The sequence below is a fragment of the Ruegeria sp. AN11 genome, assembly GCF_056536005.1.
On sequence record NZ_JBQFJD010000001.1, the window covers coordinates 676,814 to 792,156 of the forward strand.

A 115,343-nucleotide genomic window follows, 5' to 3' on the forward strand; every position below is an offset into this window, starting at 1 on the left:
GCTTCGCTCTGGAACCGGATCGGGGGGTTTGTTTACGAACACGGCGAGCAGTTCTATCACTTCGAAGGCCTGCGCGCGTTCAAACAGAAATTCGACCCCGAGTGGAGCCCGAACTATCTGGCAAGCCCCGGCGGTCTGGCGGCGCCACGCATCCTCTACGAGGTGAATATCCTGATCTCTGGCGGGTTGCGGGGGCTGACAAAATAGAACCTAGTTCAGGCTGACACCGGTCGGGGTCTTTTCCAGCAGATCACCCCAGTCGGTGCGGTATGCCATTTCGGCCAGAACGGTACCGGGCAAGAACTCCTGATTCTGCCGGATCTGCCATCCACCGCCCAAACCTTTGTAAATGGCGACTAGATTGCTGGACACTTGTTGACGTGCGCTGATCAGGTTGGCTTGCGACCGCAACAGGGCGGTTTGCGTGTTTAAAATCCGCGAATAGCTGGCGATGCCATCACGGTATTGGCTGATTGCAATCTCGGCGGCCCGGCGCGAGGCCGTAACGCTGTTCTGATAGAATTCGACCTGCTTGCGGGCCTGCGCATAGGCGACCATGGCGCTTTCAACTTCGGAATAGGCAGTCAGGACCGTGTTCTGATAGTTGGCGATCAGGGCCTGATAGGCGGCGTCCTGCGCCCGCACGTTGTTCTTGATCCGACCATAGTTGAGTACGTTCCAGACAACACCCGCGCTGGCCAGCCCGGTGGTGCTGTTGGCGTTGAACAGGTCGCGTCCGCCCGATGCCTGCAGACCGATTGAACCCGAAAGGATGAACTGCGGATAAAGGTCGGCCATCGCAATCCCGACCTGCGCGGATTGCGTTGCCGCTGCCAGTTCAGCGGCCCGCACATCCGGGCGACGGCGCAACAATTCGGCAGGAACACCGACCGCGACATTGGACCTTGCCGAGGGGATTCGGCCAGAATTTCCAAGCAGGCTGGTCAAGCGTGATGGCGGTTGCCCCAGCAAGACGGCCAACGCATTCTTGGCTTGCTGCAAGTCGCTTTGCAGTTCAGGAACCAGCGCTTTTGTATTGTTCAGCAAGGCGGTGGATTCCTGCACATCCAACTCGGTCGTGACGCCGTTGTTGAACCGCAGCTGCGTCAGATCCGCAGATTCCTGCTGAAGTCGGATATTCTCCTGTGCAACGACCAGGGATTCCTGCAGGGCGCGGATATTGACGTAAAGGGCGGCAACATCACCCGTCAGCGTCACAAGGGCATCGTCATAGTTGGCGACCTGCAACGCCAGATTGGACCGTGCAGCCTGAACGCCGCGCCGCTGCGCGCCCCAGACATCCAGTTCCCATTGCGCGTCGAACCCTACCTGCGAAGTCGAGAACTCCGTGTCCAGCGGGATGATGCGGTTGATATCGGACACTGGATTGAGGTTGTCGCTGATCTGCCGCCTTTCAAGCGAGGCACCGACTGCCTGCGATTGCGGATAAAGCTCACCAAACGCGATGCCCAACTGCGCGCGCGCCTGCAGCACACGCGCCCCGGCCACCTGCAAGGTCAGGTTTTGCGCGTAGGCCTCGGCGATCAGTCTGTTCAGGGTGGGGTCGTTGAAAGTTTCCCACCATTTTACCACGGGCGCGCTGCGCGAGGTCAGTCCGCTTTGCCCCGTGTTGGGATTGTTCACTTCGATCCATTGTTTGACGACCGGAGAGTTCGGGCGCACAAAGTCCGGGCCAACCGGAGTGCAGGCTGCAAAGGTCACGACACAAAGCGCGCTGCCCATCAATCTGCGGAAGGTTCTGGCCCGTATCATGATGCGCGTCCTCAAATATCCAGCGGTCGGATGAAGTTGGCGAAGGAATAAAGGCGGATGTTGATGCGCCTGAGAAACTCGAAGCTCTTGCCCTGACCGGTATAAATCGCCACTGCCGCGTGACCGCCCGCAGGGAAGGTGTGCCCCTCAGGGATATCGACCGAAATCTGTACGGCGATCCGTCCGGGCAATTTGGGCAGTTCAAAGCCCGGCAGGCGGCCTGAAGGCAGGTATTGACCTTGCCGGGTGGCCCACCAGATCTCCTCGACCTTGCCGGTCAGGATTTCGCCGGGATACAGGTCCAGCGCCACCTCAACCGGCTGACCGGGTTCGACGAATTTCAGGTTCTGCTGACGGTAGGTGGCCAGGACATAGGGATTGTCCTTGGTTACAAAACTGGCGATGGCGCCCAGGCGGATATCCCCGACAACCAGGCCGGGCCGGGCCTGCTGAGAAACGATCATGCCGTCTTCGGGCGCGTAGATCGTCGTGTTATCAAGGAAGTACTTTGCTTCGTCCAACTGCGACTGGGCCTGCAGGATACCGGTATTAACGCCATCGATCTGCGAAGCTTGCGCAAGTTTTGCTTTTTCAAGATTGGCTTCGGCTTCGTGCACCTGTGCCTGATCCTCAGTGACCTGCTCGTTCCATCGGTCAAGCTCATCCTGACGGGCGCCGCCCGCAGGAACAAGATTCTCGTATCGGGCCTGTTGCGTCTTCGCGTAGGCCAATTGCGCATTTGCACGCTCAATTGCCTCGGACGCGGCTATGACATCCTGTTCAAGAATTTTCGCATTTTGTTCAGCGGCAACAAGCTGGGCTGTCGCGTTGTCCACCGCAAGCGAGAACACCGTATCGTCAAAACGATAAAGCGGGTCGCCCTTTTTGATCTCGGTGTTGGGTTCAACCAGAACCTCGGTCAACACCGTTGGTTGCGTCAAACGGGGAACGATCTGGATAGTTGACCTGACAACATGACTGTCGATCGAGAATGGCTGAAAAAACCGCAAGGCGACCAGAAAGATCAGCAGCAAATGGGCGCCAACCCAGAACGAGACGACGCCCCAGACGATATTGAATTTCAGCCATTGCGCCTTGAAGAAAATGAACCAGACGAAAATGATGTAAAACAGCGTGATGCCAAGGGCGACGAACATGTGTTTTGACTTCCTTTGGCCTTAGCTTTTCTGCGCGTCGTCTGTATCAAGCGCGTCGCGATATTCCGGTTTCACGACGCCGCCCAACCGTTTGATTTCATTCCGGATGGCATCTTTTTCCTCATCCGGGCCACGGCGAAAATCAACGGTTACACCGTCGTGGAAAGCCCAGATAAAGGCGTGAACCCAGGGCACGATGGCCAAAAAACCCATCCAGCCCATGATTTTGACGGCCTCGGCATGAGGGTGATTGCGCTTGATCGCGATGCGACCGGGCAACCCCATGATGAACAGGAACAAGCCCATGACCGCCGCAAGCAGCAATATCAGCGCGACAAATGTCAGGTAGTCATAAAATTCCAGCGGCTGACCCAGTAACCCCATGCTCGTGCCTCCATTTTGGGAAGGTACCCCATCCTCAGGCGTAGGTGCCCGGTACGTCAATCGAATTGTCTCTGCCCGGCGGGATCAGGCCCAAATCAAGTGACCCCAAAGGCAAGAACAACCGTAAATTGTCCCGATACTGGCAGGCGATTGGATATGTGGCAAGGAATGGGGCAATGAAACCGGCAGAAATGTAATCCGCACCGCAGGTTAAAGGCAGAGCTTCACCTGAGTCTCCCATTCCTCACATTTAGCTTTCAGATCATGTGGCAAAGCGTGGTCCGTGAAGAACATCCCGATATCGGCCAGCGATGCGATTCGCGCCGGGGCGGTGCGTTGAAACTTGGACTGATCCGCCACAAGAAACGTCTGCCGTGCCTGTGCGATAATCGTCTGGCTGACCTGAACCTCCTGAAAGTCGAAATCCAGAAGATCGCCATCGGCATCCAGTGCCGAACATCCGATGATCGCGTAATCGACCTTGAATTGCCGGATGGTCGAGGCCGTCAAATCTCCGATCAGGCCGCCGTCAGAGCGGCGCAGGACCCCACCCGCCACTACGACCCGGCACTCGGGGTTTTCAACCAGTATGTTGGCAACATTCATGTTGTTGGTCACGACCATCAGATTCTTGTGGTCCAGCAGACGCCGGGCGACGGCTTCGGTCGAGGTACCTATGTTCATGAATACCGATGCCCCGTCCGGAATGCTGGCTGCGCATATTTCGCCAATACGGGACTTGGCCTCTTCATTCAGGCCCCGGCGGTCTTCGTAGCCGATATTTGAAACGCCCGAGTGCAAAACGGCGCCGCCGTGGACCCGGTCGAGTTTCCCCATGTCAGCCAGTTCCGCCAGATCCCTGCGAATAGTCTGCACCGTCACGCTGAACTGTTCCGCCAGCCCTTCGACAGTCACTCGCCCTTGTTGGCGAGCGATTTCCAGTATGTCGGACTGACGGAAGGAAAGAGACATGCAAACTCCTGTCTTCTAAGGTGTATTCGTTTTTGTTCTCTTTTTTCGATTTTTTCAAGAGGAATGGATTTTTAAGTCAATTCGCGACGTAATTTTCGTAAAAGCGAAAGAAAACGAAAATTATAATTGACGAAGCGAAGGCGATTACGGTTAATGCGCATAGTTTTTCCAGACAGAGAATCGACCAGCTATGGAAGCGCAGGAAAACCCGATCACCGACCTTTTCATCATCGGCGGGGGGATCAACGGATGTGGAATCGCGCGGGACGCCGCCGGGCGGGGTCTTTCGGTTAGCCTGGCTGAAATGAACGATCTGGCCTCGGCCACGTCGTCGGCATCGACAAAGCTTTTTCACGGAGGGTTGCGGTATCTCGAATACTTCGAGTTTCGCCTAGTCCGAGAGGCCTTGATCGAACGTGAAACCCTGCTGCGAGCCATGCCGCATATCAGTTGGCCAATGCGCTTTGTGCTGCCCTATCACAAGGACATGCGATTTGACGCGGAAACGCCGACTTCGCGGCTGCTCAGCACAGTGATGCCATGGATGCGGGGCAGGCGTCCGGCCTGGCTGATCCGGTTGGGTCTATTTCTCTATGACCATCTCGGCGGGCGCAAAATCCTGCCGGGCACATCGTCGCTGAACCTGCGATCGGTGCCGGAAGGCAGGCCTTTGCAGGGTAAATTCGAAACCGCCTATGAGTATTCCGACTGCTGGATCGAGGATTCGCGCCTAGTCGTCCTGAACGCCCGCGATGCGCAGGCACGCGGGGCCGAGATCATGGTTCGCACCGAAGTCATGTCTGCAGATCGCGTTGACGGGCTGTGGCGTGTGACGGTTCGAGACCGGGACAGCGGAACCCAACGTGTCATTTGTGCAAAGATGCTGATCAATGCCGGCGGCCCCTGGGTCGGCGACATTATTCAGACCAGGATCCGCATGAATTCGCGCGATGGCGTGCGGTTGGTTCGCGGCAGTCATATCGTGACGCGCAGGCTGTACGATCACGACAAATGCTATTTCTTTCAGGGCGAAGACGGCCGGATCATTTTTGCAATTCCTTATGAGCAGGATTTCACCTTGATCGGAACCACCGATCAGGATCATCCTGATCCGTCCCAGCTGCCGGTCTGCACCGAGGACGAGCAGGACTATCTGTGTGCGTTCGCCTCGAAGTACTTTGATCAACCCGTATCGCGCGAGGATGTCGTATGGACCTATTCCGGCGTACGCCCGCTTTATGATGACGGGGCCAGCAGTGCTACGGCCGCGACGCGGGATTATACGCTCAAGGTCGATGCACAGGGCGGTGCGCCTGTTCTGAATGTCTTCGGCGGAAAAATCACGACCTATCGTCGGCTGGCCGAGAGCGCGATGGAAAAGGTTGCGGAACATTTCCCGGCTCTGTACGGGCCGTGGACCGCTGGTGTCGCGTTGCCGGGGGGTGATTTTCCGGTCGACGGAGTAGAGGATCTGGTTCAAGGCTTACGATCGGATTACGGTTTTCTGGACGAAAAATGGGCGCGCCGTCTGATCCGGGCCTATGGAACCGAAGCGCGCCTGATGCTGGGCGAGGCCCAAAACGCAGAAGATCTGGGGGAGGGGTTTGGAGCTTCGTTCACGGCTCGTGAACTGGCGTGGCTGATGGACCGGGAATTCGCGCGTAATGCCGAGGATGCAATTTGGCGGCGGAACAAATTGGGTCTGCGCCTGAGCTGTGAACAGATCGCGCGCATTCAGCAGTGGATGGATGAGCGGAAAAGATCAGGCGTAGCCGTATCCGCCTGATGGACAGAAAAAAGCCCCGCGGAAAACGCAGGGCTTCTTTGTTCTGTTTTATGCAGTCTCTTTCGGTGGAGCCGGATCATTCCGGGTGCCCTTGACCCATTCCCGCAGGCTTTGCATCAGAGCGTACAGGACAGGCACAAGAATGACGCCGACCAGCGTTGCCGCCAGCATTCCGCCAAATACAGCCACTCCGATGGCCTTCTGGCTGGCCGCGCCCGCGCCATTGGCTGCAAGCAATGGCACAACGCCCAGCAGGAACGAAAGTGCGGTCATCATCACGGCGCGGAAACGCTGGAATGCGGCCTCGGCCGCCGCGTCTCGGATCGACAGGCCATTGGCGCGTTGTTCCATCGCGAATTCGACAATCAGAATGCCGTTCTTCGAGGCAAGCCCCACAAGCATGATCATCCCGATCTGCGTGTAAAGATTGATGTCACTTCCCACGATGGCCACTGCAGCGACGGCGCCGAACAGGGCGACGATAACAGACAGCAGGATCGAGACAGGCAAAGTCCAGCTTTCATATTGTCCAACAAGGAACAGGTAGCCGAACAGAATCGCCAGTCCCAGGATCACTATAACCAGACTGCCCGATGCCAATTGCTGCTGCGCGGTCCCTGTCCATTCGAATGCGTAGCCGGGGGGCAGGGCATTTGCCGATTCCTCGGTCATCACAGTGATCGCGTCGCCGCTGGACAGCCCCGGTGCGGGTACTGCTGTCACGGTCGCGGATCGGAACAGGTTGTGACGTTTCAGCAGGACCGGCCCCAGCACGTTCTCGACGTCGATCAAAGTGCCGAGTGGCACCATCTCACCCTTGGTGGACCGCACATACAGGTTGGAGATGTCTTCGACATTGTCGCGATAGGTGCCGTCCGCCTGTATCATCACACGATAGACCCGGCCAAACAGGTTGAAGTCGTTGACATAGTACGACCCCAACTGCGCCTGCATGGTCTGAAAGATCTCGGCCACTGACACTTGCAGTGTCTTGGCCTTCTCGCGGTCCAGATCGACAAACAGCTGCGGGACATTCGCGCGGAAAGTGGTATAGGCCTGACCGATTTCGGGGCGCTGATTGGCTGCGTACACGAACGATCCTACCGCCGAGGCCAGATCCTGGGGCGTACCGCCACCGGTTTGCTGAACCTCCATCTCGACACCGGCGGACATGCCAAGCCCCTGAATGGGCGGTGGGTTGAACGCCACGATCGATGCAGCGGACTCGCCGTTTGCGATTGCCAGAACTTTGGCAAGGATGGCATTTGCGCTCAGGTCGTCCTCTTGCCGATCATCCCAATTGTCGAGGTTTACGAAGATCGCAGCGCCGTTGGTGATCGTTCCGTTCAGCAAAGAAAACCCGTTGACCAGAACCGTGCTTGCGACACCGGGGATTTCCTGAATCTGCGCATCCACACGGCGCGTGACGGCTTCGGTCCGTTCCAATGTGGCGGCGTCCGGCAATTGAACGTCGACAAACAGATAGCCGTTGTCTTCGAGCGGGATAAAGCCGCTGGACGTGTTCGACATGATCGTGCCGGTACCCATGGCAAGGGCAACGATGACACCCAGCGCGATGACCGGCAGGATCAGAAGTTTGCGCACAATGGCGACATACCCGCCGCGTACCGTGCCAATGAACTTCTCAAACACGGCAAGCAGGCCTTTGGGCGGGCCAGAGCGTTCCTTCAGCACAAGGCCGCACAAAGCGGGCGAAAGCGTCAGCGCGTTGATCGACGAAATCACCACCGCGGTCGAGATTGTGACGGCAAACTGTGAATACAATCGTCCCGAGATACCGGGCATGAAGGTCACGGGCACAAAGACGGCCAGCAGAACCAGAGTGGTCGCAATGACCGGCCCGGTGATCTGACCCATCGCCTTGCGGGTTGCCTCGGCCGGGGGCAGGCCCTCGTCCGCGATGATCCGTTCGACATTTTCAACGACAACGATGGCGTCGTCCACAACGATCCCGATGGCCAACACCAATGCAAACAGAGAGATCGTGTTCAGCGACATCCCGAAAAGCAGTAGAAAGGCGAACGTCCCGATCAGTGACACAGGAATCGCCACAGCCGGAATAATCGTTGCGCGCCAACTGCCAAGGAAGACGAACACAACCGAGATCACCAGAATGAAGGTCAGGATCAGGGTCGAGACCACATCGTTCAGCGATTGCTGGACAAAATCGGTGGTGTTGAACGGCACCTGGTATTCGACATCTGTCGGGAAGGCGCGAGACAATCGTTCGAGTTCCGCCTGCACACGCTCGGACACGGCCAGCGCGTTTGCTCCGGGTGCCTGATAAATGCCAAGCACGGTGGCCGGTACAGATTGGAAATACCCCGAAGCCGAGTAGAACTGGGCGCCAAGTTCAACCCGCGCGATATCCCGGACCCGAACGATCGAGCCCGCATCACCGGTCCGAATGACAATTTCACCGAATTCGGCAGCCGATGTCAGGCGTCCCTTAGTCTTGATCGTGTACTGGAATGTTTGTCCTTCCGGCACGGGCGGCGACCCGATTGAACCTGCCGAAACTTCGATATTCTGTTCGCGGATGGCGTTGATCACATCGCCGGGCGTAATGGACAGCGCGGCCATCTTGTCGGGATCCATCCAGATCCGCATGGCGTATTCCAGATTGGTCAGAACATCCGCCTTACCTACACCCTGCACACGCGCCAGCGCGTCCTTCAGGTTAATTGAGGCATAGTTCGACAGGAAGACGCTGTCATAAGTGCCATTGGGCGATGTCAGCGTTACAAGCAGCAACATGTTTGTCGATGCTTTCTGTGTAACCACGCCGGATGCAGTCACTTCGGTCGGCAATGACGACATGGCCTGCGCCACGCGGTTTTGCACGTTGACCGAAGCGATGTCAGGGTCGGTGCCCACTTCAAACGTAATGTTCAGCGAATACGATCCGTTATCGGATGAGGTTGACGTCATGTAGATCATGTCGTCCACACCGTTAACCTGCGCCTCGATCGGGGCGGCCACGGTGTTTTCCACGGTTTCAGCGTTCGCGCCTGTATAGGTCGTCGTGACGCTGACGACAGGTGGCGTGATGTCAGGGAACTGGGCGACCGGCAGGACAAGGTAGCCGATGCCGCCCATGATCGTCAGAACAAGCGAGATGACAAGCGCCAGCTTGGGCCGGCTGATGAACAGGGCTGAGAACATCCGTTATTCTCCCGGTTGCTCGGATGCGACAACCGCATCCACCGCGACACCCGGGCGAACCCTTTGCAGCCCTTCGACGATGACGCTTTCTCCCTCGCGCAGCCCGTCAAGCACGATGATGGCGGTGCCGAATGTATCGCCGGTGGTGATATAGCGTTGTTCGACCATCTGTTTGTCGTTGACGACCAGAACGAATTCGCCGCGCTGATCGCGTTGCAGTGCAGCCTGCGGGACCAGAACCCGCAAGGTCGGCTCCAGTGCCTCGATATGGACATTCAGGAATGCACCGTCGAGGATCAGGCGGCTTTCGTTGTCGAACTGGGCGCGAACGGTGATGGCACCGGTCAGCGGGTCAATGCGGTTGTCGACAAATACGATCTCGCCGGTTTCGTCCAGCTCTGTGCCATTGGGCAGCGTCACCCTGACCACCGGGCTTTTGTTGCTTTCGGCCAGGGATGAGGCGTTTTCATCGACGGCCTGCAGAACCGTGGTGAACTGTTTTTCGTTCAGCGAGAAATTGACATAGATCGGCGCTTCGCTGACCAGATTGACAAGTGGCGGATTGGTCGGGCCGACGACGTCGCCGACACTGGTGGATACCCGTCCGATCCGGCCCGTGAAAGGCGCGTGAATTTCAGTGTAGCTCAGGTCCAGTTCTGCCTGTTGAATGGCGGCATTGGCCGCTTTCACCTCGGCCTCGGCGACCAGTTCGTTGGCGCGGGCAATATCGCGTTCCGATTCCGGCGTCGCGTCGCGCTTGTACAATTCTTCCTTACGGGCCAGATCGACCTTGGCCAGTTCCAGATTGGCCTCGGCGCGATCCAGATCGGCTTTGCGAGCCTCCAGAGTGGCCTGATACAGGTCGGGTTCAATAGTGAACAGCAGGTCGCCCTGGGTCACGGAGGCTCCGTCCTCGACATTCTGGCTATCTAGGAACCCGCTGACCCGGGCGACAATATCGACCTTGTCGATGGCTTCGGCGCGCCCGATAAACACGGCCTCGTCAGTGATTTCCTCGGAATAGGCGGCCGCGATGGAAACCTTGGGCGGCGGCGCGTCGCTTTGTTCCTGTGCCAGTGCAGGTTGTACCATGCCCAAACAGGCCAGAACGGCAAAATACTTGCCAAGTGTCCTGACTGCTCCGCTGCTACGGAAAATCGGGTGCTTTGCTGCAAGGGACATGGAAAGAGCCTCGTTCAATCTATGGATTAGGCGCCGCGATGGCATGTGTGCCTTTTTTGAGTCGGCGGAATTACGTGGCAGGATGGCCGCTTTAAGACAATATCTCAAGTGTCGTGAATGTGTTCCCTTCCACTATGCATGCAGAGATTTCTCCGCCGATTGGTACATTTAGGTCGGTGCCCAAACAAAAACGGGGGCTCAAGCGGCCCCGTTTCGGTATTTCACATAGATGTTCGGTCAGGTGCGCGTTCCGGCAAACCGCGTTTGCCAGTCTTCGCGTTGTTCGTCGGTGATCTTGGCGAACAAAACCTCGGGCACTGTGAACGCGTGACCGGCGGGCAGGGCGTTGAGTGCGTCGGCGACATTGTCGGGCCAGCCGGTGTCCAGCGTGTTCATCGCGCTCAACATCCGGGCCGAGGTGTGGGGGATGAACGGCGCGCTTAGAACTGCATAAAGCCGGATCAGGTTCAGACCCAGCCGGACCTGCGCGGCAGCCTGTTCAGGGTCTTCCTTGAAGGTCGACCAAGGGGCGGCGGCTTGCAGATATTCATTGCCCGCAACCCAGATGGCCCGCAATTCTTGCGCGGATTTGCGGACATCCATCGCCTCCATGTGACCTTCATAAGCGCGAACACGTTTGGTGAGCTCCTCAATCAGCGCCTGTTCCCGGTCGCCGAAGGCACCGCCTTCCGGCACGGCCTCGCCGAATTTCGAGCGGCAGAACTTGGTAATACGGCTGACGAAGTTGCCCAGCACATCGGCCAGGTCCTTGTTCACGGATTGCTGGAAGTTTTCCCAGGTGAACTCACTGTCGCTGCTTTCGGGCGCATGGCTCAGCAACCACCAGCGCCAGTAATCGGCAGGCAGGATCTCCAGCGCCTGATCCATGAACACACCACGACCTTGGCTGGTTGAGAACTGTCCACCATCGTAGTTCAGGTAGTTGAAGGATTTCAGATGGTCCACCATCTTCCAAGGCTCGCCCGATCCCAGAATGGTTGCCGGGAAAGACAGGGTGTGGAAGGGCACGTTGTCCTTGCCCATGAACTGAACGTAACGGACATCATCGGCACCCTTGTCGGTACGCCACCAGCGTTCCCAATCGGCGTCGGTCCTGCCGTTCGCATCCGCCCATTCCTTGGCGCAGGCGATGTATTCAATCGGCGCGTCGAACCAGACGTAGAAGACCTTGCCTTCCATCCCCGGCCAGTCCTGTTCGCCTTTCTTGACCGGAACGCCCCATTCCAGATCGCGGGTGATACCCCGGTCTTGCAGGCCGTCGCCGTCATGCAGCCACTTTTTGGCAATCGATGTGGTCAGGATCGGCCAGTCTGTCTTGCTGTCGATCCATGCATCCAACTGGTCTTTCATCGCTGATTGACGCAGATACAGGTGTTTGGTTTCGCGCACTTCCAGATCGGTCGAGCCGGATATCGCCGAGCGCGGCTCGATCAGGTCGGTCGGGTCCAACTGCTTGGTGCAGTTCTCGCACTGGTCACCGCGCGCGCGCTCGTAGCCACAGTTGGGGCAGGTGCCCTCGATGTAGCGGTCGGGCAGGAACCGTTTGTCGGCGTTGGAATAGACCTGTTCCTCGCTGACTTCGCGGATCAGCCCGGCGTCATCCAGTTTGCCTGCAAAATGCTGCGTCAATTTCTTGTTCTGCTCGCTGGAGGAGCGTCCGAAGTGATCGAAGCTCAGGCCAAACCGCTTGGCGATATCGGCCTGAATGCCGTACATCTCGGCGCAATATTCCGCGACCGGTTTTCCTGCCTTGGCGGCAGCCAGTTCGGCCGGTGTCCCGTGTTCATCGGTGGCGCAAAGGAACATGACCTCATTCCCCCGGCCACGCTGGTAGCGTGCGTAAAGATCAGCAGGCAATTGCGAGCCGATCAAATTGCCGAGGTGTTTGATCCCGTTGATGTAAGGGATCGCCGAGGTGATGAGAATCCGAGCCATTTTCCGTTTCCGCGTATCTGTCTGCGCGCCCGTCTACAGTATGAATCTCGCCAGCAAAAGACCGGTTACACCGATAGACGCCCGAAAAGACGCGTAAGTGCAGAAGCAATGTGGCCTTCGCGCGGTGGTCTCGGACCATGTATGATGGTCGCGCAAATTGTTAACGGAGGTTTGAAATGAAGCTATTCGGGGTTCATCGCCTGATACAGGTGTCCGCCATTCTGTGTCTGACAGCATTCGCCACGCCGAGCGTTCAGGCTGACCAAAGCAAAGCCATGGATGCAATTGAAAGCTTTGACAAGGCGATGCTGTCGGTTTTTCGCCGTGGCCAGGATGCACTAACGTCTCAGACCCGACCGGTCATGGTGATCGCGCGGGATGTTACGATCCTGTCCGAGAATGGTCAGGTGTCCTTTCCCAGGGGCGCGCCAAACTATCTAATATTCAAGTCCACATCCCACGTTCTTTTAGGGATCATCGGTGCCGTCACCCCCTGGCCCGAGGAAGATGACGCTGATGCAAGGTGGAAAAAGGACTTTGCAGCCATTGCGCAAGAAATCGACACGTTGTTGCCGTCGTTGGAGGGCCTTGACCTGCCTGAAAACGAGATTGCCCGACAACGACAGATGCTTGAGGCCGCGCGCACCTTCACCAGCGGGGCGGTGAAGCGCGGTACCCTCACGCCGCAGGACGTAGCAAACGCTATCAACGAGATGCGTCCGGTTTGGGCGGCCAACATGCGCCAAGCGGCTCGGGCCGAGCTGTCCACGTTGCACAAGGCCGTGTCAGATGCGCGTGCCGCTATCAGTAAAGAAGACTGGGACAAAATGTATGTCGTTCATCACGGCGGGTCCAATGTTACGGGGACCAATGTCGTGGAACTGTATCTGGAGCGCGTGATGCCGCAGAAAGTTGCGGCGGGCCAGGTCATGTTTGCGGAAAACGCGCATGGCAACGAGGCGATGGCTGATTTCGTCGGCTATGAGAGAATGCAACGTCACGTGGGGGCCTGGGCTTTCGGAGATCCGGGGCGAATGGAAGTTGATCTGCTGGGATATGAGGCAGGTTCAATTCTGGATGAAATGATCCCGTCTTCTCCGCCTTCGGACTAGCGTCCGGGGCTTAGTTTCTTACACGACTGCTTGAACAACCAACTATGCCGCGGCACGTCGTGAAAAGGCGCAGGCCGAACACTGTCGAACCCGGCCCGGGGCTTTCCCGGCCCTTGTTTTATCGACCTTCACGCGACCGTTTCAGCAGACGGCCGACCGTGAACGAGGTGCGGGGGGCATAGACATAGTTGGTCCGTTCTTCCGGCGTTGGCCGCGATCTCATCCGAGCCAGGCCAAACCCGATCAGGAACACATGGCCCAGCGCGACAAAGGCAAACAACGCTCCGGGACCGAATTCCTGGATCAGTGTAGACGAGACATAGGGCGAGGCGATTGCGCCAAGGGCGTACCAGAACATCAGGGCCGCAGAAAGTTCGACCCGCTGTTCGGTTGTGGCAAAATCGTTGGCGTGTGCGGATGACACCGAAAAGATCGGGAATGTCGTGAAGCCGAACAGTCCTGCAGCCAGCATGACACCTACCGTGCCTGTGTCACTAGCCGCCATCGTTACCCCACAACTGAGCACCGCCGCGAAGGACAACCAGATCAGTACCCAGCGTCTGTCGTATTTGTCCGCAAGCCATCCCATCGGGTATTGCGCCAACGCCCCGCCAAGCACGAACGAGGCCAGGAAGAACGCGATCTGATCCACGCCCAGACCCACTTCTTGCCCGTATACCGGGCCGACCATCCTGAACGATGCAGAACTCAGCGCGGCCACAATAACGCCCGCCACCGCCAATGGAGAGCTGCTCCAGGCCAGTTTTGGTCGTAGTCGCGGCGCGTCGGGTGTTTTGGGCTGGCTGGCCCGGGTCAACGTCAGCGGCAGCAACGCGGCGCAGCACAGGATGGCCAGCAAATTGTACGAGACATAAGAGGCAGGCGGCAGGACCGCGATGATCAGCTGAGCGCTTAGGGACGCCCCCATATCCACGATACGATAAGTGCCCATGGCGCGCCCGCGTGTCTCGTTCGTGACCTTGGCGTTCAACCATGCCTCGATCACCGTATAGCTTCCCGCAACGCATGTGCCCGAGGCTACGCGCAACGCGGCCCAGATATATGGATTTTCAGTCAGTGTGTGTCCGATCAGCCCCATGGCCCCCAGCGCGGTGCACACGGCAAAAGCGCGGGAATGGCCGACGTTGCCCATCAGACGCGGAGCCCACCAGCATCCTACGAAAAAGCCCAGGAAATGGGCCGAACCCAGCATACCGATCTGCTCGGTGGTAAAGTTGAGCGTCAGACCGGAAATTGCGTCCAGTGGACCCACGCCGCCTGTCGACAGTTGTAGTAAAATGACAGAAAGAAACAGGGCCGCAAAGGAAATGAGTGTACGCATGATGTTCTCAACTTGACTGTCCAGGCCGGGATTTCACGCACGTTATCGACCTTGCGGAGTCGTTTTTGTCAAATCCCTTCAGTCTTTACCTTTGATTTCGGCACGAATGTCCAGCCCCACTGTGTCCTGCACCAGATCGGCATAGCCCGACGCGCCAAAATCGTGCCGGTTCAGGGCGCCGCGCAGGCGGATCGACAATTCGTTCAGGTCTTGGGTCGCAGTGCCGCGCTGACGGTACAGCGCGGCCTGCAGTGTGATCGGACGTGTGATGCCGCGCAGGGTCAGATCGCCGGTAATTTGCGCGCCGTCTGAGATTCGGCCACTTTGGCCAAGTTGAATGCGGGTCGATCTGAAACGGATGGTCGGATAGGTGCTGGCGTCCAGCACACTCGCGCTCAGCATCGGTCCTTTTGCAATGGGCATTCGGGTTCGCGCCTTGGCAACATCCATGAGGACATCGACCTTGCTGTTGGCAAGGTCTGACAGGTCAAGGGCAATGCTGGCCGACCGGATCGGCATGGTGCCGGATTGCAGGATTCCGGCCAGGTCGAATGTAAAGCTGACTGTGGTTCCGTCTGGAACAAGTTCGTAAGGGCGCAGGGCCGCCTGTGCCGGGTGCGGCAGGGCTGCTGCGGCCAGACCGGCCAAGACGTCGCGTCGGGTCAGGCGCGTCATGCGGTGCCGTATTTGCATTGGAAATTGACTTGTCTGGTTAACATCGGGGCCCTGAGGTGGATTGGTTAGCTCTGACCCTCAGCTAGAGCCCGGCTTTGTGTTTGGCCAATCACATCCTTCGTGAATGGCCCGATCAGGCCGGAACATCCTGCGCTTCGGTCCGGTGCAGGTGCAGGCCCGCGCGCGGTTTGGTCTGGGTGGCTTGCCAGCTGACCGGGGGCAGGGCGCGGGCGCGGCGGCGGGTCAGAGTCCAGGACCGGGCCTCGCCCTTGTGGTTCGCCGCCATGTGCCAGCGCGTCTCGACACCTTGCGCGCCGCCATCGCCGGGTGTCAGCAGCAGCCCGAGCGGTGCCCGCCCCATCGCGCCGCCCTGTTCTGCGGCCAGATGCATCCGTCGTACCGGTGTCAGCCCGGGCGCACCGGGCAGGTCGCCAATGATCAGCGGGATGGCCCCGCTGCGCAACGCCTCTTCCATGCACCACAGCAGGTCTTCGGCGCGGTTGGGGCGGACGAACAGGAAACGCGCGGGGTCGGCAAAAGGCATCATCCCGTCAGGGTTCAGCTGGCCGGGCTCCCACGCGGGGGAAATCCACAGCACCGGCCCCTGTGCCTGACCCGCCAGCCACATGGCAAAGCTGCGTCGGGCAGGGCCGCAGGCCTCGTGCACGCGGGCCAGTTGCAGGGTGATCTGAGGGTGCAGTTTTATCCCCGGCGCCTCGCGCGCGGGTTTGCGGCCAAGAAGGTGTGCAGACATGCCGTCAGGTTAGCATGTTCCCATTTTGTTCTCAAGATTGGATGTGATCCCGGAAGCTATTTAACGAGACAGGATCAGACGGCCATCGGCAAACTGGATGTTCGAGAAACGATGCAGATAATCCATGCCCAGAAGGGACTGATGCAGCTCGCCTTCGTTGATCCAGGCCGAGATGTTGCGGTCTACGATCGGGCCAAGCTCGAGGCTGTCCAGACGTACGGGTGCTGTCCGGACTTCTCCGTTCGCGGTGGCGGCGCGGCCAAAATAGTTCAACTGATCCGGATCAATGCCGACGCGCCTTGCGTCTGCGGAACTCAGGACAATCTGACTGGCTCCGGTATCGACGAGAAATGTAATCGGCTCTCCGTTCACCAGAACTGGCAGGTAATAGTGCCCGTCATAAGACCGGGGAACCGCAACCGTGTCGCCGGTTACGGACATCTGCGCCGAAGGGCCCACGGTTGAACGGATGTCTTCCCACAGACCCACCACAGCTATCACGCCAATAAAGATGAACACCCAGGCCATCATCTGTTGCAGGGTCTTGTTCAGCGATTGCCGGTTCTGAGAGATGAACCAGACCACCACCGCTGCGCCGAGCAGGCTCAGATACGCCAAACGTGCAATGCTGTCGCCATCCATACCGTTATCCCAACAATATTACCTGAGTGATATATGGGGATTCAGGACGCAAATCCAAAGGCCTTAAGGCCATCCAGGATGAACTGAACCGACAATGCCGCCAGCAACATGCCCAGCAGGCGGGTCAGTACGTTCAGCCCGGTTTTGCCCAGAATACGGGCCACAGCGCCGGATGTCAGATACATCACGAACACCATCGCCAGCACGACCAGCATCACACCGATGACGACGGCCAGCCCCTGTATGCCGGGCTGCTGACCCGCCAGCAAAATCATCGTTGCAATCGCGCCCGGACCTGCAATCAACGGAATGCCCAGCGGAAAGACCGACGGATCGGGGTGTTCTTCTTCCTCGGCGCTGGTTTCACGCCGTTTTGTTCGGCGCTCAAACAGCATGTCGAGCGCTGTCAGAAACAGCAGTACGCCACCGGCGACCCGGAATGCCTCCATCGAGATACCGACAAACCCCAGAAGCGCTTCGCCAAAGGCGGCAAACATGGCCAGAATGACGCCCGCCGTCAGACACGCGCGGATTGCGATCGAGCGGCGCGTGTTCCAATCCATGCCCTGGGTCAACGCCACAAAGATCGGTGTTTGCGCAGGCGGGTCGAGCACCACGAATAGCGTCGTGAACGCGGTAATCAGGAATGCGCTGTCTATCACTGTTTGCTGCTCCGTTGCAGGTCTTGTAGGACACGCAAGGCGTCTTGCGACTGCGCTGCGGGGACATAGATGTGGTCGTGGTGATATCCCGCGACCATGTTTGCAGGTATTCCCTGCCGCGCCAAAGCACCAGATACGGCAGCGGTAAGGCCTACGCCCTCCAGCGAGGAATGAACCTGCAATGTGATGCAGTGCATGGGGACCGTGTCTTGTGGCGCGCTGTCAATCGGGACGATCAGGGTCAACCCCTCAGCCTCGACACAGCTTGCACGTGTTCCGTCAGGCCAGGGTTTGTTGTCAGGCCAGACCACAAAGGCAAACGCACCGGGCTGCAAAACGGGGCGCATGCCGGAAATCATGGCATTGGTGTCCTTGACGGGTTGGGTCATGCGGATTCCGCCTGTTCCAGTCGTTCGGCGGCCGCAACCCACAAGGTCTCGGCCTTTTGCATGGCTTCGACAACCTCGGCAAATTTGCGGTTCCAGGATTCCAGATCGTTGATCCGGTCGTCTTCATACAGCGCTGGGTCTGCCAGTTTGGCCGACAGCTTCTCGTGCATGTCGCTCAACTTCTCGATCCGGTCCTCACATTTGCGCAGATCAGCGCGCAGGGCCAGCATCGCCTCGCGCGACGGGCGTTTGGGTTTGGCCGCTTGCGGTTTTCCCTTAAGCGGTTTTTCTCGGGCCAGCAGCATGGCGCGATAGGCTTCAAGGTCGCCGTCAAAGGGCTTGACCGTGCCGTCCGATACCAGCCAAAGCCGATCTGCGACCAGCGACAGCAAATGCATGTCGTGGCTGACCAGAACAACCGCGCCGGAATATGCAGTCAGCGCCTCGACCAGCGCCTCGCGGCTTTCGATGTCCAAGTGGTTTGTCGGTTCGTCGAGGATCAGCATATGCGGCGCGTCGATCGTTGCGATCAGCAGCGACAGGCGGGCCTTCTGTCCGCCCGAGAGGCGGCCGACCACTGTCTCGGCCTGATCGGCGTGCAAACCGAATCCGGCCAGACGAGACCGCCACTTGCCCGGCGCCTCGTTTGGGCGCAGGCGGCGCAAGTGATCCAGCGGCGTTTCATCAACATAAAGCTCATCCACCTGATGCTGGGCGAAATAGCCGATCCGCAACTTGTTGCTGCGGGTCATTTTGCCGGCCATCAGGGGCAGGCGGTCGGACAGCAGCTTGGACAGGGTCGATTTCCCCTGACCGTTCTTGCCCAACAGCGCAATGCGGTCGTCCTGGTCGATGCGCAGGTTCAGACGTCGCAGAACCTCGGTCTCACCATAGCCCGTCACGCCGCCTTCGATCTGGATGATCGGAGGAGATAGCTCCTCGGGGTCAGGAAAGGAGAATGCGCGTAGCGCGGCTTCTTGCGGGGTCGAAACCAGTTGGATGCGTTCGATCATTTTCAGGCGCGATTGGGCCTGAACGGCTTTAGAGGCCTTGTACCGGAACCGGTCCACAAAGCTTTGCAGATGGGCGATGCGCGCCTTGGCCTTGGCGTTCTCGGATTCAGCCTGCGCCAGCCGCTCGGCGCGACGCTCGGCGAATTTGTCATAGGGCACCGCGTAATAGGTCAGCTTGCGGTCTTCCAGATGAAGGATCGATCCCACCGCGCGGTTCAGCAGACCCCGGTCGTGACTGATGATGATGACCGTATGCGGATATTTTGCCAGATAGCTTTCCAGCCACACCGCACCTTCGAGGTCCAGATAGTTGGTCGGTTCGTCCAGAAGCAGCAGATCGGGTTGCGAAAACAGCACCGCCGCCAGTGCAACGCGCATCCGCCACCCGCCTGAGAAATCCGAACAGGGCCGCAACTGGTCTTCATCGTCAAAACCCAGTCCTTTCAGGATCGAAGCCGCGCGCGCCTCGGCCGACCAGGCGTTGATGTCGACCAGACGGGTCTGGATATCGGCAATCCGCGCCGGGTCGGTGGCTGCGTCGGCCTCGGCCAACAGCGCGCTGCGTTCGGTGTCGGCGGCCAGAACCGTATTGATCAGCGAAACATCGGAGGAGGGGACTTCCTGTGCCACCCCGCCAATCCGCGCGCGACTGGGCAGTTTGATGTTGCCCGATTCCAGCGCCAGCTCCCCACGGATGAGGCGGAAGAGGGTGGTCTTGCCTGTGCCATTGCGCCCGACAAGACCCACCTTGTGGCCGTCAGGTATTGTTGCGCTGGCCCCGTCGAACAGGGGACGGCCTTCTACCGCGTAGGTTATGTCTTCGATCCGTAACATGAGCCGCTCATAACAGAGGGTGAAATTGGCCGCCAGCAGCTTGACATGTTCAGCACGCGATCAATGTGATAGCGCTGACATGATTTCACCCGGAACGGATTGTTGAATGAGACCCGCGCGAACGCCTCCATCCCTGATCACGCTGGTCCTGATCACTGCGTTGTCGGTTCTGTCGCTGAACATGTTTCTGCCATCTCTGCCTCATATCGGCGAGGACTTGCAGGCAGATTACGGTCTCGTGAACCTGTCTGTTGCAGGGTACCTGGCGCTGTCTGCGGTTTTGCAACTGATCATGGGGCCTTTGTCCGACAGGTTCGGTCGCAGGCCGGTATTGCTGTGCTGCATGGGACTTTTCGTCATCGCCTCGATCGGCTGCGCCATGGCCCAATCGATCTGGGTGTTTCTGGGTTTCCGAATGTTGCAGGGCGCTGTTATCGCGGGGCAGGTTCTGGCGCGCGCCGCCATCCGCGACATGCATCCTCCCAATGAGGCCGCCAGCAAACTGGGTTATGTCTCGATGGCCATGGCACTGGCGCCAATGCTTGGCCCGATGCTGGGCGGAGTGCTTGAGATGTTGTTCGGCTGGCGGGCCGGATTTGTTCTGTATTTCCTGATGGGAACAGGCCTTCTGGCGCTGGTCTGGGTCGATCTGGGCGAGACCAACACCAACACAACCGCAACATTCCTGGCCCAGATGAAGCTCTATCCGCTGCTGTTCAACTCGCGACGGTTCTGGGGGTATTCATTCTGTGCCGCCTTTTCCATCGGCGGGTTCTACGCCTTCATCACCGGTGCACCACTTGTTGCGGCGACGTGGTTCGATCTGAACCCGGCCTTGCTGGGGCTAGGGATCGGGATCATCACGATGGGGTTCATGGCCGGCAGCTTTCTGACCGGACGGCTTGCAGCCCGCACAAGACTGAGCACCCTGATTCTTGCAGGGCGAGTGATCGCTTCGGTTGGCCCCCTAATCGGCCTGATGACGTTTCTTGGGGGCGTGGGGACTGTCTGGTCCTTCTTTGGTTCCGCCGTGTTTGTCGGGTTTGGGAACGGGCTGACCGTGGCCAACGCGACCGCCGGTCTGATGTCCGTGCGGCCCCAGCTTGCAGGCAGCGCAGCAGGTCTTTCGGGCGCTATGACGGTGGCCTTGGGTGCGATCCTGACTTCGGCCACCGGGGTACTGGTCACCCCCGGAAACGCACCCTTCATCGTGCTGGGGATGATGGGCGTCAGCAGTTTCGCGGGCCTTCTTGCCGTGCTCTATGTGCGCTGGATCGACCAGCGTGACCCGTTGCCCGACACGATCTGATCCGCAAAGCATCATAGTGCTTTTCATAAGGGACAGACCATGCTAGGCGGCGCGCGATAGATTTCGGCGCGGGTCCGCGTCATATAGTAAGGAGAGGCCGACATGGCACTGGAACGCACATTCTCGATCATCAAACCCGATGCAACCCGCCGCAACCTGACTGGCAAGATCAACGCCAAGTTCGAAGAAGCCGGCCTGCGCATCGTTGCGCAAAAGCGCATCCACATGACCAAGGAACAAGCCGGCAAGTTCTACGAAGTACATGCCGAGCGTCCGTTCTATGACGAACTGTGCGAATTCATGTCGTCGGCTCCGGTCGTTGTTCAGGTTCTGGAAGGCGAAGGCGCCATTGCAAAGAACCGTGAAGTCATGGGCGCAACCAACCCTGCAGACGCAGCAGCTGGCACCATCCGCGCCGAGTTCGCTGAATCGGTTGGCGAAAACTCGGTCCACGGTTCGGACGCACCTGAGACAGCAGCGGTTGAAATCGCTTACTTCTTCTCGGGCATCGAGCTGGTCGGCTAAGCCACCACTTTGGTGAACCGATTAGGCCGCCTCCGGTTTCGGGGGCGGTTTTTTTTGTTCAAACTGGCTTGAGGTCATTCGACGTGATGCGCACTCCGATGGCGTCGAGGTCCGAAACCAACTTCGATTGCGGGGCGGTCTTTGTATTGGCCTTGATCGCATCGAACCTTTGACGCAGCGCTTTCTTTTCCTCGCCTTTGCAATCGTTCCAGGGGCGGCCCTGCAATCCCATGACAAGTACATAGTAGCCAATGAAATGCGGTCGTGACCCTGCGTGAAGCAGCCGGGCATACGCCGCGTCGGCCCCCAGTTCGCGCAACTCCTGCGCCGAATGAATTCCAGCGCGTGCGCATGCCTGTTCAAAGGCAGGGCCGAGGTTGCGGATGGATGAAACAGGATCTGACATGCCCAAGTCTTATCTGGACGCCGCGATGCTGTCATCCGGTTGATGGAGTGTCGCCGGCCTGAAGGATAACATTGACGCAATGCTTGCCTGATCACCCAAGCTACGGTTTCATGGTGCCATATTGCCGTGAAGTCTCCGATGTTGGAAAATCAAGGAAACCGGTAACAATCGGTAGCCGAATACAATGTCGCGAAAGCCGGGTGATCGAAGAAGTGAGTGAGACAGAAATCATGGAAACTTTTTTGATCGATGAGCCCCGCGTGCCTCTCAAGGACCGACCCTGATGGTGCAACTGGCCGGAGTGTACGTTGTTGAAGGGAAATTTGACCCGCTTGCGTTCAACAAGGGCCTGAAAGGGCTGGCCTTACGGGTTGAAGGTGGGAATCCGCCGCAGTCCTTCAACTGGCTGGATTGCCACGATCAATCGCTCAGGTCGGCAGGGTCGATCTTGCTGGAGGTCGGCGAAACACTGCGGCTTTTGCAGGGCAATGCAGGATTTCCGGTTCAGAAGGGCACAGGCACGGGAAAGTTCGTTCAGGATCTATCGGACGGTCCGGTACGTGATGCATTGAACGGATTTCCAAAGCTGCGTGCATTGATGAACCTTGGTGCAGGAGATTTGGAAATCCAGGAATTTGCCGCAGTTGACAATTTGGAAAAGACGCGTGTGCGCGGCGAACTGATTTCGCTGAAATCCGAAAACAGGCAGGCGACATTGGTGCGAGTTCGTTCCCTGCGCGGATATGAACCCGCGTATGAAACGATCTGCGCAGCATTGCAGGAAATGGCCGGGGACGAAGGCGGTCTTGATGTCGTTTACCCCATCCTGTTCCCTGAAACGCCCCCGTATCAATCCAAACCTATCGTACTATTGGGAAAAGAAGAGCCTTCAATCGAGGTTGCCGTGGATCTGATGCGCACCTTTCTGGCTGTTGCGCGGCGGAACGAAGCGGGTGTTATTGCCGACATTGATACCGAGTTTCTTCACGACTACCGCGTTTCGTTGCGGCGTGTCCGCTCGGTTCTCAGCCTGTTCAAAGGGGTCTTTTCACCTGCGCATACGAATGCCCTCAAGCGGCAATTTTCCGACCTTATGGCCCCGACCGGTCGGCTGCGGGACTTGGATGTGTACCTTTTGGAAAAGGATATGTATTTCAGCTTGATACCGCCCAATCTTCATGACGGTGCCGAGGCCATGTTTCGGCAATTCCAGACGGAACGTGCGCAGAAACTTTCAAGCCTGTCCCGTCGGTTCCGCAGTGCAGCCTATCAAAAGCAGATGGATGACCTTGCGGCGCTGCTTGCAGCTCCCCAGTCTTTGCAACCCGGGCCCAACGCCGAACGCGGCGCTTATGAATATGCTTGCGCCCTGATCTGGAAACGCTACCGCAAGGTTTGCAAAAGGGCGCGGCGTATATCCCCCATGACCCCGGATAAAGCGGTCCACGATCTCAGGATCGACTGCAAGAAACTCAGGTATCTTATGGAGTACTTTGCACCACTTTTTGATGCAAAGGCATTCAAGTCGATCATCAAGCCATTGAAAAAGTTGCAAGATAATCTGGGGCGTTTCAATGACTGTTCAGTCCAGCAGGACGCGCTGCTAGGGTTTGTGACTAAACAGTCGAACACACAAGGCCGGGTGGATGCCCAAATGGCCTTGGCCGCTGGTGGGCTGATTTCGGTGCTTGATCAGCGGCAAAAATCCGAACGGGATCGTGTGATCGCCAATTTCAACCTTTTTGACAGCCCGGACATCCGGCATCTTTTCCGCAGCTTGTTTCATCATAAGGGGGACTGAGGATTGAAAACCATTGCCTGCTACAGCAACAAAGGTGGTGTGGGAAAAACCGCGACCTCGGTCAATCTTGCGTATTCCTATGCGCGTTCGGGTCAAAACGTGCTGCTGTGTGATCTGGATTCCCAAGGGGCGTCAGGATTCTACCTGCGGGTAAAGCCGTCAAAGAAGCTGACTGAAGCACGATTCTTCGAGGATGTGGAAAGGTTTACCAAATCGATCCGCGCCAGCGACTTTGACCGGCTGGACGTCCTGCCTGCTAACCTGACCTATCGCGATTTCGATGTTTTCCTGTCGCGAATGAAAAACAGAAGATCCCGGTTGAAGAAAGCCCTGGTTGCGGCGGGCAGTGACTATGATGTGGTCATTCTGGACTGTCCGCCAAACTTTTCGACATTGTCCGAGAACGTATTCAAGGCTGCCGATCAGATTGTGGTTCCAGTCATTCCGACGACCTTGTCGGAACGGACATTCGATCAGCTGATCGGTTTTTTTGAACAGAAAAAACTGCCCAAAAAGAAGCTCAAGGCCTTCTTTTCCATGGTGCAACGGCGCAAGACCCTTCATCTGGAAACGATGGATGGAATGCGAAAGCTGTATCGCAAGAGGTTCATGAAAACGGTCATACCCTTCGCAGCCGATATTGAACGCATGGGTATGCACCGCGCGCCTGTCAGCGTTTATGCGGGCTCGAGCGTGGCAAGCCGGGCCTACAAGGCGCTGTTTGACGAGTTGGAAGCCCTGACATGAGCACGGAAATCGAACGTAAGTTTCTGGTGGCTGAACGGCCTGATCTGACAGAAACGCGCAAGGCCTTGGTGCGGCAGGGCTATCTGACTGCGCCAGACGATTCCACCGAACTGCGGTTGCGTCAGAAGAACGACGTTCATTACCTGACACTGAAGGGAAAGGGTGCAATGGTGCGTGTGGAAAGAGAGGCTGAAATCACACCCGAACAATTCAACACCTTCTGGCCCGAGACCGAGGGCCGCAGGGTCGAAAAAGAGCGCTATACCGGGGAGTTGCCGGATGGTCGGGTGTTTGAGCTGGACGTGTTTCTGGGCGATCTTGCGCCCTTGTCTCTGGTCGAGGTCGAGTTCACATCGGCGGCCGAAGCAGAAGGGTTCAGGCCGCCAAGCTGGTTCGGTACAGATGTGACCGGGGACAAGCGTTATAAAAACAAGATGATGGCGATTGACGGGATTCCCGACTAACCCTTTCGCGCCAGCGTCAGTGTTGCTTCAAGCCCCGGATTGCAATTGCGTGCCGAGAATTTGCCCCCATGCATATGCGAAATCGCCGCGACCAGCGCCAGACCCAGTCCGGAATTGCGTTCGGTGCGCGCGGGATCGAGCGTGACGAATGGCAGTTGCAGGCGCGGCAGATCCTCGGGCGGAACACCGGGGCCCTGGTCTCTGACGCTAAGAAGAACGTAATCCTTTATTCCGGACAGGTTTATCGTAATATCAGACTCTTCGGGCGCGTATCTCATCGCGTTTTCGAGTAAGTTTGACAAAGCCTGGGACAGAAGCGGTCGATGCCCCTGAATAGGCTTTGCTTCGCCGGATACTAAAAGTCGGATACCCTGGTCCGCCGCGACAGGCTCGTACAGGTCCACCACGTCGCCCACCAACTGTTGCAGGTCAACTGTTTCGAACTGTTCCCGGCCCAGACCGGCCTCGGCGCGTGAAATCTCGGTCAACTGACCCAAAACCCGCAAAACGTGGTCGATTTCACCGGTCGCGCGGGCGATGTCGACTTCTCGGTCCAGACCACTCTTGCCGGGATCGGTCAAGGCTTCGATCCTTTGCCGAAGCCGCGAAAGGGGCGAGCGCAAATCATGGGCAATCGAGTTTGATGTCGTGCGCAGGTTGCTGATCAGTTCTTCGATCCGGTCCAGCATGTTGTTCAGGGTGCCTGCGACCTGATCGAATTCATCCCCCGTGCCGCGAATAGGAATGCGGCGGCTCAGGTCGCCGGACACGATGTTGTCCGCGGTGTCCGCAACATCCTTGAGACGGGAAAACACCAGCCGGGTTAACAACCATCCGGTCAGCAGGCTCAGAACCAGTGCAATGGCCAGGGCGAGCGCCACTGATTGAAACAGCACACGGTCGAACTGCTGTCTGGCGGACGCGTCCCGTCCAACCAGAAGCCTTTCACCGCCGGGCAGCCGGACCGATGCCGCCGAAATCGGAACAAACTGATTGGATTCGGTTTGCCGCACCTGAAGATCGACCCATCCGCTGCCTGCAGTCACATCGTCGGGCCATTGTGCGAGATTACCGGCAAGAGGTGTTCCAAACCTGTCCGTCAACAAATACAAAGCGTCACGTTCGGCCGCGTTCGCAAGACGGCGATCAATGGCTGATATCAATCCGATCATTCCGCGTCTGTCGTATTCGTCCGCCAGCCCGGTCAGCTCGGCGGTTACGACAGACCGCGTTTCGCCTTCGATCGTTCTGTTTGCCGTCAAATAGACCAGTCCTAGAACGGTCGCAGTCAGCAATGTGCTGAGGATCATGCTGGCCAAAACAAGCCGCGTACGCGAATTTCGCAGGGACAGTCGCAGGTTAGCCATCAGAAATCATGTAACCGGCCCCCCGGACAGTTTCAATCAGGGGCTGGGCGTCGCCTTCATCCAACTGACGGCGGAGTTTTGAGATATGGACATCGACGACATTGGTATTGGGATCAAAGTGGTAGTCCCACACGCCTTCCAGCAGCATGGTGCGGGACACCACGCGGTTCTTGCGGCGCAGGAAGAATTCCAGGATCTGGAACTCGCGCGGGGTCAGGGAAATTTCACGACCGTCGCGCGTGACCTTGCGGGTCAACAGGTCCATTTCAAGGTCCCGGCAGTTTAGCGTCGGGTTTTCTTCGGCTTCCTGAGGGCGGCGCAACAATGCCTCAATCCTTGCATGCAGTTCCTGAAACGAGAATGGCTTGACCAGATAATCGTCGGCACCGGCGCGCAAGCCCTTGACGCGCTCGTCAACGGCGCTCATGGCGGTCAGCATCAGTACGGGCGTCTTCAACCCGGCGGCGCGCATGGATTTGATCAGAGACAGCCCGTCAAGACCCGGCAGCATCCGGTCAAGGACGACAGCGTCAAATCCTCCGTCAGTTGCGTGATACAGCCCCTCACGGCCATCGGCCGCAGTTTCGACAACATATCCTTCTTCGCCAAACCCCTTGGCGATAAAGTCCCGCGTCTCTTCGTCATCTTCGACGATCAGAAGGCGTCTGCTCATGATCGAGGTTCCTTTCTGCCGGGATTTAAACACAAATTTCAGATAAAGCACATGCCGGGTGCGACCAGGCACACCCGGCAGTGCCGGCAGGCTGCGGACAATTCAGACCCGCCGGCGAGGCGCGCGCCAAATTTCCCCATCACGTGGCACGCGCATGTTTCAGATCAGGCGATTTCGACCGCGACGAAGATCTGGTTGCCACCGCGATTGATCAGAACCAGCGCAGGATCAGTCTTTTCGCTGTCCAGCGCCGCCTTCAGGGCCTCCGGAGTGATCGTGTCCTGACCGCCCAGTTTGACGATTACGTCACCGCGCCGAAGCCCTGCTTTTTCAGCCGGGCTGTCCGGCGACATGTCGGTCACAACGACACCTTCGACGGATTGGTCAACGCCCATTTCGGCCCGCGCGGTATCTGTCAGCGGGGCAACTGTCACACCAAGGGATGTACCGGACAGGGTCTCGTCAACCGCCTTGTCGGGTTCCGCCGATGCGGACTGATGCTGTCCGATGGTCAGTTTGACCTGTTCCTCCTTGCCGTCGCGCAACACGGTCAGCGTGCTGTCCGTGCCGACCTTGGTCGTGCCGACCAGAAGCGGAAGCTCGCTGCTGGAATCAACGCTCTGGTCATTGAAGCTGAGGATCACGTCGCCCTGCTGCAGGGCGCCTTCCGCGGGGCTGCCGGGTACGACATCCGACACAAGTGCGCCTGCTGACGAATCGATCCCCAATGCGGCCGCGAGTTCGGGGCTTACGTTCTGGATCGAGACACCCAACCAGCCGCGGCTTACCTGACCATCATCCAAAAGGTCTGCAGTAATGTGTTCGACGATATTCGAGGTTACGGCAAAGCCCAGACCGACCGAGCCGCCGCTGGGTGAGTAGATGGCCGAGTTCACGCCGATCACTTCGCCTTCCATGTTGAACAGCGGGCCGCCCGAGTTGCCCTTGTTGATGGCCGCATCCGTCTGGATGAATTCAGCATATGGCCCTTGCGAGATGTTGCGGCCCTTGGCCGAAACGATACCGGTGGTCACGGTCGAATGCAGACCGAACGGATTGCCGATAGCGACCACGTCTTCACCCACGCGGATTACTTCACTATCACCCATCTTGACGGCCTGCAGGTCCTCGCCCGCGTCGATTTTCAGAACGGCGATATCGGTCAGGGGGTCTGTCCCCACGATCTCGGCTTCGAAGGTTCGGTCATCGCTCAGACGGACCGTAACCGTGGCGGCATTGTCTACGACATGGTGGTTGGTGACGATGTAGCCGTCCTCATCCAGCACAAATCCCGAACCCAGCCCCTGGGTCGGGCCGCGTTGGGGGGCGTCGAAACCTTCAGGCATGCCGAAGCGCTTGAAGAACTCACCGAACGGGTGGCCTTCGAAATCAAACTCTTTTCCCTGAACCGGGGTAGGGGCGGCCTGTTGTTTGGCGATAATGGTCACGACCGATGGCGAAACGGATTCGACCAGGTCTGCCAGGGCTTCATCGGCCAACGACGGCAGGGCGGTCGAGGCCAGCATGGTTGCGCCCAGGGCGCTGGCGCCGATCCAGCCAGACGTTCGTGGCAAAAGAAGCGAGGATTTTCGGATGCTCATTTAGTTCTCCTGTTAACATCACGCGGTTACACCCGCGCGTTGAGACAGAAGATGCCGCTTCAGGTTTGGGCTTTCATGATCGCGAAATTAAGAAATCTTAATTCAGCCACATTCGGGCCTTCCTTTGTTACCAATCAGGTCAACCGATACCGGTCGTGAAAAGGGATCGCAGCTCACGAATCGGTGTATTGTTGCCAAAATCGCTGTCAATGGATGAAAACTGTTGAATTGAATCTGTTTGGTAAACAAAGGGGTCGCGCAAAGTTGTGCGGATCAGTAAATCGCTTTCAGGTTGTGAAGAGATATTATCTACTGACTAGACCTGAGTGTAACGCATTTTCTTTTTGCCGTTATTGATCACTCCAAGCAATCATAAAACATCGGTTTGTAACTTGGCCATAAGAGCGTAATCGCGTTAAAGTTGATCTTCAATAAGCGAGATGTTGCGCAAAAACTACCTGAATTCCTCGAAATTAACCGTTTCTTCCAATTTTAGATTGTTTGAAAGGGTCGGATAAGCGACGATGAAATTGTCCAAGCGAGGGGGAGCCAGAAGCACTAGGGGGTGCTGAAGGCTTACTCAGTACCAGAAGCGCTGAGCGGCATGTTAACGAGGGGGTCTTGTTTAGGTTCGGCAGCGTAATACCCGATAGCCTTGTAAGGTGGTTGGGTCGCGCTTTTGGAATTGGTGAAAAGTGGTAGTCTTGCTTTTGGGCAACCGGCCCGGTCGACAACGACCGGGCCGCGTCTATTTCGGGGGCCGTGTTCTGTGCCACTCGTCCCAGTCTTCTGGTGTATCCAGATCCAGCAGCGCGTTGCGTCCGGGCAGGCGGTGCAGATGAACCCTGCTGGAATTTGCACGCACAACGGATTGCGCGCCCTCGTCGCCCTTGAGCTGGCTCAGTAACGAAAAAAGCTTGTGGTCGAAAATGACAGGGTGCCCCGGCTTTCCGTTTTCTGTTGCACCGCGCCAGATCAGTTTGTCCGGATGAGCTGTGACACAGGCTGCGACCGCCTCCAGATCATTGCCTGTTAATTCCGGAAGGTCCGCCAGCAGAACCATGACGGCTTTGGCTTCGGTTGGGATAGCGGCCATGGCACCGCGCAGGCTGGCGTTCATGCCTTCATCGGCATCCGGGATTTCCACCGCATGAACATCGAGTCCCTTTACGGCCCCGTAACGCGCATGCGGGGCGGGAGGCACCGCAACAAAGACCGGCCCGACTGCCAACGCAGCCCGGGCCGAGCGGCGCAATAAAGGGATGCCGTCGACATCCTGCATCAGCTTGTCCGTACCGCCCATGCGGCTGGATTGCCCTGCGGCCAGAAGAATGACGGGTATCTGATTCATTCCGCCATCATGCTGGGGCTGCAGCCCCGAGTCATCCCCGCATCCGCGCACCATCCGCATCGAACAGCGGTTTTGAGATCACGTGCGCCTTGCGCATCTGGCCAAGTATTTCGATTTCAACTTCAAGTCCGTCGTGGGCGCGGTCAGCGGGCAGAAACCCCAGGGCGATAGATTTACCGGCGTAATGTGAATATCCGCCGGACGTGCAGAACCCGACAACTTCGTTGTCCAGCCAAATCGGTTCGTATGCGTTTACATCCGTGTCCTCCGCGTCGACTTCAAAGGCTACAAGCTGGCGTGTGGCACCGGCTTCCTTTTCGTGCTCGGCTGCCGCGCGGCCAATGAAATCAGCGTTTTTTGTAAACGAGATGAACCGATCCAGTCCGGTTTCCGCAGCAGTGTAATCCGGTGAAAACTCACGCATCCACGAGCCGAAAAACTTATCCAGACGCAGGCTCATCATTGCGCGCATGCCAAACGGCACCATTCCAAACGGTTGACCGGCCTGCCACAAGGTCTGCCACAACTGTCGTTGGGCCATTGGTTCGCAGAACACCTCGTACCCCAGATCGCCGGTATAGCTGACCCTCTGAACAATGCAGTCGGTCATGCCCACCGTCATGCGGCGTACATCCATGAACTTCCGGCCTGATACGTCGTCCCGCGTACAGGCTGCCAGAACATCGCGGGCCAGGGGGCCCGCGACCTGAAATCCGTTCAGGCGATCGCTGATGTTTTCAATCTCGACATGTCCGGTTTGGTTCTGCCGGAACCAACGCATGTGAAACGCCTGGCTGCCGTAAGAGGCGGTCAGTTGAAATTCTGTTTCACCCAGACAGGAAATGGTGAAATCACCGATCAGTTTTCCTTTGGGAGAAAGCATCGGAGACAGGGACAGCCGCCCGACTTGCGGAATTCGTCCCGCCATGATCCGGTCCAGCCAGGCCCGGGCATCAGGTCCCGTGACGCGGTATTTTCCGAAGTTGTGAACCTCGTTGATACCTACGGCTTCACGAACCGCGCGCACCTCGCGGCCGGTGGCCTCGAATGCGTCAGAACGACGGAAAGACGGGGTTTCGTAGTCCGGTTCATCACCCTGGGCAAAGTAGTTGGGAACTTCCAGCCCGAATTGCTGGCCCCAGACCGCGCCCATGTTGCTGAAAATGTCATACATCGGTGTGGTTCGGTTTGGACGCGCAGCGGGCAGTTCCTCGTTCGGGTAGGCGACGCTGAACCTTTTCTGATAGTTTTCAATCACCTTCGGGCGGGTGTAGCCGGGGCTTATCCAATCGCCAAAGCGGGCAACGTCCATGGCAAAGACGTCCCGTTCGGGTTCGCCTTCGATCATCCACTGCGCCAGCGTCAGGCCAACGCCACCGCCCTGGCTGAACCCGGCCATCACGCCACAAGCTGACCAGTAGTTGCGCATGCCCGGCACCGGCCCGACCAGAGGGTTCCCGTCAGGTGCAAAGGTGAACGGGCCGTGGATCACGGATTTCACGCCCGCTTCGGCCAGAACGGGGAAGCGTTTATCGGCAAATTCGATACTGTCAGTGATTTTGTCATAATCATCGGGCAGCAATTCGTGGCCGAACTCCCACGGGGTTCCGTCCACGGCCCAAGGCTTGCAGGGCTGTTCATAGAAACCGATGCAAAGACCGCGTCCTTCTTGCCGCAGATAGCTTTCGCCAGCGGGGTCCATCACATGCGGGTGTTCGCCGCCTGCGTCAATGATTGCTTCGATCTGCGGGATCGAGTCGGTAACGAGATACTGGTGCTCCATCGGATGCAGCGGGAAATAGATACCCGCCATCGCCCCGACCTCGCGGGCCCACAAGCCGCCAGCGTTGACAATATGTTCGGCGTGGATCGTACCCTTGTCGGTGACGACATCCCATGTGCCGTCAGATCGTTGCCGGGTTTGCCGGACCATGCAATGGGTTTCGATCGTGGCCCCGCCCATCCGGGCCGCCTTGGCATAGGCATGGGTCGTACCGGACGGGTCCAGATGCCCGTCGAGCGGATCATACAGCGCGCCGATGATGCCTTCGGTGTTGGTGATCGGCGCAATCTTGCGGATTTCTTCGGGCCCGACGATTTCAGTGTCCAGTCCCATGAACCGATGTTTGGCCCGTTCAGCCAGAAGCATGTCAAACCGGTCCTGATTATCGGCAAGCGTGACTCCACCCACGTGATGCAGCCCACAGGACATGCCTGTGATCTCTTCCAGCTCTTTGTACAGGCGGATGGTGTAGCCCTGAAGGGCAGCCATATTGGTGTCGCCGTTCAGTGTGTGAAACCCCCCGGCCGCGTGCCAGGTGGATCCGCTGGTCAACTCTGACCGTTCCAGCAGCATAACATCTGACCACCCAAGTTTGGTCAGGTGGTACAGGACCGAGCATCCGACGACACCGCCGCCGATCACGGCAACCCGGGTTGTGAGATTCATGATTTGCTCCACAAGGTTTTATGCCAGTCTGTATCGGCGGGCAGGGGATGCAACGCCAAATACGACATTGGGTGTCGCTTGGGCACGCAAACAATCGATTGCGTTGGGAGGCCGGACTCCTGCGGCTGGCTGCTATAGCATCCTGCTTCAGAGTGGGCGGATCTTCAGCCCGGTGATCCGATTGCCTTCCCGCGCGGTGACTTCAAAGCGGAACCCGTGGAAGGAAAAGACCTGTCCGACAGTCGGGATCATCTGCGCCTCGTGAATGACCAGGCCGGCGACGGTGTTGGCCTCTTCGTCGGGCAGGGTCCATTCCATCGCGCGGTTGACGTCTCGGATCGTCATCGCGCCTTCGACCAGAAACTGCCCGTCATCGGTCCGCGTAATCGCTATTTCTTCGTCCAGATCGAACTCATCGGCGATTTCGCCCACGATCTCTTCAAGAATGTCCTCAAGCGTGATCAGGCCGCGGAGCGAGCCGTATTCATCGACAACCAGTGCAAAATGACTGTGCATGCGCAGGAATTCCCGCATCTGATCGTCCAAAGTAGTGGTTTCGGGAACGAAATACGGATCGGTGGCTACCTTGGAGATGTCGAAGGACTTCAGCCGGTCTGTGTCGCCGTCGTGTCCGCCCACCTGGGCATACATGGCGCGAAACAGGTCCTTGGCGTGCACGACGCCGACAATGTTCTCGGGCTCGTCGCGGAAGACGGGCAAGCGGGTGTGCGGGCTTTCCAGACATTGTTTCAGAATTTTTTCGGGCGCGTCGTCCGCATCGATCATTTCGATATTGGATCGATGCAGCATGATCTCTTCCACCGCGCGATCGCCCAGATCAAGCGCGCCCAGAATACGGTCCCGGTCTTCTTTTTCGACCACGCCTTCGGAATGTCCCAGATGCAGGGCGCCCGCGATTTCTTCGCGCACGGCAAGGATGTTGCTGTTGGGGTCAATCTGAACGCCAAACAGGCGCAACACGCCGCGCACCAGCAGACGCACCGCCGCGACGACAGGGGAAAACACCGTCACCACGATTCCGATGATAGGAGCCACCGCGGCGGCTGCTTTTTCCGCGTTCGTGATGGCATAGGTCTTTGGCAGAACCTCGGCAAAGATCAAAACCAACAAGGTCATCACCAGCGTTGCCAGCGCCACACCGCTTTCGCCGAACAGTCGCGTAAAAAGTGCCGTTGCCAGCGAGGCGGCAAGAATATTGACCAGATTGTTGCCCAGCAGAACCGAACCGATCAGGCGTTCATTGTCGTCGGTAATGTCCAACGCTTTTTGCGCACCGCGTGATCCCTTGTCGGCTTGTACCCGCAGCTTGCCGCGGGATGACGCGGTCAATGCCGTTTCGGATCCCGAAAAGAAGCCTGACAGAACAAGCAAAAATAGGATTGCGCCGGTGGTGAACCAAAAAGCGCCGTCGATCAGTGAAGAAGTGGGTTCCATTGTTCTTTATTGTTGATGCGGTTGCGATTGTTATGGGGGTGCCACCCCTCCGGATCAAGGGTTTAGCCCTTGTTGTCCGGGTCTTTCGCCAGCGGGTGATGCTCCAACACCAGTTCTGACAGGCGTTCGTCCAGAACATGAGTGTAGATTTCCGTGGTCGCCACATCCGCATGACCCAGCAAGGTCTGGATCGACCGAAGATCTGCGCCATTGGCCAAGAGGTGGGTGGCAAAAGCATGGCGCAGAGTGTGCGGTGTGACCTTTTCGGGCGAAACACCGCCCTGAACCGCCAGTTCCTTGACCAGCAAAAAGAACCTGTGCCGTGTCAAATGGCCGGACTTGCCCCGGGACGGGAACAGAAACCGGGATCTTTGCCCACCTTTCGCGACCGTTTGGTCTTCGGCCTCGTCCCGCAGGGGCAGCCATGCCGCCAACGCATCGCGGGCAGGCGGGGACAGGGGCACCATCCGCTCTTTCCCGCCTTTGCCCAGAACCAGAAGCATGCGCGGATCGCCACGCGCCGATGAAACCGGCAGCGAGACCAGCTCGGTCACACGCATTCCCGTGGCGTAAAGAAGCTCCATCAGGCAGGTATTGCGAACCCGATCCGCGACACTGCGCCCGGTTTGGCGTGCGGCGTCCAGCAGCCTGTCGACCTCGGGTACATCCAGCGTTTTGGGCAATCGTTTGGGCCGTCCGGGACCCTTGATCTGAATGGCCGGGTTGGTGTCGCGCCAGCCTTCCTCGAAGGCGAACCGGTACAATTGCTTGATGGCCGATAATCGCCGCGCGCGGGTCGAGCGAGACAGCCCCTGTGCGTCGCAATCGATCAGATAGGCTTCGATCCGGTCCCTGTCGGCGTCAGCGAAACTCGAAGACCGCCGCTCCAGCCAGGCCGCAATATCTTTCAGATCACGCCCATAGGCCAGCAGGGTGTTGGTTGCCGCCCCAAGCTCGGCCGCCTGAGCCTGTAAAAAGGTGGAAATCCATAGGTCCTGAGTGGCCGGGGATGCCATTCTCAAACCCCTTGAAGGATCAGCAACTGAAGCGCCGCACGACGGGCTGTATCTTCAAGTCCGACGCGGCGCAAAGTGGCGATGGCCGCGGTCAGGTCCACAAGATTTCCGCGTGCACCATGGGCAAAAAGGGTCATGGCCTCCAGAATGGCCTCGCCCAGCTGATCATTGACCAGCAAGGTTTCGATGTCGGATGGGATCGGTGCGGCCCAGACAAACCCCTCGGCAACGGCATCTGCAAGTGGAGATGGTGATTTGGCACGACCGGGATCACCTTGGGCCAGTGCTGCCAGAAACTGTGTTCCTTGTTCCGTTTCCGGTATGTCAATTGCAGCGGTTTCGTACAATTCAGACAAAAGCAGAATGCGCCAGCGCAAGGCTTCGGATGCTTCATCTGGCAGCGTAACCCGCGACAGCCGTTCGGCAAACAGTTCGGCAAAAGGAACTTCCAGCCCGATGTCGTGCATCTGGTTCCAGACCGTCAGCAGGGCTTCGGCAATGGAGTAGGGGTTCCCGGTTTCAAGCGCGCTTTCAAACCGTTGAACAGCCGCAACCCGATCCCAGACCGCGCCCGACGCCGCAGGTTTGCGTTCGGTATAAAGGCCAAGCAACTGATTGGGGGTCAAAGCGCCGATTCTCGTCAAACGTTCGGCTGCCTCGATCTGGGCTTTCCAGCCTGCAACATCGCGCAGGTCCGCGTTTGCAAATGCTCGGGGCAAAGGGGCCGAGGGCAAGCGTTCGCCAATGGCTTCAAACAGCCGGAAACTCAGCGGATCGGGGTTTTCAGGCTGCGGCAGATAGGCGGCCCCTTCAAACAGTTCAGGGCTAAGGAAGCGATCAAGAACCGCCAGATCTTCGTCGGGCAGAATTTGCAACGCATGCGCGGCTTCCAGTGTCAGCGCGGCCGAGACCCAGTCTCCGCGGCGCGCCTTGCAGAAGATTTGAGCAGCGTAGTCGGTCGACAGATAAGGCTGTGCAATCAAAGCGGTGCAGCTGCGGTCCTCGTCGCCAGTCAGAAGTGTGGCGTCAAACCAACGCTGAAATCGCGCTTGGCTATCGGTTGGTCCGGCAAGCTGAACCAGAGACTGGGCAGGATCAGCGGCCCCCAATTGCATCAGCCGGTCCAGGCGGGCCAATAACAGCGTTTCTTCCGCTTCTGGTCCCGAGGGCGCCCGCGCTTCAGATAGCAGCAGGGTGAACAGCAACCTTTGCATGGCTGCATTGTATTTGACCGGAACATCCGCAATCAGCTCGGCCAAACGATCTGGATCGCTGTTCTGCCACAGATCGACGGGCAGCCCGGTGACCGATGATGACACGAGGCCCAGCGGTTGCGACAAAGCCTCGAGCGGTGTGACCTGGACGTCGGGCTGAATGCCGGTCTGGGTAACCGGGGGTTCCAGCAGAACTGTACCTGGCAGGTTTTCGGGCGGATCGGTCAACCAGTCAATGGCCGAGAGAGGTTCCTGTTGCGCTTGCGCCGTACCAGCCAGAACCAGCAAAACCGCCGCTGCTTTAATTCGCATCCAAATCAACCGGTTCGCGTATTTCACTTTGCGGGGCAGAGAAGTCCGCGCCGAAGTAGGGGCCAACATAGGTATAGGCGACCAGCCCGATGAAACTCAGGCAAATGATATATATAACGAACTTGATCAAGCGGCCCATGGCTCAACGCTGCCTCAATTTTTGATTTTGACCAAGTTATAACTGGCAATTTTCACAAGATCACGTCATTCACGGTGAAATGAGCGAAATTAAGCATAACACCCGCACGGTTGACCCGTCAGCAGGCTTTGCACTGCACAAAACGGTTGTTTTGGTGGGAATGATGGGTGCAGGAAAGACGGCCGTGGGTCGCGCCCTTGCTGCGCGGCTTGGCGTGCCCTTTCTGGACAGCGATGCCGAAATCGAATCGGCGGCGAATATGACGATCCCGGAAATCTTTGAACGCGATGGTGAAGCCTTTTTCCGGACCAAGGAAAGCCAGGTCATCGGGCGTCTTCTGGATGAGAAAAAAGGCATCCTCTCCACCGGCGGTGGCGCATTTTTGTCGGGGGATAACCGACGGATGATCAGCGAACGTGGGGTGTCGGTCTGGCTGCGCGCCGATCTGAATGTGTTGTGGAACCGCGTCCGGCACAAAGACACGCGCCCCTTGCTGCGCACGGCTGATCCGCACGCGACCTTACGCGCCTTGTATGAAGATCGCGTGCCGGTCTATGCGCAGGCTGATCTGACCGTTGTTTCGGACGGCGAAATTTCGATCGACAATATGGTGAACCGGGTAATCGAGTCTTTGATGACGCGCCCGGACGTTCTGGAACAAAAATAAATGCATCAAACCGTAAATGTGGAACTTGGAGATCGGTCTTACGACGTTGAGATTGGACCCGATCTGTTGGCGAAGTCCGGAGAGTTTATCGCGCCCTCGCTGCATCGGCCAAAAGTGGCGGTTTTGACGGACGAGAATGTCGCCGCATTACACCTGGATGGTTTGCGCGATGGGTTGCAACCTGCAGGCATCAGCATGAGCGCGCTGGCACTGCCCGCCGGCGAGGCGACTAAAAGCTGGCCTCATTTTGAACGTGCGGTCGAATGGCTGCTGGCGGAAAAGATCGAACGGCGCGATGTCGTTGTCGCACTCGGCGGTGGCGTCATTGGCGATCTGGCCGGATTTGCCGCTGCGGTGTTGCGGCGCGGTGTGCGGTTCGTGCAGATCCCGACCTCGCTGCTGGCGCAGGTCGACAGCTCGGTCGGTGGAAAGACGGGCATCAACGCACCCCAAGGCAAAAACCTGATTGGCGCGTTTCACCAGCCCTCACTGGTGCTTGCGGATACCTCGGTCTTGGGCACCATGACACAGCGGGACTTTCTTTCGGGCTACGGGGAAGTGGTAAAATACGGCCTGTTGGGCGATGCCGCGTTCTTTGAGTGGCTTGAAACGAACGGGCCTTCGGTATCGGCGGGCGATATGCAGGCCCGTGTGCACGCCGTTACCCGGTCCGTCCAGATGAAAGCCGACATCGTTGCGCGCGACGAGACTGAGCAGGGTGATCGAGCCTTGCTGAATCTTGGTCATACATTCTGTCACGCGCTCGAGGCGGCAACGCGATATTCGGACAGGCTTTTACATGGGGAAGGTGTCGCCATTGGATGCGCCCTGGCTTTTGAACTGTCCTCGCGGCTGGGGATATGCTCGCAGGAAGATCCCAGCAGGGTGCGGGCACATCTTCGGGCGATGGGGATGAAAACGGATCTGGCTGACATTCCCGGTGAATTGCCGGGGGCCGAGGCTCTGGTGGATCTGATGGCGCAGGACAAGAAGGTCATTGATGGACAATTGCGGTTTATTCTGGCGCGCGGGATAGGTCAGGCTTTTGTGACCTCTGATGTTCCGCGCGATGCGGTCCTGTCCGTGCTTGAGGATGCTCTTTCAATCAGCTGATTGAAAGGCGCATTCAGCGGCCGCGCAGAACCATCAGCTCACCAATATTTTCGCGTGTGATATACCCAATCATGCGCCCACCGGCAGTTCGAACGGCAATTGCGGGTGCGCCTTTGTGCAGACCATCCAGAACGGTTTCCAGGCCACTGGTCAATTGAACCGACGGAATATCCGTCTCCATAATCGAAGTGGCAGGGTCTGATCTGGGACGATCTCCCTCAAGAGCGGCAAATAGGCGGTTGCGGGTCACGAATCCCAATAGGGTTCCGTCGGCTTCAATCACCGGAAACTCGTGCTGCGTGGTATGAATGACGGCCTGCGCCGCAGTGTCGAGCGTATCGTCGGGCGAAAGCGGATGAAATTCGGTGATCATGGCGTCGCGCGCCAATACCCGCCGGGCCACAGATCGCATTGCGACATCCTGACTTTCCGCGTTGGCCGCGATGAAAACAAAGACAGCTATCAGCACCAGAATGGGGTTGCCTGTATTCAGGCCCAGAAAGCCCAACCCAATCGCCACAACTTGCCCGCCCATTGCTGCGACGCGGGTGGCTTTGACCCGGTCCATCTTGAGGCATAGCAGGGCCCGGAAAACGCGTCCGCCATCCATCGGAAATGCCGGGATCATGTTGAATGCAGCAAGCAGGAGATTGATATAGGCCAACCGGTTCAGAAGTCCGATATGGACCGAGTCGATCTGGGTCATCGTTTCAATGGGCATGCTGGCCCCAAAAGTGACCAGCACAAACCAGATCACGATATTGACCGCCGGCCCGGCCAGCGCCACCCAGACCTCTTGCATAGGCTTTTCCGGCATGCGTTCAAGCCGAGCAAGGCCACCGATGGGCAAAAGGGTTATGTCGGGGGTTTTGATGCCGAACCGCCGCGCCATAAGCGCGTGCCCGAACTCGTGCGCCACCACACAGGCAAACAGCAGCAGGACAAAGATGATGTTTTGCAGGGCTGCGTTCCATCCACCCTGCGTATAGGCCGCGAACCCGATCCAGGCGAGCAACAGGAAAAAGGTGACATGGACCCTCAGTTCGGACCCGAGCAGCCGGCCGAGAGAGAAGGACCATGTCATGATATGTCTCCGCTATGCTTAGAACGGAATCTCGTCGTCGTCGATTCCGCCTGATGCAGGGGACGGTGCGCTGGACTGGCCGCCGTAGGAGTCGCCATAGCCTCCGCCGGCCTGACCACCGCCATAGCCACCGGACTGGCTTCCGCCATATCCACCACCGCCGCCTTCACCGCGGGCATCCAGCATGACTAGGGTTGAGCCAAATCCTTGCAAAACAACTTCGGTCGAATAGCGCTCCTGGCCAGACTGGTCCTGCCATTTACGCGTCTGCAACTGACCTTCAAGATAGACCTTTGAGCCTTTGCGTAAATACTGCTCGGCCACGCGAACCAGACCTTCGTTGAAGATTGCAACCGAGTGCCATTCGGTCCGTTCGCGCCGCTCACCTGTATTGCGGTCCTTCCATGTCTCGGACGTGGCGATGCGAAGGTTGCAGACCTTGCCGCCATTCTGGAATGTTCGCACTTCAGGATCGCGGCCAAGATTGCCGACCAGAATGACCTTGTTGACTGAACCCGCCATGTATTTCCCCGTACTGTTCTGACTTGATCGCGCCCGAATCTGGCGCCTGTGTTCCTGAGCGACCCTATACGGACTGCGATCCGGTTGAAACCGAGTTGATGGTTACAACACCCGGCGGGAAAACTCTCAGGATTTGTTTACCAAGCTTTCATTATTGGCTGGAATACCTATACTCCGGCAGAGTTTTGAGTGAGCAGGATAAGCATAAATGCGGTCTATGATTGGTGGCTTCTTTGTTCTGGGCCTCTTGCTGGCGTCGGTTCCAGCCAGTGCGCAGACGTTGTCCAGCAAAAGCCGCAAGGACATATTCCTAAAGCAAGCCAAAGTCCTGGATAGCAGATCCGCGACCCAGTACCGCGGGTCCGAGCGGCTCAAACCGAAATCCGCCCAGGGGAAATTCAACAAACGTTATACCGGCAAATACCGGGGGCAATATCTGGCGCTGGCCCGCGACGCTGCGCGCAAGCACAGCATCCCCGAAGATCTTTTCCTGCGGCTGGTGCAGCAGGAAAGTGGCTGGAACCCGACAGCGAAGTCCCACAAGGGGGCGCTTGGGCTGGCGCAACTCATGCCACAGACCGCCAATCTGCTGGGGGTCGATCCGCTTGATCCAAAGCAAAATCTGGAAGGTGCCGCGCGGTACCTGTCGTGGCAATATCGCAAGTTCAAATCCTGGCCACTGGCTTTGGCGGCGTATAACGCCGGCCCCCTGGCCGTGGAAAAGCACGGGGGAATACCGCCATATGCGGAGACCCAGAACTACGTGAAGGTGATTTGGGGCGGCTGAAATGGCCTCGCTGCACTGCGGAGGGGCGGCTTCTTGATCGCCGGGTGACGGTCGGCCTAACCTGAGAGGGAAAGCTCCACCACCAACGAGGCATCCGATGCCACACAATCGCCCGGACATCCCGCAAGGTACAATGGCCAATTGGCAGCGGTTGGTGGATCTTGTGGCGCAGCTTGCCGATGTTCCGGCCAGCCTGATCATGAAGACGGATGCGCCCGATCACAGGGTTCTGGTCACGTCCGAACACCCGCAAAACCCCTATCCCGTCGGCATGAATTTTCAACTGCACCCGAAGCTGTATTGTCAGGGCGTCTTCGAACGCGACGGTGAACTGGTTGTCGAGGACGCGACATGTGACCCGGTCTGGAACGAAAATGAAGACCTTGAACACGGCATGTCCTTTTATATCGGGTTGCCGCTGAAGTGGCCGGACGGCGAGATATTCGGAACGATCTGCGTGCTGGACCGCCACCGCAACCGCCGCGCGCTGCTTTTCCGCGAGGGATTGATCCAGTTCGCCCGCATGGTCGAAGCTGATTTGGCTTTGTTGCAGGAGGTTTATCTGCGCCGCGCGCTTGAGGCGAAACTGAATGAGACGCTGGCGCAACTGGAAGACAGGGTTCAATCCCGCACGAAAGAACTGCGAGAGACCAACACAGCCTTGCGTGTATTGTTGTCCAGCCTCGACGACGACCGGAAGAAACGGGACCAGAAGATTGTCGAGCAGGTTCGGGCCATGGTTCTTCCGTATCTGCACAAACTGCGCGATCATCTGAACGCAGAAGACGCATCTCACGCGTATCTGGATCTTGCCGAGGATAATCTGAAACAGATCACCTCGGATATCTCTGACAAGTTGTCGGACGCGTTTTCGATCATGACACCGACAGAAATTGAAATCGCCCAGCTTGTTATGACGGGAAAGACCACCAAGGACATAGCCAAGGTTCTGTGCCGCGAAACTTCGACTATTGATTTTCACCGAAACAACATTCGCAAGAAACTTGGCCTAGAAGGCCGCGATCAGAACCTGCGCAGCCATCTGCTCACGATTTCGTGAAGGCTCAGTATGGGGAACGCCCCCATATTACCCCCCGATATTTCTCGTCTGAGAATGGATACCTTTGCTTGTTAGCCTGCCTGTGAAGGTGCGGATCGTACCGCACCTAACCAACACGGAGGTCAACACATGGATCGCAAGGATCTGAAGCCAACAATCATGAATGGATCACGGGACACACTGGCACCCGGCCTGTCGCGCCGATCATTCTTTCTGGCTGCTGGTGCGGCAGGTGTGGGGGCAGGGGTGTCTCTGGTTGCCGGATCGCCGGTACAGGCGCAATCGCAAGCCTGGCTTCAGCCCGGGAACAACAACCACGTCATCGACCTGCAGGGCTCGACCGGTCAGGCTTCGACCGGCGCTGTGGGGATTGATTATTACGGTCACTGCGCAATCAAGATCACATCGCCAAACGGGGCGACGGTTCTGTTCGACCCGTGGCGTGACGATCCGTCCGGTGCATGGGGTCTTTGGTTCCGCAATGAGTTTCCGCAGATATCCGTGGACATAACCATGTCGACCCACGCGCATTTCGATCATGATGCGATCGAACGGCCGAGTTCGACCATGGTGCTGGACAGGATGGTGGGAAACTTTGAATTTGCCGATCTCAAGATTACCGGGTTTGCGGACAAGCATGCCTGCGTTGCGCCGGGCTGGTATGACTGGACCAATGCGCTGGCGGAATTCGGAGCCGAGGCCTGCCCGCCGAACAATGTCGGCCACATGGACATGGTCGTCTACCTCGTCGAAACCGGCGGGATCCGCACCCTGATCTGGGGCGACAACCGCCACAATCCGCCGCAGGAATTCTGGGATGCCATCGGGCAGGTGGATGTTCTCACCCTGCCGGTGGACGGATCCCAGCACATCCTCAGTTATGATCAGGGCAATGATATCGTGGCCGGGCTGAAACCCAAGGTAATCATCCCGACCCATTACCTGAACGAAGTGACGTCATACACGCTGACAACGTTGCAGTCCGCAGATGAATGGGTGAAGGCGCAAAAGAGCCATACGATGCTCGACAGTGCCGGTCTGAAACTGGAGGCCGGCGAGGTCGCAGGCATGGATCAGGAATTCATGCATTTCGGAAACAACGTCCTGACCGGGTGAGCACAAATCTGACCGGGGCTACCACTCACAACATATCCCGGGCGCCGTCCCAAAAATATGCGGCGCAAAAAAACAAAGGCCGGTCTGACGACCGGCCTTTGTCAATCGATTCACGTTGTCTATTCTGCGGCAATCTTGATGACCGGCTCCATTCGGGCAAGGATATCCTCGGCCAGATGACATTTGACCTGATGACCGTCTGCCAGTGTCTGGACGGGCGGGACGCGTTGCTCGCACAGCCCATCCGGAACCTGTGACTTCCACCGACAGCGGGTCTGGAACGGGCATCCCGGCGGCGGATTCATGGCCGACGGAATATCGCCTTCCAGAACGATGTGCTCCTTTTGGATCGACGTATCCGCGATGGGCACCGCGCTCAGCAGGGCTTCGGTATATGGATGATATGGTGGCGCAAAGACCTGATCTGTGGTCCCAAGTTCGACCACATGGCCCAGATACATCACCATCACACGGTCGCTGAGATAGCGCACGATCGACAGATCGTGACTGATGAACAGCAGCGTCGTTTTCTGTTTGCGCTGAATTTCCATCAACAGATCGGTCACGGCAGCCTGCACCGACACATCAAGCGCGGATACGGGCTCGTCCGCCACAACGATGCGTGCGTCACCGGCAAAGGCCCGGGCAATACCGACCCGTTGCTTCTGGCCACCCGACAACTGACGCGGCATGCGGTCGGCGAAGGCGCGGGGCAGTTTCACCAGATCCAGCAGTTCCAGCATCCGCTTCTTGCGCTCTGCCTCGGAATTGCCGACGCCAAAGATCTCCAAAGCGCGAATGATCTGACGCCCCACCGTCATCGAGGGGTTCAGCGTATCAAACGGGTTCTGGAACACCATCTGAACTTCGCCAACGGTCTTGGCGTCACGTTCCTCGATCGGGACCTGTTCGATATTGCGGTTATCCAGAAGAATCTGACCGTCGGTGGCCGTTTCAAGCCCCATCAGGACCTTGGCAAAGGTGGACTTGCCGCAACCGGATTCACCCACAATGGCCAGCGTTTCGGATTCATGCGCCTCGAAACTCAGCGTTTCGTTGGCTTTCACCACCTTCTTCTCGCCGCCACCGAACAAGGCGTTCGCCGCAACCTCGTAGTACTTCTTGAGGTTGTCCATCTTGAGAACGGTTCGGCCGATCTCGGCCTTCTCCTTCTGTTCGCCCACAGTGATCGGGGCGTTCCAGTCGATCTCCTGGAATTTCAGACAGCGCGTGTGGTGCCGGTCATTGCCGGGCACCGCCTGCATCAGGATGTCCTGCGCATCACAGCGCCCTTCCTCGAAATAATCGCAGCGCGGACCAAAGTTGCATCCCGGAGGCCGCTCATGGGGCAAGGGGAAATTCCCGGGAATGGCGACCAGCGGGCGCGAATTCTTGTCCGCCCCCGGCAGAGGTATCGAACGGAACAACGCCTGTGTATAGGGGTGCTGCATCTCGTCGAACACGTCCTTGATCGAACCGCGCTCGACAGCCTCACCCGAATACATCACGCACAGCCGGTCGCAGGTTTCCAGAACCAGACCGAGGTTGTGCGAGATAAACAGCATCGAGGTGCCGTATTTCTTGCCCAGGTCCTTGACCAGTTCGACGACCGCCGCCTCGACCGTCACGTCCAGTGCGGTCGTCGGCTCGTCAAGGATCAGCAATGCCGGTTTCGACATTAGCGCCATGGCGATCACGATCCGCTGCTGCTGACCGCCCGACAACTGGTGCGGGAATGAGTTCAACATCCGCTCGGGGTCGGGCAGACGCACATCGGTGACCACCTCCAGCGCACGGGCATAGGCCTCTTCAGCGCCCACACCCTCGTGGATCATCGGCACTTCCATCAGCTGCTTGCCGATCTTCATTGCCGGGTTCAGCGAGGCCATCGGCTCCTGATAGATCATCGCGATCTCGTTGCCGCGAATGTCGCGCAACTCCTCAGTGGTCATCTCGGACAGATCGCGGCCCTTGAACTTGATCGTACCACCCACGACACGCCCGTTCTTCCCCAGGTCCTGCATGACACCCAGCGCAACGGTCGATTTCCCGCAACCGGATTCACCGACCAGTCCCACGGCTTCGCCTGGCTGCACACTGACCGAGAAATCCATTACGGCGGGAATTTCCCGCAGGCGGGTAAAGAATGAAATCGACAGCTTGTCGATCTCCAGGATCGGGCCGTCATATTCCGCCAGTTTGTTCATTGTTTCCTACTCCCTGATGAAGTTGTTCAAGCGACCAACTTCATCTTTTCGAAAATACTCCGGGGGTCCGGGGGCAGGGCCCCCGGCCTCGATCACATCAGTCCTTCAGACTTTCTTCGCGCAAACCATCTGCCAGCAGGTTCAAACCAAGAACCAGTGACAAGAGCGCAAGTGCGGGCGGAAGGGCCGGGTGCAGATAGATCGACAACAGCTTGCGCCCCTCGTTGATCGTCGAACCCCAGTCCGGGCTTTCAGGCGGCAAACCCAATCCGAAGAAACCCAACGTTCCCAGAAGGATGGTGGTATAGCCGATACGAAGACAGAAATCGACGATCAGCGGGCCGCGCGCGTTTGGCAGGATTTCCCATAGCATGATGTACCAGGGACCTTCACCCCGGGTTTGCGCCGCCGCAACATAGTCGCGTGTCTTGATGTCCAGCGCGAGGCCACGGACGATACGGAACACGGTTGGTGAGTTCACAAAGACCACCGAAACGAACACGACCAGAATACCGCCCGGAATATCGAACAGATCCAGATAAGTCGGCAGGCCCCAGATGCGATAGTCATCGGTGTTGATCACGTAACCGCCTGTCGAAATCAGCGACAGGTACATCCAGATCGCAACGCCCAATACTCCGATCAGAAGTGGCGTTCGGAATTTTGGCCGCGTGTAATAGCGCGAGTTCAGCAGCACCCCAAGGAACAGGATCGGGAACAGGAACAGGACGGCCGCCATGTAGTTCGGCACACCTGTCGCGACGATCTCCGGAGTGACCAGCAGATAGAACAGCAGGATCACGGGGAAGGCCAGGATCAGGTTGGCGAGGAACGACAGAAACGTGTCCAGCCGTCCGCCATAGTAACCGGCCGGCAGACCCAACGTGATCCCGACCATAAATGCAAACATGGTGGCCAGTGGTGCGATCTGCACAACGATCCAGGCGCCCTTGACCATCCGGCTGAACACATCGCGCGCAAGATTGTCTCCACCCAGCAGATACCAAGCGAATTCGCCTTCCTCCAGGTTTGGCAGCGGAGTGCCGGGGACCTTGTTCTTCATACCCGAGACTTGCGCCAGCGGGTCGTGCGTCACGATCAGGTCCATCGCTCCGAAGATCCCGGTAAAGACCCAGAACATGACAAGGCCAAAACCGATCATGCCGATTGGGCTGTCGTACAGTTTGCCGTACAGACCCAGCCGCCGCTTGAAGGCGATCGACATGGCGTAAAGTATGATCAGTGACACCCAGACAGGCAGGAATTGTTGCGAGATGGCCCCGATGATACCGGCACCGGTTCCGAACAGGATGCCCAGCACGATATAGGCAAGCACCAGGCCGACTGAGGCCAGAAAACTAAGGCGCAATGACGACTGTATCAGCCCACGCACCCCGCCGGCCGAGCTGAGCGTGCCATCCGGATTGACGCTCACCTGGGCTTCGGGCAGGACGATACTGGCCAGAATCCAGACCAGGATCGACAATACCAGTACCGCAATCGCGATCATCAGCAGGGGATTCAGAAAGGCGATAGAGCCGGTCCAGCTTAGAGGTTCCATGTTCTATCTCCCTTACGAAATGCGGATGCGCGGGTTGAGGTACACATAGCCGATATCCGAGATCAGCTGCGTGATCAGCACCACGAAGACCGACACGACCGAGATTGCCAGCAACAGCTGAATGTCGTTGTTGCCCGCGGCTTGCACCAGCGCCCAACCGAAACCCTTGTAGTTGAACAAGGTTTCGACGATCACGACACCATTCAGCAGCCATGGGAACTGCAGCATGATGACGGTGAACGGCGCGATCAGTGCGTTGCGCAATGCGTGTTTCATCACGATATTGCCGAACGATACCCCTTTCAGACGGGCGGTCCGGATGTATTGAGCGGTCATCACCTCGGTCATCGAGGCGCGGGTCATCCGGGCGATATATCCCATCCCGTAAAGGGCAATGGTCAGAACCGGCAGAAAGAAGTTCTCGAATGTCGGGGTGTCCATCGCCTGTGTTGCCGTGCCCTTGAACCATTTCAGGCCGACCGTGGACGAGGTGAAGATCGCGATGAAGATAACACCGGACACATATTCAGGTGTCGCTGTCGTGATGATCGAAAATGTCGACAGGGAACGGTCCAGCGCCGATCCTTCCCGCATCCCCGCCAGTACACCGACCAACAGTGCCGAAGGAACCATCAGGACCAGAACCCAGAACATCAGATACCCGGTATTCCCCAGACGCTTGGCGACAATGCTGCCGACGTCGTCCTTGAATACGGTCGAATAGCCCCATTCACCCTGCAGAACGCCGCAATAGCTGGGCGTCGTTTCCGGGGTCGTTCCAGGGCGTACACAGGTGCCGACAAACTGTCCGTCCGCCAGCGTGTTGGTGAACCCGGGGGCAACACCCAGCCATTGGCCGTATTTGATCAGCATCGGCTCTCTGTAGCCGCGGTTTTCAAGCCAGGCTTCCACCTGCTCGTCCGACATCCGCTGGTTGCCCTGTGTCTTGGCCAGTTTTTCAAGATTCGGGTAAAGATTGGTCAGAAAGAAGACCACGAATGTCAGACACAAAGCTGTAAGCAGCATCACGCCTGACCGACGGAGGATGAAAAGTCCCATGATGGCCCCGTTGTTCAGGTGTTCCGCAGATCATTGGACCATTATCTGGCCTCGGACATCCGACCCCGTGTCGGCTAGTCTGCGGCTGGAAAGGGGCGCCCCGATCAGGCGCCCCCGGTTTGCAGTCGGCAGTGTTTAGGCTGCCCAACCCCACTTGTAGTGGTGGTGTTCGAACGACACGTGCATGTCGGTGCCCACCAACCCGTCCTTCATGTGACGGTAGAGTGCGCGCCAGTATGGCTGGATCGTCACACCTTCTTCCTGGATCAGCGCGGCGCCACGTGCAGCGACCTCGCGGCGTTTGTCCGCATCCGCGATGGCAAGCGCTTCGTCGAGGATCGCGTCGAAGTCAGGATTGGACCAGCCGAATTCGTTCCAGGCTTCGCCCGATTTGTAGGCCAGCGCCCAGATCTGAACACCCAGTGGACGGTGGTTCCAGTTGGTCGAGCTGTAGGGATACTTCACCCAGTCGTTCCAGAACGTGTTGCCCGGCAGAACGGTCCGTTTGACGTTGATGCCCGCATCGCGAAGCTGCGCCGCCACGGCGTCTGTCGTGTTGCGGCGCCAATCGTCGTCGATCGAGATTAGCTCGTGCTCGAAATCGGCCATACCGGCCTCTTCCATCAGCTTGCGCGCACCTTCCGGGTCGACCTTCTGCGGCGGCAGTTCAGGGTATTCCGGGTGGATCGGACCGACGTGATGGTTTTCGGCAGTTGTGCCACGGCCGCCATAGCCCAGTTCCAAACAGACCGAGTTATCCACGGCCATCTGAAGCGCCTGGCGTACACGCTTGTCCGCATAGGGTTGCTTGCCGTCAACTTCGGCCAGCTGGTTCGGACGGATTACAATCGAAGCCATGGTGATAACTTCGGATTTCACGTAGCCGAGGCCGTCCATGACGTCGATGAATTCACCAACCGACTCGTACAGCATGTCGACTTCGTCAGATTCCAGAGCCGCCAGCCACGCAGACGGGTCGGTGCCGTAGTCAATGTATTCGATACGGTCGAGCGCCGGACGGCCGAAAACTTCCTCGCCCCACCAGGTATGATCCTCGTTGCGGACAAGAACACCTTTGACGCCGACTTCCAGTTCGCTCATCAGATACGGACCGGTGCCCACGTTGTTCAGCAGGTCATTTTCGCTGAAGGACTGGTGAACGATCGCCGCCGGATAGTCAGACATGCCAGCAATCAGCGAGATGTCGGATTTGGGCAGGTTCAGCTTTACGGTTGTGGGGTCCACAACCTCGATGCCACCTTCGATCGCCTGACCCGTCCCTTCATCGACCAGCGTTGCAAAGCGACCCGCCATCGAGTTGGTTTCCGAGGACTTGTCGCACCAGCGCGCAATGTTGAACGCCACATCGTCGGCCGTGAAGTCGTCGCCATTGTTCCACTTCACACCCGGACGAACCTTGAGGGTATATTCTGTCGCGTCGTCGTTGATTTCCCAGCCTTCCAGCAGCATGCCCCGGAATGTACCGTCCGAGTTGTACTCGACCAGATATTCAAGAGTACCGCGGCTGTAGTTGCCGATTTGCGACCAGTCATAGGTGCGCGGGTCTTTCAGTGCGCGAACCTCGGTCTGAACACGAATAGTTCCGCCTTCCTGTTTGGCATCTTCACCAGCGGCGCGCGCCGGAGCTGCTAGGCCGATCATGCCGTATGCCGCAGCAGCCGTAACACCCAGCCCCGTGGCGCGGGTCAGGAACTCGCGGCGGCTTAGCTTGCCGTCACGGTATTCCTGCGCGTGCATCTCTGCCGCCCAGTGAACTGGTGCCCCGGTCATGGTACGATTTTTCATCAAGATGTCTCCCTGTGGTACATTTGTCGATTTAGTGTGCTCGGAATCAGGCAGACCGGCCGGTCGCATTCAACGAGCATTTGGGTCTTCTTTTTTGGATTCTCACATTCCCCATGAACGTATTCCGCACCAGAATTCGGATTACGTCAATGTTCGAAATCGGCATACAGAGTACAAAAACGACATATGCGCCCCGTTCATCCGGGCGAGTCGCGGCGTGATGGAACTTTTGGAAATGAATACATTCGTACACAAAGTCGTTCGCGACCGGCGAGATTTGGCAAGCCGTGAAGCAACATATTCAAGATGCGCCAGAGTATCCGGCACTCAGTTAGGAATGTTTAGTATCGTTTTGAGAAGTCTACGGGATTCCACTTTCCCATCCTGGCCCTGAACCACGTTCGCTGACGCTTGGCAAACTGCCGCGTGGAGATTGTGGCGCGTTCCCGGGCCTGATCCATAGTCATACGGCCATCAAGGTAGGCAACCAGCTCCGGGACACCGATGGCTTTGCAGGCCGGCAGGGTCGGATCATACCGATCCAGCATCGCTTCAACCTCGTCCAAGGCCCCTGTTTCCAGCATGAGATCAAAGCGACGAATGATACGGTCCAGCAGCCAGTTTTTGTCGACGTCAAGAACAATGGGAACGGTATCAGATAAGGCAAGAACCGGGGGCGGGGTGTCTGCCTGCCACTGCGACAAACTGCGGCCGGTTGCGGTCTTTACTTCCCACGCGCGCTGAACGCGGGCGCGGTTGTTGATGTCCAGCTTGTCCAAAGTGTCGGGATCGACATCTGCGATCAGAGCGGGCAGTTCCATCTTATCCGCTTGCGCCCGCACTTCGGCTGGGGTCGCGGGAATTTCGGCCATTCCTTCAGTCAGTGCTGAAAAGTACAGCCCGGTGCCGCCCACAATTATGGGACGCTCAGCTGAGTTCAAAAGGGGTTTGACCTCGCGCAGCCAGTGTCCTGCCGAATAGATCTGGTCAAATGGTATGTGCCCGTAAAGACGATGTGGCGCGCGGGCTTCTTCCTCGACCGAGGGGCGCGCTGAAACCACCCGCCAGCAATCGTAAACCTGGCTTGCATCGGCATTGACGATGACACCACCGAACTTTTCGGCAATCTGCAGCGCAAGCGCCGATTTTCCTGACGCAGTGGGCCCGGCGATCAGAACAGGCTTGTCATCCGGAACGGGGGGCAACATGTCCCAAAACCGCGATGAGATTGCGTTGGCCATCTGGACTGCCTTATTCCTAACGTTCCGCATTGAACCTGCGGTGCTTTTGCTTCATTTTGCGCCGGAATTAAACCTGTGCCAGCCCGGAGCGCAACATGAGCCAATCCCCTTCGACCGAGACAACCGAAACCCCCAAGACAAAATACAAGCGCGTGATGCTGAAAATATCGGGCGAAGCGCTGATGGGGGATCAGGGGTTCGGCCTGCATCCGCCCACCGTTCAGCGTATCGCGCAAGAGGTGAAATCCGTACACGATCTGGGCGTCGAGATCTGTATGGTCATCGGCGGCGGCAACATTTTTCGGGGCCTTAGCGGTTCGGCGCAAGGGATGGAGCGTACGACGGCGGATTACATGGGAATGCTTGCCACCGTCATGAACGCATTGGGCATGCAGTCCGCGCTTGAGGAAGTGGGCGTATTCACACGGGTTATTTCCGCCATCCGGATGGACGAGGTGTGCGAACCCTATATTCGCCGCCGCGCCGTGCGACATCTCGAAAAGAAACGGGTCTGCATTTTTGCTGCCGGAACCGGAAACCCCTATTTTACAACGGATACGGCAGCCACGCTGCGGGCTAACGAAATGGCGTGCGAAGCCATCTTCATGGGCAAAAACGGTGTAGACGGTGTTTATGACAAGGATCCCAAGGTTCACGCCGACGCACAGCGCTATGACACCGTTAGTTATGACGATGTTCTGGCAAAACGCCTGCGGGTCATGGATGCCTCGGCCATTGCATTGGCGCGCGACAACAACCTTCCTTTGATCGTGTTTGGATTGGACGAACCTGGCGGTTTCCGCGGCATTCTTGCCGGTGAGGGAACTTATACCAAGGTTCAGGGCTGACAATCTGCTGAATGTCAAAAATCGGGCCGGTTCAAATCCCCGGCCTGTTTGCCTTTTTTGTCCGATTTGCGGTTCTGTTCATTGAAATGAAACCGCTGCTTTTGCAGGACGCTCGCCTCGCTTGCATAATCAAGAATATCGGCAGCAAATCTCTGATGAGCTTGAGATCCGATGAAGTCCTGACCGAGGTAGCGAAGTTGGACGGGTGTCTTTTCCCTTCACGTTCCGGTTGACCAACGCGAATGCGGCTGGCTAATTATCCGGGATCTTCGTTTGGGAACGTCCCGACTGAAGATCTGCCTGCACTTCCTTGTTTTCATGATAAGGTTTGCGGCTGGGCTGGAAGACCTGCCATGATTTCTGAGGGACCCGGGATCATGCCCGGGCACCTTGCCCCTGATGCGCAGCATGACGAGAAAGTAGCGAGCCATGACCAAACTGGATATCGATTTTGTTCGGGCACAATTCCCGGCCTTTTCTGAACCCGGCCTTCAGGGGAAGGCGTTTTTTGAAAACGCTGGCGGGTCTTATACATGCAAACCGGTCATCGACAGGCTGACGCGGTTCTACAGGCAGCGCAAGGTTCAGCCCTATGCACCTTTCGAGGCCAGCCGCCTGGCGGGCGAGGAAATGGATGAGGCGCGCGCCCGCATGGCCGCCATTCTGGGCGTTGACACAGATGAGCTGAGTTTTGGTCCGTCTACCACGCAGAATACATATGTCCTGGCGCAGGCGTTTCGGCAGTGGATGAAGCCGGGTGAGGCGATTGTTGTTACCAATCAGGACCACGAAGCGAACTCCGGACCTTGGAGGCGCCTTGCCGACGACGGGATTGAAATCCGCGAATGGAAAATTGATCCGGATACTGGTTCCTTGAACCCACAGGATCTGGAAGACCTTCTGGATGAAAAGGTGCGGCTGATCTGTTTCCCGCATTGCTCGAACGTTGTGGGCGAGATCAACCCTGTCACGGAAATCACCGCTATTGCCCATGCCGCAGGTGCATTTGTTTGCGTCGATGGTGTCTCTTACGCGCCGCATGGTTTTCCGAATGTTGGAGAACTGGGGCCGGATATCTATCTGTTTTCAGCTTACAAGACTTATGGTCCTCATCAGGGGTGCATGGTCATTCGCCGCACGCTTGGGGAAATGCTTCCGAACCAGGCGCATTTCTTCAACGGTGATGCTTTGTACAAACGCTTTACCCCGGCAGGGCCGGATCATGCGCAGATCGCTGCAAGCGCGGGCATGGCCGACTATGTCGACCTTCTGTGCGATCACCACGGCGGGCCTGACACCAATGCAAGCGCGCGCGGTGAATTTGTTCACGACCTGATGCGCGCACATGAAATGGACCTACTTCAGCCGTTGCTGGATGCGGTAAAGGACCGCAACACGGTTCGCCTGATTGGCCCGGCAAACGCTTCGATGCGGGCACCTACGGTTGCGATATCGCTGAACCGCAAGGCGGAATCCGTTGCCCGTGATCTTGCCGATCATGGTGTTATGGCGGGTGGCGGTGACTTTTACGCTGTCCGCCCGCTTCAGGCGATGGGGGTCGCGCCGGAACACGGCGTATTGCGTGTCAGTTTCACACACTACACTTCGAAACAGGAAGTCGATCAGCTTCTGGACGCATTGGATAAGGTTTTGTGATCCAATATCCGCCTGATTTCGTAGTACGAATAAACACTTGGGGCGGATATGCAGAAAGACAAAGCGCCAATACTATTATGGTTTCGCAGGGATTTGCGCCTGTCCGACCATCCCGCGCTTTGCGCTGCCGCAGCGACAGGCCGACCCGTCATTCCGGTTTTCGTATTTGACGACCTTGTGCGCGGTCTGGGTGCAGCCCCCAAATGGCGCCTGGGTCTGGGGCTCGAGGCGTTCGCCAGCAGGCTTCGGGACGTCGGTAGCCGCCTGATCCTTCGGCGCGGCAATGCGCTGAACGTTTTACAAGAACTGATAACCGAAACCGGCGCCGCATCGGTTTTTTGGACCCGCGCTTATGATCCGGATGCCATCGCCCGTGACACTCGTATCAAGGCAACCCTGGCAGATGGCGGTATTGATGCAAGGTCGTTCGACGGACATTTGCTGTTTGAACCGTGGCAGGTCGCAACCAAATCCGGACAACCCTTTAAGGTTTTCACACCGATGTGGCGCGCGGTGCGGGAGAAGGAAATACCTGTTCCGCAGGGCGCGCCATCACGGCTGAAAAATCCTGACAATTGGCCGGAATCCGAGGATATGGTCGACTGGTCCTTTGGCGCTGCGATGAACCGAGGAAGCCGGGTCGTTCGACCGTATGTGCAACCTAGTGAAAGGGCCGCCAATGATTGCCTGCTAGAGTTTCTGGATCGGATCGCACGATATCAGGAACGACGCGATTGTTTGGATGTAGACGGCACCTCGAACCTGTCCGAATATCTGTCACTGGGCGAGATTGGGCCGCGAACGGTGTGGCACGCCGTTCAGAACGCCTCGATGATGGGCATTCCCGGAACCGACGCCTTTCTGCGGCAATTGATCTGGCGGGAATTCGCGTATCATCTGATGTATCACTCGCCTCGGTTACTGACGAACAACTGGCGGCCCGAATGGGATGGATTTCCTTGGTTTGAGGATGACCAAGCCCCGTCGGTAATGGCGTGGAAGCAGGCCAGAACCGGCGTTCCAATCGTGGATGCCGGACTTCGGCAGATGTATGTGACAGGCCGGATGCACAACCGCGCGAGGATGGTTGTGGCAAGCTATCTGACCAAACACCTCATGACACACTGGAAAGTCGGGATGAACTGGTTTGAGGATTGCCTGATCGACTGGGATCCGGCCTGTAACGCGATGGGTTGGCAATGGGTCGCAGGTTCGGGGCCGGATGCGGCGCCGTTCTTTCGGATATTCAATCCGCAGACGCAGGCACAGAAATTCGACCCGGATGCGGTCTACAGGCAACGATGGATCGCGGAAATCCAGGATAATCCACCGAAGACCGCGCTGGCATACTTTGAAGCTGCGCCCAATTCATGGGGGCTGACACCGGACGCACGTTACCCTTCGCCAATTGTGGATTTGGCTGACGGTCGAAAACGAGCTCTGACAGCTTATGAACAGGCGAAAAGTCGGTAACGAACTGAAAACTTGCCAGAAACAGAAACTCGGCCTAGCTTATTTCTACGACCGCACAGGGGAGAGCGGATGATCCTGACCACGACTGAAGGGCAGAAGAACCTGCCCAGATATTTTTCACAAGTGCTGAAAATGCTTGGCCGGATGGAAAATGGGCGGCTGGATATTGTCTTGCCTGATGGTCGGGTGTTTCGAACCGAAGGCGCAAAGCCCGGGCCGGTGGCGCAGGTCGATATTCATGATCCGGATGTTTTTTCCCGATTGGTTCGCGAGGGTGAGCTTGGTTTTTCTGACGCCTATCTGGAGGGCGGTTGGAGCACACCTGATCTGAGATCGTTCATGGATCTGGTACATCTGGAATCAGAGGCCGTTTATGACGATTTCACCGGTCGGTTTCTGGTTCAGGCTTACGAAAGGCTTCGGTTCTGGTTGCATCGAAACAACCGCAAGCAGGCCCGAAAAAATATCTCGTACCACTACGATTTGGGTAATGATTTCTATTCCCTGTGGCTGGACGATACGATGACCTATTCCAGCGCATTGTTCGAGACCGGGCAGGAAAGTCTGGAAAATGCGCAGATCGCAAAATACGCAAGCCTTGTGGACGAAATGGGTGCCAAGCCGGGGGATCACATACTGGAAATCGGCTGCGGCTGGGGTGGTTTTGCCGAATATGCCGCAAAGGAACGTGGGCTGCGCGTCACAGGCCTTACGCTCAGCCAGGAACAGTTGAACTTTGCGCGGCAACGTATTGAAAATCTTGGGCTATCGGATCAGGTGGAGTTCAAACTTCAGGATTACCGCGACGAGCAAGGGCATTATGACGGGATCGCGTCGATCGAGATGTTCGAGGCGGTTGGGCAGAAGTACTGGCCTGTCTACTTCGAGACAGTCCGCGACCGGCTGAAACCTGGCGGTCAGGCCACGCTTCAGATCATTACGGTGGGTGATCACCGCTGGGATTATTACAAGAATGGCGTTGATTTCATTCAGAAATACATATTTCCCGGTGGAATGTTGCCGTCGCCAACGATCCTCAGGCAAGAAATTGAACGCGCCGGGCTGAGTGTGATGAAGTCACGCGAATTCGGTAAAAGCTACGACCTGACTCTTCGACGCTGGTATGAGACGTTCAATGCCAAGTGGGAAGAGATTTCCCAAATGGGCTTTGATGAGCGTTTTCGCCGCATGTGGAATTATTATTTGACTGCATGCGGCGCGGCCTTTGACACCGGCAATTGCGATGTGACACAGATCACTATAGCAAAACCGAGTTAACGAACGGACCCCTCGTATGCCCAGTGCCTCACGTCTAGTTGCCGCTGTATGTCTAGTGGTGGTTGCCTTTATTGTCTCCACGATGATCATCGAAAACGGGGACGAGGGTAAGGATTACGGCTATTTCACTCTGGTCAACATTGCGCTTGGGTTCGTTTGCGGATGGAAAATCATGGGCAAGCGGGCTGGTCGCGGATGGACGGCAGGTGTCAACAACGGACTGACCGGTGTCGCATCTTTGGTGTTCTGGGGACTTTTCGTGCAGGGCACCTATGAGATGTTCCGCCTGGCGATGCGTCACAGGTATGACGGCCCGTTCGAGGCGGTGCTTGCGATTTTCAAGCTTGGTGTCGAGTTTGGCGAGCAGCTGATTGTTCCAAACATTCTGGTGACGCTAGCGGTGGGCGCTGTCATAACCGGGTTGGCGACCGAAGAAGCGAGTCGCCGCTGGCGTTAAGCGACTGAACAACGAAAGCTCTATCCCCGTGTCTGATCTATTTTTTTACGGCACACTCAGGTGCCAGCCGTTGTTGGAACGTGTGCTGGGCCGCCCGCTGTCTGAATTGAAGATATCTGAGGCCAGATTGCCCGACCACACCGTCTATGGGGTGAAGGGGCAAAGCTTTCCGATGATTGTCAGCGAGAATGGCAGCCAGGCCGAAGGTTTGCTGGTGCAGGGGTTCGGCCCCGAGGATTTGAAACGGCTGACTTACTACGAAGGCGGTTTCGATTACGATCTCAGCCCCCGTGACCTTGAGTTGCCTGACGGAACGAAGGCGACGGCAAGCGTATTCTTTCCAGAACCCAACCTTTGGACGCCGGACCAACCCTGGTCCCTGAAGGACTGGTTTGGAGATTGGGGAGAACTGACGCTACTTGCCGCAGATGAGGTGATGGCCCACTACGGCAAGGTCGAAGCCGCTGAGATTGCGCGAAGTTTTCCAGCCATCCGGACCCGGGCCTGGGCCAGGTTGGCTGCGCGCCGGCGTCAGACCGGTGATGCGCGCGATACGGCGCAGGACGTGATCGTCCATGATCGCAAGCCCGCCTACATCAACTATTTTGGGATTGATGAAATCAGGTTTCAACACCGCCAATACGACGGATCAATGGGTCCGGTTCTCAACTACAATGGGTTGATGCAGGGCAGCGCCGTCGTTGTTCTGCCCTACGATCCGGTACGGGACACGGTCTTGCTGGTCGAACAGTTTCGCGTGCCGGTCTTTTTGATCGACGACCCGGAACCCTGGATGTGGGAGCCGGTCGCGGGCATGATCGATCCCCGCGAAACGCCCGAACAGGCGGCAATTCGCGAAACTCAGGAAGAAGCGCACGTGACCCCCAGCGCGCTGGAGTACGCCGGAGGGGTGTATTCTTCCAGCGGTTCGTCGACCGAGTTCGTCCATCTGTATCTGGGATTGGCTGACCTGACCGAAACGACCGACAACGGTGGACTTTCTTGCGAGGGCGAGAACATCCGCAGCCGGATATTCTCGTATGCCGAATTTATCGAAATGGTTGACAGTCATGCCTTCAAGGACATGCCTCTGCTGACTTTGGCCCATTGGCTGGCACGACATCGCGACCGGTTGCGCGGTTAAGTTTCGTTGCTTGTGGTTGCTGCGGCGCGCCTGTAAATCTCTGACGATACCAAATTGAAATGAGGGCACCATGCGCATTGCACGAGATCTTGCCGACGCAGTAGGGAAAACACCGTTGATCCGGCTGCGCCGCATCAGTGAAGAGACCGGTTGCGAGATCCTCGGCAAGGCCGAGTTCATGAACCCGGGGCAATCCGTCAAGGACCGTGCCGCTCTGTTCATCATCCGTGACGCAATTGCCCGGGGGGATCTGAAGCCAGGCGGGACAATTGTCGAGGGTACCGCAGGTAACACCGGTATCGGTCTGGCGCTGGTTGGCGCATCGATGGGGTTCAAGACTGTCATCGTGATTCCCGAAACCCAGTCGGAAGAGAAAAAGGACATGCTGCGCCTGGCAGGTGCCCAGTTGGTTCAGGTTCCCGCGGCGCCTTACCGCAACCCGAACAATTTTGTGCACTATTCACGGCGTCTGGCCGAAGAACTTGCGCAATCTGAGCCCAATGGCGCGATCTGGGCCAATCAGTTCGATAATGTTGCCAACCGTCAGGCGCATGTGGAAACAACGGGCCCCGAGATCTGGGAACAGACCGACGGCAAGGTCGACGGATTTGTCAGCGCCGTAGGTTCGGGTGGTACGCTTGCCGGTGTGGCCGAAGTGCTGCAGCCAAAGGGGGTGAAGGTGGCATTGGCCGATCCGATGGGCGCCGGGCTGTTTTCCTATTACACAACGGGTGAGATCGCGATGGAAGGCGGATCGATTGCCGAGGGTATCGGGCAGGTTCGGATCACCAAGAACCTTGAAGGGTTCACGCCTGATTTTTCCTACCAGATCACAGACAACGAGGCGTTACCCTATATCTTCGACCTGCTCCGTGAGGAAGGTCTGGTAATGGGCGGATCAACCGCGATCAACATGGCGGGTGCGGTCCGGTTAGCCAAAGAAATGGGACCAGGTCATACCATCGTAACCATCCTGTGCGACTACGGCACTCGCTATCAGTCCAAACTGTTCAACCCCGATTTTCTGCGTGAAAAAGAGCTGCCGGTTCCTGATTGGATGACCGATGCGCCACGCAGTATCCCGGGCGTGTTCGAGGACGTATGATGCGGCAGCAGGTCCGCCTGTTCCTGGCCCTTGTTGCGGTGTGTTTTGCCGTACTGGGCGGTTCTGCGTTCGCCCAGTTGTCTGATCGACAGAGCGAATACTATCAAGGCTGGGTCAAAACGGCGGATCGGGCCGAAGCGGTAATCGAGGCCAACAAGGCCTCAAACGCGGCTCTTGAAAATTTGCGGAGTGAAATCAGCGACTATCGCGAAGATTTCAACAATGCGCGGAGCGCGAATACAGAACGTATCAAAACGCTGGAAGGCCAACTGACGGCGCTTGGTCCGGAACCGGAAGGTGATGCAACCGAACCGGAAGACATCGCCAACCTTCGAAATCACCTTGAGGAGCAGCTAAACAGTCTGCGGGTCCCTAGGATAATCTCGGAAGAGGCGTTCAGCCGGGCGAATGGTCTTATCTTCGAAATTGATCAATTGCTGCGGGACCGTCAGGCAAAAGAACTGCTAGAGCGCGGTCCGTCTCCTTTGAATCCTGCCCATTGGGGTCCCGCCTGGACCGATGTTAACGAAGCAGCGCGCAGTCTGTTCAATGAGGTGCGCAGAAATTTTCAAACAGACGTGGTGCATGAACGGTTTCGCGACCGCGGGTTGGGCATTCTTGCCCTGGTCGTGATTGCAGGTGTTTTGCTGTTTTATGGAAAGCGATGGTCTGAATCCGCCGGTGAATATCTGCGGCGTCTGGGCGGGCAGGGCAGTGGTGTCTGGGCTTTCCTGACCTCTCTGCTGCGGATCATTCTGCCGTGGTTTGGCGTTGTGCTACTGGTAACGGCAGTGTCGCTGACGGGCATTTTGGGGCTGCGCGGCGCTCTGCTGATGGAAAACGTGCCTTATTGGGCCGGGATCATACTTTTCTACGACTGGATTGGCCGACAGTTCCATGTTCTGCAGGAAGCGCAGGGATTTAAGAAACTGTCGAGGCAAAGGGTAAGAGAGTTACGAGTTCATCTTGATCTGTTGGCGGGGTTCCTGATCCTGCACGAACTGGTAAAGCTGTTTGAGCAGATCGAGAATATCTCTGACGCGACGCGTGCCGTGGTCGCGTTCCCGGTAATTTTCGGGACGGCCCTGCTGTTGCTGCGTGTTCGCCTGGTCCGAACCGTGGATACCACACCTGACCCGGATGAACCGGCCGCGACGGCCCGGGCTGCCGGGTTCAGTCAGCTGGTCGAGTTCATTCGCAGAGCCTTGTTCCTGCTGGGGATCGGCAGTCCCATACTCGCTGTTCTGGGATACACGAACGCGGCTGAAGCGATTGTTTTCCCGGCTGTAAAAACACTGGTCCTCATTGCCGCATTGCTGATTTTTCAGCGTTTCCTGGCTTCGGTCTACGGATGGTTCAGCGGCAAAGGTGAGGCCGCCAAGGATTCGCTTTTTTCCGTTCTCGTCGGATTTGCCATGGCCATTCTGGCGATGCCTATTCTCGCGCTTTATTGGGGCGCGCGCAGGACGGATCTGCAAGAGATCTGGTCCCAGTTGTTGCAAGGGTTCGACATCGGTGGGGTGACAATCTCCCCCAGCAATTTCTTCACCTTTGTTGTGGTCTTCGCCATCGGGTATGGCCTGACGCGCATGTTGCAAAGCGGGTTGAGGAACTCGCTGCTGCCCAAGACCAGTATTGATCCGGGCGGGCAAAACGCGATTGTGTCCGGCACCGGTTACGTCGGTATTTTCCTGGCCGCGTTGATTGCCATCACGATTGCAGGCTTCAACCTTTCATCGCTTGCGATTGTTGCTGGTGCTCTTTCGGTCGGCATTGGCTTTGGTCTGCAGACCATCGTATCGAATTTCGTCTCGGGCATAATCCTGCTGGTCGAGCGTCCCATCTCCAAGGGGGACTGGATCGATGTGAACGGAATGATGGGCTATGTCCGCGACATCTCGGTTCGATCTACACGGATCGAGACGTTTGACCGAACGGATGTGATCGTTCCCAACTCGGACCTGATCAGTGGCGTGGTCACGAACTACACCCGCGGCAACACGATCGGGCGGGTGATCGTGCCTGTTGGTGTGGCTTATGGCACCGATACCCGGCTGGTCGAAAAAATTCTGGGCGAGATCGCAAATGCGCACCCCATGGTTCTGGCAAATCCAGCGCCCAGCGTCGTGTTTCAGGGGTTCGGTGCGGATTCGCTGGATTTTGAAATCCGCGGCATTCTTCGGGATGTGAACTGGGTTCTGTCGGTGAAGTCTGACATGAACCATGAAATCAACCGGCGGTTTGTCGAAGAGGGGATCGAGATTCCGTTCGCACAGCGCGATGTCTGGTTGCGCAATCCCGAAGTATTGAAGGCAGGGGAAGCCCAAACCAACCAGAAATCAGCGGAAATCCCCTCCGCAACACCATCAACCGCGCCGGTCGAGATGACCGAAGCCGACATGCCTGATGCCGATGGGGACGAGGTTTGACCTTCTTAACCGTGCTGTTGTTTTCCGGTGAATTTTCACCCTAATCGGGCCTTGCAAATCCCCCGGCGATAGTCCAAATATCCCGCTCACGGAGAGGTGGCCGAGTGGTCGAAGGCGCACGCCTGGAAAGTGTGTAGGCGGGAAACCGTCTCCAGGGTTCGAATCCCTGTCTCTCCGCCACTATCCAATTTATCGCGGCCGCTAAATACCAATATTTCATAGAAAATTCCCGATAGTATGGACTCGCGGTTCAATATTTGATACACTTTTTGACGCACAAAATGACATACGCGGGCCCGAATGCCTAAGAACCCAATAACTCTGCGATCCGAAACTTGGTATTTACGCCGGAGAGTTCCCAAAAGGTATTATACTGTTGAAGCTCGGCGAACTATCCTTCTTTCACTTCACACTGATAGCAGAGAGCAAGCTGAAGCTAAGTGGCGTTTGGTATGGGGCAATTTGGTTGAGGGTTGGGAAGCTAAACTGTCCGGAAATGGCGGAGATGCGCATAAGAGCCATCTGGTTGCGGCGCAAGTGGCCGCCACGCGAGGATTTCGCTACTTGCCACTAGACGACGTCACCGAGCTCCCTACGAACAAGTTATTGGAGCGTATTGAAAGTGCTACTGATATTGCCGAAGCCGCTGCGCTACTTGGAACAGCAGGTCCACCAAAACTAACTGTTAGCGAAGCCTTGGAAGAGTTTTGGGCGCTTTCAAGAGACAAAACGCTTGGAATGACTGCAAACCAAGTGCGCGTCTGGAAGAACCCTCGAAAAAAAGCTGTCAGAAACTTCATCCATGTTTGCGGCGACAAGGCGCTCGGCGAAGTTACTAGGGATGATATGCTCGATTTTCGCGGCTGGTGGTTGGACAGAATTGAGTCTGAAAACCTGACTCCAAACAGCGGCAACAAGGACTTTACTCATTTGGGTCAACTGATGAAATCAGTGAATAACCTTAAGCGCCTTGGCTTAGACCTAGGGCCAATTCTCAGTGAATTGGCGTTTCAAGAAGGCGAAAAGAGGAGCCGGCCACCATTTTCGACTAGTTGGATATCGTCAAAGATATTGGCGCCAGATGCACTATCGCGCTTGAACAAACAGGCAAGATGTATAGTTCTGGGCATGATCAATACAGGTGCTCGGCCATCAGAGTTAGCATCACTCGACCAGTCTACAATCGATTTAGTCTCTTCCGTGCCATCAATAACTGTTGCTTCTGAAAGAAGGAGACTGAAAAACGAAAGTTCTAAACGCAGAATTCCTCTGCTTGGAGTTTCGCTTGAAGCTTTCAAGGAATGTCCGAATGGTTTTCCCCGCTATTTCGACAATCCTGGACTATCCGGCACCATCAACTCCTATTTTTTGGAAAACGGACTAAAAGAAACAAACGAACATACCTTGTACTCATTTAGACATAGCTTTGAAGATCGCATGCTCGCCGCAGGTATCGACGAACGTATTCGCAGAGATCTGATGGGTCACAGTCTTGGCGGTCGCCAACGCTACGGCAAAGGTGCAGAACTAGAGCTTGCGGCCAACTTACTGGAACCCGTTGTTCTTTGATTAGCAAGCATTCTCGCTCTGTCCAAGGCGCTTTGGCGTGATCGAAATTGATCTAACTCTTGCTCGAGTTTCTCGAACACCGGTAGAAAAGCGGAGTCTTTCACAGCATACACCGCGACCTTTTTTATTGCTCGCTGGAGCCTTTCTTCGGTGACGGTAGTAGAATTTTCCACAGCAAATGCCCATCGACGTTGTGATGCGGCCGCAGCCATTCGCGTTCTACGAATTCGACCACTCAGTATCTTCGAGAAATGATTACGTTAGAAAAAAGCTTTGCAGTCAATGCTTATGCAATTGTTTTAATTTAATATTCTTTGCTAGTCTTGTCAAAGGCCATGACATTTAAGAACAGCCATGAATAGTGTTATTAGTCACATCGTATTCAGTTTTCAGATTAACCCCCGATGCTTCGCCAGCCGCTCCTTTAGCTGTCAATTGATTCGTAGCGATTGCTACGCGGCACGCTGCAAGAAAGCTTTCGCAGTCGGTTGATTTCTTCGATCAACTCAGTGCACATAGTTTCGGAGAAAACTACTTTGGATGCTTCTTTGAGCAAACTCCGCATATGGGATACTCCTGGACCACTCCAAAGTCTGGTTTTTGCCTATCGCTGACATTGTGGCAACATCGAGCAGGATCGGTCAAAGTGGGCTCATTGTTGCCGTTCTCCACAGCAAGCATGATCGACTGTTCGCAGCCCAAAGCATGCCTAGTTGGGCAGATTCTGATCTGAGGCCGAGCTCCCGATGGGATACGGGTGGTCTGTGAACATGAAAGAATGGCGACGTAGTACTTTGTATGCTTGGACGTCTCGCTGCGGTCTTGCGCAGTTTGTGTTGTCGATGGCAAAGGTGCTGTTTTGTTTGCGCAGCAAAGCGATCCCAATCAGTGGTCGCCCACTTTGGGCTGACACCCCGACGTCTCCAATCCGGTGAAAATGACAGCCCTGGACCTATTTCCAATGCTGAGGATCGAGGTGTTCGTGTAACTCCCTATGTTACTGCCAATACCTTACCCATGCGAACCTCGACCGAACCGCACATCAAGTCGTTGAGTTTGCGCCTGGTGCGCACTGAAGGGCGTCGACGCGCAGTTGTGGCTTTTGCTGGCAAATTGGCTGTCCTGCTTCACCAAATGTGGGAGCATGGAACCGAGTTCCGTTTGGATAAGATGGAGAGCATTGAATGATCCAAACGCCCTACATCAATCTAAACGGGGTCGTCCTTACCAGACGAGGTTTAAGGATGAAGAAGAAAATGCCTGCTGCGCCAACAAAAGCATGTCTCAAAGCGCGGCTCTCTACAACCAACCCGACACATGCGCGCAGCAATCCCACACGCACTTCTGAAAGGTCAACCCGAGTTTGCAGGGCGAGCTACAGCACGCCCAATAAACATTGCCAAGTCTTCAAACTTTATCAACCGTGAACGGGTCAATGCTAGCGCTGTGCGTAAAGAAGCAGCTTCTTGGGATAGCCAATTCATACCCTGCAACTTGCCTGTGTTTGAATTGATGGAGGTAGTGCGCCAGTGAGAATTTGGGAGGAAAGCTAGGTGTCGCAGGCTAGTGTCAAATGATTGAGCCATTGCCGAAAATCAATGACCGCGTCTCTGATTGCTTATTGTAGCGACTTTCCAGCTCTTTTTGTAACGTTACCAAGTTGTCAAGATCAGATGCTACCATCTCAACAGCCAAACTCGATTTTCGCCCGCTCTCCAAATCACATCGAGCCGTGTGGAATACACCATCTTGCAAATCAAGATTCGATGGGCTGAAATCGTAGAGTCGCCGAATGACACTTAAAACACCAGTATAGTCGGATTCCACCTCGTCAAGGTATTCATCATACTGATTACGACCGAGTCGTATACTCGAGAGAACTCTCTTGAGGTGCGGTATGGTCCAGCCTTTTTCTAATTTTTCTCGCTGCATTGAAAAAACGAAATCAAATACACTATCTGTTTGCTGCCTTTCCGCAATCTCTTCAAGGGCGGCTGTTAGCATATTATCTGGCAAGTTAATTATATATACAGCTGTAAAATATTCCTGAAAGGTGCGATGAACAAAACGATAGTGCCCTCCATCAGGAACTATTATACTGGTGGAGACCGTTGCATCCTTAAAAAAATCGCCTTCGTCAAAGTCGATACCGGTCAATTCTTTGGAAATTTTGCTCGCCTTTTCAATCGTGTCATCCGTGAAATTAAAAGCACCGCGCACGTAGGTGACCGCAGAAAATGCAGCAAGGCAAAATAAGAATTCGGATTTCTTTAGGCCCGAGTAGCGCTTTCGTTCAAAGCCACGCTTTTTTGCATCGTGCTTACTCCATAGGGCATTAAATGCATCATCAAAAAACTCATGGCGATCAACAGCAATCCTCCCAACATCAGAAAATGTTATCAGCATCACAGTTGCCAGAAGAGGTATTGCCAGAAATTCTGCATGCGTTCTGTGCAATTGATCATCTATTTGGGATAGGAACTCCTTCTTGATGCTTGAATCGAAGTCCAGCTTCCCAATTAGATTTTTTGTATCATCTAGGCTAAACCTTCCGATGTCGTAGAATTTCAGAAGCTCCCAGGTTTTTACAAAGAACTGCGGCCTGCCGCTTACAATTAGAGTGCACCTTGGAAATCTCTGGACGAATTTCACTATGGCTTTTCCATACTCCTTCTCCTTTTCCGGATCCAGCTCATCAAAACCATCCAAATAAACCGCAAAAAGTCCATTCTCAAGACCATCGTTTACTTGTTCTGGCATGACTTTTCCGGAAATTGAAACGAGATCTTCTAGAATAATCTTTTCTAAATCTGCGGCTCCTTTTCTCTCGTTGAGGTCCCGCAATTCCACAAATATTGGGATCAAGTCTTCCGCTCGTTGAACAGTATTTACAAAAAGATACCGGAGTAGCATGGACTTGCCAGCACCTGCGCTGCCGCGAACAAAAGCATGCAACGCATTTGATCCGTCCGGCAAACTAGACTGTTGCATAACCTTCCCCAGCAATCCTTCTTCGTCTAATTTCTCACCTTTTCTAGTCAATTGCATCGACACGAATATTTCAGAAAGATGAGCGCTCTCTGAATCGTAAATGAAATTTCGTACTGAAGAGCACATTCTGACCTTTTGAGCCACGTATTGGGAAAACGAAGCTTTTGCCTTGTTTCGATATCGTGCCCATTGAAACTTTAGCTTCTTCTCTCCGTATGAAAGAAGTCGGTCAATTGCGCGCGATGTAAGACCGGTTGCAATCTCCTGCTCGTCGATGATGTCATTCACGTCTCACGCTCCGTATATGAAGTATGGGATTGAGGTTAGCGCCCATACTCTGGAAGATACAAGCATAGCAAGAGCGTCAGGTAGCGCATAGATGACCGTTTCAACGACTACGACTTTGATAACCTGCGGAGACCATTATGTTCTAACTCGCCGCGAACGGTAGCCTCAGTTAATTGCACCTACTGACGCAAGCAACCCCAGGATTAGCGGCAGAAGCGTCAAGACTTGTATTGACAGTTTTGTCGACAGTACTATTGGTGCCGCTGACATACAGACTCCGACATCTCCGAGGCATTGTCACAGGCGGTTTCGGCTGTAAATGCGGTTACTAGATTTTTGCACCTCAGTTTCTGACGTTGAAATCTGATTGTTTAGGAGCCGCCAGCACCACTGACCCACCATTGAACGGCGCTCGCAGTCAAGCTGCCTACCATACCAAGCCGGCGTGTGTTCGAGAAATGCCTTTGGATTAAAAAATGCTATCCCAGTGGTTACCGAACTCAATAACTCAACCTGAATTGACTTCGTGAAAATCTCTTTGGGCTTCTTTCGCTTGTTTGCCATTCTTGGTTCCAGTTCACAAAAATGGTGGTGGAACAGTCCAAATGGGAAGGCTCAGAAGGGTGGCGATGCAAGTCGCTCAGGATACTAAATTGTGCTATAGTTCGCTTTCGCGCCAATTGTTTTCAGTAGGTCCAAAATGTTGAACCAAAAGCTCTTTTTCTCACTAGTTTTTTTCTTATCAAGTATTTGTACAGCATCGGCCCAAGCTCAAGACCAAAACAGTCTTTGGACAAAACTTGATTCATCTCTATTCGACAAAAATCCAAGAGATGCGGAACCGTTGGTAACGCTCGTCGGGCCGTGGGAACTTGGAAGGCAATGGGCACAAGGATGCCTGAGTGGTGATTTGGATAATGCGACGTGCAATCAAGATCTCGACGGTGACTTACCGGCCCATCCGAATGACAGAATTCCATCATGGTTTAAGGCAATGCATCAAATAGAGATGCAAGCCGGGGCGAGATGGGTCGCGACATGCAATTCTCTGGTTTTCCCTACCGACGGTAATTGTCCAAACAATGAAAGGGAGCGGGCAAGGCTCTTGGCCGATCTTGGAATGAGTGTTTGGCAAGATGATGCTGAAGAAGATGCAAATGGACTGTGGCTTCAAGCATGCGGGGGAGTTGACCCCCTGCCAGGCTATAAATGTGTGGTTGGTGCAGATGGAAAAGCACTGATAGTTCCAGTGGAAGGGTCAGCAGTTTGGTTCAATGAGAAAGAAATTGCTAGAAGAGAGGCTCTTGATCAATGGGGAAGAGTCTGCGCAGCGGTGCTCCCGCGGCCAGGATACAAATGTGTTGTAGGACGCAACGGAAGGGCAGAATTCGTACCGGACGATGATGGTGTTGCCATTGAGGAAGAACAACAAAGAAATGGTCAAAGGTGGGTCGAAGTGTGTGGCGCCGTAGATCCGTTACCGGGTTTCAAGTGCGTCATTGGACCAAACGGCGAACGTATGATCGTCCCGGTTAATGAAAACTTCGCTTGGTTTGAGGCTATCGAGACTGATGCAAGAAACATTGGCGCTCGATGGGTGGCAGTTTGCGGCGGTGTGGACCCGTTACCCGGATTCAAGTGTATTGTTGGCCCCGACGGTAAAATGCAGATAGTAAGGGAAGACGAACTCGACGTCTTCTTACAAGATAACCTGCAAAACAGTTGGGAATCGGCGTTGAGTTTGTTTGGCTGCAAATCTGAACTGTCTACGACTGAAAGTTGCCGTCAAGGATTGGACGGATTGTTCAAACCATACACGGATCCTTCCAAATTGTTCCATGGTGTTGTGTCCAATTTCAGCGATAAATGTAACTCATTGCACGGAGCGGGGTGCGCTTACGGACCAGAAGGAGTAGTAACGGTTTTTTGCGAGAAGTCGCGTAGGATGCCTCATTTGTCGCTCGCTGAGTTGGAAAAAATAAAGAGTGATTACATGGCGGAACTTAGCGGCTTTTCGCTTCCGCCAGAAATGGAATTGGCCTTCGCTGTCGACGGCACACCATTTGTTGTCGACGGCACACCGGCTTCTGCCGGTGACAAAGTTTATGGCACTCGAGATCACGACACGGTGCCTGATAAGGCAACCGTCGCAGCCAACAATGAACAACTGGAAGTAATCGAAGCGGGTTTTTTGAAGCACGTGGGAAGGTTCTTGGCTGGTGCAGCCTTAGACGAGGCGCATGACAAATACTTAGAACTCCAATTGGAATCCGCGCCTATTTTGCATGCACTACAGCAGACTTCGGGTGACAGAGTTGCATTAGCTTGGGCCAGCCTATCGCAAGCAACAAACGCTGACTTACTTCACCGACAACAAGCGGAAGGGGAAGTTATTCATCAAAATTTATATGACCTGCAAGAGCGGCTAAGGGGGCGACTTCGCGACGCTGTTAGAGACAGTAAAGAAATTAACAGTTTGTCTAACGACGAGCTTCGGAAAGAGGCACACGATAGCTTCAAAGAACGAAACGAGGAGTTGTTGGATGAGGAAGCCGAACGAATGATCTTGGACGAAGACTTGTGGAAGAAGTATGACGTTTTTGAAACGCCACAAGAGGGTGGCCCAGCAGCAGAAGAGAAGTCAGATACCGTTGCGCGAACAGGATAATTCCGTAGAAAAAATCAAAACTAGTTGTCAAGAATTATGTGGCTTAAGTCCCACCCGATCTGTGGACTAGAGCTCAGAAGTTTCGTTTTGCAGCGTGTGCTAAGATCAGCATGTCCAGAGTAGTGTCGGGTGCACCCTTTTTTAACCGCTCAGTCTACTTCTGAAGCGGTGGGAGTCTAATGGTGGATGCTACAGAAGGCTTGGGATTAAGTGATGGTAGAATTCGCAGGTTCAAGCTCTTTGAGTTATGAGAGATAGAGTTGAAAGCTGCACGAGCTAGTCTGAAATGTATTGTTTGATAACAGTTAGTTATCGGCCTGATAACCAAAAAAACTGTTGCGTTAAACCGAAGTTGTTGCCGCCAGCGCCTTTTCGTACGAAACTTTGAGCGATTTTTTGTTTTTGGTTGGTTCCTAGCGTGGACAGGTTCAGTACATACGAGCTAATAGGGATTCCTGATACCGTAGCGACGGTGCTCGTGCTTGTTGCAATGAGTCTCATGCTGGCACCATGGTTCGGAGGTTTAGAACTCGGACCTCTAAAAGTGCCCAAGACCTCTTTTAAACCAACGAGGATGTTGCAGTTCGGAACACCCCTGATCTTTGCGCTCACCATAGCTGGTTTTTTCCCATTTTGGACGGACGAACAACCGTCTGAACAAAAACTCCAAAAACTGTCTGAGGAGTCAGCCACGCCAAAGGATGGATCGAAAGCCTCGCTGTCAGATGCCGAACTTGCCGCGGCCGAGGTTGCCCGCTTTTCGGATTTTAACGCTCGCTGTGGTAAGGCGAGTGTCCCAATTTTTACTATGGAAACAATTGTTAACTGCTCTTTCGGAGAGTGCACAATCAACGAATTGAAGCGCTTTGATGACGGTTCACCAGATCAAAAGCTGTTTTCTTGGTTTAAGTTAGATGACATAGATTCCTGGGGGCATCCCATGCCTTCTGCTAAAAGTGAGATATCGCTTCGATGTAAGAACAATTCCGAGTGCTTTGTGACAAATGGAGAGGGTGTTTCAAGGGCCAACTCGCAGCTCTACTATTTTTCAGATCAGGCATGCGTTATTGAATTTGTAAAATTGATAGGGCTTGAATGAGATCTCATGCGGATTTTACGCAAATCCAACGATTTGATCCGGAATTTTTTGCTCTTTTATAGCCGAATTCCAGAGTGACGATCTATGAAAAGAAATCAAGGGAAGATCTTATAGCGCGAACTTGACCCCAAGAGTTAGCTAATCGGTTGGCTGATGTTTCGCAGACCTGTGTCTGGCTTCAGCGTAAATGGGACAATTCAGGTGGATTTGACCAATTGAGGATTTCGGATAATTGTCATTTAAGGCGGGGGCTTGAGTTTCACTTCTTCATCTCTTTCAATGAAAAGTCTGAGCCCTAGAGTGCGCGGCTCTAAAACCAAGATTCTAAAGAAATCCAATGCACACCAAATAGACTCTGATCGGCTAACTCACTCACCGGGCTGGTAGGAAAGAGATTTCAGGCGGGTTTGGTTTTTGCCATTGTACTTAATTGGATACCCGCAAGTTATCAATTCTTAGATAAGGCTTGATCATCTTGGACACCATCAACGACGAGACGTAGAACCACTCTCTCCCTAGGCTTCCATCGTAGTGCTTTCCCAAAAGCTTGAAACGCTCGTGCAAGCAAGCTTCAACAAAATAGCCATCTCTGCAATCCCAAACCCCCTCATACTCGAGGCGGTCTGGCATACTGGCCTTTTTCATACCGTTGTTGCAGTTCTTCAACCTTTGTTTAGGGTTTGCGGTGGAACCAATCTTTCGGAGATCTTTGATCGCTAGCGCACGCATTACATATACTTGTTCGTTTACATGAAACGGGCTCGAATTTCTTTTAGTCCTTCGTTTTCGCGTTACTTGATATCTAGCAACATCAGTCTTCTCAAACTGCGCACAACGCCGCAACTCGTCGGCCAAAGTCGCCATCCACCTTGGCTTTGTTCGAGCATATGTGCATTCTTTATCAACTTGCTTTAACAATTGTATGTCTCGGTCCAACCATTCTACCAGACCAACTATCTCTTTCGTCGAGACAATCCTTCCATGACTTAGTTCAGCTGCCAACATTAGAAGATGCCTGAGCCGAGCAGCAGTACTTGGCGTGAACTTCGTTCGTCGCGGCATTGCACAAAAACTTCTCTGCCATCACAATGAGAAGAGGTTGATGGCATTTGATTTGCTCGTCAAGGATTGCATGTGTGATCAATTATTTGGGTTCGGCTATCCGCATTCAAAGACCTGTAAGACTACTGAAAGCTTCACTGGGGCGTATCGGGCTTGATGCACATTTTGATACACAAAAAGACGGTGGCTATGGATTTTATTCTTTTAAAATAAATAAAAGACAAGACTTTGACGGACTGTCTCTCCGCCATAAACCGAACGAAGCCGAGATCCAGCCGTCTTCTGAGAGCCGCTGATTCAGACTTTTTTCGTTTGACCTATTTTGGTCGAGTCATATCCTTGCAGCTGACTGACCAGCGGTCTTTCTTTCAATAACAAATTACCCATTCGAAAAGGCCGCTTTTGTCGACTGTGTCAGGCGCACGGCGTTTGATGCCGATCCATGCATTGAAGCTGGAGTTTTTGGATGAACGGCTCGGAAAGGCTCTCGGAAAAGTCTGTTCTCGGAACATGGAAACTTGTCGCTTATCGCTTTGACTACGACGATGGCACGCACGAGGAACCATACGGGCCCGATCCGATTGGAATGCTTCACTATTCTGAGGACGGGCATGTATTCGTGCACATGATGGCGGCTGGTAGACAACCTCTTGGTTCGGACAGTTCGACCGCAACAAGCGAGGCCGCCCAAGCGGCACTCGGCAGCCACATCTCCTATTGCGGTACGTTTCAAGTCTCTGACCAAACGGTCAATCATGAAGTACTAGTCTCGGTTTTGCAGGATTTTGTAGGCCTGACCTTGCAGCGAGAAATTGAGGTCGCAAAAGATCGGCTTACGCTTCGTGGCAAGAACGCGACATTTGGAGGGAAACGTGGAACGGCCGTGCTGGAATGGGCGCGTGCAGATTGAAAGGACTTGCTGTCGAGTTTCCCCTGAATGCTGGCCCACAGGATCCCGACGGCGGCTTACTTTGGACAGGAGGAGAGTAATGGCGCGCATTCTGGATTTTTCAGAGCAGAACGTCATGGTGACAGGCGGCTCAAACGGCATCGGGCTCGCCGTCGCGGAAGCGTTCGCAGACGCTGGAGCGAAGGTGACTGTGACCGGCAGAAGGGGATCGGTCGGGGAGTATCAGGCGGACCTTTCCGCCTTCCGATACCATCAGGTGAACATGGAAGACGAAGCCTCGGTAGCTTCCCTGGTCGCCGCGACTGGTCAGGTTGATGTTCTTGTCAACAATGCGGGAACCTTTGTTGATCCTCCTGAAGGCCTCTCACCCGAGGGGTTTGATCGAAACATGATTATCAACCTCAACTCGGTTTATCGCCTAAGCCACGGCCTGTACCCGAAATTGGCCAAACGGCCGGGATGCATCATCAATATCGCCTCGATGTACAGCTACTTCGGAAGCGGATCGGGGCCAGCCTATGCTGCAAGCAAAACCGGCATCGTTGGCCTGACTAAATCGCTTGCGGTCGCTTATGCGCGTGACGGCGTACGGGTAAACGCCATTGCGCCAGGATGGATCCGGACCAACCTGACCGCAGGATCGCAGGCAAACGACACGTTCAGCGCTTCCATCGTCCAGCGAACACCTTTGGCGCGCTGGGGTGAGCCAAAGGAAATGACCGGGACAGTTCTTTACCTTGCATCATCAGATCTGGCCGGATTTGTGACAGGCGTGACAATACCGGTGGATGGCGGTTACAGCGTGATGTAGGACAATGCGTCTACGTTTTCAGGCCGAACTATTCGTCAGAGAACGTATGGCGCCAGCCCCATTCCTACCACCATGGATCACTGTTCGTCATGTCGGTTGGTCGCGCGTGTATTGATTGGGTGATCAGTGGTGAATTGACTGGATGCTGCATTGTATCAAGACAGCGGCGCTTTTATATCTGGCTGGCACATGCTGTGGCTTTGCAAGACAGTTGCGGTGAATTTGACCTACTGGAATAACGCTTCATGATCGATCTGAGTTCTTTTGAACCACTGCGAAAAAGCCGCAATTACCTGATTTTCCAGCACCCTGAACAAGACAACGCGCTGCTCAAGGTCAGAACGGATAAACCGGTTCGCAGTCATTTTGTACCGCGATACGCTGAATGGCGTTATGGCAATCTGCGGCAGTGGAACCGCGAGGCAAATGAGTACCTGGCCGCACTGAGCCGAGGATGCCCCGAAATCGAGCGTCTGGCCCGGTTTATGGGATACGCGTCGACATCAGCGGGGCCAGCACTGGTCGTGGAAAAGATGACCGGCCCGGGCGGCGATCTGGCACCGACGGTGTATCAGGAATTTGTCTCGTACGACGGCGACAAAGACAAAATCCGTGCGCTGCATGATGAATTCATGGATCTTCTGGATGACTTGGAACGCGGCAACATTCTGATGGGCGACATGGGGTTGGAAAACGTTGTTCGCGCTGAACAGAGGGGCGGGCGTCTGGTCGTGATTGACGGGCTGGGTGAAAGGGTTCTTCTGCCTTTGACGCTGTTTAGCAAACGTGCGTATCAGCATTCCATCTTGCGGAGACGCAAGCGCATGTCAGCCAGCTTTGGCGAATTTTGATTGGCGAATCCTCGGCCGGCGAACTCGTGGCCAGCGTGCAGGGTTGATTTGCGGATCAAGCAGGACCGGCCTGCGCTAATTGAACGAAAGGAACGGTAGTGGAGCGTCAGAGGCAGGATCAGTTGAGCGGTGTGTTTTATATCAACCTGGACCGCGTTCCCGAGCGGCGGGAGTTCATGGAGGCCGAATTCGCCAAAGCCGGGTTGAGCAACGCAATTCGATTTAGTGCGACGGACGCGCAGGCAGAAGGGGCGCTTGAGGGGAACGGATACGTCCCGGGAACCGGTAATCGTTGGGGCCTGAAGCAAAGCGAGATTGCCTGTTTTGAAAGCCACCGGGCCGTCTGGAAACAGATCGTGGATCAGGGACTGCAAGCCGCCGCGGTTTTTGAGGACGATGTGGAAATGTCTGCCAGCGCCGGAGGCGTAATTGAGACAATTCTTTCCAATGGCCAAGTCTTTGATTTTGTGAAGCTTGACTATTCTCCCAAACCGTTGCGTTTCGGGCCACAGGAGACCATTGGTGGTGTCATGGCAAGACCGATGCTGGAAATGGCACCCAGTGCGGCTGCGTACATTCTTTCACAGGAAGGGTGCCGAAAGCTTTTGTCGTGGTCGGAAAATTACTCAGATCATTTGGACGATTTCGTATCTATTCCGCGCACCGACTGGCGCATGTTTCAGGTGTTCCCTGCTGTCGGGGTGCAGATGATCTGGTCGAAGCAACAGGGTCAGACGGTGGAAACTGTCAAAGTCAGCGAACGGTCACAGGACAAGACAACGAATAGCGGTCTGGACAAGGGGCCGCTTTGGTTTCGGGTCCGGCGCGAACTGCAGGCTGCGGGCCGAAAACTGCGTTGGCGAATGGGGCGGCAAAAGCGGCTGCTGAGTCAGGGCGGCTATGCAGGGTTCATTCCCTGCTCCGAAGATTTGAGAGTCTGAAGTCTACGGCTACCGGGCCATTCATGTCGTTGAAATCAGTGTTCCGGTCATAATCGTTAACAAAACTGTCAATTTGATATAACCTTGCAGTGTTATGAAGAATTAACGCGCAGGTAATTGGTGTGGGTCAGACTATTTATGAAAAATACGGCGGGTTCAAAACCATCAGCCGTATCGTGATGACATTCTACGAAATGGCGCTGGACTCCGATGAAATCGGAGGGTTCTTCGAAGACATCGACATGCCGCGTCTGATCGATCACCAAACCAAGTTCGTTTCGTCACTGGTCGGCGGACCGGCATCGTTCAGTGATGAACGGATCGAGGCGGTGCATCGGAACCTGAACATCAGCCACTCGGACTTTGACGAGATGGCCGAATTGTTCGGGCAGGCATTGTCGATGCACGGAATGTCGGACGGTGATGTGAAAACGGCGCTGGCTGCAATCGAAGGGAAGCGCGCTATCATCGTGGCGCGGGACGCTGCATGAGTATTCTTGCAATCAATGAACAACTGCTGCGTGCAATCGGGGTAGGAGTGGCTGTTGTCCGTGCCTCAGATTTAAGTTTTGTCTTCTATAATGGACCCTTCAGCGAATGGTTCGGCACGCCAGCCGAAGGACAAACCCTGATGGACTTCCTTCCGGACCTGGATATGCGCGAACTGGAGGATGTGAAACAATCCGGTCTGCGTTATTCAGTGGAGTTGCAGATCAAGCCGAAACGCAGGACCCTGATATTTGCCACGGCCGTTTCCCTTGCCAATGGCCTTTCCGAGCAGGTCCTGGTTGTTGAGTGCCAGAACATCACCCGCATTCGTGAACTGGAAAGCATGATTGACAGCTACTCGACCATGGTGGAACGCAATACGCGCGAACTTGAGCGGGAAAAGGAGCGGGTCGAGCGGTTGCTGCTGAACCTGATGCCTCGTGCGGTTTACGAGGAGTTCAAGACGTTCGGCGTTGTGACACCGCAGCTTTATGAACAAGTGTCGGTGGTTATGCTGGACTTCGTCGGATTCACCGATTTTGCTGCGAAAACAGACCCGACAGTCACGCTGAGCGAGCTGAATGATATTTTCACGGCATTTGACCGCATCGTGGAACAATATGGATGTGAAAGGATCAAAACGATCGGAGATGCCTATCTTGCGGTGTCCGGCATGCCCGATGCGACGCCGGACCATGCAACGGCTGTCGCCCATTGCGCGGTCCGGTTCCTCAGGTATCTCGAGCGGCGCAACGAGACACACCCCCACAAATGGCAGGCCCGTATCGGGTTGGGCATGGGCGCCGCGGTGGGGTCGGTGGTCGGTATCCAGAAATACGTCTACGACGTTTTTGGCCCGGCCGTGAACATTGCGTCCAGATTGCAAGTCTTTGCGAACCCGATGAAAATTGTTGCTCCGGAAGAAATGAAGTATGCGTTGATTGACGAATTTCAGGTCTCCGATCTTGGGCGCGTGGAAATCAAGGGCATGGGTGAAATGGACCTGATCAATGTGACGTCCGGCCTGAGCGTACCGCAACCCAGAAAGGTCTTCTGATCGGGTTCAGTCGTCCTGCGGAACCAGGCCAAGCCCCCTCAGGTAGATGCCGATGCCGGTCTCCAGAAGGTCTTCGGGCGGAAAGGGAGAGCTTGCGCCGGTATTTCGGGCAAACAGTTCCACGACTCCATGACTCATTGCCCAAATATGGGCGCTGAACATCGATGCGGGCGGGCGTTTTTCCGGCGGAATGTGCTTGGACAGCTCACTGGCGGCTTTTTCCAGAACGGCCTTGGCCCTGTTGGCGGCCATCGCCAGTTCCGGGGTCCGGTTCAGGGAAATACCGCTTTCAAACATCGAAATGTAGTGACCGGGATGCTTGCGGGCAAAGGCCAGATATGCACGCCCGGTCGCCTCGAACGCGGCCAGGGCCGAGGGTTGGCCTTTGTCGTATGCGTACTGCATCAGATCCGCAAACATCTCGAACCCCTGACGCGCAGCTTCGGCGATCAGGTCTTCGCGACCGTGAAAATGCCGGTACACTGCGGCAGGCGTTACGCCCGCCGTCTTGGCAGCCTCGGACAGGGTGAACCCGGTGGGACCCTTTTCTTCGATCAAGGACAATGCCGCCTCGATCAGCGCTTGTTTCAGGTTTCCGTGGTGATACCCGCGTTTTGTCATCCAGGCCTCAGGCGTCTTTTGTTGTCATAACTTGTAAAGTAAGCAGGCTGGCCCGTCCAACAACTGCACCATGTTTGCCAGTCAATCGTACGCCTACGACTCCCAGATGTCCGGCCCGCCGCAAATCAGGGGATCGATCTCTCCGATCGCGCTCTTGTCCTTTTCGTCATAGTCCAGCGCGTGCAACACTGTACGAATGGCGGCCAGTCGCGCACGTTTCTTGTCATCCGAGCGGATGATGGTCCAGGGACAGTGATCCGAGTGGGTGCGGCTCAGCGTTTCTGCGATGGATTGGCTGTACTCATCCCATTTTCCAAGACCGGCAACATCGATCGGGCTGAGTTTCCATTGCTTGAGCGGGTCATTTTCGCGATCCAGAAAGCGATTGAGCTGTTCCGCGCGCCCGACATTCAGCCAGAACTTGAAGAAATGAATGCCGTCATTTACCAACCCGGTTTCCAGCGGGGCGACCTGACGGAAAAAGCGCTCCCGTTCTTCAGAGGTGCAAAAGCCAAAAACGTTTTCCACCACACCCCGGTTGTACCAGCTGCGATCAAAGAACACGATTTCACCTGCCGAGGGCAGATGCTGGATATAGCGTTGGAAATACCACTGGCTGCGTTCGGCATCCGATGGTTTGCTGAGCGCCACAACCCGCGCGCCACGCGGGTTCAGGTTTTCGCGAAAGCGTTTGATGGTGCCGCCTTTACCCGCCGCATCGCGGCCTTCAAAGATCAGCGCCACGCGATGATCCGATTCTTTCAGCCAGGCTTGCATCTTGACCAACTCGATCTGCAAAGCCTCCATCTGCCGATCGTATTCCTTGCCCTTCATTTTTTCCGAGTAGGGAAAAGAGGGGTTCAGAATTTCGCGTTTTCCGGCATCCTCAATCGCAGAGCGAACGTCTTTGGGCGCATCATTCCGGTAGTAGTCTTCGATCAAACCTTTGTCCGAACGGGCCATGCCTTACCTCGCGATAAAATCCATACCTGACTATGGATTAGCCGGAAGCCTAACGCAAACCGGCGCGTTGTGCGGCCCGGTCGATGGCCGAGGCAACCTCGGGCGCGGCGACCACTTGCGGCATATGCCCGATTCCATCAAGCAGGATCAATTCCGCAGCGGGGATCTGTTGGGTCAGCGGTTCCGCGTGCCAGTCGGTTTCAACCGTCGTGTCAGCCGTGCCATGTACGATCTCGGTTGGCACGGAAATCTCTCCGTACCGTGGTTGCAGCTCAGTGATCTCGTTCAGCAGGTTGGCGCGTTGCCGTGCATTGGCATGCATTGAATCGGGTCGCATCGTCAGCCCGGGGCCGAAATGCGCGGCGTAGCCTTCCGGGGCTTTCTGCGGCGCGAACACTTCATCCAATGCGCGTTCGACAAACCAGTCCGGCGTGTATGCGGACACGAACGGCAATGCCGCAAGGCGCCCCGTCGTGGTCGAGGCGAGCCGATTGAAACCATCCAGTGGTGTTTCCCAAGGGATGGCTGCCGGCGCGATCAAAACCAGCGCCGAAATGTTCTCGGGCCGGGTCACGGCCCATGCCAATGCAACGGAACCACCATAGCTTTGCCCGGCGACAATGGGTTTCTCGGCCCCAAGCTGGGCGGCCGCACGTTGCAGGATTTCGGCTTGCTCCGTGATGGTTTCGCCATTCGGGTTAAAGCTTTGGCTGTATCCGAGGCCGGGCCGGTCAAACACGATGACGCGAAAGCTTTGTGCCAGGATCGGAGCCAGCGCAACCGTCATGTCCCGCGTGTTTCCGCTGGAGCCGTGGATCAACACCACATCCGGTCCTTGGCCCATGACCACCGCGTGAACCGCAATGCCGTCAACGGTCAGGATTTCCCCTTCGGGCGGAAAAGCGGCCTCTGCGCTTTCCTGATATCGCGCGGCTCGCCACAGGGTGAAGGCCCAGAACAGGGCGAGGGCAGTCAGGAGGATGACGGCAACACGCATCGACCCGCGTCAGGCCCGCAGGTCGGTCATTTCCATACCGATCCGAGTGATATCATAGGGGGTGGTTTCGTAGATTTCGCTGATCCAGTTACCATAAAGCAGATGCGCATGGCTTCGCCAACGGTTCTGCGGTGTCCTTGTTGGATCGTCATCGGGATAGTAGTTCAGCGGGACATTGATCGGCATGCCGTTGGCGACGTCGCGATCGTATTCCTGTTTCAGCGTGTCGCTGTCATACTCGAAATGGTTGAAGATATAGATCGCGCGGTGGGCCTTGTCCTCGACCAGACAAGGCCCGACTTCATCGCTGCCCAGCAAGGTGATCAATCCGGGTGCTGCGTCTATCTCAGCCTGTTTCATCTCGGTCCAACGGCTGACAGGGATCACGCAATCGTCTGAAAACCCGCGCAGAAAGGGCGAGGATGGTTTCAGATTGCGATGACGGAAGCAGCCAAATGCCTTCGCGCCCAGCATGTGTTTCCTGACGCCATGAAAATGGTTGATCATGGCCATTCCGCCCCAGCACACTCCGAAAGTGGAATGCACGTTGGTTTGTGTCCACTGGAAGACTTCACTGATCTCGTCCCAATAGGTGACGTCGTTGAAATCCAGATGTTCAATCGGCGCGCCGGTTATGATCAGACCGTCGAATTTCTCGTCCTTCACCTCCTGAAAAGGGCGATAGAACTCCTGCATATGCTCGGCGGCGGTGTTCTTGGTCTGGTGCTCGGTCATGCGGATCAGCGACAGATCGATCTGCAAAGGCGTTGCGCCGATCAGGCGGGCGAACTGGTTTTCGGTCTGAATCTTCTTCGGCATCAGGTTCAGCAACCCGATGCGTAATGGCCGGATGTCCTGCCGCATTGCCTGATCCTCGGCCATGACCATGACGCCCTCGTTGCTGAGGACGTCAAATGCGGGAAGGTCAGATGGGATCTTGATTGGCATACTGGTCAAGCCTTTGCGGGAACAAGGTAAGTTTGAAAACTATGTTCGGTTGCGGCGGGTCTCAAGAGTGCGTTCGATCAACTCGTCGAAATCTCCGGCGTCCCGGACCGACGCAATCTCACGCGCGGGAATAGTGACGCCCCAATTGTCGGCCATTGCCTGGTAACGCGGCTGGCGGTGCGCCAGAGCCTGCGCATAGGTCCACCTGATGAAGGCATCGGGGTCGACCTCGGTCGGGGCGCAGTCATTCAGGGTCAGGTATTCGTCCCATACGCGGGTCAGAAACTCCGGCTGATAGGACATTGGCTTTGGGGCTTTGTCAAAGCGGCGGATCAGTTCGGAGGTGTGGTTTTCGTCGCCCTTGATCCAGATCATCAGTGTCTGGCCGGACAGTTCTGACAAGACCTGATCTCTGGGATCGCTTGGGTCGACCCACTCGCAGATCGATCCGCCCGTGTCACAGATGAAGTGCGGGTATTTATAAAGCCGCTGAGCCCGGTCGACAAAATACTCGGTATCCAGCAAAGCGTGGATTTCTGCCAGCCGGAACTGTTCTTGCCTGCGGCGATATTCCTGCAGTTCCATTCCACCCAATTCCGGGTCGCCCGGTTTGCCCAGGTATGTCGCGACGGGCTTGAGGTTCTCGAATGAGATGTTCGACCCGATATAGATCGAGTCCGACAGCAGCAGGTCGCGCAGAAAGGGCACCTTCATCGCCTGCGCCTTGGCGTTGTCGGTAATGTACTCACCCATGTAACGGGTCCCGATCCGGTAATCGATCGAGTAGTGAAACCAATCCCCCGAGTCACGCAAAACGTTCGATACGTAAGTCTTGCCCAAGCCCGACATGCCGAAGAACAAAACCTTTTTCCGCGCAGCCTCGCGCCAGTCTTTCGCTGATTTGTAGATCATGACCCGCCGTTCCTTTTGGAACCTAGCTAAATCGGGCAGCGAGCGGCGTCAATCTCGCGGACCCGAGCGGTTGAGGATCAGCAGGCCCAGTGCCAGCACAGCAAATCCCGCAAACGCATTGCGCTGCAGCGTTTCGCCACGAATAACTGCCCCCAGCACGATGGCGACGGGTGGAATTATCAATGTCACCAGCATCAGGTTTCCACTGCCTGCCATCGCCAGAATCCGGTAATACAGCAGATAGGCCCCGGCAGTAGCAATCAATGCGTAATACCCGATTGCCACCCATGCGGAAACGGGCAGGTCAAGCGTCGGGACACCATCCAGAAACAGAGCGAACGGCAGTATCAATATCGTCGACGCCGTCAGCATTCCAGCCGCAGCGACTTGTGGCGGCAGGTCGGACAGGGTTGCCCTGGCCCATGCCCCGGCCAGAGCGTAGGAGACTGTTCCCGCGACAATCGCGATCTGTGCCGTGCTTTGCAGTGAGAAGCTTGTGAAATTTTGAAGTCCAATGGCGATAGTGACGCCTGCAAAGCCAAGCGCAACACCGACGATACGAGCTGGCGTCAAACGTTCGTCGTTGAAGCATAGTGCCGCCACGATCACGCCGAAAATGGCGGTTGCGGCATTCAATATCGACGTCAAACCGGATGTCACATAAAGCTGCCCCCATGCCATCAGCGAAAACGGAATGGCATTGTTCAGCAGACCCATGATCAGAAACGCCCCCCAGACGCGTGGGTTACGGGGAACAGGAAGCCGTTGAAACCAAACCACAGCCCAAAGCACCAGCATTGCCCAGAACACCCGATGCAGAACCGAAGTCACGAAAGGCACCGAGTCCAGCGCGATACGAATGGCAACGAAGGATGCGCCCCAAATCAGGCCCAACAGACAAAGTTCGGACCAGGCGCGGGCGGAGAAGTGTTTTTGAGAAGTCATGGTTTGTGTTCGCACGTCCGGACGTGCACGACGACCCGGATCCTGCGAAAAAAAGACCCCGCACGTCATGCGGGGTCAATTCCGTGTCTTGGCGATCAGTCCAGAGCGTATGTGATCTGGAAGCCCACGCTCCACGCACTGTTGCCTGAGAAGTCTGCCCGTGCCAACGGTCCCGCGCCGTCTGCCGTCGCATCGCCGATATCGGTGTAGCGAACGCCGCCCGAGATCTTGGCCTTTTCAAGCGAGTACGTTCCGCCCAGGCCAATGCTCCAGAACCCGTCGGTCGGCCCCAGGTTGGAAACCGGATTGCCTGACGAGGATTCGTAGCCCAGTGTCACAGCTCCCGAGAATTCTTCCGAGAACTGATATCCCAGACCAAGAGAGTAGGTGAACGTGGCTTCGTCGTAATCGACCAGGTTCGAGGTCGGCGGATAGTTTGGCGGATTATATACCAGCTGAGGCCAGTCGACCCAGCGAATCGAGCCAAACAGAAGGGTCTTAGGCGCCACACCGGTCTGGAAGTCCAGGTTTACGGACTGCGGTGTTTCAATCTCGCTCGACGTGTCGAATGTTGCCACGGTTCCCGGTGTGATCGGGGGGCGCGGTGGAGGGTTCAGCGATTCCGTCTGCGACCAGTCATGGCTGATTTTCGAGTTGTAGGTCAGTGCTACGCGTGCCGCGATCTCGGGTTTCTCCCACGCCACACCAACCACATAGCCAAACGCGATATCGGCATCGGTATCCACTTGATATCCGGCGGCGAGCGGAACGGTAACGGATGCCTCAACACGTTGAGCGCGAATACCACCGATGGCGCTGAAGCCACCGTCGAACTTGTAGCGCAGCAGCGCCGTGATTGCGTCGGTATCAGCCGTTGCTTCCAGAACACCGGAGCGGCCGCCCGGAATTGGGTTCAATGACAACGGGTAATTGTTTGCGTATGAAATGTCCGCCCCGAACGGCTGATCGTACATGACCGCAAAATCAAGCTTGTCGGTCAGTGACGTTTTGAAGCCGAGGTGGGGTGTGAAGAAACTGTTGGCCACATCGCCTGAATCAACGGGCTGGCCCAGGGTGGCAGGATTCAAGCTGGGCATGGTGCCGCTGACGCTTGGGTCGGTATACCCCAAACGGAATTGGGCAACCGTACCTTTTTCGAAAATAAGGTTGATACCCTGTCCGCTTCGGTCCAGCCCCCCAGCCTGCGCGGCTGATGCACCGGCACATATCATGCACGCCTGTAGTAGCGCTCTCTTCATGTATTCCTCCCTGTTTGCCTCATAACGGTCGCTCTGCTTGGGTTGAGTGAATGGCAGAGTGAGCCCCGGTAGTAAGATTTGCGGATACTCGCTTTTCGTTTGTTTTAACGTCAATCGGTGACGGTGCGTTACTGGCTGCGACTATCCGGACTGACTGTTGCCAAACTGTTACGATTCTCGGACCAGACATTCAGAAATATCCCCGAAAAGATTACAGCCGCCCCCACAAGCGTCCAATTATCCAACGGTTCGGAGTAGAGCACCATGCCGACGATGGCGATGGTCGGCAGCCTGGCAAAGTCAAACGGGATGACCACGGTGGCAGGTGCAATCGCCAGCGCGTTGGTGATGCAGAAATGCGCCAGCAAGCCGGCTATGCCGACCAGCACCAAATAGGGCGCGGTCTGTACGCTTGGCAGCCCGATCTCGCCATCAAGACCAGCGGCAGCAAAACCCAGTACGCCTTGCATCGCGGTGAGCCAGAAAACAATGCAGCCGATCTGTGCGGTCTGTGTGAGTTTCTTGGTGGTAATCGTTGTAAACGCAAAGAAAACAGCAGACGCGGCGGCCATAACAAGACCCGGGCTAAGCGGGGCGGCACCGGGACGCGTGACAAGCAGGATTCCGGCAAATCCTATCAAAGCGGACAGCATTTTCAACGCGGTCAGACGCTCGCGCAGCAGCAGTGGGGAAAGCAGGATAACCCAGATCGGCTGGGTGAATTCCAATGCAAAGACCTGCGCCAGCGGAATAACACCAACCGCGTAGAACCACAGATTCTGACCCGTGAAATGCAGCGTATTTCGCAGGGCGTGAAGCCCAAGTCGTTGGGCAGTAACCTGATGCCAATTGGCTGTCAGGGTCAGTACGGTTGCAACGATCGCAAAGCCCACGATGCTGCGATACATCATGATTTCGAAGGTGTCGTGAAACAGGCTTAGTTCGCGCCCGGCGACAGCCATTGACGAAAAGGATGCAATCGCACCCGTCATCCATAGGGCAGCTTTGCCCGTCTGAGTTTTGGTCCCGTTCACGTCAAGTCCATGATGTTAGTGGATCATGCGATTGAAAAGGAACAATAAATTCAAAGGGAAATAAACAGAAAAGCCGGGGTGGACCCGGCTTTTTGTCATTCCCATTCGATTGTACCCGGCGGCTTGGATGTTATGTCATAAGTGCAGCGGTTGATGCCTTTGACTTCGTTTATGATCCGAGTGGCCGTTTCGCCAAGGAATTCATGGCTGAACGGATAGTAATCCGCTGTCATTCCATCCACTGACGTTACGGCACGAAGCGCACAGGCATAATCGTAGGTGCGTCCGTCGCCCATCACACCGACCGTGCGAACGGGAAGAATCGCCACAAATGCCTGCCAGATGTCGTCATACAGCCCGTGTTTGCGAATCTGGTCGATGTAAACTGCGTCGGCTTCGCGCAGAATCGCCAGCTTTTCGCGGGTGATTTCGCCGGGGCACCGAATCGCAAGACCGGGGCCGGGGAAGGGGTGGCGACCGATGAAACTCTGCGGCAGGCCCAGTTCCCGGCCCAGCGCGCGGACCTCGTCCTTGAACAGTTCGCGCAGGGGTTCGACCAGCTTCAGGCCCATCTTTTCTGGCAACCCGCCGACATTGTGGTGCGATTTGATGGTCACCGATGGGCCGCCCGAGAAAGACACCGATTCAATTACGTCGGGATACAGCGTCCCCTGAGCCAGAAACTCGGCCCCATCAATGGTGTCGGCGTGTTTCTGGAACACATCGATGAACAGCTTACCGATGATCTTGCGTTTGGTTTCCGGATCGCTCTGGCCTTCGAGCTCGCCCAGGAACAACTCGCTCTCATCTGCATGAATCAGCTGGATGTTGTAGTTGTCTCGGAACATGCCGACGACTTCTTCAGCCTCGTTCTTGCGCAGCAGACCGTGATCGACAAAGACGCAGGTCAGCTGATCGCCGATCGCTTCGTGAATCAGGATTGCGGCTACAGAGCTGTCTACACCGCCGGACAGGCCGCAGATGACTTTTTTGTTGCCGACCTGCTCGCGAATCTTTTCGATCATTTGCTCGCGGTAGGCGCCCATGGTCCAGTCACCGCTGAAACCTGCCAGTTTCACGAAATTCTCGTACAGCTTCGCGCCCTTGGGGGTGTGGTGCACCTCGGGGTGGAACTGCACAGCATAGAAATGGCGATCGGTGTCGGCAGTGATCGCAAATGGCGCGTTGGGCGAGGTGCCGAACACCTCAAAGCCGGGGGCGATTTCGCTGACATGGTCTCCATGGCTCATCCAGACCTGCTCGTCACCGTCGGCAAACCATTCATTCAGGATATCCAACTGCCCTTTGGGGGTGACAAAGGCGCGCCCGAATTCCGCTGTGCCGTGCCCGCTTTCGACTTTGCCGCCCAGTTGGTGCATCATCACCTGCTGGCCGTAACAGATGCCAAGGATCGGAACACCGTAGTTAAAGATCTCTTGCGGCGCGCGCGGAGAACCTTCCCGCGTCACACTGTCAGGACCGCCCGAGAAGATTACGGCCCGGGGGGCCATTTCCCGAACAAACTCCATCGTGACATTCTGATAGGGGTGAATTTCGCAATAGACATTCAGTTCGCGCAGGCGACGAGCGATCAGCTGCGTAACCTGGCTACCAAAGTCGATGATCAGAAGGCGGTCATGGGATGTATCACTCATGTCCGCGCCATAGGCCAAGCACGGGAATTTCGCAAGTGTAAGGTCATCGTCGTCGTGCAGATCAGGTCGGAAGTGCAGGTTGCGATGCTGACGGGGGATGCTTGCCACCTTGGGCTGACGCTGCTGGTCTATCAGCTTTGGCAGGCGGGCGAGGCAGGGATTCTAAAATCGCGGGGGTGAAACGCGCACTTTGGCCTCTTCATCTCTATCTCATAATTCCTTTCGAGCGGTTCGATTTACCGAAAGCTGACGTTGATCCGGGGCACAAACTATGTCGCTTTTATGTTCCAATGGCCGTTATCTTCCAATGTTCCGAACAGTTGTCACGATAAATAGGAACACAATCTGAAATTACCTGAGTATGGGGAAAGCAAATGGCTGAAGCATCAGCACGTCGCCGGAGTCGCGGTGGGGGCGGAGCCGCCCGCCGGGCAGAGCGCACTGCGGTTCGGATCGAAACCGCCAAGTACATTGAGCGCAATATTCCCAACTTCGAGATTCTCAACGAAGAAGCGTTGGAAATCATCGAGACCAACGCCGAGACCATTCTGGAAGAGGTCGGCGTTAACTTCGTCGACAATCCCGCCGCTCTGGAACGCTGGAAAGAGGCCGGTGCGGATGTCGATGGAGAGCGTGTGCGCATCCCGCGCGGACTGGCCCGCCAACTGATCAAGACAGCGCCCAGCCAGTTCACGCAACACGCGCGCGATCCGGGAAAATCGGTTGTCATCGGCGGCCGAAATATGGTTCTTGCCCCGGTCTATGGCCCGCCGTTTGTGCGTGACGCACAGGGCGGCCGCCGCTACGCGACCATGGATGACTTCAACAAGTTCGTGAAGCTGGCGTATATGTCCAAGTGGCTGCACCATTCGGGCGGCACCGTGTGCGAGCCGACCGACATTCCGGTCAACAAACGCCATCTGGATATGCTGATGGCGCACATGACCCTGTCGGACAAGCCGTTCATGGGATCGGTCACTGATCCCAGCCGCGCGCAGGATTCGGTAGAAATGTGTGAAATCCTGTTCGGCAAAGAGTTCGTTCAGGAAAACACGGTCATGACCTCGCTGACCAACATCAACTCGCCGATGACCTTTGACGATGTGATGATGGGGTCGCTTGAGGTTTATGCGAAGAACAACCAGGCCTGCATCATCTCGCCCTTCATCGTAGGCGGCGCGATGGCGCCGGTTTCGGTAGCCGGCACACTGACTCAGGTTCTGGCCGAGGTTCTGGCAGGCGTTGCCTACAGCCAGATCATCCGCCCGGGTGCACCTGCGATCTTCGGCGCGTTCGTTACTTCAATCGACATGAACTCGGGTGCACCAACCTTTGGTACGCCGGAGGCCGCGCATATCACCTATGGTGCCGGTCAGCTGGCGCGGCGGCTTAACTTGCCCTACCGCTCGGCCGGCTCATTCTGCGGCTCGAAACTGCCGGATGCGCAGGCGGCTTATGAGACGTCGAATTCGCTGAACATGGGGCTGATGGCCGGTGTGAACTTCATGCTGCATTCCTGTGGCTGGCTCGAAGGCGGTCTGGTTGCCGACTTTGAAAAATTTGTCATGGACGCTGACCAGTTGGGTGTTCTTCACCACCTGGCCAAAGGCGTGGCTTATGACGAAAACGCGCAAGCCATGGAAGCCATCCGTGAAGTTGGACCCGGCGGTCACTATCTGGGCTGTGCCCACACACAGGCGAACTTCAAAGAAGCGTTCTGGAAGTCTGACCTGCTGGATTACAAGCCCTACGAGACCTGGGAAGACGAAGGTGGGCGCGACACGAGGCAACTGGCCTCGGCTCGGGTCGAACACCTGCTGGCCAATTACCAGCAGCCGCAACTCGATCCCGCAATCAACGAAGCGCTGAATGCGTATGTGGCGGAAAAGAAAGCCTCGATGCCGGACGCCTTCACCTGATAGATTACTGAAACTGCGAGGCGCGGCTGGCCTGATACAGCTGCGCCTCGCCTGAAATCGCAATCAGCAGATCCAGACGCCGCACCAGTGAATAGGCGGCGTCATCGCTCTGTCGTTGCGCCTCTACTTCCTTCTCCATATCCATCAATCGCACAAGGGCCGAACCGGTTCCGGGTAGTGATCCGTATCCCAGAATACGTTGCAAATGCCGGTCACGGTTGTACTCCTGCGCCCCGAACTTGGCCGCGCGAGTCAACAGGCGTGGGCGGCGTAGCGTCGTGATCATTGTCATCAGGTCCTGCATTCTCGGGCTCCGTAACTTTTGATTTTGCGAGGCCAGTTGTTGCACAATCTAAGCGCGTGTTGCCTTGTTTATATTCGCGCCGAACGCTGCTTTCATGAGTGTTTATCAATTTGAATCAAATCTGGTTTTCGCCTTCAGGGGTTAACGAACGAGTAACGAAAGAAACCCTAGTTAGAATTGGTTAACTCATACTCCGAGGGCGATCTTAGACAGAATTTCTTGTCGGCGAGGACAAATGACTATGGAAAACAACATGGCTTTCACTGTTCCGGCATGGGTGCCGGAAGGCGCGCAACGTTATCTGGATCACACGGAAACCGGCCGGTCGATCCGAGAAATTGCGCGAACAGCAGGGTGCCATGCTTCGACGATTCTAAGGCAGATCAGACGGATCGAGACGCGCCGGGATGACCCCCTTGTGGACGCGGCGCTCCAGTCTCTGGCCGAGACACATTTCTCTGAATCCAAAGTCAGCGGCGGTTTCAGTTCCGATGTTTCAGACGGGACGCCCGAGGGGTTGGCCGCCGCCCGGGATGAGGAGTTCACTCGCGAAGCTCTCAGGGTTTTGCGCAGGCTTTGCGAAACCGGAGCGGTACTGGCGGTCGCCGAAGAAATGGACAAGGCCGTCGTTGTTCGCGATACCGGCAACAGCGCTGCCACCCGGACCGCAGTAGTTGATTGCCGGATCGCCCAGGCGCTTGCGCTGAAGGACTGGATCAACTGCGACAACCCGGGTCGGATTTCACGGTACCGAATTACGGCGCAAGGACGGGCGGCTCTGACCCGTCTGATTGCCCAAGCCGAAAACAAGGCTCGCGCCGGGAATGATCTTGGCATGGCCGAAGCGCAGGCGTCGTTTCAGGCGCACTCGGCTTCGGGCAACACGACTGCATCTCAGCCCGAGCGCGCCCGGCGAATCCGGTATAGCGCCACTGAAAGCCCGTTGATCGCGCTGGCCCGCAGGCGCGATCGGGACGGCAAGCTTTTCCTGGACGAAACACTGGTCGCCGCAGGTGAGCGTCTGCGCGAGGACTTCGAACTTGCCCAGATCGGACCAAAGGTGGCGCAGAACTGGGACCTGTATCTGACAGGCGGTGGACGTGGTTCTTTCGGCAACAGCCCCCATGTTGGAAACGGATCGTCGGATGCACGAGATCGCGTCGCGCGGGCGCTGTCGGACCTAGGGCCGGGCTTGAGCGATGTGGCGTTGCGGTGCTGTTGTTACCTTGAAGGGTTGGAATTGGCCGAAAAACGTATGGGATGGTCTGCCCGGTCAGGAAAGATCGTTCTGCGCATCGCGCTGCAACGTCTCAAACGCCACTATGAAACGCAGACCGGGCTCAATCGCATGATCGGATGAGCGGCCCCCTTGGCGATATGAGAGTCTTGCGTTGGTTGGGGTAAGTGATAGTCAATGATTATGAACTTCACCCTCCGGCAGTTGCAGTATTTCAGGGCTGTTGCAGAACAGCGGAACTTTGGGCGTGCGGCACAAATTTGTCATGTGTCGCAGCCGGCTTTGTCCGTGCAGATCAAAACGCTTGAGGAAACACTGGGCGGTACATTGTTCGAACGTCAGGCCCGGGACATCCTGCTGACCCCGCTGGGTCGGGACGTTCTTGAACACGCCCGTCAGGTGCTTGGCGCTGCGGACAGGCTGGATCAGTTTGCAAGGGATCACTCGGGCGGGCACCGGTCCCTGTCGATCGGCATCATTCCGACTATCGCACCGTATCTGTTGCCCGGAGTTCTGGCTGGTCTGAGATCAGCAGACGTGTCGTTGCGCGTTCAGATTCGCGAAGCCCGAACCGAACGCTTGCTGAACATGTTGCGGGGCGGTGAAATTGACGCTGGGCTGATGGCGCTTCCGTCGGGCGGTAGCGAATTGTTTGAACTGCCCTTGTTCGAGGACAGGTTTCTGCTGGCAGGCAGCGCGGCCCGCGTACAGAGACTGGCGGATAATCCGGAAACCCTGCGACCTGTCGATCTGCAGACTGCGCAACTGATGCTGTTGGAAGACGGCCATTGTCTGACGGATCAGGCGCTGGACGTGTGTGGGCAGGACAGAAGCAGCGGTTTGATCAATATGGGCGCGTCTTCTCTGGCGACCCTGTCGCGACTGGTGGCCGAGGGATTTGGCCTGACTTTGATGCCCGAACTGGCCGCCCGTTCTGAAACCGAGGCCGTGCCGGGGCTACAACTCATGCGGTTCGGGGCACCACAACCGGCAAGGACCGTGGGATTGGTACGTCGAAAATCCACAACCGGAGAGGACTGGTTCGACAAACTGGCCGGTGTAATCAGACAGGTCGGCGAAGAGATCGTGACCGCGACCCGCGAATAAGAAAAAGGCCCGACTTGGGCGGGCCTTTTCAACTTTCGGACTTAGGCCAGTGCGGGCTCTTTCGCCTCGCTCAGATGCGCCATCAGGGTCTCGGGCGACGAAACGCCATAGGGGTCCTCGGGGCAGTTATCCATCAGGCCGGGCTCTTCGAACCACGCTTCGACCACACCGTTATTGACGATGGCTGCATAGCGCCACGAACGCATGCCAAAGCCCAGATTGTCCTTGTCGACCAGCATTCCCATTTTGCGGGTGAACTCACCCGAACCGTCCGGGATGACCTTGACGTTTTTCAGGCCCTGATCCTGTGCCCATTTATTCATGACAAAGCTGTCATTGACAGACATGCAGTAAATCTCGTCGATACCTTGGGCGGCGAAGTCGGCATGGCCGTTTTCGAATCCGGGCAATTGATAGGTCGAACATGTGGGCGTAAATGCACCCGGAAGCGAAAACAGGATGACGCGCTTGCCGGCAAAATAGTCAGCCGTGGTTTTGTCTTCCCAGCGGAACGGGTTTGGTCCCCCGATGGCTTCGTCGCGAACGCGGGTGTGGAAGGTGACGTCAGGGAGTTTTGCACCGGTTTTCATAGTCGTATTCCTGTGATTCAAGTCTGATTGAGGTGTGATCTAAAACAGTTCTAAATCGCAATCAATGACCGTTATTCTGCATTTGCACGGTTGGCGGATGCCATCGGAAGCCACTGGAATTGAAAGTTTTAGCATTAATCGGCTGAGAGGATGCTGCGCCTGCATCAATCGGCAGCATGGCGGCTATGCACCTGTGGTGTAGATCGGCTATGCGGACTATGTTAGGGAAAGAAAATTGACCCAAAGTCAGGATACCGAGCCGTGCGTGATCTGAAGATTCCCGAACAACGCCACCCTGAAAAAGCGCATCGCCCCGACAACGCTCAGCCGAAAAAGCCAAGCTGGATTCGGGTGAAGGCGCCTGGTGGCAAAGGATACGCCGACACCAGGCGGATCATGCGGGACAACAACCTTGTAACGGTGTGTGAAGAAGCCGGTTGTCCCAATGTCGGCGAATGCTGGAGCCAGGGCCACGCCACCATGATGATCATGGGTGACATCTGCACGCGCGGATGCACCTTCTGCAACATCGCGACCGGACGGCCGGATACTCTGGATGTGTTCGAACCGGGGCGCGTTGCACATGCAGTCGAGAAGTTGGGACTGAACCACGTTGTCATCACCTCGGTCGATCGTGATGATCTTGAAGATGGCGGGGCGGATCACTTCGCCCAGACCATTAGGGCTGTGCGCCATCGTTCGCCCAAAACGACGATCGAGATTCTGACACCAGATTTTCTGAAATGCGATCCGGCAGTTCTGGAAGTTGTTGTCGAGGCCAAGCCAGATGTATTCAACCACAATCTGGAAACGGTCCCGGGTCTTTATCCCGAAGTGCGTCCTGGTGCCCGTTACTTCCATTCGTTGCGTCTGCTGCAACGGGTCAAGGAACTGGATCCCTCGATCTTCACCAAATCGGGCATCATGGTCGGGTTGGGAGAGGACGAGCAGCAAGTACGGCAGGTCATGGATGACATGCGTGCTGCCGACATCGACTTTCTGACCATCGGTCAATACCTGCAACCGACGCCCAAACACCATGGTGTGGACCGGTTTGTCACTCCCGAAGAATTCGCTTCGTACGAAAAGGCGGCCTACGGCAAAGGGTTCCTTATGGTTTCGGCCACTCCGCTGACGCGGTCTTCGTACCACGCTGGGGATGACTTCGCTCGGCTGCGCGCCGCGCGCCAAAAGAAGCTGGAGCAAGGGTGAAACCTGAAACCCTGTCGCGCCTGACCGCGCTGCGACACGAATTGCATCAATTTCCGGAACTGTCCGGTGAAGAACAAAAAACAGCCGCTCGGGTTGCCGACCTGCTGCGGTCTCTTGGTGCGGGTCGTGTTCTGACTGATATCGGCGGCCATGGCGTAGCAGCAGTATATGACAGCGGCCATCCGGGGCCCTGTGTTGCCATCAGGTGCGAACTGGACGGGCTTCCTATTCAGGAGCTTTCGAGCGCGCCCTACGTTTCGCGGGTCGCGGGCAAAGGTCATTTGTGCGGGCATGACGGCCATATGGCAATGGTGCTGGGCGTGGCCCAAGACCTCAGAGATAACCCGCCAAAATCCGGTCGTGTGGTTCTGATCTTTCAACCCGCGGAAGAGACGGGAAAGGGTGCCGCCGCTTATCGGGCCGATCCGAGGTTTTCTGAGTTTTCCCCGGATTATGTGTTTTCGCTGCACAATCTGCCCGGGCTTGACCTGGGTCATGTCGAAATCTGCCAGCGCGCGGCGAACTGCGCCTCGCGCGGTATGCGGGTGGTTCTGACGGGAAAAACCTCACATGCCGCCGCGCCCGAGGACGGGATTTCGCCGATCGGTGCGCTTGCTTGGTTGTTGCCGGAACTGGCCGGGTTGGGGACAGGCGGTCCGCTGACCGATGATTTTGCCCTGACAACCGTGACGCATGCCAGCTTGGGCGAGCAGACTTTTGGCGTCGCTCCTGGGCAGGCGGAAATCTGGGTGACCTTAAGAACCGTTTCGGATGGGCGGATGAAAAATCTGGTCGAAGAGGCCGAGACGCTGGTCGGACGAGCGGCAAACAAAGCAGGGCTGCAGGTCGAAATTACCTATGATGACATCTTCGAGGCGTGCACGAACGACACCGAGGCGGTCAAAATCCTTTCCGACGCCTGCGCGTCTCGGAATGTGGCCTACCAGATTACTTCCGAGCCGCAGAAATTTTCTGAGGATTTTGGGCAGTTCGGCAAAGCGGCGAAAACGGCGATGTTCTGGCTTGGGGCAGGGGCCGATCACCCGCAACTGCACAATCCCGACTACGATTTCCCGGATGCGCTGATCCCGGTTGGTGCCACGGTTTTTTCGGCTGCAATTCGCTCACTGGTTGGTTGATCGCTCAATTCACCAAATCGCTGACAATTCCCACAGCCTCAATGACGGTTTGTGTGTCGTCCGAGATCGACAAAATTTCGTCATCCACGCGGACGTATCTCTGACCGGGAGGTAACGGTTTCAACTTCCAGCCATCAAGGTCATCCAAGTAGTCGAATTGCAGATCTTTCGGTAGTTTTTGGCCTCGCGTGTAACGCTTTACCTGCCCGGGCGGAACAGCGACGCCATTATTGGATTTTATCGCCTTTTCGACTTTGGATTTGTCCGCACCTTTAGCTTTGCCTTTGTTATCTTTTGCATCCGCAAAACCAGTTGTCAGAGCGACTGTAAAGGCAGCCACAAGACCAATAGACGACACTTTCATCAGCAGAAACCTCCTTTGTTCTTCTAAGGGTAGTCTGCGGTTGAGCACATTGTCCATTGATATTCGGTTGCTTGAATTTATTGACTTTTCGTACAGTAGACATTTCAGGGGTTAGTCACGGACTACCTGACCAACAAGCCAAGCACACAATACAGCGATTGAAAGACCCTGAAATATTACGCCGAATACTAGCTTGTAGGCCCCACCTAAACTGCGCAGAACGCGGCGAGGGTCCGTACGGTCCTCGGTCAATTCTCGACAAAACGAACCTTGCCGATGAAAGGCAGGTTGCGGTTACGCTGTGCGTAGTCGATTCCGTATCCCACGACAAATTCATCCGGAATTTCGAACCCGATCCAGTCCGAGCGGAAGTCAACTTCGCGTCGGCTGGGCTTGTCCAGCAAAGCAATAGACTTCAGTCGTTTGGGTTTCCGGCTCAGCAGCAGGTGGGTGACATGGTTCAGGGTGTGGCCCGTGTCGACGATGTCTTCGACAACCAACACGTCCCGGCCTTCAATTGCGCCGCGCAAGTCTTTGAGAATGCGTACTTCCCGGCTGCTTTCCATCGAGTCTCCATACGAGGATGCCTCGAGAAAATCGACCTCGATCGGCAAGTCCAGTTCCCGCACCAGGTCGGCGATGAACACGAAGCTGCCGCGCAGCAAGCCAACAACGACAAGTTTGTCCGTACCGCCAAACTCATCGGTGATCTCGCGACAGAGCTCTTCGATCCGCGCGGCAATCGCCTTGGCCGAGATCATCTCATCTATCACATATGCGCGGTCGCTCATTGCTGCCCCCTTGATCTTTGGCGCGCAACATACGACATGACGCGCCATTGTCACCTGCAAATACCGGACGCCATGCCCATTCATTCGGAAAACCGCCACCTGCCTTACACCGCTCAGCAGATGTATGATCTGGTTGCCGATGTGGCCAAATATCCGGAATTCCTGCCATGGTGTGCCGCGGCGCGGGTCCGCAAGACCTTTGCTGTTGGAGAAGCGCAGGTGATGGAGGCCGATCTGGTCATCTCTTTCAAAGTCTTTCGCGAGCGTTTCGGCAGCCGCGTGACTTTGTTTGCGGATCAGAAAAGGATCGATACCGAATACCTGGACGGTCCGTTCAAATACATGAAGTCCGACTGGCAGTTCGAGGACGCCCCGGATGGCGGCTGCAATATCGCTTTCCATGTGGACTTCGAATTCAAGAATGCCATCCTGCAAGGCATCATCGGCGTTGTATTCAACGAAGCAATGCAGCGGATCGTACGCGCGTTCGAAGCCCGGGCCGCGGAACTTTACGGTTAATGTCCCAATCCTGAGGCTTTACCGGAGACGGGCGCACGCTAGACTGCGCTCATGACCGATTTCACTACCAAGATTGCCGCTTTCGCCGCTGGCCCCGTTTCGACCTCATCCCAGACCCGGATCGTAACATCCCTGTCCGTGCTCGACTGGATCGCGGTAGGGCGGGCGGGCGCGGACGAACCTGTGTCGAAAACCGTCCGCGCAATGGTTCTGGCCGAGGCCGGCGCACAGCAGGCCCGCTTGTTCAGCGGCGGTTCAGCGCCCTTGCGCGCGGCCGCGTTGGTCAACGGTACGGTCTCACATGCGCTGGATTACGACGACACGCATTTTGCCCATATCGGACACCCTTCGGTGGTTGTTGTGCCTGCTGCGTTGGCCTTGGCAGAATGGGACGACCGCATTGTCGTCGACCTTCTTGAGGCCGCGCTGGTTGGTATGGAGGTCTCCATCCGCATCGGGCTGTGGCTGGGACGCGGTCATTATCAAGCTGGGTTTCACCAGACCGCAACGGCGGGCGCGTTTGGTGCGGCCGTTGCCGCCGGGCGGATATTGGGCTTCGATGCCGGGCAAATGGAAAGAGCCCTGGGGCTTACTGCGACACGCGCCGCCGGGCTTAAGGCGCAGTTTGGAACCATGGGTAAACCATATAACGCCGGTATGGCATCATCTACCGGAGTCGAGGCGGCGCTGCTCGTTCAGCGCGGGTTCGAACCGAACTCTGCCGCGCTTGAAGGGCAGTACGGGTTTGGCGCCACTCATCACGGAGAGGGCGACATCGTCTCTGCACTCGAGGGTTTGGGCGATGAATGGCTGTTCGAGTCCGTCAGCCACAAGTTCCATGCCTGCTGCCACGGGTTGCACGCCGCGCTGGAAGCGGCGCGTGACCTTGACATCGCGGAACCCGAAGTGGCCGAGATCAAGATCAAGACGCACCCGCGCTGGATGAGCGTGTGTAACCAGATGTCGCCGGACACCGGATTGGGTGCCAAGTTTTCCTATCGAACGGTGATTGCGATGCAGGCGCTGGGATTCGATACCGCATTGCCGGAAAGCTATTCGGCCAGAACCTGCGCCGACCCGCGCATTGTGTCCCTGCGAAACCGGATTTCAGTCGATGCCGATGACAGCCTGTCTGAAACGCAAGCGCAGATATCTCTTCTGCGCCGCGATGGCGTCCGGCGTAAGGCGAAGCATGATCTGCTGACGCCCATGGCTCTGTCGGACCGCGAAGACCGCGTCCGCGGCAAGGCCGCCAAACTTATCGGACACGAAGACGCGGACGCGGTCTGGTCGATGCTGCGCACCGGGGGCCGCGCCCGCGAATTGCCAATCAATCCTGTAGGTTAATCAACCCGCCAGTGCAGCGGGAAGCCCGGGTCGAACACGGTCACAGGGCCATCCCCTGTCTCAATTTTGGACGGGTAGGTCACCGCGTCACCCTTCGTCAGGGTGAGGCTGTCCTCATTCACAGGCAAGCCATAGAATGCCGGACCGTTGAGCGAGGCAAACCCTTCCAGCTTGTCCAGCGCGTTTTCACGCTCGAACATTTCCGCCAGCAGCGACATGGTGTTTGTCGCCGTGAAACACCCGGCGCAGCCGCAGGCCATTTCCTTGTTAGCATCCGTATGCGGCGCGCTGTCCGTGCCCAGGAAATACCGCGCATCGCCCGAGGTCGCTGCGGCCAGCAATGCAAGGCGGTGTTCTTCCCGTTTTGCGACAGGAAGACAATAATAATGTGGTTTGATGCCGCCAACCAGAATGTGGTTGCGATTGATGATCAGGTGATGCGCCGTAATCGTTGCGCCCAGTCCGGCCTCGTTCGATTTGACATAATCGACACCGTCTTTCGTCGTAATATGCTCCATCACAACACGCAGTTCGGGCGTCGCCTTGCGGATCGGATCCAGAACGCGGTCGATGAACACAGCCTCACGGTCGAAAATATCGATCTCTGCATCGGTTACTTCGCCGTGCACACAAAGCGGCAAACCGATGCTCGCCATTTTTTCCAGTACATGGCGGACCTTGTCGAAATCGCGCACGCCCGAGGCAGAATTCGTCGTCGCGCCTGCCGGGTACAGCTTGACAGCCTTGATCAGACCGCTGGCATGGGCGGCGGCCAGATCATCCGGGTCCGTATCTTCAGTCAGATACAACGTCATCAACGGCTCGAAACTCATTCCTTCCGGCAGCGCGGCCAGAATACGCTCCCGATAGGCTGCGGCCTGTGCGCCGGTGACGACAGGGGGCACAAGGTTCGGCATGATGATGGCGCGCGCAAAATGGCGTGCTGTTTCGGGCAAAACGGTCTGCAACATAGCGCCATCGCGCAGATGCAGATGCCAGTCGTCGGGGCGGCGGATCGTGATGCTGTCTGTCATGTGCCCCGGCTAGCACAAGGGTCGCAATCGTGAAAGACCTTGTCGAACCATCTGATCGCAGTAAGTCCAGAAAGACCGGTGGGGTTGACGCAAGACCGGCACCATGCCCTTGTGTGCGAAAGGAGATTGGCTGATGAACCACCCCCAATCCATTGATGCGGTTCAGAAGATGTTGGGCGCGCAGGGATACGTCTGCGGCCGGTCTCTGGCGACCGTTGTGTTTCTGTCTCTCAAACTGGGTCGCCCGCTGTTTCTGGAAGGCGAGGCCGGGGTCGGCAAAACCGAGATCGCCAAGGCGCTGGCTTCCGGTCTGGGGCGGCGGCTCATCCGGTTGCAGTGCTACGAGGGGCTGGATGCCGCGTCGGCCGTTTACGAGTGGAACTTTCCTGCGCAAATGGTAGCAATCCGGACAGCCGAAGCGGCAGGTGCTGCCGACAGATCCGCCCTGCAGGCCGAACTGTTTTCCAAAGACTACCTCGTGGAACGCCCCTTGCTGCAGGCTATGCAGCCTGATGAAAACGGCGCGCCTGTACTTCTGATTGACGAACTGGACCGGACGGACGAGCCATTCGAAGCCTTTCTGCTGGAAGCTCTCAGTGATTTTCAGGTGACGATCCCGGAGCTCGGTACGATCAAAGCGCCGGAACCTCCAATTGTGATCGTCACGTCGAACCGAACGCGCGAGGTCCACGACGCGCTAAAACGACGGTGCCTGTATCATTGGGTCGACTATCCGGATTTCGACCGTGAAATCGAAATCCTGCATGCCCGCGCGCCCGAGGCTGCCGACGCCCTCAGTCGTGAAATTGTGGCCTTTGTCCAGCATCTGCGGACCGAGGACCTGTTCAAGAAGCCCGGCGTCGCCGAAACGATCGACTGGGCCAAGTGCCTGTTGGCGCTGGATGTCATCAATCTCAGCCCCGAAGTGATCGGCGACACACTGGGCGCAATCCTGAAATACCAGGACGATATCCAGAAACTGCAGGGGTCCGAGGCGAAACGCATTCTGGATCAGGCCAAAGCCTCACTCGAACCGGCGTGATGCTTCATCTTTTCCGAAATACTCCGGGGGTATGGGGGCAGCGCCCCCATGCATTGTGATGGCCGAGCAACTGCCTATCGACATTCCCGATGATCCCAAACTGGCGCAGAATATCACCCATTTTGCCCGCGCTCTGCGCAAGGCCGGGTTGCCGATAGGAACCGGCCGCGTCATTGATGCCATCCGCGCCGTTGAAGCCGCCGGTTTTACCCGCAAGCAGGATTTCTACTGGACCCTCCACGCCTGTTTCGTCAGTCGTCCGGAACACCGCACCGTGTTTGCACAGGTGTTTCGCCTGTATTGGCGGGATCCACGCTATCTCGAACACATGATGTCCATGATGCTGCCGGCCATTCGCGGTGTTCAGGAGGAGCGCAAAGCGGATGCAGCCGAAAAGCGGGCAGCCGAGGCCCTGCTGGATGGTGTCGAAAAGGATCTGCCGGAAGTCGAGGATCAGGGTGAGGAAACCGAACTCGACATTGATGCCTCTCAGACCGCGTCGTCCGAAGAACGACTGCGAAATCTGGATTTCGAACAGATGAGCACCGACGAAATCGCACAGGCCAAACGGATGCTGTCGCGCTTGTCTCTGCCGGTCAAACCCATTGCTTCACGCCGTTGTCAAGTCAGCCATCTGGGTCATCGTATCGACCGGGCCCGAACGTTGCGGGCCGCGATGCGGCAGGGTGGGGACATGCGGGACATCGCCCGGCAACGGCCCAGACCGCGCTGGCCCAACCTTGTCGTTCTTTGCGATATATCGGGCTCGATGAGTCAATACAGCCGGATCATCCTGCATTTTTTGCACACCGTCTCGAATGCGCGCGGCGCGGGCTGGGCCAGGGTTCATGCTTTCACTTTCGGAACCCGACTGACGAACATCACCAGACACCTGCATCAGCGCGATGTCGATGCAGCGCTGGCCGCCGCCGGGGCCGAGGCGCAGGACTGGGAAGGAGGAACCCGTATCGGGGAGTGCCTTCATGCTTTCAACCGTGATTGGTCCCGAAGGGTCATGGGGCAGGGCGCGGTGGTTCTGCTGATCTCAGACGGGCTGGATCGCGGTGAGCCGGATGCACTGGCGAAGGAAATTGAGAGGCTGCATCTCTCTGCAAGGCGCCTGATCTGGCTGAACCCCCTGCTGCGATGGGATGGCTTTGCACCCAAAGCCAAGGGAATTGCGGCCATGCTGACCCATGTCGACAGCTTCCGGGCGGGTCATTCCATCGCCTCGCTTGAGGAACTGGCCCAAGTCATATCGCAGACCGACGACAACGGCGAGAAAGCGCGGCTGTTGACCGCGCTTTCAGAGCAGGCTTAGCCTAGCTGCTTTTCATTGCACTCTCGTGCCATTTCCATGGCTTTGTAGGTGCCCGTTAGATCGACGGTAAAGGCGAATTCCTTTTCCGGAAAAACGACCATGACCTTCTGTTTGGCCAGATCGTCGGCGAATTGCGGGTTGTCCGACAGGACATAGCCACCGGAATAGCCCTTGGTGATGTTCCCTTTCATGCCAGTACCTTCGCCGACATACAGGTTGTCACCCAGCATGATTGCGACCGCACCTTTTTCACCGCGTTTGATATCGGTTTTTTCCTTGGTGAATATGCCGACGTAGCCAACCCCGCGGTCTTCGGTCAGCCCCATCTGAACCACGTTTTCGGCACTGTCCACGGCTTCAATCAGACAGGACTTCTTTTCCTTGTCCACAAAGACTTTCCAGCCCTCGACTTCTCCATACCGTTCGAATGTATCAGCCCATACAGCAGTCGAGGCCATCAGCCCCAATGCGGTCCCCAGTGAAAGAATACGTTTCAATTTTCTCTCCGATTCAAAAAAGTGGCAGAACATCAGGCAGCTTGCCAGATGCGGGGGTTAGGCTAAATCCTGCGCCGAAAACAATCAATCCTAGGGTTATTTGAATATGATGAAGCCGTCAGATTGCCCCGAGGATCCGTTTGTCTTCCAGCAATGGTTTTCTTGCTGACCTCGCCGCAGGGCTGACTTTTCATTGCAGCAAACCTGCCTATGTTGGAACGGGAAACGCCAGGAGGTTTCGATGGACCGATTCGACAATAGCCCGGAGACAGCACTGAACTGGTTCCGCAAGGGCCGTGGCGCGGCCCTGGCGACCGTCGTCGATACCTGGGGCAGTGCACCGCGCCGGGTGGGATCGCAGCTTGTGATCGGGGGAGATGGCCGGATCGAAGGGTCGGTCTCCGGTGGATGTGTCGAGGGCGCCGTGATCGTCGAAGCAATGGAAGCCATCGATGAAGGCGAGGCGCGCTTGCTGGAATTCGGTGTCAGTGACGAGGACGCTTTTGCCGTCGGTCTGGCCTGTGGCGGCACGATACGTGTTCTGGTCGAGCCTGTCGGCTCGGTTCTGACGGAAAACATGCTGACGGATCTGGTTGCGGCGCGCGCAGAGCGTGAAGCCGTCGCGTATGAAGTCAATATCGACACAGGGCACCGGGCTTTACGCCGGAACGCGTATCACGAGAGGCTCCGCATGGACCGGTCCGGTTTTGAAGCGGACGGCAAGACCTTTGTGGCTGTCCACAACCCTCCGCTGCGGCTGATCATCGTGGGCGCGGTCCACATTGCGCAGGCGCTTGTTCCAATGGCGCGGGTCGCCGGGTATGATCCTGCAATCATTGATCCGCGAGAGGCTTTCGCATCCAGCGCGCGGTTTCCCGGTGAAACCATTCTGACGGAATGGCCAGACGAGGCGGTCGCTCAACTGGGGCTGGATGCGCGGACCGCAGTGGTTTTGCTGACCCACGATCCCAAACTGGATGATCCGGCGTTGCAGGCCGCGTTGCAGGCTGATGTGTTCTATATAGGCGCACTTGGTTCTACACGCACACACGCCAAACGAGTGGACCGCATGACGCAGGCTGGTTTTACAGATGCGCAGATTGCCAGAATCCACGGTCCGATCGGACTGGATATCGGCGCTGCGGATCCTTCGGAAATAGCGGTTGCCATACTGGCGCAAATGACCGCCGTATTGCGGGGCAAGGCGTGAAATTCGGGCCGGTTCTGGTGTCCGAAGCCGAAGGGACAGTTTTGGCGCACTCGATTCAGGCTGGTACAACCAAACTGCGCAAAGGCGTGATCCTGTCGCGTGAACACCTTGAACAACTGACACAAGCCGGCCATTCCGAGGTTATCGTGGCCCGGCTGGAACCAGGGGATCGCCACGAGGACGAAGCCGCCCGAATGCTGGCCGAGGCTCTGGCGCCAGACCCGGCCGCTGCCGGTCTTCGGGTAACGCAGCCATTTACCGGGCGCGTCAACCTGCTGGCGGACGGGCCCGGCGTCGTGGTTCTGGATACAGATGCTCTGCGGCAGTTCAATCTGGTCAATCCAATGATAACGGTCGCCACTGTCCCCCAGCACCAGCAGATGGAAGCCGGTGGAATGGTCGCAACGATCAAGGTGATCTCGTATGCGGTTCCCGGCGGTGACGTGTTGCGGGCATCGCGACTGGCCGAGAACTCGATCCGGCTGGCCACGCCTGTCCACCGCACTGCCGGATTGATCGTGACCGACATCCCCGGCGGTCCACCGAATGAAAAGGGCATTGCTTCGATGCGCGGACGTGTCGAAGCGCTTGGGATGGAGTTGAACGATATCCGCATCGTGCCGCATCGAACGCCAGATCTGGCCGAAGCCATTGCCGCCATGCAAGAGGATATCGTAATGATTCTGACGGGGTCTGCGACATCGGACCCCGCCGACGTGGCCCCCGAAGCCGTGCGCTCGGCTGGGGGTCAGGTAGACAGGTTTGGTATGCCGGTCGATCCCGGCAACCTGCTGTTTCTTGGCAGCTTGTCGGATCGTCCCGTCATTGGTCTGCCGGGATGTGCGCGTGCGCCTGCCTTGAACGGGGCCGACTGGGTGTTGTCCCGCGTGGCCTGCGGTATCCCCGTGACCAGTGCGGATATCGCCGGGATGGGGGTTGGGGGATTGCTCAAGGAAATTCCGACACGACCGCAGCCCCGGGCCAGAAAGAAGGTGTGACGTAGGGGCATTTTGCCCGGTCGCCATTGCGGGCTAAGCTGTTGTGTTTGGCCAATCCCCCTGTTCGTGCACCTGCCAAAGATTTTTGTTCTCAAACGAAAATTCCCGTGTTTAACTCGGCACAAGCAAAAAAACGAAATGGGAGGAACTTATGACACAGGTCTCAATGACCGTGAACGGAAAACCCGTGAGCGGTGATGTCGAAGGCCGGACCTTGTTGTCCAGCTTTCTGCGCGATCACCTGTCGCTGACCGGGACACATGTTGGTTGCGACACCGCGCAGTGCGGCGCGTGCGTCGTTCACGTGAACGGAGAGGTGGTCAAATCCTGCAACATGCTGGCGCTTGAGGCGGACGGTGCCGACGTCGGCACGATTGAGGGGCAGGCCAACCCGGACGGTTCGCTGAACGTGATCCAGCAGGCGTTTCAGGATCACCATGGCCTTCAGTGCGGCTTTTGCACGCCCGGCATGGTGATGAGCGCCGCCGCGCTGCTGAAAGATAACCCGCGTCCGACCGAGGCCGAGATCCGGAAATATCTGGAAGGCAACCTGTGCCGCTGCACCGGGTATCACAATATCGTCAAGGCGATCATGGCCGCATCGGGCCAGGACGTTTCCAGCATCGCCGCCGAATAAAGCGGTCGCAAAGAATTTTCAGCGAAAATTCTTTCCTAGGGAGGAGAACAAGCAATGCCCAAAGACAGTGGCATCGGAGCCAGTTCCAAGCGGCGCGAGGACGTGCGCTTTCTGACCGGAGCGGGCAATTACACCGACGACATCAACGTACGTGGTCAGGCCTATGTACATTTTCTGCGATCCGACATCGCACATGGCCGGATCAAATCCATAGACACATCTGCGGCGGAAGCCATGCCAGGTGTGGTCAAAGTGTTCACCGGTAAGGACTTTGAAGGCGTGGGCGGGATGCCCTGCGGCTGGGAAGTCACCGACAAACACGGCGCACCCATGCAGGAACCGCCGCACCCCATTCTGGCGCAGGGCAAAGTGCGTCACGTTGGCGATCCCATCGCCGCCGTTGTGGCCGATAGCCTTGAACAGGCGCGCGACGCGGCCGAGGCAATCGACGTGGATATCGATGAATTGCCAGCCGTCATGGATATGAAGGCCGCAGCGCAAGATGGCGCGACGCTGGTTCATGACGACCTCAAGAACAACATCTGCTACGACTGGCAGCTGGGCGAAGCGGACGACGCCAAGGTCAACGAGGTCTTTGGCAACGCGGCTCATGTGACCTCGCTGGATCTGGTCAACAACCGTCTGGTCGCCAACCCGATGGAGCCGCGCGTGGCCGTGGCCGAGTACAGCCGCGCGACCGAAGAGTATACTCTGTACACGACGTCGCAAAACCCGCACGTGATCCGTCTGCTGATGTGTGCCTTTGTTTTGGGTCTGCCCGAACACAAGGTCCGCGTGGTGGCCCCGGATGTGGGTGGCGGCTTTGGCACCAAGATCTTCCACTATGCCGAAGAAGCGTTCTGTACCTTTGCGGCAAAAGCCTGCGGGCGTCCGGTCAAGTGGACCGCCAGCCGGTCCGAGGCATTCATGTCGGATGCGCAGGGTCGGGATCACGTCAGCAAGATCGAGCTGGCGCTGGATGCGGACAATAATTTTGTCGGCCTGCGGACCAACACCTATGCCAATCTGGGCGCGTATCTGTCGACCTTCTCCAGCTCGGTTCCGACCTGGCTGCACGGCACACTGATGGCGGGCAACTACAAGACGCCGGTCATTCAGGTAAACGTGAAAGCGATGTTCACCAACACGGTGCCGGTGGATGCCTATCGCGGTGCAGGCCGCCCCGAGGCGACCTTCCAGTTGGAGCGCGTCGTGGACAAGGCCGCACGTGAGCTGGGCGTCGATCCGATTGCACTGCGCCGTCAGAACTTCATCACTCAGTTCCCCTATGACACGCCGGTGGCGCTGACTTATGACACTGGAAACTACAACGGGACGATGGACAAGCTTGAGGCCGCTGCCGATTTGGCGGGCTTTGCTGCACGTCGGTCGGCGAGTGAGGCCAAAGGCAAGCTACGCGGTCTTGGGATCAACTGCTATATCGAGGCCTGCGGCATCGCGCCCTCGAACATCGTTGGGATGCTGGGGGCCCGCGCGGGTCTCTATGACGCTGCGACGGTGCGCGTGAACGCGACTGGTTCGATCAGCGTCATGGTCGGTGCGCACAGCCATGGGCAGGGGCATGAAACCGCCTTCCCGCAGGTCGTGGCGGACATGATCGGCATCGACGAGTCGATGGTCGAGATCGTGCATGGGGATACGTCCAAGATCCCGTTCGGGATGGGCACCTACGGCTCACGTTCGCTTGCGGTCTGTGGGTCGGCCATGGTCAAGGCGACCGAGAAGGTGATCGATAAGGCGAAAAAGATCGCTGCACATCTGCTTGAGGCGTCCGAGGCCGATATCGAGCTGAAGGAAGGTCAGTTCAGTGTCGCGGGCACCGATAAATCGGTTGCCTGGGGGGATGTGACCCTGACGGCATATGTCCCGCACAACTATCCGCTGGAGGTCGAGCCGGGGCTTGAGGAAACCGCCTTCTATGACCCTGCCAATTTCACCTTCCCGGCAGGTGCTTATGCCTGTGAGGTCGAGGTTGATCCGGACACCGGTCAGGTCAGCATCGAGAAATTCACGGCCGCGGATGATTTTGGCAATATCGTCAATCCGATGATCGTTGACGGCCAGGTCCATGGCGGTATCGGTCAGGGCATCGGTCAGGCCCTGCTGGAGAACTGCGCCTATGACGAGAATGGCCAGTTGCTGAGTGCGTCCTTCATGGATTACGCCATGCCGCGTGCCGATGATGTGCCATTCTATGGTGTCGACCATTCCAGCCAGACGCCGTGCACGCATAACCCATTGGGTGTGAAGGGCTGTGGCGAAGCGGGCGCGATCGGATCGCCGCCGGCAGTTGTCAATGCGGTGCTGGATGCGCTGAATTCGGGCGGGAAGGCGGTGGACCACATCGACATGCCGGTCAGCCCGTCGCGCGTCTGGGCAGCCATGAACGGCTGAGTTGAGAGGGTGGACCGGGGGCCAGCCCCCGGACCCCCGGAGTATTTCCAAAAAGATGAAGGGCCGGGAAACGCCCTTCGGAAAGGAAAAGCGAAATGTACAGTTTCGAGTTTGAAAAACCCTCGACCATAGCCGATGCGGTTGCCGCGTTGGCGGCCGAGGATGCACAAGCGTTGGGAGGAGGGCAGACCCTTATCCCGACGCTGAAACAGCGACTGGCGGCGCCGTCATCCCTGGTATCCCTGAGCGGAATTGCCGAGATGAAGGGTGTTTGCATTGAAGACGATGGCTCGGTTGCGATCGGTGGGGCGACGACTCATGCCTCGGTGGCGCGTGATGCGGCGGGGTCGTACCCGGCACTGGCGGCGCTGGCTGGTCAGATCGGCGATCCGGCAGTGCGCAACCGCGGTACAATTGGCGGGTCGGTGGCAAACAATGATCCTGCAGCCTGTTATCCTGCGGGTGTTCTGGGATCAGGTGCGACCATCGTTACCAATACACGCCAGATTGCGGCAGATGACTTTTTTCAGGGCATGTTCACCACTGCGCTGGATGAGGGTGAAATCATTACGTCTGTCCGCTTTCCGGTACCACAGGCGGCGAGTTACCAGAAGTTTCTGCAACCGGCGTCGCGTTTTGCGTTGGTGGGTGTGTTTCTTGCCCGTTTCGCTGACGGTGTTCGGGTTGCCGTAACCGGGGCCAGCGAAGATGGCGTGTTTCGATGGGGTGAGGCTGAGCAGGCCCTGAACAAGGAGTTCCGGCCGGATGCGTTGATGGATCTGAGGGTCAATCCCGCGAACATGATTGGGGACTTGCATGGCAGCAAGGAGTATCGCGCACATCTGGTCAACGTGATGACCAGACGGGCTGTCGAAGCGACGATGTAAACAGCGCTATGAACAGGTGCAACCCCCGGATTTACCGGGGGTTGATCTTTTGACGCACTCTGGGCGGCTTTGAAGGGCGCCAGTACGCGCCGGTTTCCTCACGAGCCTTCTGATATTCTTCCACGCGAATTCGTGCGGCGTCGCCGCCGGCGTCAAAGAGATGACCAAGCAAGCATTCCAGAACGGCCATTGCGCCCGAAAAGCTTGAGAAGTGGTGCAGGGATCGGGTGCTGACTGCCAGTACAACGTCGGGTTTGACGCCCGGGGCGATGACGTCACTGTCCGACAAAAGTATGATCTTCATTCCCATGTCGCGGGCATACCGCATGGCCTGAATCGTGTCCGCTGAATAAGGCTGGACCGTGATTGCGAACAGACAATCCTGCGTGTCCCCTTCGATCAGATCATCAATCGCGGAGCCCATTTGCCGAGGGATAAGCTGCATTCCGGGTTGTGCCATGCGTCCGGCGTAGCAAAAATACGAGGCCAGTGCATGGCTGGCCCGTGTGGCCGTCACAAAGCAACGCTTTGCATTGGATATGATATCCGTGGCCATCTGCATTTTCTTGGGGTCTATCTGCCGCAACGAGCGGGTGACGACGTTCAACTCATTCCGAGCGAATTGGGATTGAGCCGTAGCGAATTGCCCTTCTTGTCTGAGGCTGGACAGCCAGTCCTGTCCCAGCTGTTCCTCTCGGTCTGTGGCCAGAGCGTGCCGAAATGGCTGACGAAAGGCGTCAAACCCGTCAAAGCCCAGCCTCTGTGCCAATCGGACCAGAACGTTGGAACTGACGCCGATCTTTTGGGCGGTAACTCGAACCGGGTCGATACCGAAATCTGCCGGATGATCGATAATGTATTTTGCGGCTGCCTGAAGCTGTGTCGGCAGGTCATCGATGGTGCGGCGAAGGCGGCTGGTCAGTTGGGTTGGAGATTCCGGCATGTTCCTAGAAAAACATATGTTATGAAAAAGGCAAGTTGAAAACACGCGGTCGGCAAGTAAATGGGGTGCAGGAATGCGGCTGGGGTTGGAGCAGGGAATGCAACGTCCGGAAAATGAATCATTCAGACCTTACGTAATGGTCGCGCCCAATGGCGCGCGGCGTAGTCACATTGATCATCCGAAGCTGCCTGTTTCGCTGGATGAAATATTGGCGACGGCCCAATCGTGTTTTGATGCCGGTGCACAGGGGCTGCATTTGCATGTCCGTGACGACCAAGGTGCCCATTCTTTGGATGCTGGGCGATACCGAGAAGCGATTGCCGAGTTGAGCCGCACTGTGCCGGAGATGGACATTCAGATCACAACCGAGGCCGCGGGCGTTTTTGATGTCGCGGCGCAGTTTGAATGTGTGAAGCAGGTCAACCCTGGCTGGGCTTCGATTTCCGTCCGTGAAACTGCCCGCGCGCCGGAGCTTGCGGCACGGCTTTATGGACTTTGTGCGGAACAGGGTACACGGGTTCAGCACATCCTTTATGATGCAGAAGATACTGCTTTGCTGGATCAGTGGCGGGACAAAGGGATTGTGCGACAAGAGCAGGCGGATCGCCTGCTGGTTCTGGGCCGCTACACAACAGGTGGAGAATCGACACCTGAAGATATTGATGGTTTCCCGCAAAATCCGGCGCCGTGGATGATCTGCGCCTTTGGGAAACAGGAACATATGTGCCTTGCCGAAGCCGCAAAGCGAGGCGGTGATGTGCGGGTTGGTTTCGAAAACAGCCTGACCGACGCACAAGGTCGAACATGGACAGACAATGCGGCATCGGTAGCAGCGCTGGTCGCAAAAATTGAGAGGATTTTGATATGAGCCATGTATTTCCACGTCACACCAAGGCCGAACTGCCGGTCGCAGCAGGCGGTGACGGATGTTACCTGATTGACGCTGACGGGCGGCGCTATCTGGATTGCGGGGATGCGGCGGTTTCCTGTCTGGGGCACTCCAACCCGGCCGTGATCAAGGCGGTACAGGAACAGGTTGAAAAGATCGCCTTTGCCCATACAGGCTTCATGACCTCGGAACCGGCAGAGGAATTGGCGGATTTGCTGATCGAACACGCGCCGGGTGATCTGGACCGGGTGTACTTCGTTTCCGGGGGGTCTGAGGCCACCGAAGCCGCGATCAAGCTGGCGCGCCAGTATTATCTTGAAATCGGTCAGCCCGAACGCCGGCATGTGATCGCAAGGCGGCAGAGCTATCACGGCAACACTCTGGGTGCGTTGTCGGCAGGTGGAAACGCGTGGCGGCGGGCGCAGTTCGCGCCGATGCTGATCGAGATGACCCATATCGCGCCCTGTTTCGAATACGCTGAAAAACCCGATGGTGAGAGTAGCTTTGACTATGGTCAGCGCGTCGCCAATGAGTTGGAAACCGAGATTCTACGGCTTGGTCCCGATACCGTGATGGCTTTCATGGCAGAGCCGGTTGTTGGCGCGACATTGGGTGCAGTTCCTGCGGTTGAGGGGTATTTTAAACGCATTCGTGAGATCTGCGACAAGTATGGCGTGTTGTTGATTCTGGACGAAGTGATGTGTGGCATGGGCCGGACTGGGCATCTGTTTGCCTGCAACCATGATGGGGTGGCGCCGGACATCCTGTGCATCGCCAAGGGTCTGGGCGCGGGGTATCAGCCGATTGGTGCGATGCTGTGTTCCGGTGCAATTTATGATGCGATCCGGGATGGGTCCGGTTTCTTCCAGCACGGACACACCTATATCGGGCACCCGGTTGCGACGGCTGCTGCCTTGGCTGTTGTAAGGGAGCTGACTAACCGCGATTTGCCGACCCGAGCTGGCGTGATGGGTGAAAAGCTGCAATCAGCGCTTGAGGCTGCGTTTGGACAGCATCCGAATATTGGCGATATCCGCGGCCGGGGGTTGTTCCGCGGGGTGGAACTGGTGGCCGATCGGGAAAGCCGCACGCCTTTTGACCCTGCGCTGGGTGTCGCGGGAAAGATCAAGAAGGCCGCTTTGGCCGAAGGGCTGATCTGTTACCCAATGTCCGGAACGCGCGACGGTAGGAAAGGTGACCACGTCCTGCTGGCACCACCCTTTATCATCGAGGACGAGCAGATTGATGAACTGGTCGCAAAACTAAGCAAAGCCATCCAGGTTTCGCTGCCGGCCTGATCAAGTCAGAGAATTCTCAGAGGGCCGTGCCTTCCATGGCCCTCTGGTAATGCGCATTGAACGCCATGATCGGGTGTTCTGATTGCGATGAACACGCGTCATCGACCACCAGTGCCCCAAATCCGATCGCGCCACTTTCCAACCCTTTCTGAACCGAATCCACAATCGGGCCATCTTCGGCAAAGGTGGTGTTGCGGTGTTGCAGGATGATCTCTTGTTCAACGGCGTTCGGTTCGGATTCGGGCAGCCACCAGTCAACTTCGATCTTGGTTTTGTTCACACTGACCGGGGTCCAGCGATAGGTGTTCACGATCCCACCGGGGTAAACTTGCAGGGCAAAAAGAGGAAAGAACCACCAGGTCAGGAACTTGTCCGTGCGCGCTTCGGGGTCGGCGACATAGCTGTAGGATTTCTGACTGTCCGGACGGGCCGGGCTTGCCTGGCGAATGCCGTAATCATGGCCGCGCGTCCGGTACTGGTCCGGATCGACCACACCAGTTGTCAGAGTCTTGTGAACCACAGCGCAGTGATAGCATTCGTTGAAATTCTCGGCGACGACTTTCCAGTTCGCGCTGGCCAACCGTTCCGTCCGGTCCGCTCGTTTATAGTTGGGAAGGTTGGGCGCGTATTCAGCGATTTCGCCAAACGCGCTTTCGGCCAGTTCGGCCATTGGCCGGGCGTCCGGGTCCAGGTTCAGCAGAATGAGTCCGAAGAACAGTTCAACCTGAACCGGGCGCAGCTTGTACCGGTTTTTGTCGAAGCCCGGAAACGCGGTGGCATTCGGCGCGGCGCGCAACTGTCCGGTCGTGTCATAGGTCCATGCGTGATAGGGGCACGTCATCTTTTTGGTGCAACCCTTGCCATTCAGCAATTCATGGCCGCGATGAACGCAAACATTGTAAAAAGCGCGGATATCGCCGTCCTGGCCCCGAATCACGATCACTGAGACGCCGCTGATGTCTTCGACAACATAGTCACCGAAGTTGGGGATGTCGGTTAAATGGCCTACCAAATGCCAGGACCGCCTGAATATCCGGGTGCGTTCCTGGGAAAAAACGGCCTCATCGCAATAGGCCTGCGTCGGCAGCGATTGATAAACGCCGCCCGCGAATGACATTTAACCCATCGTTACCTCCCCTTTATCCGGCACCTCACGCTTAACCGCATTGCGATTCCGCGCATTCCAGTTTTCGCCAGCGCGCGGTCGAAATCAGATCGCCTGAAATCGACCTATTGTCGCTTTCCAGCCTTAAAGATTTGCGGACGGGGACAGGTGTGTACAAATCGCGAGGATTGAATTTTCGGTGAACAAAAAACCCTGCCAGAGCAACTCTGACAGGGTTTGAAATTGGTTGCTTGCAGAACTTATTTCTGCGGAAGCGGGCCGATCATCATGATCATCTGACGGCCTTCCATCTTCGGCATGTTCTCGACCTTGCCGATTTCCTTGATGTCTTCGGCAACACGCTCCAACAGCTCGCGACCCAGGTTTTGGTGCGCCATCTCACGGCCACGGAAGCGCAGGGTGACTTTGACCTTGTCGCCCTTTTCCAGAAACTTGACGACGTTCTTCATCTTGACGTCGTAATCATGCGTGTCGGTGTTGGGCCGGAACTTGACCTCTTTCACCTCGATGATTTTCTGCTTCTTGCGGGCTTCGCTTTCGCGTTTCTGCTGTTCGTACTTGAACTTGCCGAAATCCATGATTTTGCAAACCGGAGGATTGGCATTGGGCGAGATCTCGACCAGATCAAGTCCGGCATCAGCGGCCATCTGCATAGCTTTGGCGGGATGAACCACCCCTACGTTATCACCGTCAGCGCCGATCAGGCGGATTTCAGGGGCACGGATCTTTTCATTGACGCGCGGTCCGGTGTCTCTCTGCGGCGGCGCGTTGTGGGGTCTGCGGGCTATGGGTTCATTCCTTTGATGATTGCAGAATTTCGAGACCGGAATTTAGACCGGTGCGAAAGGCGTTTCAAGCAGCATAAAGGCCGGAAAACACGAAAAACCCGCCTTTGTTGGCGGGATTGAGCTGGCCGGGTTGTCAATTACCCGGCCAGCTCCAAAGATCAGCCGACAAAGGCTTTTTCGATGACGAATTCCTTGGGGTCGGAATTTGCGCCTTCGCGCAGTCCAAACTCTTCCAGAATTTCCTTGATATCGAGGTTGAAAGCCAGGCTGCCGCAAACCATCGCGCGGTCGGTTTCGGGTTTGATTCCGCCATCGATGCCCAGATCGGCAAATACGGTGCCGTCTTTCAGCAGGTTGGTGATGCGGCCCATCTTGGGGCTCTCTTCCCGGGTGGTGGTCGGGTAGTAGCGGATCTTGTCTGCAAAACCTTCGCCGATCAGTTCTGCCAGCAGTTCGTCCTGGCGGATGCTTTCGATCAGCTGGCGGCCGTACTCCAGTTCAGCCACTTCACGGCAGGTGTGCGTGATGATGACCTCATCATAATCCTCATAGGTCTGCGGCTCGCGCAGCAGCGAAGCGAAGGGCGCGAAACCAGTGCCGGTGGCAAAGAACCACAGGCGTTTGCCGGGCAGCAGCGCGTCGTGCACCAGGGTACCAACGGGCTTGGGGCGAAGGATGATCTGGTCGCCGGGTTTGATGTGTTGCAGCTTCGAGGTCAGCGGACCGTCCTGCACCTTGATCGAGTAGAACTCGAGTTCCTCGTCCCACGAAGGCGAGGCGATGGAATAGGCGCGCAGCAGCGGCTTTCCGTTATCGCCCAACAACCCGATCATCACGAATTCGCCCGAACGGAACCGCAGCGAGGCAGGGCGCGACACCTTGAAAGAAAACAGGCTGTCGGTCCAGTGTTTCACGTCAATTACAGTTTGCGCGTCCGGCAGGACGGGGGCCTTTACGGCAGTTACTTCGCTCACGGGCTTCATCTCTGTCATCGTTTACCTGCCGGTCTGCTAAACCGACATCTCCGTTTAATCGTTGATCCAAGTCAGGAAAAGGGGACAGATTGCCCCCTTTCTGTCACAAGCTGGCGATGTGCGGCCTTAACCGCGCAGGCGGGCCTGATAGTTGTTCTCATTCCAGTTGGCGCGGGCAAGCCACTGATCTTCGGGCTGACGGGTGGCAAGGCCATCATCAATCTCGACCTCGTCAAAGCCACTGCGCCGCGCCATCGCGTATTGGTCTGCCAGAACGTGCCCCTTGGCGCGCAGACGCCCGGTATAGCCTTTCAGGCGCAGGGTGCGGGCGATGGTAAAGCCGCGGCCATCTGCGAAGGACGGGAAATCGACCCGCACCAGTTCGGCTCGGCCAAGACGATCGTAGAGTTCATCCGGGTCAGTGTCTGAACTTACATCCAGGGCAACCACGTCATTGGCGGCATCATCCAGCGAAACAAAGCCGTCGGTCCAATCATCGGGGGAAAACCCCTGATCCGTTACGATTACATTCATTGCTTTTCTCCAACACGCACCATCTTGCCGTCGACAAAATGGATGCCGCATTCTTCCTTGTTCTGATCGCGCCAGCGTCCGGCGCGGGGGTCTTCGCCCTCTTTGACCGGCGAGGTGCAGGGCGCACAGCCGATCGAAGGATATCCTTTTGCCACCAGCGGATGCCGGGGCAGGCGGTTTTCGTCCATGTAGGCGCGCACATCTTCAGGTGCCCAATGCGCCAGCGGGTTGACCTTGATCCGGCCTGTTCCGTCCTCGACCTCGAAAAAGTCGAGCGCGGCGCGGGTGCCGGCCTGAAACCGTTTGCGCCCGGTGATCCAGCCGCAATAGCCCATAAGAGCCTTTTGCAGCGGGAATGTCTTGCGCAGGTTGCAGCACGCATCCGTGTCGCGCAGGCGCAAGGCGCCATAGGGGTCATCGCGCAGGATGTCTTCATCGTCCGCCCTGACGATCCGAACGTTTCTCAGTCCAAGACGCTCGCTGACCTCCTGCTGATATTCCAGCGTTTCGGTGAAAAGCATCTGAGTGTCGATGAACAGGACAGGCGTTGCCTTGTCGACAACAGCCGCCATGTGCAGCAACACCACCGATTCCGCCCCAAAGCTTGACACAAGGGCAAGCTCATCGATCTCTTCAATCGCGCCATGCATCACGTCGTGTGCACTGTGGTGGCGGAATCGGGCGTTGAGGTCCTCGACCCGTTCAGTCAGTTCACTTCGGTCTTTACCCAGTTCCGTCTGGATCAGGTCAAGCGGCATTGGCCTGTGCCTCGGGGTAAAGCGCCGCCTTGAACGGCGCCATGCCAACGCGGCGGTATGTTTCCAGGAACGTCTCCTCTGCGCTTTCACGCTGGTTCAAGTAGGTTTCAACGATGCGTTCCACGGCGGGGACGATCTCATCGTAAGCAAAGCCCGGACCAGTTCGATCGCCGATGGCCGCGCTTTCGGTGGCATCACCGCCCAGAGTGATCTGGTAGTTTTCGACGCCGGCACGATCCAAACCCAGGATGCCAATGTGGCCCACGTGGTGGTGACCACAAGCGTTGATGCAGCCCGAGATCTTGATCTTCAGGTGGCCGATATCATGCTCGAGCTTCAACTCGTCGAAGCGGGTTGCAATCTCTTGCGCAACCGGGATGGAACGAGCAGTCGCCAGCGCACAGTAGTCCATGCCGGGGCAGGCGATGATGTCGCTGATCAGGCCGATATTGGCGGTTGCCAGTTCGTATTCCTTCAGCTTCGCATGGATCGCAGGCAGGTCCGATTTATGGACATGCGGCAGGATCACGTTCTGCTCATGGCTGATGCGCAACTCGTCATAGGCGAACTCTTCGGCCAGATCGGCCATGACCCGCATCTGTTCGGCCGTTGCATCGCCCGGTGTCTGGCCTTGTTTCTTGATCGAGATCGTGACGATGGCGTGGTCCGCGTTCTTGTGCGGCGCGATGTTCGTATCGATCCACGAGCGGAAAACCGGATCGTTGGTGTAGGCGGATTCAAACGACGCAACCGAACCCTCTCGGAAGGCAGGGGCAGCGAAGTGGGTCTTGATTTCGTCCAGCAGCGACATGTCGGCGCCTTTGAACTGGGGGCGGACCTTCAGGAACCGCTCGTTCACCTTGGCGCGGATCGCGTCGATGCCATGCTCGTGCACGGTGATCTTGATGCGGGCCTTGTATTTGTTGTCGCGGCGGCCGATCTGGTTCCACACGGAAACGGTGGCTTCGAGATAAGCCAGCAAGTCGTCAAAGGCGACGAATTTGGACAGTTCCTTGCCAATCATCGGGGTACGGCCCAGGCCACCACCCACGATAACGCGGGCACCCAGAACGCCGTCACGCTCAACCAGTTGCAGGCCGATGTCATGCGCCTTGATCACGGCGCGGTCGTTTTCCGAGCCAGTGATAGCGATCTTGAACTTACGCGGCATGAATTGGAATTCCGGATGATCTGTCGACCACTGGCGCAGCAGTTCGGCATAGGGGCGCGGGTCGGCGACCTCATCCGCGGCGGCACCGGCGAAATGGTCGGCGGTCACGTTGCGGATGGTGTTGCCCGAGGTCTGGATGGCGTGCATGCCAACCTCGGCCAGCGCGTCCAGCATGTCCGGCACGTCGTTCAGTTTCGGCCAGTTGTACTGGATGTTCTGACGGGTGGTGAAATGGCCATAGCCCTTGTCCCACTTTTCGGCCAGTAGGGCCAGCTGACGCATCTGAGCGCTGTTCAGCGTCCCGTAAGGGATCGCTACGCGCAGCATGTAGGCGTGCAGTTGCAGATACAGGCCGTTCATCAGGCGCAGAGGTTTGAATTCGTCTTCGGTGAGCGAGCCGTCGATGCGACGCTCGACCTGCGCGCGGAACTGCGCGTTGCGTTCTGCCAAAAATGCTGTGTCGAACTCGGAGTAGCGATACATGATTAGCTGTCCTTAGTTGCAGCCCCGAACCATGGGGCCTTGTAGGGGAGAGTGAGGGGCCAGAGGTCAGGCCCGGGGCTGCGGGGAAGTTTCCTGTTTGCCGTGGGCATAGTTGGACGGACCAGTCCGGCGGAAGTCTTCCCGAAAATGAGTGGGCTCGGGGCCGCGTTCGCCGGCGACCGCGTCGGCCAGATAGGCGCCAACGATCGTATTCGCCTGACGTGCGGCATCCAGCAGACGCACCTGCGCGTGAGCTTCGTCAGTAATCAGTTCAGCCTCGGACAGATCGCGTGACCAGCGATCGTCTTCGGTCAGGTAAATGACGTCTCCTTCCAGCAGGTCGTTGGCTGTAACCACTTTGGGTGTAAAAGCGCGGGCCATCAGGCAAGCTCCTTGTTGAATTCGGTCAGGGCCTCGGCTGCACGGCGCGGTGCAAGGCCATAAAAGGTCAGTGCGGGGCCGTCCATTGCGGCGGCAT

The 115,343-nt window shown here is 56.7% G+C and carries 105 protein-coding genes, 1 tRNA gene and 1 pseudogene (2 of these 107 running past the window's edge); 50 read left to right on the plus strand and 57 right to left on the minus strand.

Translation table 11 applies throughout. The features are described 5' to 3' along the window. Positions 1–207, plus strand: the 3' end of a protein-coding gene (mprF, locus tag ACR3EQ_RS03310; RefSeq protein ID WP_480489705.1) for a bifunctional lysylphosphatidylglycerol flippase/synthetase MprF. 2,403 nt of this gene lie to the left of the window's left edge; 207 of the gene's 2,610 nt are visible here — the last part of the coding sequence; its start codon lies off the left edge, out of view; the stop codon is at positions 205–207. 3 nt (positions 208–210) lie between these two features. On the opposite strand, the gene ACR3EQ_RS03315 is transcribed toward mprF, so the two are convergent. From ACR3EQ_RS03315 to ACR3EQ_RS03330, 4 genes are all read right to left on the minus strand, one after another. Then, positions 211–1,773, minus strand: coding sequence for an efflux transporter outer membrane subunit (locus tag ACR3EQ_RS03315; protein ID WP_480489706.1), 1,563 nt, complete (start codon positions 1,771–1,773; stop codon positions 211–213). 11 nt (positions 1,774–1,784) lie between these two features. Then, positions 1,785–2,930: an HlyD family secretion protein gene (locus ACR3EQ_RS03320; protein WP_480489707.1), complete on the minus strand. Its 1,146-nt coding sequence runs from the start codon at positions 2,928–2,930 to the stop codon at positions 1,785–1,787. A gap of 21 nt (positions 2,931–2,951) precedes the next feature. After that, a complete protein-coding gene (locus ACR3EQ_RS03325; RefSeq protein WP_170616246.1) occupies positions 2,952–3,314 on the minus strand; it encodes a DUF3302 domain-containing protein in 363 nt (120 codons plus the stop codon). Between the two features lie 210 nt (positions 3,315–3,524). Then, complete coding sequence (locus ACR3EQ_RS03330) at positions 3,525–4,286, minus strand: DeoR/GlpR family DNA-binding transcription regulator (protein ID WP_480489708.1); 762 nt, start codon at positions 4,284–4,286, stop codon at positions 3,525–3,527. Between the two features lie 190 nt (positions 4,287–4,476). Between ACR3EQ_RS03330 and glpD the strand changes: the two genes are divergently transcribed. Beyond that, positions 4,477–6,072: a glycerol-3-phosphate dehydrogenase gene (gene glpD, locus ACR3EQ_RS03335; RefSeq protein WP_480489709.1), complete on the plus strand. Its 1,596-nt coding sequence runs from the start codon at positions 4,477–4,479 to the stop codon at positions 6,070–6,072. A 48-nt stretch (positions 6,073–6,120) separates the two neighbouring features. Here glpD and ACR3EQ_RS03340 read toward each other — a convergent pair whose 3' ends face one another. The 3 genes from ACR3EQ_RS03340 to metG all read right to left on the minus strand — a co-directional run bounded on the left by ACR3EQ_RS03340 (position 6,121) and on the right by metG (position 12,396). Continuing rightward, positions 6,121–9,258: an efflux RND transporter permease subunit gene (locus ACR3EQ_RS03340; protein ID WP_170616252.1), complete on the minus strand. Its 3,138-nt coding sequence runs from the start codon at positions 9,256–9,258 to the stop codon at positions 6,121–6,123. Between the two features lie 3 nt (positions 9,259–9,261). Continuing rightward, a complete protein-coding gene (locus ACR3EQ_RS03345) occupies positions 9,262–10,440 on the minus strand; it encodes an efflux RND transporter periplasmic adaptor subunit (protein ID WP_170616254.1) in 1,179 nt (392 codons plus the stop codon). A 237-nt stretch (positions 10,441–10,677) separates the two neighbouring features. Next, entirely contained in the window at positions 10,678–12,396 is a 1,719-nt protein-coding gene (metG, locus tag ACR3EQ_RS03350; RefSeq protein ID WP_480489710.1) for a methionine--tRNA ligase, read from the minus strand. A gap of 176 nt (positions 12,397–12,572) precedes the next feature. On the opposite strand from metG, the gene ACR3EQ_RS03355 reads away from it, so the two are divergent. Next, on the plus strand, positions 12,573–13,508 hold the full coding sequence (locus ACR3EQ_RS03355; protein ID WP_170616258.1) for a hypothetical protein: 936 nt from the start codon (positions 12,573–12,575) through the stop codon (positions 13,506–13,508). A gap of 118 nt (positions 13,509–13,626) precedes the next feature. Here ACR3EQ_RS03355 and ACR3EQ_RS03360 read toward each other — a convergent pair whose 3' ends face one another. From ACR3EQ_RS03360 to ACR3EQ_RS03390, 7 genes are all read right to left on the minus strand, one after another. After that, positions 13,627–14,850: an MFS transporter gene (locus tag ACR3EQ_RS03360; RefSeq protein ID WP_170616260.1), complete on the minus strand. Its 1,224-nt coding sequence runs from the start codon at positions 14,848–14,850 to the stop codon at positions 13,627–13,629. A 78-nt stretch (positions 14,851–14,928) separates the two neighbouring features. Continuing rightward, a complete protein-coding gene (locus ACR3EQ_RS03365; RefSeq protein WP_170616262.1) occupies positions 14,929–15,525 on the minus strand; it encodes a YceI family protein in 597 nt (198 codons plus the stop codon). 133 nt (positions 15,526–15,658) lie between these two features. Beyond that, on the minus strand, positions 15,659–16,279 hold the full coding sequence (locus ACR3EQ_RS03370; RefSeq protein WP_170676757.1) for an ImuA family protein: 621 nt from the start codon (positions 16,277–16,279) through the stop codon (positions 15,659–15,661). Positions 16,280–16,339: 60 nt separating this feature from the next. Next, complete coding sequence (locus ACR3EQ_RS03375) at positions 16,340–16,921, minus strand: retropepsin-like aspartic protease family protein (RefSeq protein WP_480489712.1); 582 nt, start codon at positions 16,919–16,921, stop codon at positions 16,340–16,342. Between the two features lie 41 nt (positions 16,922–16,962). Next, positions 16,963–17,583 carry a MarC family protein gene (locus ACR3EQ_RS03380; protein WP_170616279.1) on the minus strand — a complete coding sequence of 207 codons (621 nt, stop codon included), beginning with the start codon at positions 17,581–17,583 and terminating at the stop codon, positions 16,963–16,965. Continuing rightward, positions 17,580–17,972, minus strand: a complete 393-nt coding sequence (locus ACR3EQ_RS03385) for an ACT domain-containing protein (protein WP_480489714.1) — start codon at positions 17,970–17,972, stop codon at positions 17,580–17,582. Before ACR3EQ_RS03385 ends, ACR3EQ_RS03380 begins: the two co-directional genes overlap by 4 nt. After that, the gene (locus tag ACR3EQ_RS03390) at positions 17,969–19,819 is read right to left on the minus strand and encodes an ABC-F family ATP-binding cassette domain-containing protein (protein WP_480489716.1); all 1,851 of its coding nucleotides are present in this window, start codon (positions 19,817–19,819) and stop codon (positions 17,969–17,971) included. The genes ACR3EQ_RS03385 and ACR3EQ_RS03390 overlap by 4 nt, the downstream gene beginning before the upstream one ends. A gap of 106 nt (positions 19,820–19,925) precedes the next feature. Between ACR3EQ_RS03390 and ACR3EQ_RS03395 the strand changes: the two genes are divergently transcribed. Both ACR3EQ_RS03395 and ndk read left to right on the plus strand, forming a co-directional pair. Next, positions 19,926–21,128, plus strand: a complete 1,203-nt coding sequence (locus ACR3EQ_RS03395) for a multidrug effflux MFS transporter (RefSeq protein WP_170616285.1) — start codon at positions 19,926–19,928, stop codon at positions 21,126–21,128. 102 nt (positions 21,129–21,230) lie between these two features. Further along, positions 21,231–21,653, plus strand: a complete 423-nt coding sequence (gene ndk, locus ACR3EQ_RS03400; protein WP_155143779.1) for a nucleoside-diphosphate kinase — start codon at positions 21,231–21,233, stop codon at positions 21,651–21,653. A gap of 58 nt (positions 21,654–21,711) precedes the next feature. Here ndk and ACR3EQ_RS03405 read toward each other — a convergent pair whose 3' ends face one another. Beyond that, entirely contained in the window at positions 21,712–22,059 is a 348-nt protein-coding gene (locus tag ACR3EQ_RS03405; RefSeq protein ID WP_170616287.1) for a TfoX/Sxy family protein, read from the minus strand. A gap of 283 nt (positions 22,060–22,342) precedes the next feature. Here ACR3EQ_RS03405 and ACR3EQ_RS03410 point away from each other — a divergent pair, with 283 nt between their 5' ends. From ACR3EQ_RS03410 to ACR3EQ_RS03420, 3 genes are read left to right on the plus strand one after another with little or no spacing between them, the layout of a single operon-like run. Continuing rightward, positions 22,343–23,860, plus strand: a complete 1,518-nt coding sequence (locus ACR3EQ_RS03410) for a CHAD domain-containing protein (protein ID WP_480489718.1) — start codon at positions 22,343–22,345, stop codon at positions 23,858–23,860. A 3-nt stretch (positions 23,861–23,863) separates the two neighbouring features. Next, positions 23,864–24,607, plus strand: coding sequence for an AAA family ATPase (locus tag ACR3EQ_RS03415; protein WP_170616293.1), 744 nt, complete (start codon positions 23,864–23,866; stop codon positions 24,605–24,607). Beyond that, positions 24,604–25,071: a CYTH domain-containing protein gene (locus ACR3EQ_RS03420; protein ID WP_170616296.1), complete on the plus strand. Its 468-nt coding sequence runs from the start codon at positions 24,604–24,606 to the stop codon at positions 25,069–25,071. The genes ACR3EQ_RS03415 and ACR3EQ_RS03420 overlap by 4 nt, the downstream gene beginning before the upstream one ends. On the opposite strand, the gene ACR3EQ_RS03425 is transcribed toward ACR3EQ_RS03420, so the two are convergent. From ACR3EQ_RS03425 to ACR3EQ_RS03465, 9 genes are all read right to left on the minus strand, one after another. Beyond that, positions 25,068–26,438, minus strand: coding sequence for a sensor histidine kinase (locus ACR3EQ_RS03425; protein ID WP_170616298.1), 1,371 nt, complete (start codon positions 26,436–26,438; stop codon positions 25,068–25,070). The two genes, ACR3EQ_RS03420 and ACR3EQ_RS03425, sit on opposite strands and share 4 nt — an antisense overlap. Further along, entirely contained in the window at positions 26,431–27,111 is a 681-nt protein-coding gene (locus ACR3EQ_RS03430; protein ID WP_170616300.1) for a response regulator transcription factor, read from the minus strand. The genes ACR3EQ_RS03425 and ACR3EQ_RS03430 overlap by 8 nt, the downstream gene beginning before the upstream one ends. Positions 27,112–27,275: 164 nt before the next feature. Next, on the minus strand, positions 27,276–28,712 hold the full coding sequence (locus ACR3EQ_RS03435) for a DegQ family serine endoprotease (protein WP_170616301.1): 1,437 nt from the start codon (positions 28,710–28,712) through the stop codon (positions 27,276–27,278). Between the two features lie 748 nt (positions 28,713–29,460). Further along, positions 29,461–30,063: a nucleotidyltransferase family protein gene (locus tag ACR3EQ_RS03440; RefSeq protein WP_480489720.1), complete on the minus strand. Its 603-nt coding sequence runs from the start codon at positions 30,061–30,063 to the stop codon at positions 29,461–29,463. A gap of 31 nt (positions 30,064–30,094) precedes the next feature. Then, positions 30,095–32,512, minus strand: coding sequence for a GcvT family protein (locus ACR3EQ_RS03445; protein ID WP_480489722.1), 2,418 nt, complete (start codon positions 32,510–32,512; stop codon positions 30,095–30,097). A 147-nt stretch (positions 32,513–32,659) separates the two neighbouring features. After that, positions 32,660–33,967 (minus strand): HlyC/CorC family transporter, encoded by a 1,308-nt coding sequence (locus ACR3EQ_RS03450; protein WP_170616307.1) that lies wholly within the window; start codon positions 33,965–33,967, stop codon positions 32,660–32,662. A 62-nt stretch (positions 33,968–34,029) separates the two neighbouring features. After that, complete coding sequence (locus ACR3EQ_RS03455; RefSeq protein ID WP_170616310.1) at positions 34,030–34,983, minus strand: tyrosine recombinase; 954 nt, start codon at positions 34,981–34,983, stop codon at positions 34,030–34,032. Between the two features lie 2 nt (positions 34,984–34,985). Further along, positions 34,986–36,509 (minus strand): hypothetical protein, encoded by a 1,524-nt coding sequence (locus ACR3EQ_RS03460; RefSeq protein WP_170616312.1) that lies wholly within the window; start codon positions 36,507–36,509, stop codon positions 34,986–34,988. Next, complete coding sequence (locus tag ACR3EQ_RS03465; RefSeq protein WP_170619029.1) at positions 36,499–36,648, minus strand: hypothetical protein; 150 nt, start codon at positions 36,646–36,648, stop codon at positions 36,499–36,501. The genes ACR3EQ_RS03460 and ACR3EQ_RS03465 overlap by 11 nt, the downstream gene beginning before the upstream one ends. A 79-nt stretch (positions 36,649–36,727) precedes the next feature. On the opposite strand from ACR3EQ_RS03465, the gene ACR3EQ_RS03470 reads away from it, so the two are divergent. Both ACR3EQ_RS03470 and aroB read left to right on the plus strand, forming a co-directional pair. Next, positions 36,728–37,315 carry a shikimate kinase gene (locus ACR3EQ_RS03470; protein WP_170616314.1) on the plus strand — a complete coding sequence of 196 codons (588 nt, stop codon included), beginning with the start codon at positions 36,728–36,730 and terminating at the stop codon, positions 37,313–37,315. After that, the gene (aroB, locus tag ACR3EQ_RS03475) at positions 37,316–38,428 is read left to right on the plus strand and encodes a 3-dehydroquinate synthase (protein ID WP_480489724.1); all 1,113 of its coding nucleotides are present in this window, start codon (positions 37,316–37,318) and stop codon (positions 38,426–38,428) included. Between the two features lie 13 nt (positions 38,429–38,441). Here aroB and ACR3EQ_RS03480 read toward each other — a convergent pair whose 3' ends face one another. Beyond that, positions 38,442–39,512 (minus strand): site-2 protease family protein, encoded by a 1,071-nt coding sequence (locus ACR3EQ_RS03480; RefSeq protein ID WP_480489726.1) that lies wholly within the window; start codon positions 39,510–39,512, stop codon positions 38,442–38,444. 18 nt (positions 39,513–39,530) lie between these two features. After that, complete coding sequence (gene ssb, locus ACR3EQ_RS03485; protein ID WP_170616319.1) at positions 39,531–40,034, minus strand: single-stranded DNA-binding protein; 504 nt, start codon at positions 40,032–40,034, stop codon at positions 39,531–39,533. Positions 40,035–40,242: 208 nt separating this feature from the next. Between ssb and ACR3EQ_RS03490 the strand changes: the two genes are divergently transcribed. From ACR3EQ_RS03490 to ACR3EQ_RS03500, 3 genes are all read left to right on the plus strand, one after another. Beyond that, entirely contained in the window at positions 40,243–40,821 is a 579-nt protein-coding gene (locus ACR3EQ_RS03490) for a lytic transglycosylase domain-containing protein (protein ID WP_480489728.1), read from the plus strand. A 97-nt stretch (positions 40,822–40,918) separates the two neighbouring features. Continuing rightward, positions 40,919–41,881 (plus strand): LuxR C-terminal-related transcriptional regulator, encoded by a 963-nt coding sequence (locus ACR3EQ_RS03495; protein WP_170616338.1) that lies wholly within the window; start codon positions 40,919–40,921, stop codon positions 41,879–41,881. Positions 41,882–42,010: 129 nt separating this feature from the next. Continuing rightward, positions 42,011–42,997 carry an MBL fold metallo-hydrolase gene (locus ACR3EQ_RS03500; protein ID WP_170616341.1) on the plus strand — a complete coding sequence of 329 codons (987 nt, stop codon included), beginning with the start codon at positions 42,011–42,013 and terminating at the stop codon, positions 42,995–42,997. Between the two features lie 119 nt (positions 42,998–43,116). On the opposite strand, the gene ACR3EQ_RS03505 is transcribed toward ACR3EQ_RS03500, so the two are convergent. The 5 genes from ACR3EQ_RS03505 to miaA form a co-directional block, all read right to left on the minus strand. Next, the gene (locus ACR3EQ_RS03505) at positions 43,117–45,204 is read right to left on the minus strand and encodes an ABC transporter ATP-binding protein (protein WP_170616343.1); all 2,088 of its coding nucleotides are present in this window, start codon (positions 45,202–45,204) and stop codon (positions 43,117–43,119) included. A 97-nt stretch (positions 45,205–45,301) separates the two neighbouring features. Then, a complete protein-coding gene (locus tag ACR3EQ_RS03510) occupies positions 45,302–46,765 on the minus strand; it encodes an ABC transporter permease (RefSeq protein WP_170616345.1) in 1,464 nt (487 codons plus the stop codon). Between the two features lie 12 nt (positions 46,766–46,777). Continuing rightward, complete coding sequence (locus ACR3EQ_RS03515) at positions 46,778–47,824, minus strand: ABC transporter permease (RefSeq protein WP_170616347.1); 1,047 nt, start codon at positions 47,822–47,824, stop codon at positions 46,778–46,780. Positions 47,825–47,959: 135 nt separating this feature from the next. Beyond that, complete coding sequence (locus ACR3EQ_RS03520) at positions 47,960–49,630, minus strand: ABC transporter substrate-binding protein (RefSeq protein ID WP_170616349.1); 1,671 nt, start codon at positions 49,628–49,630, stop codon at positions 47,960–47,962. A gap of 341 nt (positions 49,631–49,971) precedes the next feature. Next, entirely contained in the window at positions 49,972–50,871 is a 900-nt protein-coding gene (gene miaA, locus ACR3EQ_RS03525) for a tRNA (adenosine(37)-N6)-dimethylallyltransferase MiaA (RefSeq protein ID WP_170619027.1), read from the minus strand. 95 nt (positions 50,872–50,966) lie between these two features. Between miaA and pyrH the strand changes: the two genes are divergently transcribed. The 11 genes and pseudogenes from pyrH to ACR3EQ_RS03580 form a co-directional block, all read left to right on the plus strand. Continuing rightward, positions 50,967–51,719 carry a UMP kinase gene (gene pyrH, locus ACR3EQ_RS03530; RefSeq protein WP_170616353.1) on the plus strand — a complete coding sequence of 251 codons (753 nt, stop codon included), beginning with the start codon at positions 50,967–50,969 and terminating at the stop codon, positions 51,717–51,719. Positions 51,720–52,148: 429 nt separating this feature from the next. Next, complete coding sequence (locus tag ACR3EQ_RS03535; protein ID WP_480489731.1) at positions 52,149–53,375, plus strand: aminotransferase class V-fold PLP-dependent enzyme; 1,227 nt, start codon at positions 52,149–52,151, stop codon at positions 53,373–53,375. 48 nt (positions 53,376–53,423) lie between these two features. Further along, positions 53,424–54,848: a cryptochrome/photolyase family protein gene (locus ACR3EQ_RS03540; RefSeq protein ID WP_170616357.1), complete on the plus strand. Its 1,425-nt coding sequence runs from the start codon at positions 53,424–53,426 to the stop codon at positions 54,846–54,848. A gap of 69 nt (positions 54,849–54,917) precedes the next feature. Continuing rightward, the gene (locus ACR3EQ_RS03545) at positions 54,918–56,126 is read left to right on the plus strand and encodes an SAM-dependent methyltransferase (RefSeq protein ID WP_170616359.1); all 1,209 of its coding nucleotides are present in this window, start codon (positions 54,918–54,920) and stop codon (positions 56,124–56,126) included. 16 nt (positions 56,127–56,142) lie between these two features. Then, on the plus strand, positions 56,143–56,583 hold the full coding sequence (locus tag ACR3EQ_RS03550) for a TrgA family protein (protein ID WP_170616361.1): 441 nt from the start codon (positions 56,143–56,145) through the stop codon (positions 56,581–56,583). 28 nt (positions 56,584–56,611) lie between these two features. Continuing rightward, on the plus strand, positions 56,612–57,727 hold the full coding sequence (locus tag ACR3EQ_RS03555; RefSeq protein WP_170616363.1) for an NUDIX domain-containing protein: 1,116 nt from the start codon (positions 56,612–56,614) through the stop codon (positions 57,725–57,727). Between the two features lie 70 nt (positions 57,728–57,797). Next, complete coding sequence (locus tag ACR3EQ_RS03560) at positions 57,798–58,832, plus strand: cysteine synthase A (protein ID WP_170616365.1); 1,035 nt, start codon at positions 57,798–57,800, stop codon at positions 58,830–58,832. Next, positions 58,832–61,261: a DUF3772 domain-containing protein gene (locus ACR3EQ_RS03565; protein WP_480489734.1), complete on the plus strand. Its 2,430-nt coding sequence runs from the start codon at positions 58,832–58,834 to the stop codon at positions 61,259–61,261. Before ACR3EQ_RS03560 ends, ACR3EQ_RS03565 begins: the two co-directional genes overlap by 1 nt. Before the next feature lie 90 nt (positions 61,262–61,351). Further along, positions 61,352–61,441, plus strand: a tRNA-Ser gene (locus ACR3EQ_RS03570). Between the two features lie 120 nt (positions 61,442–61,561). Further along, positions 61,562–62,830: a tyrosine-type recombinase/integrase gene (locus ACR3EQ_RS03575; RefSeq protein WP_480489735.1), complete on the plus strand. Its 1,269-nt coding sequence runs from the start codon at positions 61,562–61,564 to the stop codon at positions 62,828–62,830. An 888-nt stretch (positions 62,831–63,718) separates the two neighbouring features. Then, a pseudogene (locus ACR3EQ_RS03580) lies at positions 63,719–64,018 on the plus strand (IS110 family RNA-guided transposase); the annotation flags it as partial. Positions 64,019–64,399: 381 nt separating this feature from the next. Here ACR3EQ_RS03580 and ACR3EQ_RS03585 read toward each other — a convergent pair. Beyond that, positions 64,400–66,109, minus strand: a complete 1,710-nt coding sequence (locus tag ACR3EQ_RS03585; protein ID WP_480489737.1) for an NACHT domain-containing protein — start codon at positions 66,107–66,109, stop codon at positions 64,400–64,402. Positions 66,110–66,809: 700 nt separating this feature from the next. On the opposite strand from ACR3EQ_RS03585, the gene ACR3EQ_RS03590 reads away from it, so the two are divergent. Together ACR3EQ_RS03590 and ACR3EQ_RS03595 are read left to right on the plus strand one after the other, a co-directional pair. After that, the gene (locus ACR3EQ_RS03590) at positions 66,810–68,777 is read left to right on the plus strand and encodes a hypothetical protein (RefSeq protein WP_480489739.1); all 1,968 of its coding nucleotides are present in this window, start codon (positions 66,810–66,812) and stop codon (positions 68,775–68,777) included. A 499-nt stretch (positions 68,778–69,276) separates the two neighbouring features. Next, on the plus strand, positions 69,277–69,876 hold the full coding sequence (locus ACR3EQ_RS03595) for a hypothetical protein (protein WP_480489741.1): 600 nt from the start codon (positions 69,277–69,279) through the stop codon (positions 69,874–69,876). A gap of 426 nt (positions 69,877–70,302) precedes the next feature. Here the strand turns inward: ACR3EQ_RS03595 and ACR3EQ_RS03600 are convergent, their stop codons facing one another. After that, complete coding sequence (locus ACR3EQ_RS03600; RefSeq protein ID WP_480489743.1) at positions 70,303–70,938, minus strand: GIY-YIG nuclease family protein; 636 nt, start codon at positions 70,936–70,938, stop codon at positions 70,303–70,305. A 74-nt stretch (positions 70,939–71,012) separates the two neighbouring features. Between ACR3EQ_RS03600 and ACR3EQ_RS03605 the strand changes: the two genes are divergently transcribed. The 7 genes from ACR3EQ_RS03605 (at position 71,013) to ACR3EQ_RS03635 (ending at position 75,997) form a co-directional block, all read left to right on the plus strand. Continuing rightward, on the plus strand, positions 71,013–71,234 hold the full coding sequence (locus ACR3EQ_RS03605; protein ID WP_480489745.1) for a hypothetical protein: 222 nt from the start codon (positions 71,013–71,015) through the stop codon (positions 71,232–71,234). 170 nt (positions 71,235–71,404) lie between these two features. After that, positions 71,405–71,848, plus strand: coding sequence for a lipocalin-like domain-containing protein (locus ACR3EQ_RS03610; protein WP_480489747.1), 444 nt, complete (start codon positions 71,405–71,407; stop codon positions 71,846–71,848). Positions 71,849–71,927: 79 nt separating this feature from the next. Then, positions 71,928–72,659 (plus strand): SDR family NAD(P)-dependent oxidoreductase, encoded by a 732-nt coding sequence (locus ACR3EQ_RS03615; protein ID WP_480489749.1) that lies wholly within the window; start codon positions 71,928–71,930, stop codon positions 72,657–72,659. A gap of 245 nt (positions 72,660–72,904) precedes the next feature. Further along, entirely contained in the window at positions 72,905–73,510 is a 606-nt protein-coding gene (locus ACR3EQ_RS03620; RefSeq protein WP_480489751.1) for a YrbL family protein, read from the plus strand. Positions 73,511–73,608: 98 nt separating this feature from the next. Further along, a complete protein-coding gene (locus tag ACR3EQ_RS03625; protein WP_480489753.1) occupies positions 73,609–74,451 on the plus strand; it encodes a glycosyltransferase family 25 protein in 843 nt (280 codons plus the stop codon). Between the two features lie 122 nt (positions 74,452–74,573). Further along, positions 74,574–74,942, plus strand: coding sequence for a group I truncated hemoglobin (locus tag ACR3EQ_RS03630; protein WP_170616712.1), 369 nt, complete (start codon positions 74,574–74,576; stop codon positions 74,940–74,942). Continuing rightward, entirely contained in the window at positions 74,939–75,997 is a 1,059-nt protein-coding gene (locus ACR3EQ_RS03635; RefSeq protein WP_170616714.1) for an adenylate/guanylate cyclase domain-containing protein, read from the plus strand. Before ACR3EQ_RS03630 ends, ACR3EQ_RS03635 begins: the two co-directional genes overlap by 4 nt. A 6-nt stretch (positions 75,998–76,003) precedes the next feature. Here ACR3EQ_RS03635 and ACR3EQ_RS03640 read toward each other — a convergent pair whose 3' ends face one another. From ACR3EQ_RS03640 to guaA, 9 genes are all read right to left on the minus strand, one after another. Then, positions 76,004–76,618: a TetR/AcrR family transcriptional regulator gene (locus ACR3EQ_RS03640; protein WP_170616716.1), complete on the minus strand. Its 615-nt coding sequence runs from the start codon at positions 76,616–76,618 to the stop codon at positions 76,004–76,006. A 93-nt stretch (positions 76,619–76,711) separates the two neighbouring features. Further along, on the minus strand, positions 76,712–77,581 hold the full coding sequence (ppk2, locus tag ACR3EQ_RS03645; protein ID WP_170619014.1) for a polyphosphate kinase 2: 870 nt from the start codon (positions 77,579–77,581) through the stop codon (positions 76,712–76,714). 49 nt (positions 77,582–77,630) lie between these two features. Continuing rightward, entirely contained in the window at positions 77,631–78,578 is a 948-nt protein-coding gene (locus ACR3EQ_RS03650) for an alpha/beta fold hydrolase (RefSeq protein ID WP_170616720.1), read from the minus strand. A 9-nt stretch (positions 78,579–78,587) separates the two neighbouring features. Next, a complete protein-coding gene (metA, locus tag ACR3EQ_RS03655; protein ID WP_170616722.1) occupies positions 78,588–79,526 on the minus strand; it encodes a homoserine O-acetyltransferase MetA in 939 nt (312 codons plus the stop codon). Positions 79,527–79,565: 39 nt separating this feature from the next. Beyond that, on the minus strand, positions 79,566–80,438 hold the full coding sequence (locus ACR3EQ_RS03660; RefSeq protein ID WP_170616724.1) for an ATPase: 873 nt from the start codon (positions 80,436–80,438) through the stop codon (positions 79,566–79,568). Positions 80,439–80,486: 48 nt separating this feature from the next. Next, a complete protein-coding gene (locus ACR3EQ_RS03665; protein WP_480489755.1) occupies positions 80,487–81,383 on the minus strand; it encodes a DMT family transporter in 897 nt (298 codons plus the stop codon). A 95-nt stretch (positions 81,384–81,478) separates the two neighbouring features. Beyond that, positions 81,479–82,642 (minus strand): outer membrane protein transport protein, encoded by a 1,164-nt coding sequence (locus ACR3EQ_RS03670; RefSeq protein ID WP_170616728.1) that lies wholly within the window; start codon positions 82,640–82,642, stop codon positions 81,479–81,481. A 128-nt stretch (positions 82,643–82,770) separates the two neighbouring features. Beyond that, positions 82,771–83,676 carry a DMT family transporter gene (locus ACR3EQ_RS03675; RefSeq protein ID WP_480489758.1) on the minus strand — a complete coding sequence of 302 codons (906 nt, stop codon included), beginning with the start codon at positions 83,674–83,676 and terminating at the stop codon, positions 82,771–82,773. A gap of 95 nt (positions 83,677–83,771) precedes the next feature. Beyond that, a complete protein-coding gene (guaA, locus tag ACR3EQ_RS03680) occupies positions 83,772–85,331 on the minus strand; it encodes a glutamine-hydrolyzing GMP synthase (protein WP_170616729.1) in 1,560 nt (519 codons plus the stop codon). On the opposite strand from guaA, the gene ACR3EQ_RS03685 reads away from it, so the two are divergent. Together ACR3EQ_RS03685 and ACR3EQ_RS03690 are read left to right on the plus strand one after the other, a co-directional pair. Further along, entirely contained in the window at positions 85,314–85,511 is a 198-nt protein-coding gene (locus tag ACR3EQ_RS03685) for a hypothetical protein (protein ID WP_170616731.1), read from the plus strand. The two genes, guaA and ACR3EQ_RS03685, sit on opposite strands and share 18 nt — an antisense overlap. A 194-nt stretch (positions 85,512–85,705) precedes the next feature. Next, positions 85,706–87,250, plus strand: coding sequence for a trimethylamine methyltransferase family protein (locus tag ACR3EQ_RS03690; protein ID WP_170616733.1), 1,545 nt, complete (start codon positions 85,706–85,708; stop codon positions 87,248–87,250). A gap of 4 nt (positions 87,251–87,254) precedes the next feature. Here the strand turns inward: ACR3EQ_RS03690 and ACR3EQ_RS03695 are convergent, their stop codons facing one another. After that, positions 87,255–87,554 (minus strand): DUF6477 family protein, encoded by a 300-nt coding sequence (locus tag ACR3EQ_RS03695; RefSeq protein WP_480489759.1) that lies wholly within the window; start codon positions 87,552–87,554, stop codon positions 87,255–87,257. Between the two features lie 241 nt (positions 87,555–87,795). Here ACR3EQ_RS03695 and ACR3EQ_RS03700 point away from each other — a divergent pair, with 241 nt between their 5' ends. Beyond that, a complete protein-coding gene (locus tag ACR3EQ_RS03700; protein WP_170619094.1) occupies positions 87,796–88,914 on the plus strand; it encodes a DUF6456 domain-containing protein in 1,119 nt (372 codons plus the stop codon). 60 nt (positions 88,915–88,974) lie between these two features. Then, positions 88,975–89,898 carry a hydrogen peroxide-inducible genes activator gene (locus ACR3EQ_RS03705; protein WP_170616737.1) on the plus strand — a complete coding sequence of 308 codons (924 nt, stop codon included), beginning with the start codon at positions 88,975–88,977 and terminating at the stop codon, positions 89,896–89,898. Positions 89,899–89,939: 41 nt separating this feature from the next. Here ACR3EQ_RS03705 and ACR3EQ_RS03710 read toward each other — a convergent pair whose 3' ends face one another. Next, positions 89,940–90,488 carry a peroxiredoxin gene (locus ACR3EQ_RS03710; RefSeq protein WP_170616739.1) on the minus strand — a complete coding sequence of 183 codons (549 nt, stop codon included), beginning with the start codon at positions 90,486–90,488 and terminating at the stop codon, positions 89,940–89,942. 261 nt (positions 90,489–90,749) lie between these two features. Here ACR3EQ_RS03710 and lipA point away from each other — a divergent pair, with 261 nt between their 5' ends. Together lipA and ACR3EQ_RS03720 are read left to right on the plus strand one after the other, a co-directional pair. Further along, complete coding sequence (gene lipA / locus ACR3EQ_RS03715) at positions 90,750–91,700, plus strand: lipoyl synthase (RefSeq protein WP_170616741.1); 951 nt, start codon at positions 90,750–90,752, stop codon at positions 91,698–91,700. Continuing rightward, positions 91,697–92,839, plus strand: a complete 1,143-nt coding sequence (locus tag ACR3EQ_RS03720) for an amidohydrolase (RefSeq protein ID WP_170616743.1) — start codon at positions 91,697–91,699, stop codon at positions 92,837–92,839. Before lipA ends, ACR3EQ_RS03720 begins: the two co-directional genes overlap by 4 nt. 4 nt (positions 92,840–92,843) lie before the next feature. Here ACR3EQ_RS03720 and ACR3EQ_RS03725 read toward each other — a convergent pair whose 3' ends face one another. Further along, the gene (locus tag ACR3EQ_RS03725; protein WP_170616745.1) at positions 92,844–93,203 is read right to left on the minus strand and encodes a hypothetical protein; all 360 of its coding nucleotides are present in this window, start codon (positions 93,201–93,203) and stop codon (positions 92,844–92,846) included. Between the two features lie 248 nt (positions 93,204–93,451). After that, complete coding sequence (gene hpt / locus ACR3EQ_RS03730; protein WP_170616748.1) at positions 93,452–93,994, minus strand: hypoxanthine phosphoribosyltransferase; 543 nt, start codon at positions 93,992–93,994, stop codon at positions 93,452–93,454. 72 nt (positions 93,995–94,066) lie between these two features. Here hpt and ACR3EQ_RS03735 point away from each other — a divergent pair, with 72 nt between their 5' ends. Beyond that, positions 94,067–94,513, plus strand: a complete 447-nt coding sequence (locus ACR3EQ_RS03735; protein WP_170616917.1) for a type II toxin-antitoxin system RatA family toxin — start codon at positions 94,067–94,069, stop codon at positions 94,511–94,513. A 51-nt stretch (positions 94,514–94,564) separates the two neighbouring features. Further along, the gene (locus tag ACR3EQ_RS03740; RefSeq protein WP_170616751.1) at positions 94,565–95,860 is read left to right on the plus strand and encodes an MmgE/PrpD family protein; all 1,296 of its coding nucleotides are present in this window, start codon (positions 94,565–94,567) and stop codon (positions 95,858–95,860) included. Here the strand turns inward: ACR3EQ_RS03740 and pyrC are convergent. Then, positions 95,857–96,894: a dihydroorotase gene (gene pyrC / locus ACR3EQ_RS03745; protein ID WP_170616753.1), complete on the minus strand. Its 1,038-nt coding sequence runs from the start codon at positions 96,892–96,894 to the stop codon at positions 95,857–95,859. The two genes, ACR3EQ_RS03740 and pyrC, sit on opposite strands and share 4 nt — an antisense overlap. Positions 96,895–97,027: 133 nt before the next feature. Here pyrC and ACR3EQ_RS03750 point away from each other — a divergent pair, with 133 nt between their 5' ends. Further along, positions 97,028–97,936 carry an AAA family ATPase gene (locus ACR3EQ_RS03750; protein ID WP_170616755.1) on the plus strand — a complete coding sequence of 303 codons (909 nt, stop codon included), beginning with the start codon at positions 97,028–97,030 and terminating at the stop codon, positions 97,934–97,936. A 58-nt stretch (positions 97,937–97,994) separates the two neighbouring features. Continuing rightward, positions 97,995–99,257: a vWA domain-containing protein gene (locus ACR3EQ_RS03755; RefSeq protein WP_480489761.1), complete on the plus strand. Its 1,263-nt coding sequence runs from the start codon at positions 97,995–97,997 to the stop codon at positions 99,255–99,257. Here ACR3EQ_RS03755 and ACR3EQ_RS03760 read toward each other — a convergent pair. After that, entirely contained in the window at positions 99,254–99,754 is a 501-nt protein-coding gene (locus ACR3EQ_RS03760; protein WP_170616759.1) for a hypothetical protein, read from the minus strand. The genes ACR3EQ_RS03755 and ACR3EQ_RS03760 overlap by 4 nt on opposite strands. Before the next feature lie 241 nt (positions 99,755–99,995). Between ACR3EQ_RS03760 and ACR3EQ_RS03765 the strand changes: the two genes are divergently transcribed. The 5 genes from ACR3EQ_RS03765 (at position 99,996) to ACR3EQ_RS03785 (ending at position 105,901) form a co-directional block, all read left to right on the plus strand. Next, on the plus strand, positions 99,996–100,964 hold the full coding sequence (locus ACR3EQ_RS03765; protein ID WP_170616761.1) for an XdhC family protein: 969 nt from the start codon (positions 99,996–99,998) through the stop codon (positions 100,962–100,964). Beyond that, positions 100,961–101,962 (plus strand): molybdopterin-binding protein, encoded by a 1,002-nt coding sequence (locus ACR3EQ_RS03770; RefSeq protein WP_170616763.1) that lies wholly within the window; start codon positions 100,961–100,963, stop codon positions 101,960–101,962. The genes ACR3EQ_RS03765 and ACR3EQ_RS03770 overlap by 4 nt, the downstream gene beginning before the upstream one ends. Positions 101,963–102,113: 151 nt before the next feature. Next, complete coding sequence (locus ACR3EQ_RS03775; protein ID WP_170616765.1) at positions 102,114–102,599, plus strand: (2Fe-2S)-binding protein; 486 nt, start codon at positions 102,114–102,116, stop codon at positions 102,597–102,599. 54 nt (positions 102,600–102,653) lie between these two features. Then, positions 102,654–105,014, plus strand: a complete 2,361-nt coding sequence (locus ACR3EQ_RS03780) for a xanthine dehydrogenase family protein molybdopterin-binding subunit (protein WP_480489762.1) — start codon at positions 102,654–102,656, stop codon at positions 105,012–105,014. Between the two features lie 95 nt (positions 105,015–105,109). Further along, complete coding sequence (locus tag ACR3EQ_RS03785) at positions 105,110–105,901, plus strand: FAD binding domain-containing protein (RefSeq protein WP_170616769.1); 792 nt, start codon at positions 105,110–105,112, stop codon at positions 105,899–105,901. A 31-nt stretch (positions 105,902–105,932) separates the two neighbouring features. On the opposite strand, the gene ACR3EQ_RS03790 is transcribed toward ACR3EQ_RS03785, so the two are convergent. Then, on the minus strand, positions 105,933–106,844 hold the full coding sequence (locus tag ACR3EQ_RS03790; RefSeq protein ID WP_170816530.1) for a MurR/RpiR family transcriptional regulator: 912 nt from the start codon (positions 106,842–106,844) through the stop codon (positions 105,933–105,935). A gap of 97 nt (positions 106,845–106,941) precedes the next feature. Here ACR3EQ_RS03790 and ACR3EQ_RS03795 point away from each other — a divergent pair, with 97 nt between their 5' ends. Both ACR3EQ_RS03795 and ACR3EQ_RS03800 read left to right on the plus strand, forming a co-directional pair. Continuing rightward, complete coding sequence (locus ACR3EQ_RS03795) at positions 106,942–107,712, plus strand: beta-keto acid cleavage family enzyme (protein ID WP_480440236.1); 771 nt, start codon at positions 106,942–106,944, stop codon at positions 107,710–107,712. Next, the gene (locus ACR3EQ_RS03800) at positions 107,709–109,031 is read left to right on the plus strand and encodes an aspartate aminotransferase family protein (protein ID WP_170616773.1); all 1,323 of its coding nucleotides are present in this window, start codon (positions 107,709–107,711) and stop codon (positions 109,029–109,031) included. The genes ACR3EQ_RS03795 and ACR3EQ_RS03800 overlap by 4 nt, the downstream gene beginning before the upstream one ends. A 16-nt stretch (positions 109,032–109,047) precedes the next feature. On the opposite strand, the gene ACR3EQ_RS03805 is transcribed toward ACR3EQ_RS03800, so the two are convergent. From ACR3EQ_RS03805 to cobA, 8 genes are all read right to left on the minus strand, one after another. Then, a complete protein-coding gene (locus tag ACR3EQ_RS03805; protein ID WP_480489763.1) occupies positions 109,048–110,148 on the minus strand; it encodes an aromatic ring-hydroxylating oxygenase subunit alpha in 1,101 nt (366 codons plus the stop codon). 248 nt (positions 110,149–110,396) lie between these two features. After that, positions 110,397–110,987: a translation initiation factor IF-3 gene (infC, locus tag ACR3EQ_RS03810; protein ID WP_480440513.1), complete on the minus strand. Its 591-nt coding sequence runs from the start codon at positions 110,985–110,987 to the stop codon at positions 110,397–110,399. A gap of 116 nt (positions 110,988–111,103) precedes the next feature. Beyond that, positions 111,104–111,937, minus strand: coding sequence for a ferredoxin--NADP reductase (locus ACR3EQ_RS03815; RefSeq protein ID WP_170616777.1), 834 nt, complete (start codon positions 111,935–111,937; stop codon positions 111,104–111,106). A 108-nt stretch (positions 111,938–112,045) separates the two neighbouring features. After that, positions 112,046–112,453, minus strand: a complete 408-nt coding sequence (locus ACR3EQ_RS03820) for a DUF934 domain-containing protein (protein WP_170616778.1) — start codon at positions 112,451–112,453, stop codon at positions 112,046–112,048. Next, a complete protein-coding gene (locus ACR3EQ_RS03825) occupies positions 112,450–113,211 on the minus strand; it encodes a phosphoadenylyl-sulfate reductase (RefSeq protein WP_170616781.1) in 762 nt (253 codons plus the stop codon). The genes ACR3EQ_RS03820 and ACR3EQ_RS03825 overlap by 4 nt, the downstream gene beginning before the upstream one ends. Continuing rightward, complete coding sequence (locus tag ACR3EQ_RS03830) at positions 113,201–114,865, minus strand: nitrite/sulfite reductase (protein WP_480489764.1); 1,665 nt, start codon at positions 114,863–114,865, stop codon at positions 113,201–113,203. The genes ACR3EQ_RS03825 and ACR3EQ_RS03830 overlap by 11 nt, the downstream gene beginning before the upstream one ends. Positions 114,866–114,931: 66 nt before the next feature. After that, a complete protein-coding gene (locus ACR3EQ_RS03835) occupies positions 114,932–115,246 on the minus strand; it encodes a DUF2849 domain-containing protein (RefSeq protein ID WP_170806260.1) in 315 nt (104 codons plus the stop codon). Continuing rightward, positions 115,246–115,343 carry the 3' end of a uroporphyrinogen-III C-methyltransferase gene (gene cobA, locus ACR3EQ_RS03840; protein ID WP_480489766.1) on the minus strand. It continues 679 nt past the right edge of the window, so 98 of the gene's 777 nt are visible here — the last part of the coding sequence; its start codon lies beyond the right edge, outside the window; the stop codon is at positions 115,246–115,248. Before cobA ends, ACR3EQ_RS03835 begins: the two co-directional genes overlap by 1 nt.

Bases quoted from the DNA above. Each gene is read 5' to 3' on its own strand.
- ACR3EQ_RS03315 (WP_480489706.1), bottom strand. From the start codon at position 1,773: ATGATACGGGCCAGAACCTTCCGCAGATTGATGGGCAGCGCGCTTTGT.
- ACR3EQ_RS03320 (WP_480489707.1), bottom strand. From the start codon at position 2,930: ATGTTCGTCGCCCTTGGCATCACGCTGTTTTACATCATTTTCGTCTGG.
- ACR3EQ_RS03325 (WP_170616246.1), bottom strand. From the start codon at position 3,314: ATGGGGTTACTGGGTCAGCCGCTGGAATTTTATGACTACCTGACATTT.
- ACR3EQ_RS03330 (WP_480489708.1), bottom strand. From the start codon at position 4,286: ATGTCTCTTTCCTTCCGTCAGTCCGACATACTGGAAATCGCTCGCCAA.
- glpD (WP_480489709.1), top strand. From the start codon at position 4,477: ATGGAAGCGCAGGAAAACCCGATCACCGACCTTTTCATCATCGGCGGG.
- ACR3EQ_RS03340 (WP_170616252.1), bottom strand. From the start codon at position 9,258: ATGTTCTCAGCCCTGTTCATCAGCCGGCCCAAGCTGGCGCTTGTCATC.
- ACR3EQ_RS03345 (WP_170616254.1), bottom strand. From the start codon at position 10,440: ATGTCCCTTGCAGCAAAGCACCCGATTTTCCGTAGCAGCGGAGCAGTC.
- metG (WP_480489710.1), bottom strand. From the start codon at position 12,396: ATGGCTCGGATTCTCATCACCTCGGCGATCCCTTACATCAACGGGATC.
- ACR3EQ_RS03355 (WP_170616258.1), top strand. From the start codon at position 12,573: ATGAAGCTATTCGGGGTTCATCGCCTGATACAGGTGTCCGCCATTCTG.
- ACR3EQ_RS03360 (WP_170616260.1), bottom strand. From the start codon at position 14,850: ATGCGTACACTCATTTCCTTTGCGGCCCTGTTTCTTTCTGTCATTTTA.
- ACR3EQ_RS03365 (WP_170616262.1), bottom strand. From the start codon at position 15,525: ATGACGCGCCTGACCCGACGCGACGTCTTGGCCGGTCTGGCCGCAGCA.
- ACR3EQ_RS03370 (WP_170676757.1), bottom strand. From the start codon at position 16,279: ATGTCTGCACACCTTCTTGGCCGCAAACCCGCGCGCGAGGCGCCGGGG.
- ACR3EQ_RS03375 (WP_480489712.1), bottom strand. From the start codon at position 16,921: ATGGATGGCGACAGCATTGCACGTTTGGCGTATCTGAGCCTGCTCGGC.
- ACR3EQ_RS03385 (WP_480489714.1), bottom strand. From the start codon at position 17,972: ATGACCCAACCCGTCAAGGACACCAATGCCATGATTTCCGGCATGCGC.
- ACR3EQ_RS03390 (WP_480489716.1), bottom strand. From the start codon at position 19,819: ATGTTACGGATCGAAGACATAACCTACGCGGTAGAAGGCCGTCCCCTG.
- ACR3EQ_RS03395 (WP_170616285.1), top strand. From the start codon at position 19,926: ATGAGACCCGCGCGAACGCCTCCATCCCTGATCACGCTGGTCCTGATC.
- ndk (WP_155143779.1), top strand. From the start codon at position 21,231: ATGGCACTGGAACGCACATTCTCGATCATCAAACCCGATGCAACCCGC.
- ACR3EQ_RS03405 (WP_170616287.1), bottom strand. From the start codon at position 22,059: ATGTCAGATCCTGTTTCATCCATCCGCAACCTCGGCCCTGCCTTTGAA.
- ACR3EQ_RS03410 (WP_480489718.1), top strand. From the start codon at position 22,343: ATGGTGCAACTGGCCGGAGTGTACGTTGTTGAAGGGAAATTTGACCCG.
- ACR3EQ_RS03420 (WP_170616296.1), top strand. From the start codon at position 24,604: ATGAGCACGGAAATCGAACGTAAGTTTCTGGTGGCTGAACGGCCTGAT.
- ACR3EQ_RS03425 (WP_170616298.1), bottom strand. From the start codon at position 26,438: ATGGCTAACCTGCGACTGTCCCTGCGAAATTCGCGTACGCGGCTTGTT.
- ACR3EQ_RS03430 (WP_170616300.1), bottom strand. From the start codon at position 27,111: ATGAGCAGACGCCTTCTGATCGTCGAAGATGACGAAGAGACGCGGGAC.
- ACR3EQ_RS03435 (WP_170616301.1), bottom strand. From the start codon at position 28,712: ATGAGCATCCGAAAATCCTCGCTTCTTTTGCCACGAACGTCTGGCTGG.
- ACR3EQ_RS03440 (WP_480489720.1), bottom strand. From the start codon at position 30,063: ATGAATCAGATACCCGTCATTCTTCTGGCCGCAGGGCAATCCAGCCGC.
- ACR3EQ_RS03445 (WP_480489722.1), bottom strand. From the start codon at position 32,512: ATGAATCTCACAACCCGGGTTGCCGTGATCGGCGGCGGTGTCGTCGGA.
- ACR3EQ_RS03450 (WP_170616307.1), bottom strand. From the start codon at position 33,967: ATGGAACCCACTTCTTCACTGATCGACGGCGCTTTTTGGTTCACCACC.
- ACR3EQ_RS03455 (WP_170616310.1), bottom strand. From the start codon at position 34,983: ATGGCATCCCCGGCCACTCAGGACCTATGGATTTCCACCTTTTTACAG.
- ACR3EQ_RS03460 (WP_170616312.1), bottom strand. From the start codon at position 36,509: ATGCGAATTAAAGCAGCGGCGGTTTTGCTGGTTCTGGCTGGTACGGCG.
- ACR3EQ_RS03465 (WP_170619029.1), bottom strand. From the start codon at position 36,648: ATGGGCCGCTTGATCAAGTTCGTTATATATATCATTTGCCTGAGTTTC.
- ACR3EQ_RS03470 (WP_170616314.1), top strand. From the start codon at position 36,728: ATGAGCGAAATTAAGCATAACACCCGCACGGTTGACCCGTCAGCAGGC.
- aroB (WP_480489724.1), top strand. From the start codon at position 37,316: ATGCATCAAACCGTAAATGTGGAACTTGGAGATCGGTCTTACGACGTT.
- ACR3EQ_RS03480 (WP_480489726.1), bottom strand. From the start codon at position 39,512: ATGACATGGTCCTTCTCTCTCGGCCGGCTGCTCGGGTCCGAACTGAGG.
- ssb (WP_170616319.1), bottom strand. From the start codon at position 40,034: ATGGCGGGTTCAGTCAACAAGGTCATTCTGGTCGGCAATCTTGGCCGC.
- ACR3EQ_RS03490 (WP_480489728.1), top strand. From the start codon at position 40,243: ATGCGGTCTATGATTGGTGGCTTCTTTGTTCTGGGCCTCTTGCTGGCG.
- ACR3EQ_RS03495 (WP_170616338.1), top strand. From the start codon at position 40,919: ATGCCACACAATCGCCCGGACATCCCGCAAGGTACAATGGCCAATTGG.
- ACR3EQ_RS03500 (WP_170616341.1), top strand. From the start codon at position 42,011: ATGGATCGCAAGGATCTGAAGCCAACAATCATGAATGGATCACGGGAC.
- ACR3EQ_RS03505 (WP_170616343.1), bottom strand. From the start codon at position 45,204: ATGAACAAACTGGCGGAATATGACGGCCCGATCCTGGAGATCGACAAG.
- ACR3EQ_RS03510 (WP_170616345.1), bottom strand. From the start codon at position 46,765: ATGGAACCTCTAAGCTGGACCGGCTCTATCGCCTTTCTGAATCCCCTG.
- ACR3EQ_RS03515 (WP_170616347.1), bottom strand. From the start codon at position 47,824: ATGGGACTTTTCATCCTCCGTCGGTCAGGCGTGATGCTGCTTACAGCT.
- ACR3EQ_RS03520 (WP_170616349.1), bottom strand. From the start codon at position 49,630: ATGAAAAATCGTACCATGACCGGGGCACCAGTTCACTGGGCGGCAGAG.
- miaA (WP_170619027.1), bottom strand. From the start codon at position 50,871: ATGGCCAACGCAATCTCATCGCGGTTTTGGGACATGTTGCCCCCCGTT.
- pyrH (WP_170616353.1), top strand. From the start codon at position 50,967: ATGAGCCAATCCCCTTCGACCGAGACAACCGAAACCCCCAAGACAAAA.
- ACR3EQ_RS03535 (WP_480489731.1), top strand. From the start codon at position 52,149: ATGACCAAACTGGATATCGATTTTGTTCGGGCACAATTCCCGGCCTTT.
- ACR3EQ_RS03540 (WP_170616357.1), top strand. From the start codon at position 53,424: ATGCAGAAAGACAAAGCGCCAATACTATTATGGTTTCGCAGGGATTTG.
- ACR3EQ_RS03545 (WP_170616359.1), top strand. From the start codon at position 54,918: ATGATCCTGACCACGACTGAAGGGCAGAAGAACCTGCCCAGATATTTT.
- ACR3EQ_RS03550 (WP_170616361.1), top strand. From the start codon at position 56,143: ATGCCCAGTGCCTCACGTCTAGTTGCCGCTGTATGTCTAGTGGTGGTT.
- ACR3EQ_RS03560 (WP_170616365.1), top strand. From the start codon at position 57,798: ATGCGCATTGCACGAGATCTTGCCGACGCAGTAGGGAAAACACCGTTG.
- ACR3EQ_RS03565 (WP_480489734.1), top strand. From the start codon at position 58,832: ATGCGGCAGCAGGTCCGCCTGTTCCTGGCCCTTGTTGCGGTGTGTTTT.
- ACR3EQ_RS03575 (WP_480489735.1), top strand. From the start codon at position 61,562: ATGCCTAAGAACCCAATAACTCTGCGATCCGAAACTTGGTATTTACGC.
- ACR3EQ_RS03590 (WP_480489739.1), top strand. From the start codon at position 66,810: ATGTTGAACCAAAAGCTCTTTTTCTCACTAGTTTTTTTCTTATCAAGT.
- ACR3EQ_RS03595 (WP_480489741.1), top strand. From the start codon at position 69,277: ATGCTGGCACCATGGTTCGGAGGTTTAGAACTCGGACCTCTAAAAGTG.
- ACR3EQ_RS03600 (WP_480489743.1), bottom strand. From the start codon at position 70,938: ATGCCGCGACGAACGAAGTTCACGCCAAGTACTGCTGCTCGGCTCAGG.
- ACR3EQ_RS03610 (WP_480489747.1), top strand. From the start codon at position 71,405: ATGAACGGCTCGGAAAGGCTCTCGGAAAAGTCTGTTCTCGGAACATGG.
- ACR3EQ_RS03615 (WP_480489749.1), top strand. From the start codon at position 71,928: ATGGCGCGCATTCTGGATTTTTCAGAGCAGAACGTCATGGTGACAGGC.
- ACR3EQ_RS03620 (WP_480489751.1), top strand. From the start codon at position 72,905: ATGATCGATCTGAGTTCTTTTGAACCACTGCGAAAAAGCCGCAATTAC.
- ACR3EQ_RS03635 (WP_170616714.1), top strand. From the start codon at position 74,939: ATGAGTATTCTTGCAATCAATGAACAACTGCTGCGTGCAATCGGGGTA.
- ACR3EQ_RS03640 (WP_170616716.1), bottom strand. From the start codon at position 76,618: ATGACAAAACGCGGGTATCACCACGGAAACCTGAAACAAGCGCTGATC.
- ppk2 (WP_170619014.1), bottom strand. From the start codon at position 77,581: ATGGCCCGTTCGGACAAAGGTTTGATCGAAGACTACTACCGGAATGAT.
- ACR3EQ_RS03650 (WP_170616720.1), bottom strand. From the start codon at position 78,578: ATGCGTGTTGCCGTCATCCTCCTGACTGCCCTCGCCCTGTTCTGGGCC.
- metA (WP_170616722.1), bottom strand. From the start codon at position 79,526: ATGCCAATCAAGATCCCATCTGACCTTCCCGCATTTGACGTCCTCAGC.
- ACR3EQ_RS03660 (WP_170616724.1), bottom strand. From the start codon at position 80,438: ATGATCTACAAATCAGCGAAAGACTGGCGCGAGGCTGCGCGGAAAAAG.
- ACR3EQ_RS03665 (WP_480489755.1), bottom strand. From the start codon at position 81,383: ATGACTTCTCAAAAACACTTCTCCGCCCGCGCCTGGTCCGAACTTTGT.
- ACR3EQ_RS03670 (WP_170616728.1), bottom strand. From the start codon at position 82,642: ATGAAGAGAGCGCTACTACAGGCGTGCATGATATGTGCCGGTGCATCA.
- ACR3EQ_RS03685 (WP_170616731.1), top strand. From the start codon at position 85,314: ATGGGATGTATCACTCATGTCCGCGCCATAGGCCAAGCACGGGAATTT.
- guaA (WP_170616729.1), bottom strand. From the start codon at position 85,331: ATGAGTGATACATCCCATGACCGCCTTCTGATCATCGACTTTGGTAGC.
- ACR3EQ_RS03690 (WP_170616733.1), top strand. From the start codon at position 85,706: ATGGCTGAAGCATCAGCACGTCGCCGGAGTCGCGGTGGGGGCGGAGCC.
- ACR3EQ_RS03695 (WP_480489759.1), bottom strand. From the start codon at position 87,554: ATGCAGGACCTGATGACAATGATCACGACGCTACGCCGCCCACGCCTG.
- ACR3EQ_RS03700 (WP_170619094.1), top strand. From the start codon at position 87,796: ATGGAAAACAACATGGCTTTCACTGTTCCGGCATGGGTGCCGGAAGGC.
- ACR3EQ_RS03705 (WP_170616737.1), top strand. From the start codon at position 88,975: ATGAACTTCACCCTCCGGCAGTTGCAGTATTTCAGGGCTGTTGCAGAA.
- ACR3EQ_RS03710 (WP_170616739.1), bottom strand. From the start codon at position 90,488: ATGAAAACCGGTGCAAAACTCCCTGACGTCACCTTCCACACCCGCGTT.
- ACR3EQ_RS03725 (WP_170616745.1), bottom strand. From the start codon at position 93,203: ATGAAAGTGTCGTCTATTGGTCTTGTGGCTGCCTTTACAGTCGCTCTG.
- hpt (WP_170616748.1), bottom strand. From the start codon at position 93,994: ATGAGCGACCGCGCATATGTGATAGATGAGATGATCTCGGCCAAGGCG.
- ACR3EQ_RS03735 (WP_170616917.1), top strand. From the start codon at position 94,067: ATGCCCATTCATTCGGAAAACCGCCACCTGCCTTACACCGCTCAGCAG.
- ACR3EQ_RS03740 (WP_170616751.1), top strand. From the start codon at position 94,565: ATGACCGATTTCACTACCAAGATTGCCGCTTTCGCCGCTGGCCCCGTT.
- pyrC (WP_170616753.1), bottom strand. From the start codon at position 96,894: ATGACAGACAGCATCACGATCCGCCGCCCCGACGACTGGCATCTGCAT.
- ACR3EQ_RS03750 (WP_170616755.1), top strand. From the start codon at position 97,028: ATGAACCACCCCCAATCCATTGATGCGGTTCAGAAGATGTTGGGCGCG.
- ACR3EQ_RS03755 (WP_480489761.1), top strand. From the start codon at position 97,995: ATGGCCGAGCAACTGCCTATCGACATTCCCGATGATCCCAAACTGGCG.
- ACR3EQ_RS03765 (WP_170616761.1), top strand. From the start codon at position 99,996: ATGGACCGATTCGACAATAGCCCGGAGACAGCACTGAACTGGTTCCGC.
- ACR3EQ_RS03775 (WP_170616765.1), top strand. From the start codon at position 102,114: ATGACACAGGTCTCAATGACCGTGAACGGAAAACCCGTGAGCGGTGAT.
- ACR3EQ_RS03780 (WP_480489762.1), top strand. From the start codon at position 102,654: ATGCCCAAAGACAGTGGCATCGGAGCCAGTTCCAAGCGGCGCGAGGAC.
- ACR3EQ_RS03785 (WP_170616769.1), top strand. From the start codon at position 105,110: ATGTACAGTTTCGAGTTTGAAAAACCCTCGACCATAGCCGATGCGGTT.
- ACR3EQ_RS03790 (WP_170816530.1), bottom strand. From the start codon at position 106,844: ATGCCGGAATCTCCAACCCAACTGACCAGCCGCCTTCGCCGCACCATC.
- ACR3EQ_RS03795 (WP_480440236.1), top strand. From the start codon at position 106,942: ATGCAACGTCCGGAAAATGAATCATTCAGACCTTACGTAATGGTCGCG.
- ACR3EQ_RS03800 (WP_170616773.1), top strand. From the start codon at position 107,709: ATGAGCCATGTATTTCCACGTCACACCAAGGCCGAACTGCCGGTCGCA.
- ACR3EQ_RS03805 (WP_480489763.1), bottom strand. From the start codon at position 110,148: ATGTCATTCGCGGGCGGCGTTTATCAATCGCTGCCGACGCAGGCCTAT.
- ACR3EQ_RS03815 (WP_170616777.1), bottom strand. From the start codon at position 111,937: ATGACAGAGATGAAGCCCGTGAGCGAAGTAACTGCCGTAAAGGCCCCC.
- ACR3EQ_RS03820 (WP_170616778.1), bottom strand. From the start codon at position 112,453: ATGAATGTAATCGTAACGGATCAGGGGTTTTCCCCCGATGATTGGACC.
- ACR3EQ_RS03825 (WP_170616781.1), bottom strand. From the start codon at position 113,211: ATGCCGCTTGACCTGATCCAGACGGAACTGGGTAAAGACCGAAGTGAA.
- ACR3EQ_RS03830 (WP_480489764.1), bottom strand. From the start codon at position 114,865: ATGTATCGCTACTCCGAGTTCGACACAGCATTTTTGGCAGAACGCAAC.
- ACR3EQ_RS03835 (WP_170806260.1), bottom strand. From the start codon at position 115,246: ATGGCCCGCGCTTTTACACCCAAAGTGGTTACAGCCAACGACCTGCTG.